Source organism: Bradyrhizobium sp. SZCCHNR1002, assembly GCF_032381435.1.
Taxonomy (GTDB): Bacteria; Pseudomonadota; Alphaproteobacteria; order Rhizobiales; family Xanthobacteraceae; genus Bradyrhizobium; species Bradyrhizobium aeschynomenes.
Genome location: NZ_JAUHIS010000006.1, coordinates 227189 through 339900, shown reverse-complemented (window position 1 = coordinate 339900; position 112712 = coordinate 227189). Strand labels below are relative to the sequence as shown.

The following is a 112712-nucleotide window of genomic DNA, read 5'->3' as shown; positions in this document are numbered from 1 at the left end:
CGTTGATCAGCCAGTCGAAGCTGCGCGGCACCTCCGGCACGAGGCCGGGGAAACGCTGGACCAGCTCCGGCGGCGGCGTGCCGGCCGTGTCCGAAGCGCGCCAGACCACGATGCCGCCGTTCTCGGCGAACTTCGCCGCCGTCATCCACGGCGTCCGCTGCGGCGTGGCATCGAGGAACAGATGCGCGCGGCGGCGGCCCAACGCGACCAGGCTGGCGAGTTGCGGATCGCCGGCGACCGCCTGCAGCCGCTGGTTGGTGCGGCGCTCGAAGCTCTCGACGAAGAAGCGGGAGATGTCGCGGGCCGGCATCGCCGTCGCGACCTCGCGGTCGCCGACCAAGGGCAAGACCACGGCGCTGCCCGCAACGAGGACGGCCGGTGCCGCAACCGCGGCTGCCCAGACCATGCGCAGCAGCCGCTGCCGGCGCAGATAGATCAGGTCGCCCGATGCCACCACCAATGCGAGGCCGACCATGCTCAATGTGACTGCGGCCCCGCCGAACACGGTCGGCAGTCCGAACAGACCCGAGATCAGGCTACCCGCCAAGACCGGCGCGATCGCGAAGCAATAGACGAAGTCGCGTGCGAGCGCCGGAACGGCGCGACGATAGATGATCGGGGCGTCGGTCTCGCTGCGGTTGATCCAGCTGGCGTCGAGCAGCACGAGCAGCACGACGGCCGAGAGCGCCAGCAGGATCCCCCCCGCCAAGGCGAGCCAATGCCAGGCTCGCGTCGAAAGCTCCGCGAGCATCGGCAGTGCGGGCAGCCCGACACTGTCGGAGCGCAGCACGAAAATGAGGTAGGGCAGCGCCAACGCCAGCACGACGAGGAGTGCGAACAGCGGATCGAACGAGCGCAGCACGCGGCGGCCCTGCGCCGTCGACACCACGAAGCCGGCGAGCAGCAGCAGCAGGCCGGCGGCGGCCGGCGTCGTCAGCAGCAACAGGCCGGCCTCGATCGACCACGCGAACCAGGCATTGCGCCGGCCCTGGCCGAGGATCCGCCAACTGTGCAGCAGCAGCAGCGCCCACAGTGGCCGCGCCAGCACCTCGGGACCGAATTCGAGGGTCGGCGCGCCGAAGGCGGTGATCGTCATCGTCAGCAGCACCGCGAGCACCGCCTGCTGGCCACCGACGATCGTCCGCGCCAGGAGGTAGATCACCCACAGACTGAGGGCCGAGCACAGCGCCGCCAGCACATAGACGCCGAATAGATGGTTGCCGGCGACGCGGTAGGCGATGTCCGCAAGCCAGAACGACAGCGGTGGTCCGAGGTCGGTGCCGACCTGGTACTCGCGTCCGAACGCGATGGCGGTGGCGAGCTGGCCGGGCGGGCTGCGATAGAACAGCACGGCTGTGCCGAGCCACATCATGGCCTGGCACAGCACTACGATGACGACGACCAGCCGTGGCCTGGCGCGGATCAGTTCGACAACCAGTGACGTGAAACGCATGAACGGCTGGATCGCTTAGCTGGATCGCTGAGGACGTCGAGGAGGCCGGCAGGACCGTCCCTCATCCGCAACCGCGGTGTCCGGCGCCCGCAATCAATACCGCATGATCGAGGCCCACAAGACCGCCCCGCTGCGAGGAGTGACACGTCGTGCTGGTTGGCTGACTAAAGCTATTAAGACCGCGGCGCCATCGAGGCAACCGGCATCAGGCCTCAAGGGAGATTTCGGTGGATGTCACCACGCTCACCTCGGCGAAGAGATCCGGCTCCGGCACCTCGGTCCAAGGCTGATGCTTGCGCCGGGCCGCCACGACCGGGGCGAACAGGCTGCGGTGATGGACCGAAGGGCCGAGCCGGTCGAGTGCAGCCAGATGCTCGGGCACGCCGTAGCCCTTGTGCTGCTCGAAGCCGTAGCCCGGGCAGTCCTGCGCCAGCGCGCACATCAGCCGGTCCCGCGTCACCTTGGCGACGATCGAAGCCGCCGCGATCGACATCACCAGCCCGTCACCGCCGATCACGGCCTCGCAGCCGCAGTCGACATCGATGCGGTCACGACCGTCGACGAACACGTGCCTGGGCGCCTCCGGCAGCGCCTTCACCGCCCGCGCAAGCGCCCACAGCGACGCCCGCAGGATGTTGTCGCGATCGATGCGCGCCGGCGAGGCGACCGCCACGGCGAAGGCGGAGGTCTTGCAGATCTTGTCGAACAGCGCCTCGCGCTGCTCCGCGCTCAGCCGCTTCGAATCGTCGAGCCCCTTCGGAATGCGGTCGGGATCGAGAATCACGGCTGCCGCCACGACCGGGCCCGCGAGCGGACCACGGCCGGCCTCGTCGCAGCCGGCGACCGGCCAGATGCCCTGCTTCAGCAGAGCACGCTCGCGGCGGAAACTCGGCGGCGCCACCGCAATGACACCCTTGCCGAGCCTGCCGCCAGCCTTGCCGGCCTCCTTTGCAGAGCCGAGCTTAGCCGCCCCCTTCGCAGCGCCGCTCTTCGCAGCGTCAGCCTTCGTAACGCCAGCCTTCGTAACACCAACCTTCGCAGCGCCGCTCTTGGCCGACGCACCACTGGCGGCCTTCGCCCTGCCCGGCTTGTTCGCTTGGTCCCGAATCATGGTCGGCATGGTGCGGACCGGGACGCAGCCGCGCAACCCGCAACCTTTCTCAATTCCCCACTATTCGCAACGTGGGTCCGCGGCCCTGGACTCCTCCGGCAGACGCACCCGACCGTCGTCGCCGACTTCGATCCCCGGCGCCACGACGGCTTCCCAGACATGGCCGTCCGGATCGGCGAAATAGCCGCAATAGCCACCATAGTGGGTCGGATGGGCCGGCTTCAGCAGCGAGGCTCCCTTCGCGACCGCCGCGGCCAGGGCTGCATCGACCTCAGCCTCGGAGCGGCAGTTCCAGGCCAGCGTCACACCGCGGAACGCCCGCGGACGAGGTTCCTCCGGCACACCGGCTTCTTGTGCCAGCGTGTGCCAAGGATACAGCGCCAGAACGGTTGCTCCAGTCTCGAAGAACGCCACGGCCTCCCCGGTCGCCTGGAACTTCCGAACGAAGCCGAGCGAGGCGTAGAACGCGATGCTCCGCCGCATCTCGGAGACGCCGAGCGTGACAACCGTGAACCGCGGAACCACGACCTCGGCACCCATGACGCCCTCTCTCATCCTTCAAAACAGGCTGAGCTGCTGCCCGCCGCCCTTCGGCCGCACGAAATGATCCGTCGTCAGCTTGGTCCGCCGCTTGTTCAGGCCGAGCTTCTCGCAGGCGATCTCGAAGCGGCGGCCGATCATCCAGGCCATAGGACCTGTCCCCTTCATCCGGGTGCCCCATTGCGAGTCGTAGTCGCGGCCGCCGCGCATATCGCGGATCAGGGTGAAGACGTGGCGATAGCGATCCGGATAATGCTCGAGCAGCCATTCGCGGAACAGGTCGCGCACCTCCAGCGGCAGGCGCAGCAGCACGTACGCAGCTTCCTTGACGCCGGCATGAGCGGCGGCATCGAGGATGCGCTCGATCTCGCTGTCGTTCAGCGCCGGAATCACCGGTGCCACCATCACGGTCGTCGGAATGCCCGCCTTGGAGAGCGCCTGCAGCGCCTCCAGCCGCTTCGACGGCGTCGACGCCCGCGGCTCCATGGTACGCGCCAGCTTCGGATCCAGCGTGGTCACGGAGATCGCGACCTTTGCCAGGTTCTTCTTGGCCATCCGCGCCAGAATGTCGGCATCACGCATCACCAGCGCCGACTTGGTGACGATTCCGACGGGATGGCCAACCTTTTCCAGCACCTCGAGAATGCCGCGCATGATCTTCCGCTCACGCTCGATCGGCTGGTAGGGATCGGTGTTGGTGCCGATCGCGATCATTCGCGGCTCATAGCCGCTCGCCGCGAGCTCCTTTTCCAGCAGCACAGGCGCGTCCGGCTTCACGAACAGCTTGGATTCGAAGTCGAGGCCGGGCGACAGGCCGAGGAAGGCGTGGGTCGGCCGCGCGAAACAATAGACGCAGCCGTGCTCGCAGCCCCGATACGGATTGATCGAGCGATCGAAGCCAATGTCCGGCGAGTCGTTGCGAGTGATGACCTTGCGCGAGGTGTCGGTCGCGACCGTGGTCTTGAATGGCGGCAGCTCCTCGAGGCTCTGCCAGCCGTCGTCGAAGGCGATGCGGGCCTCGGCCTCGTAGCGTCCGCTCGCATTGGATTGCGCCCCCCGGCCGCGGCGCCGGCTCCGGTCGATGGTGACCGCGAGCTCGGGGAAATCGGTCTCGGGACGGTTCTGCTCAGGACCCGGGGAAGGCGCGCCCGCCGGCTCGGAGGGCACCTGGACCGGCGGGCGCTTGAGGGCATGTGAAGATGCTCGGCTCATGGCCAAGACATAGCACAAAAAGAGAACATAACAAGATCAAAATTGAACAAGCTCGGAGGATCCGTTCTGAGCCTGCGCAAGGCCAGCCATCACATTCCCGTTCTATGCTGCGGCCGCGTTGGAACGGGACGGTGCGGCGTTACTCTCCTGTACTCTCCCGCAGGCGCGAAACGGACGGCAAGCGAGGTCCCATGCAGCTTAGTTCTCCCCCGAAGAGCAATCCGGCCGACGATCTCGATTTGCTCGACCGCTACTGGCGCGCGGCGAACTACCTCTCGGTCGGCCAGATCTACCTGCTCGACAACCCGCTGCTGAGCGAGCCGCTGAAGCCGGAGCACATCAAGCCACGCCTGCTCGGCCATTGGGGCACGACGCCGGGGCTGAACTTCATCTACGCCCATCTCAACCGCGCCATCGCCGCACAGGATCTCAACGTGATCTATGTCTGCGGCCCCGGGCATGGCGGCCCGGGCATGGTCGCCAACACCTATCTCGAGGGCAGCTACAGCGAGATCTATCCCGACATCACGCGCGATGCGGACGGGCTGCGCAAGCTGTTCCGGCAGTTCTCCTTTCCCGGCGGCATTCCGAGCCATGCGGCACCGGAGACGCCGGGGTCGATCCATGAAGGCGGCGAGCTCGGCTATGCGCTGGTGCACGCCTATGGCGCGGCGTTCGACAATCCCGACCTGATCGTGGCCTGCGTCATCGGCGACGGCGAGGCCGAAACGGGACCGCTCGCCGCGTCGTGGCACTCGAACAAATTCCTCAACCCGGCGCATGATGGCGCGGTGCTGCCGATCCTGCATCTCAACGGCTACAAGATCGCCAATCCCACCGTGCTGGGCCGCATGGCCGATGCCGAGATCAAGTCTTTGTTCGAGGGCTACGGCTACGCGCCGCTGTTCGTCGAGGGCGATGCGCCCCAGGCGATGCACCGGCAGATGGCGGATGCGCTCGACGTTGCGCTCGCCAGCATCCGCTCGATCCAGCAGAATGCGCGCCAGCCGGATGCCGTGATCCATCGCCCGCGCTGGCCGATGATCGTGCTGCGCAGCCCGAAGGGCTGGACCGGGCCGAAGGAGGTTGACGGCCTCAAGGTCGAAGGGTTCTGGCGCGCCCATCAAGTGCCGATCGGCAATCCCCGCCGCAATCCGCAGCATCTCGCTTTGCTTGAAGCCTGGATGAGGAGCTACCAGCCCGAGACGCTGTTCGACGCGACCGGCCGTCTGGCGCCGGAGTTGCAGGCGCTGGCGCCGAAAGGCGCGCGGCGCATGGGCGCCAACCCGCATGCCAATGGCGGCCTTCTCAAGCGCGAGCTGAAGCTGCCCGACTATCGCGCCTTCGCGGTCGACATTCGCTCCCCCGGCGAGACCATCGCCGAGGCGACGCGCGAGCTCGGCAGGTTCCTGCGCGAGGTCTTTACGTTGAACCAGGCCACGCGCAATTTCCGCATCATGGGCCCGGACGAGACCGCCTCGAACCGGCTCGACGCCGTGTTCGACGTCACCGAGCGCGTCTGGATGGAAGGCATCGAGCCCTATGACGTCCATCTCGCCCAGGATGGCCGCGTCATGGAGGTGCTGAGCGAGCATCTCTGCCAGGGCTGGCTGGAAGGCTATCTGCTCACCGGCCGCCATGGATTCTTCTCCTGCTACGAAGCCTTCATCCACATCGTGGATTCCATGTTCAACCAGCATGCCAAATGGCTGAAGGTCGCGCGCGAGCTGCCATGGCGTCGCTCGATCGCGTCGCTCAATTATCTGCTGACCTCGCATGTCTGGCGGCAGGACCATAACGGCTTCAGCCATCAGGATCCCGGCTTCGTCGATCTCGTCGCCAACAAGAAGGCCGACATCGTCCGCATCTACCTGCCCCCGGACGCCAACACGCTGCTGTGGATCGCCGATCATTGCCTGCGCACCTACGACCGCATCAACGTCATCGTCGCCGGCAAGCAGCCGGCGCCGCAATGGTTGTCGATGACGGACGCGGCGACGCATTGCGACGCCGGCATCGGCATCTGGTCATGGGCCGGCACCGGGCCGGCCGATGCGGAGCCGGACGTGGTGATGGCCTGCGCCGGCGATGTCCCCACGCTGGAGACGCTCGCAGCCGTCACTCTGCTGCGCAAGGAATTGCCCGAGCTGAAGATCCGCGTCGTCAACGTCGTCGACCTGATGACCTTGCAGCCTGCGAAAGAGCATCCGCATGGCCTCAGCGATCGCGACTTCGACAGCCTGTTCACGACAGACAAGCCCGTGATCTTCGCCTATCACGGCTATCCCTATCTGATCCATCGCCTCACCTACAGCCGCACCAACCATGCCGGCATGCATGTGCGCGGCTTCATCGAGGAAGGCACCACGACGACGCCGTTCGACATGGTCGTGCTCAACGAGCTCGACCGCTTCCACCTCGCCATCGAGGCGATCGAGCGCGTGCCGGGCCTCAGCGTGTCGGCGGCCGCCGTGAAGCAGAAGTTCCGCGACGCGCTGATCACGCATGCGCGCTACATCCGCGCGCATGGCGAGGACATGCCGGAGATCCGCGATTGGGTCTGGCAGAACAGCGCAGGCGGGACGACGCCGGTGCAGGCCGGCGACTGAGCCAGCCGAGCGCGAGCCTCGGCCACGCCGCACCTTGAAATAGCAAACGTTCAGGCGCAGCCCGAACGTGCGACGCCAGCGCATGCTGCAAAATTCTGCAGTGCAGCGGGCTGATTTGGTTGTGACAAGATGATAACAACGGAACCGGAGACGCTGGAAACGACGATGCCAGGTTCATGCTGAGCGTGATCATCCCGACCGCAGGGGTCGAGCAGACCGCCGTGGCCACCTTGTCCGCGCTGGTGCCGGGCGCAGCGGCCGGTGTCGTCACCGAGGTACTGCTGGTCGACCGCTCTCCCGATCCCAGCGTGATCGAGCGCGTCGCCGACGTCGCCGGCTGCCATTTCATGACGTTCGAGGGCAGCCATGCCGCAGCGTTGGCCGCCGGCGCCGCGAAGGCCCGGGCGCCGTGGCTGATGTTTCTGCCCGCGGGCGCGGTGCTCGACGCGGGGTGGATCGACGAGACCATGCAGTTCGTCCAGAGCGTCGCTGCCAGCGGCCGGCCGCGCGCCGGAATTTTCCGCTATGCCCGGTCACCCTACGCCGCCGTCAGCCTGCGTGACCGGCTGCGATCGGTCGTCCGCGTTCTTGCCGGGCCGCTAGGCGACCAGGGCCTCTTGATCGCGCGGGATCACTACCGGCAGATCGGTGGCTACCAGCCCGAGCATAAGCGTGCCGAAGCGCGGCTGCTGCGTCAGCTCGGCCGCTCCTCCCGCACCATGCTGCGCAGCCGGATCATCATGGTCTAGCGCCGGATACTTGTCATCGTCAATCAATTGATTGATAATGGCAAGTATACGAGGTGCCCCATGATCAACGTTCCGTCCAATGACCAGGTCGCCGCGGTTCGCGCCTTCAACCGCTTCTACACCAGGAAGCTCGGCGCGCTGGACCAACATCTGCTCGACAGCCCGTTCTCGCTGGCCGAGGCGCGCGTGCTCTACGAGCTGGCCCAGCACGACGCCGTCTCTGCCAAGGAGATCGGTCTCTCGCTCGGCCTCGATGCCGGTTATCTCAGCCGCATCGTGCAGAGCTTCGACGAGAACGGCCTGATCGCTCGTACCCCCCTGCCGTCGGACCGGAGGCAACAGCAGCTCAGCCTCACCGCCAAGGGGCGGCAGGCCTATGCCCGGCTCGATCGCAGCTCGCAGAAGGAGATCGCGGCGATGCTGGCGCCGCTCGCGCCCGAGGTCCGCAACCGTCTGGTCGGAGCGATGGGCGCCATCGAGACCGCGCTGGAGCCGCCGCAGCCGCGACGCTCCACCGTGCTGCTGCGCAGCCATCGTCCCGGCGACATCGGCTGGGTGGTGTCGCGGCACGGCGCTGTCTATGCCGAGGAGTATGGCTGGGACATCACGTTCGAGGCGCTGGTCGCAGAGATCGGCGCACAGTTCATCCGCAGCTACGATCCGGCCCGCGAGCATTGCTGGATCGCGGAGCTGGCCGGCGAGCCGGTCGGCTCGATCTTCCTCGTCAACGGCGGCGACGGCGTCGCCAAGCTGCGGCTGCTGCTGGTCGAAAAGAAGGCGCGCGGTCTCGGCGTCGGCCGGGCGCTGACCGAGCAATGCATCCGCTTTGCCCGCGAGAAGGACTACAGCAAAGTGGTGCTGTGGACCCAGAGCATCCTCACGGCAGCGCGTGACATCTATGCCCGCGCAGGCTTCCGCAAGGTCGGCGAGGAGCCGCATGCGTCGTTCGGCGTCGAACTCATGGGCGAGACCTGGGAGCTCGAGCTGCAGCGCGCGGCGAGCCGAGGCAACCGGCAGTAGGAACAGCTCCACCATGCAACGCGTCTCACGCGTCGATTGCGGAGTTGCCGCGCTTCAGTAGTATCGCGCCAAACTGAAGCGGGGGATCACGAGTGATCAGTTTGACGTGCCGATCGAAGCTTGCCGTGTGTCTTGCATTTGCGGGCGCCGTTGGGATCGCAGGCTCCGCGCATGCCGCCCCCAAGGGCCGCGCGACCATCGCGATCACCCGCACGACCGATCTCCTCTATCTGGCGGTACCCGCCGCCGTCGAGATCAACGGCGCGAAGGTGGCAAGCCTCGGCCGCGGCGAAAGCTACCGGGGGCAGCTTCCTCCGGGCCCGGTCGCCATCACCGTCTCGACCTGGGCGTCACCGGGGTCGTCGAGCATTCGTTTCACCGCCGTGCCCGGCAAGACCTACCGGATGATCGTGGGTCCGCGCGGGAATAATTTCGCGGCCAGCATGGTGGGCGGCCTCATCGGCGCCGCCATCGAAGGCGGCGGCGCGTTCGAGATCGTGCCGGCGAAGTGACGCCGGATGCTGAGCGCGCAGCGGTGAAAAGCTACGCGGTTGCGCCCTGGGCCTTGGGCCGGCGCAGGTGCTCGTCGAGCCGCGGCATGATCTCGACGAAATTGCAGGGCCGCGTGCGATAGTCGAGCTGAGCGGCGAGGATGCCGTCCCAGCCGTCGCGGCAGGCGCCGGGCGAGCCCGGTAGGCAGAAGATGTAGGTCGCGCCGGCAACGCCCGCAGTCGCGCGGCTCTGGATCGTCGACGTCCCGATCTTGGCATGGCTCAGCAGGTGGAAGGCGATCGAGAAGCCGTCCATGCGCTTCTCGAACAACGGCTCGATCGCCTCCGGCGTGACGTCGCGGCCGGTGAAGCCGGTGCCGCCGGTGGTGATGATGACGTCGACGCCGGGATCGGCGATCCACGCCTTCACCACGGCGCGGATCTTCTCGACATCGTCGGTGACGATGTCGCGCGCGGCGAGCTTGTGGCCGGCCGCGGTCAGGCGGTCGCTCAAGGTGTTGCCGGACTTGTCGTCGGCAAGCGAGCGCGTGTCGGACACCGTCAACACGGCGATGTTGAGAGGAATGAAGCTCTTGGTCTCGTCGATCGCCATCGTGACTCCGCCCTTCCTAGATCATGATGCGTTTCGGCGGAAACGCATCATGATCTTATCTCTTTGTTTGAGCATGATCTTTCGGAAAACCGGTTTCCACTTTTCCGGATCATGCTCTAGAGCTGCGCGTTCGCGGCGAACGTATTGCAGGCCTGCACCGAGCCCTGCTGGTAGCCGATCATGAACCAGCGCTTGCGCTGCGCGGCCGAGCCGTGGGTGAACGAATCCGGCACCACACGGCCCGTGGCCTTGCGCTGCAGCGTGTCGTCGCCGATGGCCGAGGCCGTGGTCAGCGCAGCGTCGATGTCGCCATCCTCGAGGAAGCCCGGCCGCTTCTTGGCCTCGCGGTTGACCCAGACGCCGGACAGGCAGTCGGCCTGCAGTTCCACCTTGACCTGAAGCGCGTTGGCTTCGGCCTTGCTGCCGACCTGCTGCTGCATCCGCGTCACGCGCGGCAGGATTCCGAGCAGGTTCTGGACGTGATGCCCCGCCTCGTGCGCGATGATGTAGGCCGCGGTGAACTTGCAGGCGCTGCCGGAGCAGCCGCGGAAGCGCGTCTCGACCTCACGGAAGAAGCTCGTGTCGAGGAAGATCTGCCGATCGGGCGGACAGTAGAATGGGCCCATCGCCGACTGCGCCATGCCGCAGCGGCCGCCATTGGTGCTGTTGCGAAACAGCACGATCTTGGGGCCGGAATAGTTCTGCCCCGACGCCTGGAAGATCTCGGTCCAGCGATCGTCGATCTCGCCGAGGACGCCGGCGATCATGTCGCCCATCTCGTCCTTCGGCGCACCGGTCTTGCCGGCGGAGCGCCGTTCGGTCTGGTAGCTCGGCGCGCTGCCGTGGCCCAGCATCTCGGCGCCGCCGATCAGGATTCGCGGATCGATGCCGAAGGCGTAGCCGATCAGGCCGAGCACGATGATGGTGCCGATGCCGAGACCGCCGCCGCCGATCGGCAGACCCATACCGCCGCCCATCCCGCCGCCTTCGTCGCGACGGTCGTCGATGTCGTCGCTGCGACGGAAATCATCGTAACGCATGGCGGCCTTTCCTCACGATTCTTGCGCGGCTCTGCGCGAAATGCCTAACGCGGCAAACAGGTAAAATTTCCACTGTGTTAATCAATAACCCGGCCGGCAAATTTTGCCTAGCGTGGCGCGAAAAAACCGCGGGCATTGCCGCACCCCGCGAGCATCGCACGCGCGCAGGAAAACGAAAAAACCATTCGCCGGCGTCACGTTGCGCAGACAGCGCCGCGCGTCGATGAACGCCTCTTCATCGCCGGTGCGCGTGATGAACATGCTTGCTGAGATGCGAAAAATTTTCCGGGTTAAGTCCATTTTTACTTTGCCACGTCATTGTGTGGGCAGTCGGTTGTTAGGTCCCGCGTCGCCGACAGCGTCGCCTGAGTCAGAGTTCTTGAGTCATGGTAGAGTCGCGTCGCGGGGCGTCTGCAAAGGCGCCCCGCACTAAATTCCAGGCTCTTGAAGAGCACCGAATCATCGTCGGCGACTGCGTCGCCGAGATGTCGAAACTCCAGGCCGCATCGGTTGACCTGGTGTTTGCAGACCCCCCGTACAACCTGCAGCTCAAGGGTGAGCTCAAGCGTCCCGACGAATCGCAGGTCGATGCCGTCGACGACGATTGGGACAAGTTCTCCTCGTTCGCCGCCTATGACGACTTCACCCGCGCCTGGCTGCTCGCCGCGCGCCGCGCGATGAAGCCGAGCGCGACGATCTGGGTGATCGGCTCCTATCACAACATCTTCCGCGTCGGCGCGATCATGCAGGATCTCGGCTTCTGGATCCTCAACGACATCGTGTGGCGCAAGTCGAACCCGATGCCGAACTTCCGCGGCCGCAGATTCACCAACGCGCACGAGACCATGATCTGGGCCGCGCGCGACGAAAAGGCGAAGGGCTACACGTTCAACTACGAAGCGCTGAAGGCATCCAACGAGGACGTGCAGGCGCGCTCGGACTGGCTGATCCCGCTGTGCACCGGCGAGGAGCGGCTGAAGGACGGCGACGGCAAGAAGGTCCATCCGACGCAGAAGCCGGAAGGCCTGCTGGCGCGGGTGCTGCTGTCATCGTCGAAGCAGGGCGATCTGGTGATCGATCCGTTCAACGGCACCGGCACGACGGGAGCCGTGGCAAAACGCCTCGGCCGCCGCTACATCGGCTTCGAGCGCGACAAGGTCTATGCCGAAGCGGCAGAACGACGCATCGCGGCGGTCGAGCCTCTCCCCGCGGAGACGCTCGCGCCGTTCATGACGGCGCGCGAGGCACCGCGCGTCGCCTTCTCCGAGCTGATCGAGCGCGGCATGATTGCGCCGGGCGCCAAGCTCGTCGATTCCAAGCGGCGCTACGGCGCGCTGGTGCGCGCCGATGGCGCCATCATGCTCGGTGACAAGGTCGGCTCGATCCATCGGATCGGCGCCGTCGCCCAGGGGCTGCCGGCCTGCAATGGCTGGACATTCTGGCATGTGGAGACCAAGGCCGGCCTCAGGCTGATCGACGAGTTGCGCGCCGAGATCCGCTCCGAGATGACGGCCGCCTGACGCTCACGACGTCCGGCGTCCCTGCCCCGAATAGCGCGCCAGGAGGTCTTCGACCTCGTACTGATCGTCATAGCGCACGTCGTCGCGCGGCACGACCGAGACCTGCGCCACCCGCTGCGGATCGCGTCGCGTTGCCACACCGGGATGGAAGCCGTCCACCGGCGGCAGATGCATGCGATCCAGCTCCGGCTCGGCCGGCCAACGCGACACGCGCCGCGCAGCGACCGGCTCGAGACGCAGCTGCCGTTTGGCGCGGGCGCGGGCCAGCAGCACGCTGGTCGAGAATCCTGCAACTGCGACCGCGCCGAGGAAGGCGAACAGCCGTGTCCGCGCCGCGTCGTCGACCATGCCGCCGACCGACATCATCGGCGCAGGGTCGACAGCCGCCTGCGACGGGGCGACGGGATCGGTCGGCGCAGCATCGCCCGTGGCTGCAGCGAGCTTATAGGACGACGACGGACGCGGCGCCGGCGCGGGCTGCGCCTGCGGCGGCGCGGACGAATCGGGCCAACGCGTCGCAACAGCGGAATCGCTCGCCGCAGCTTCGCTCGCCTCCGTTGCGGGTGCCGGGCTCACCGGCGCAGGCGCCATCGCCGTCGGAGGCGCGGCAGCCGACGCAGGAGCAGCCGGAAACGCGGCGACCGGCGGAAACAGCGCGGACGATCGCGCCCCAGCGCTCGGGATCGCCCCAGCGCTCGGGATCGACGACGTCGGCTTCATCTCGTCGGCGACCTGGGTCGCCGACGACTGAAATTCCGCGCGCGCATCGGCCGCCGACGACGACAGCGCCGCGCGATCCCGATGCGACGCCAATTTTCGCGTGACGAGCGACGCGCCCTGCGCAGCGCGATCATCGTCGCGCAGATACCAGCACTGCTTCTTGGTCGCACGATCGATGCGATAGAACCAATGCTTCCCCGCCGGCGTCGCCGCAGGCTTTGCCAGGCATTCGTCAGCAGCCGATGCCGGTTTAAACTCGATTGTCACCGCAGCCGCTCCCGCCAACACGGCGACAGCAACGCACGGCAACAAACTCGTCGTTCGATTCGTCATCAGACCTCCGACGATTCAACGCGCCCCCAATGCGCCGTTTCGACGATCACTTCGTTCGGAATAAGGCTGCGATGGTTCCATTTGTCGAAACAATGTTAGAACAGCGGTGTCCTTTGGATGCGTTCTAATTTTTTCGGGCTGTTTTGTCGCAGCAACAGCGGGAATAGGCGCAGATCTCGTCCGCTGATGACGCATGGTCCTGCTCACGCGGACACGCGGATGTGAGCGCGGATGCACATGAACTTATGCATGCCAATCACCTCAGTCTGCGCGCAGGCGCGACGAGCTGTCGCAAATACGATCAGTTGGCACGCGCGTCTTCAACCTGTGTCCTACACCACGGCGAAACTCCGCGCCGAGGTTGACGTCACGCCCCGCGCGACGCGACTGCACACCGCCTCCGGGTTCACGTCGTCATCTTCGCCAGCGCCTTCTCGACCAGCTCGCGCGTGTACGGCTTCTGAATTACGGGCGCGTCGGATAGTTCGGCGGGAATCGGCGCGCGCTCGCCGTAGCCGGTGGCAAACATGAAGGGGACGCCGAGCTCCTTCAATCTGTGCCCGACCGGCAGACTGCTCTCCGCACCCAAATTGATGTCGAGCAGCGCAAAGCTCGGGACGGCCCGCTCGATTGCCTTCAGCGCCTGATTGACCGACGCTGCCGTATCGACGTGACGCGCACCCAGCTCGAGCAGGATCACTTCAGCGCCCATCGCAATGATCAGATTGTCCTCGACGATCAGCGCGGCGCCGGAAAGCCGCGGCGCCTGCTCGTGCTGGTGCGAGAGACGGGATGGCGCTCCGGTCATCGTGGGCACGACCTGCACGAAATTGGCGGGGATGACGAAGCGCGCCTGCACGCCGAGCAGATCGAAACGGATCTCGGCGTCGCCCTTGAGATCGAACGGCACCGAACGCTCGATGATCGTGGTGCCGAAGCCGCGACGCGACGGCGGCTGCACCGGCGGCCCGCCGCTTTCCTTCCAGTCGATCACGAGGCTCGATCCCGGATCGAGCCGCCACAGCACCTGGACCTGGCCGGTCGAGTCGGCGAGCGCACCGTACTTCGCCGAATTGGTCATCATCTCGTGCACGACGAGCGCCAACGTCGCGAACGCCTTCGGGTCGAGCGCGACGTCGGGACCCTCCATCCGTACGCGCCCTGCCCGCGAGCCGAGATAGGCCCCCGCCTCGGACTCGAGCAGGTGGCGCAGCGCGACGGGCGCCCAGTTCAGATTGGTGATCTGGTCGTGCGCACGCGCCAGCGCCTGAATCCGGCCGCCGAGCACGGAGGCGAATTCCTCCATCGAGGTCGCCGTGTCCTTGCTCTGCGCGACGAGGCCACGCACGAGGCTCAGGATGTTGCGGACACGGTGATTGAGCTCGGCGATCATCAGCTCCTGCCGCTCTTGCGCGCCGCGCCGCTCGCGCGCGGCGAGCTCGGACAATTGCAGGATGACCTCGAGCAGCGTGACGCGCAGGCTTTCGGCGATGCGCAGATCCGCCGTCGTCCATGGCTGCGATTGGCCTGCGACGGTCTGCTGCCAGAGCTCGAAGCTCTTGCGCGGCGTCAGCCGTGCGCCCAGCGGCCCTTCCGAATACGTCTTGTTGGGATCGCCGGCCCAATTGACCGAGCGCAGCACCTCGCGGCGGAAGAAGATCAGGCAGTCGCGCGGCGCGCGCGAGATCGGGATCGCGAGAAAGCCGGCGGCCCGATCGCGAAACGCCTCACCGGCCGCATAGACCTTCGCGATCTCGGCACTGGCGCAGATGCGCCCCGGCGAGGTGCGGTTGATGAAGCCGATCAGATCCTGCACCTCCGCCTCGGTCGGCGTCTCACCGTCGAGCGTGATCTCGTCGTCCGACCAGACGGCAAGGCCATCGCATGCGATCATCTGGCGGTAGTCGGCGACGAATTCGAGGATCGCTCGCTTGCTGTGGGCCTGCGCGGCGGCGCGCTCGATCAGCCGCTCCTGGATCTGATGCGCGCGCGTCTCATAGGCGACGTCGCTCTCGCGCTCGCGCGCCTCCAGCAGCCAGGAATACATCTGGCCGAACAACTCGGCCGCGGTCCGCTTCTCGAACGACAAATGGCGGGGCGAATAATGGTGGCAGGCGAACAGCCCCCACAGCTTGCCGTCGCGCAGGATCGAGACCGACATCGAGGCGCCGACGCCCATGTTGCGAAGGTACTCGATATGAACGGGCGACACTGCGCGCAGCACGCTCATCGACAGATCGAGCAGACCGGCATTGTGCGCCGGCGTCGACAGCAGCGGCGACGGCGCGGCATTGATGTCGGCGATGATGCGCAGCCAGTTGCGCTGATAGAGCTGCCGCGCCTGCCGCGGAATGTCCGAGGCGGGATAATGCAATCCCAGGAAGGGCTCCAGGCCGGAGCCCGCGGTTTCCGCAATCACCTCCCCCGATCCGTCCGGATGGAAGCGGTAGACCATCACGCGATCGAAACCCGTCAACAGCTTGAGCTGGCGTGCAGCCTCCTGGGCGAGCTCCATCATGCCGGCCGTCTTGCGAATGCGGCCGAGCATCAACCGCACCAGCTCGCCGGAATTCACGCCCGGCTCGATCAGGCTCGGCTCAGCCTCGACGACGAGATACGCTCCCGAGAAGTGAATGGCGAGATCGAACAGCCGGCCGTGGCCCTGCAGATCGACGCCGAACACGCGCTCGACGGCGTCGGGGCCGCTCAGATAGTCGACACGCATGCGGATGGCCGTCACGGCCGCCTCGGAGAGCACGGCGGCGAGCGGCCGCTGCAATAGCCCGCCGAGGTCGCCGCCCAGGTAATCCGGCGCATTCTCCGAGGCCATGCAGACCGTGAAGTCCGACACCAGAACCAGCAGGAAGCCGAACGGCTGCACGTGGCCGGGAACGTGGATCGGCTCGCGATCGCAATTGGTGAGATTGACCGGCTCGTTCATACGGCTGCCATCGCCTTCGCAAACATCGCGAACGCTTCGCGCGCACTCGCGATCATCCTTTCTTCATCATCCGGTTGGGTGCGTTCTCTTGCGAGCTGCGCCAGGAAGCTGCGCCACAGCCCGAGGCCCGTGCCGTGGCGCAGATAGCGCGTCGCGCGCCTGACACGTGGATCCGCCGAGGCGGTGACGACACGCAACAGATAGGCCGCCCCCAGACGCGATCCCTCCAGAACATAGAGCGTGCCGAACAGTGCCGGCCGGTCCAGGGTCCGCATCGGCAGGCCCATCGCGACAATCGTGCCGTCGAGGTCGGCGAGATCAGCGCGGATCGCCTCGGTCCGACGCCGCTCGGCCCAATCGTCGATGACCAAGGCCACCCCTGCGTTATCGAGCGCCTCCTCGAGCGGCAGCAACGCAGCCGCGCTGGCGCAAAGGAAGCGGCGATAATGCGCCGTCGTGGTGAGATCGAGCTGGCTGAGGCGCTCGTCGAGCGCGTGATGGTCGGCGGCGGTGGTGACTTTAAGCCTGCCGCGAATTCCCCCCGTGCCGACAGCGCAAAGCGGATCGTCTGAAATGGCAGCCAGCGACATTGAGGGGCCCAAAAAAGGAGGTCGGCCGCAGGCGCGCCACGGTCTCAAGCAACGTCGCCCGGCGGATGTGGTTCCCGGGCCGGAGCACTCTTTTTGCTGCGCCGAGACCCGGCCCCTGACCTCTCAACCGAGCAGCGAGTTCCCGCCGCTCGGCGCAGGTGGCCTGCCTCTCCTCACTTGTCCTCACTTGTCCTCGCTTATCCGCACCCGCGCCCGACGGCAGACGGCGGGCCGAGCGCAGCCTCGATCAGGAGCGTGTCGCAATATTCGATCCATTCCGTGATGCGGCCGTTCTCCAGGCGGAGCACGTTGCAATAGCTGTTGTCATAGGCGCGCCCATCGACCGTGGTGTTGCGTCCCCGAGCCTGCACGACGACGTGATCGCCTTCCGCGATCAGCCGTTGCGGAATCGTCGTGATGCGGCCGAGCCGCGCCCGGAGCGGCGCGAACAGCTCGGCCAGAACGGCCTCCTTGCCGTCATAGCTGCGCGACCAGGATCCGCTGCCCATGATGACGAAGCGGAAATCATCTGCGAGATGGGCCATCAGCGGCTGCGGGTTGCTGTTGGCCAGCGCGTCGAACACGTCCTGGACGATCTGCTTGTTGTGGTGGACCCGTGAGGGGCCGGTCACGGCAAGCTCTTCCTGACCGTGTGGGGCGCTCTGCCTGAGCGCAGCCGGAAACGGCCCGAGCACCGCCTCGGTCAGCGTCGAGTCGCAATACTCCCTGATCTCGACGATGCGGCCCTCGTGCAGCCGGTAGATCAGGCAATAGTCGTTGTTGTAGGGCTGGCCGGCCCTGGTGCGCATCTCGCCCTTGGCTTCGACGACGACCACGTCGTCATCTGCAACGAAGCGCAGCGGAATGGTGCGGCGTCCTTCCGCGAGCAGGCTGGCGAGATGGCCATGGAGATTGCGCAGCAGCGCCTGCTTGCCGCGGATCGTCTGCGACCAGGAATATTGCCCCGTGATCACCATCGTGACGTCGTCGGCAATCGCCGCGACATAGGCCGCACGGTCACCGGTTGCGGCCTTTGCGAGCAGCTCTTGCATCAATCGTTTGTTGGCGCTGGCGGTCATGGCATCTCTCTCCCGATGTCCTGTCGAACGGGAGAAAGCATGAGGGAGAGCGCACCATTCTTCCAATCGATATCGAATATGATGTAAATTCGTCTCATGAATTTGGCCGCGCTCGATCTCAATTTGCTGGTGGCGCTCGACGCGCTGCTCCGCGAGAGCAGCGTCAGCCGGGCTGCGCTGCGGATCGGCCTGTCGCAGCCGGCGACCAGCCATGCCTTGCAGCGGCTGCGCGACCTGCTCGGCGATCCCCTGCTGGTGCGAACCGGGGCCCGCATGGAGTTGACACCGCGTGCGCTTGCTCTCCGGGCGCCGCTGACGCAGGCGCTGGATCAGGTGCGCGGCCTGTTCACGCCGGACGCCTTCGACGCCATCAGCAGTGAGCGCCAGTTCCGGCTGATGATGCCCGACCTCGCGGTCGAGCTGCTGATGCCGGCGCTGATGGCCAAGGTGACCCGCGCAGCGCCGAGCGTCCGCATCGACGTGGTGCCGTGGCGGGGGCCTGCGATCTTCCATGCAGAATTTGCCCGCACCATCGACATGGTGATCTCGATCGGCAACGCCTTCAAAGGCTTTCATCGCCAGCTGCTCTACACCGACAGCGACGCGCTCGCGGTGCGCCGCGGCCACCCGGCCGGCCGGCAGCTCAGCCGGCGCGAGGCGTTTCTGGCCGCAAGGCATGTCGCGGTCGTGCTGCGCGGCCAAGGCGAAGACCTGATCGACGGCTGGCTGCGCAGCAAGGGCTGGGAGCGGCGGATCGCGCTGGTCGTGCCGAGCTATATCGAGGCGCTGCATGTCGCCGCGCGCACGGACCTCGTCGCCTTCGTGCCGCGCCGGCTGATCACCGCGCTGGCGCGGCCCCTGGCGCTGGCGACCGTCGCGCCGCCGCTCGATCCCGGGATCGACGAGCAGTACATGTTCTATCCGACGCGCGCGCAGCTCGAGCCCGGCTCGATCTGGCTGCGCAGCCTGATGCTGGACACCGGCCGCGGCCTCGGCGGCGCGCCGGCGCCGAGGCCGCGGACCAGATGAGCGCGTGCGCCCGCTGCCGCTGATCGTCAGGCCGCCAGTTCGGCCAACGCCTGCTTGACGGCTGCCCGCTCCGACATCCGCTTGAAGTGATCGGCCACCTTGGGAAAGGCATTGATGTCGACGCCGTCGCCCTCGAGCCATTGCGCGATCGTGAACAGATAGGGATCGCACATCGTGTACTGCTCGCCCATCACCCACGGACCGCGCAGCATCTTCTGCTCGATCAGCGCGAAACAGGCGCTCATCGTCTCCGGCACCTTCTTCTTCATGTCGGCGAAAGAGGACTCTTCGTTGGCCCAGCGATAGCCGCGCATCTTGTGGGCGTGGGCGATGTGGACGGTCGAGCAGAGATAGGAGGTGAACGACTGCACCTCGGCGAAGGCGAAGAGATCGTCGAGCGGGGCCAGCCGCGCGTCCGGGAAGCGCTGCGCAATGTAGGCGAGCATTGCGGGCGTCTCGGTCAGGATGCCCTGCTCCGTCACCAGCGCCGGCACCCGCCCCTTGGGATTGATCGCGAGATACTCGGGGCTGTTCTGCTGGTTGGTCTTGAAGCTGAGCTTCTCGACAGCGTAGGGAGCACCGGTCTCCGCCAGCGCGATGTGGGAGGCGAGCGCGCAGGTGCCCGGCGCGACATAGAGCTTGAGCATGATGATCCCCGACAAGATGAGCCGCGAACCTAGCGGCAGCGGCATCGGCCGTCCATCCCGCCGCCCGGGGAACACATCTGCACGGCCAGCATGCGCGCTGGCGGTCGCCGGAAGGAAGGTCGGTCATCCCCCGGTCAGAGCGGCGCCACGTCCATCGTGTGCACCGTCGGGAAATAGCGGAAGCCGTCGCCGGTCCTTGAAGAATGTGATGCGGTCCTTGACCGGCACGAGATTGCGCACCGCCTGCTCGCAGGAGAAACATTGTTTCTGCCGACTACGACGAAACACGCCAGACATGACCTCACCGTCCTCGCGGCGCAAAGCGCCCGAGCTGTTGCCGAACAGGAACCCTCACGACAAAGAGGGCGCAGGGAATGCCGGGTGCTGGCCGCAACCCATGGCCCGCCTGCACATAAGAAAGCAGGCGGCAGTCACCACAGGTCCAGCCGGAACATCCGGCATTCCCTGCGCGATGGGCTTCCGTCTTATACGTGGTCTCCCTGGTGCGCCGGGCTTTTTGGCCACCATCCCCGCGCGAGGCGAAAGCCTCGACGCGAGTTGACATCAGCATCGGGATGCCAGGACCGCACGATTTCAACGTCCGCGAAAGACCCCGCACCGCGCCACGCCGGCAAGCCGCCGCAGCCCTGCGCGAAGCCGGTCGACGTCGCTCGTCCTGACGACGCCGTCGCAGCCACCGCATCCCGCCCCGCGTGTCGTGACGACGCGTACGCCCCTCCTGCCGGGACGGAACGGAGCGGATAAGACACCTGATTTGGGGGTGGAGTCAAGAATAATTCTGAAAAATAGAAGATTCACCTGGAGCCAAAATGATGCACCTGGAGCCCAAATAGGGGGGCAATGAATGGCAAAGTCGGCGCATGCCTCCATGCCATGGGCGAACGCCGCAGGAGTCACGGGACTGGCAAGTCCCGCCAGCTTCGATGGACGCCCGGAACGGGTTCGCGGATCATGAACTGCGGCGGCTTAGTCCGATTTTTTCGGCTGGACGATTGGGTCGCACTTCCACGGAACAGATGCCTCCGCCATGCAGTCCCTCCGGACAACGGAGGAGCCGACGCTCGGGTCTCTCAACCAGGGCTTTGAATCGCGGTTTACCGACACGACCGGCGGTGTTCGGTGTATCCACATGACTACAACAACCCCAACGCAAAGGGCGGCTACCGAGAAAGCAACGAAATCAAGAACCCTTCTCATCGATCCAGTCTCCCGAAACGGCTTGGTGCGATGCATTCGGCCAGTTGATCGTTGCTATTCCGCCAGAATCCTTACCACCCTCGACATACCCATATGATTGACCGCAGCCGTCCCAAGGACAATGTAGCCCATGAGGGTGCAATCGGGCGCTAACCAAGAAAACCCCGCTGCAACATGGGCAGGTAAATGCAGCATTGTTTCCAGCCCAGAAAAATCCAGTATCCCGATTGCCTCGATCCAAATGCTTGGTTGGCATTTTGCGTCTATCTCAGTTGGCCGCCTTTGATATCAGAATAAACCCACGGCGTCGCCCACTGGCTATTTGTGGCCTCAGGCGATGTCCGACTTGAGGCCTTCAAGCGTTGGAGGGCGTACATCGCTCAAGCGGCTCTAATGAATCTCGAATATGAGCCCAGGGCGCGGATCCGCGAAGCGTGATCCGCCGCAACGTGCAAGATCCGGCTCGGATACTTGGTGATGCGTTTTTCAAGGCGCATCGAACAATGGCGAGCTACGCCATCGCACAATCGCCTGCAGGCTGAATGGCGACCACGTAGTTGCCATCGCCTGGACGATACTCGGTTCTTTGAGTCCTCAATGGCGTTGCTGATGCGATGGCCGTCGGAGTCCCGCCGGCCGCAGCGCGGCCCCGGGCTCCCGCAAATCTTCAGCGAGGTCCGGCCTCAGGGATTAAGGTGACGCTGCATGGAATAGATCGACTGGACATCCAGCAACAGGCACTCGCGCAGCCGCAGCGCCGCTACGTCTGACCCGCGCCCGCGCGGAAAACAGCCGGCGCGCTATGCGGCCGTCGTCATGCCGCTGACGCACTCGGTGCTGATGACGTTCGTCGTCTCCGCGATCGCGACGCTGAAGAGCCTAGGGCCGACGCCGGCGTTCATCGCGACCTGGCCCGCGGCATGGGCCATCTCCTGGCTCGTCGCGTTCCCCACGCTGCTCGCGGTGCTGCCGCTGGTGCGGCGGATCGTGGCGCTCGTGGTGGAGGCGCCAGGCCGAACTAAGTCAGGGCGGCGAGGCTGCTGGCATGCGGCCCGCTTTCGGCCTCATGCTCCGATGTAGTTCGGCGGGACGACAAAGGTGGCTGTAGCTGCAGCGGCGCCACCCCCTCCGCTGTCGTCCCGGACAAGCCGCGGCGCGCGACAGCGCGTCGTGGCGCCGATCCGGGATCCATACGCCGCAGCCGTTGTGATGGGCAAAAGGCCAATGACCAGCGTGCCTCGAAGCGCTCCCTGGGGGTATGGGTCCCGGCTCAAGGCCGGGACGACGGTGGAGGTTGTAGCGCCGTAGGGTGGACAAAGCGGCCGCCGCAGGCGGCTGCGTGCCCACCATGTTGCGGCAGACTCGCTGTCGAAATGGTGGGCACGGCGCGGGAGAAATATCGCCTAGACCAAAATCTTCGGGCGCGCTTTTGCCCACCCTACGACTACAAACTACATGCGAAGCGCAGCCTCACTCCCCCAGCCCGTGCGCGACGACCTTGCGCATCACGTTCGGCAGCGCCTCGCCAGCCAGGGTCGCGATCGCGACCCAGCGCATGCCGTCGGGCGCGCGGGTGCGGGCCGGCACGGTTGCCGTGTAGACCACGAGCTCCAGCGGGAAATGCGTGAAGACGTGGGTGACGACGCCGAGCTTGCGATGCCAGCGCTTCACGCCCGAAAGCTCCGGAGCCTGTGCCAGAGCATCGGCATCGTCCTGGCCGGCCAGCCAGTCCGAGCCGGGGACCTCGGTCATGCCGCCGAGCAGGCCTTTTGCGGGGCGCGAGCGGACCAGCAGCTCGTCACCCCTGACGACGACGAAGGCGGCGCCGCGGCGCAGCGTGCCGGTCTTCTTGGCGGCCTTGCGCGGGAAGGTCTCCTGGTCGCCGCGCTGGCGCGCCGCGCAATCCTCGTTCAGCGGGCACAGCGAGCACGCCGGCTTCTTCGGCGTGCAGATGGTGGCGCCGAGATCCATCAGCGCCTGGGCGCTGTCGCCGGCGCGGGACGGCCCGAGCAAGGTCGCGGCGAGCGCCTGGATCTGCGGCTTGGCCTGCGGCAGCGCCTCTTCGATCCGAAACAAGCGCGTCGTCACGCGCTCGATGTTGCCGTCGACCGGCATGGTCAGGCGATCGAATGCGATCGCGGCGATGGCAGCGGCCGTGTACGGGCCGATGCCGGGCAGCGCGCGCAGCCCCTCCTCGGTGTCCGGGAACACGCCGCCATGCTCGCGCAGCACGGTGACGGCGCAGGCATGCAGGTTGCGCGCCCGCGAGTAATAGCCGAGGCCGGCCCACATCCTGAGCACGTCGTCGAGCTCAGCGCTGCCGAGGGCGGAGACATCCGGCCAGCGCGCCAAAAACCTCTCGAAATACGGCCCGACCGCCTTCACCGTGGTCTGCTGCAGCATGATCTCAGACAGCCAGACCCGGTACGGGTCCGAGCGCTGCCCCGCCGGCGCGCGCCACGGCAGCCGCCGGCGGTGGCGGTCGTACCAGGCGAGCAGTTGCGCTGGGCGCTCGGATGAGCCGCGAGTCTCCGGCTGGCTCTTGCGCTTGGAAGGAAGGGCTGATGACACCATTGGCTTAATCTAGTACGTCAGGAGCCATCGTCGCCCGCTGGACCGACGTCTCGTCCGCGGCATCCACGGCTTTCTTCGTGCCCGGATTGACGATCGCACACGAGAACGCTGTTCATCATGGCAAAGCCCGGCCGTCTCACTGCAAAACCGCTGTCGCTGATGATGGGCGACGTGCTGTCGGCCGCCTATGCCAAGCAGGGGTTTGCCGCACGCGAGCTGGTGACGCGCTGGCCGGAGATTGCCGGGCGCGACATCGCCGAGCATGCGCAGCCGCTGAAGATGCAGTGGCCGCGGCCGGTCGAGGGCCAGCCGCAGGAGCCGGCGACCTTGATCCTGCGTGTCGAGGGGCCGATGGCGCTGGAGATCCAGCATTCGTCTGATGTCATCCTGGAGCGGGTCAACCGCTTCTTCGGCTGGCACGCGGTGGGCAAGCTGGCGCTGCGGCAGGGACCGCTGACCCGGCCGCCGGTGAAGCGCCGCCCGGCCCCGCCCGATCCGAAGAAGGTCGCCAAGGTGGCCTCGACCCTGACCGCGATCGAGGACGACGCGCTGCGCGATGCGCTGGCCCGGTTGGGCGCGGCCATCAAGCGAAATTGACGCTCTCGCGTCGATCCCGCTTTGAGGCCCGGCATTGCCTCTGACTGGGTTTCAAGCTAGCGAAAAGCCACGTTATGAGCGTTTCAGGCGCCGCAGGCGCCCATTTTGGAGCAGAGCCTTGATCATCACCCGCCGCGCCTTCACCGCTGCCCTGTCGCTGACCGGCCTCGCCGCGCTGGCCGGCTTCTCCCCGCTGCGGCTGATCTCGGACGCGATGGCGCAGAGCGCCGCCGACGTGGCCAAGCCGCAGTCGCTGCCCGACATGGGCATCGGCCCGGCCGACGCCGCCGTGACCATCGTCGAATACGCCTCGATGACCTGCCCGCATTGCGCGGCATTCAACGCCACCGTGTTCCCGAAGCTGAAGACCGAATACATCGATACCGGCAAGGTGCGCTACATCTTCCGCGAGTTCCCGCTCGACATCAAAGCCGCTGCCGGCTCGATGCTGACGCGCTGCATCGCCAACGGCGATGCGCAGAAGTATTTCGCCGTCACCGACATGCTGTTCCGCTCGCAGAACGATTGGGTGATGAAGAACACTACGGAGACGCTGACGCGGATCGGCAAGCAGGCCGGGCTCAGCCAGCAGCAGGTCGAGGCCTGCCTCAAGGACCAGGCGCTGCTCGACAAGATCGCCGCCGACCAGAAATACGCCAGCGACACTCTCAAAGTGGATTCGACGCCAACCTTCTTCATCAATGGCGAGAAGATCAAGGGCGAATCCTCGTTCGAGGAGTTTCAGAAGCGCATCAACCCGCTCCTCAAGAGCTGATTCGACTGACTGAGTCCTGCGAGACACAGTGCGGCCCCTTCGTGGGGCCGCTTCTGTTTCGGAGGCCGATTGCCCCGAGAAAGCCTTGGAAAAGCAGGGCGAGCGGGTTGCCCTGAGGACCGCCCGTCGCCATTGTCCCGGCCTCAGAATGGGGCGCCACGGCGACTCAAGTTACTTTGACTTTGCCATCCATGGTATTGTCGAGGCTGGGAGATTCGTTTCCCGCCAACAGAGAATCTGTGCATGAAACTCACGCGTCTTCGTCTTCACGGTTTCAAGACGTTCGTCGAACCGACTGACTTCGTGATCGAACCCGGCCTCACCGGCGTCGTCGGTCCGAACGGCTGCGGCAAGTCGAATCTGGTCGAGGCGCTGCGCTGGGCGATGGGTGAGACCTCGCACAAATCGCTGCGCGCCGCCGACATGGATGCGGTGATCTTCTCCGGCTCGAACACGCGTCCGTCGCGCAACCACGCCGAAGTGGTGATGACGATCGACAACAGCGATCGCACCGCGCCGGCCGCCGTGAACGACCGCGACATTCTCGAAATCTCGCGCCGCATCGAGCGCGAGGCCGGCTCGGTCTATCGCATCAATGGCCGCGACGTGCGCGCCCGCGACGTGCAGATCCTGTTCGCCGACGCCGCCACCGGCGCGCGCTCGCCCGCCCTCGTCCACCAGGGCAAGATCGGCGAGATCATTCAGGCCAAGCCCGAGCAGCGCCGCCGCGTGCTCGAGGACGCCGCCGGCGTCGCCGGCCTGCATGCGCGCCGCCACGAGGCCGAGCTGCGGCTGAAGGCGGCCGAAACGAATCTGCTGCGCGTCGAGGACGTCATCGGCCAGCTCTCCGGCCAGATGGAAGGCCTGCGCAAGCAGGCGCGGCAGGCGATCCGCTATCGCGAGGTCGCAGCCAAGGTGCGCAAGGCGGAAGCCACGCTCTATCATCTGCGCTGGATGGGCGCGCATGCCGATCTCAACGACGCCGCGCATACGCATGACGTCGCCGTGCGCGAGATGGCCGAGCGGACTCGCGAGCAGGCTGAGTCTGCCCGTATCCAGGCGATCCGCTCGTCGCATCTGCCGGCGCTGCGCGAGGCCGAGGCCCGTGCGGCTGCGACGATGCAGCGGCTGAAGAATGCCCGCGACCTGCTCGACCGCGAGGAGGTGCGCGCCAAGGAGCGCGCCGGCGAGCTCGACCGCCGCCTGATGCAGCTCACCGCCGACGTCGCGCGCGAGCAGCAGCAGAACCAGGATGCGCAGGTCGCGCTGCAGCGTCTCGAAACCGAAGACGCGGAGCTGAAGGAAGAGATCAAGGCGCGCGTCGAGATGCGCAGCGGCGTCGACGAGCGCGTCGCCGAGGCCGAGGCACTGCTGACCGAGACCGAGCGCCAGTTCACCGAGCTCACGACGCAGCTCGCCGATCTCACCGCCCGCCGCAACCAGCTCGAGGCCAACGTCCGCAGCCATCGCGAGCGTCTCGCCCGGCTCGACCAGGACATCGCCAACGTCCGCGCCGACGAGGAGCGGCTGGCGCAGGAGACCGCCCATCTCGGCGATCTCGACACGCTCGCCGCAGCACTCGAAGCCGCGGAGGAAGCCGAGGCGCAGGCCGAAGCCGCGGTGCAGACGAACGAGGCCGCGCAGGCCTCCGCGCGGCAGAAGCTCGAAGCCTCGCGCGCCCCGCTGGCGGAAGCCGAGAAGCGGGCGCAGCGGCTGGAGACCGAGGCGCGCACCATCTCCAAGATGGTCAACAGCGAGACCAAGAATCTGTGGCCGCCGATCATCGACGGCGTCACCGTTGCCAAGGGCTACGAGAAGGCGCTCGGCGCCGTGCTCGGCGACGATCTCGATGCGCCGGTCGATGCCTCGGCGCCGATGCACTGGACCGTTGCGGGCGCAGAGGTCACCGACCCCGCGCTGCCGGACGGCGTCGAGCCGTTGGCTGCGTATGTGCAGGCACCGCCGGAGCTGTCGCGCCGTCTCGCCCAGATCGGCGTTGTGTCGCGCGACCGCGGCGCGCAACTGGTGTCGCAGCTGCGGACCGGCCAGCGGCTGGTGTCGCCGGAAGGCGACGTCTGGCGCTGGGACGGCTTCATCGCCGCCGCGCATGCGCCGACGGGTGCCGCGCGCCGTCTCGCTGAGCGCGCGCGCCTGATCGACATCGAGGCCGAGCTGGAGCAGGCGCGCATCGACGCCGCCAGCAAGCGCCAGGCGCTGGAGAGCGCCGAGGCCGAGGTGAAGGCCGCGACCGCAGCCGAGAGCGCCGCGCGCGAAGCCTGGCGCGCCGCGCAGCGAGAGGTCAATTCGGCGCGCGAGCGCCATGCCAATGCCGAGCGCGAGATCAACCGCCATTCGGCGCGCAAGTCGGCGCTGGTCGAAGCCTCGACCCGTCTGGCCCATGACCGCGCCGAGATCGCCGAGCTGCACGAGAATGCGCTGGAGGCGATCGAGGGGCTGCCGGCGACCACGGAGGCCGACGGCCGTCTGGCGGCCGTGCGGGCCGAGATCGAGACCAAGCGCCGTGCCGCGGCGCAGGTGCGTGCGGAAGCTCAGGCGCTGGCCCGCGAGGCCGAGCTGGCCGACCGCCGCGTGCAGGCGATCATCAACGAGCGCAACGACTGGTTCAACCGCATCCGCGGCGCCGGCTCGCAGATCGCCACCATCGAGGCCCGCATCGCCGAGGTGAGGGACGAGCGCGCCGAGCTCGACAACGCGCCGGAGATCTTCGCCGAGAAGCGCAGCGCGCTGATCGACGAGCTCGCGATTGCCGAGGAGGAGCGTCAGGTCGCGGCCGACGCGCTGGCCGAAGCCGAGACCGCGATGGGCGACACCGACCGCGCCGCCAAGGCCTCGCTGGAAGCGCTGTCGAAGTCGCGCGAAGCCGCCGCCCGCGCCGAGGAGCGGCTGGAGAGCGCCAAGCGCCGCGTCGCCGACGTCGAGCGCGAGATCCACGACATGCTCGAATGCGAGCCGAATGCGGTCGCCGCGATGGCCGAGATCGGCCCGGACACCCAGCTGCCGCCACTGCACGAGATCGAGGACAGCCTGGAGAAGCTGCGCCGCGACCGCGAGCGGCTCGGCGCCGTCAACCTGCGCGCCGAAGAAGAGCTGACCGAGGTCGAGGGCTCGCACACCGCGCTGACCACCGAGCGCGACGACCTGGTCGAGGCCATCAAGCGGCTGCGCCAGGGCATCCAGAGCCTCAACAAGGAGGCGCGCGAGCGCCTGCAGTCCTCGTTCGAGACCGTCAACGACCACTTCAAGCGGCTGTTCACCGAGCTGTTCGGCGGCGGCGAAGCCGCATTGCACCTGATCGAGAGCGACGATCCGCTCGAGGCCGGCCTCGAGATCATCGCCAAGCCGCCGGGCAAGAAGCCGCAGACGCTGTCCTTGCTGTCGGGCGGCGAGCAGGCGCTAACGGCGATGGCGCTGATCTTCGCGGTGTTCCTGACGAACCCCTCGCCGATCTGCGTGCTGGACGAGGTCGACGCGCCGCTCGACGACCACAACGTCGAACGCTTCTGCAATTTGCTGCATGAGATGAAGGGCTCGACCGAGACCCGCTTCATCATCATCACCCACAACCCGATCACCATGGCGCGCATGAACCGGCTGTTCGGCGTCACCATGGCCGAGCGCGGCGTGTCGCAGCTGGTCTCGGTCGCGCTCGACGAGGCCGTCAAGATCCTCGACCAGCAGGTGGCGTGACGCTGCTAAGTCATCCCGGATCGCCGCGTCAGCGGCATCCGGAATGATGCTTGGAGAGCACCGATGATCTCTCCCGATCTTCCCGCCGCGCTCAAGGCCGCACTCGAAGCCAAGCTGCACGGTCTGTCGCGGCAGGATGCAGCAGCCCGCGCCACGCGCATCTCCGACACCTACCGGGGCGGCGGCAATTCCGGAGCGATCACGACCGACGCCGACGCGATCGCCTATGCCACCGTGCGGATGCCGGCGACCTATGCTGCGGTGGCTGCGAGCCTGAATGCTTTGATGCAGGCGAGCCCGGACTTCGCCCCGGGTACAGTGCTCGATGTCGGCGCAGGGCCAGGCACAGCCAGCTTCGCGGCCGCCGAAGCGTTCTCCTCGCTGACATCGTTCAACGCCATCGATGCGAATCCTGCCTTGCGCACCCTGGCGCTCTCGTTGGCCGAGGATGGGCTGCGCAGCCGCGATCTGACCTACGCGCTGGGCGCTGCACGCGGCCTGCTCGATCGTGCCGAGCGCGCAGATCTCGTGATGGCCAGCTACATGATCGGCGAGCTCACTGACGCCGAGCGTGCCGCGGTGGTCGCTGCGCTGTGGACGAAGACGAGGCACACGCTCCTGATCGTCGAGCCCGGCACGCCCGCCGGTTATCAGCGCATCATCGCGGCCCGTGACCAGCTGATCGCAACAGGCGCTCATGTCGCGGCCCCCTGCCCACATGCGGCAGCGTGTCCGCTCATCACGTCGGACTGGTGCCACTTCGTCCAGCGTCTGGCGCGGTCGCGGGCGCATCGCGAGCTGAAGGGCGCGGATGTGCCGTTCGAGGACGAGAAGTTCAGCTTCGTCGCCGTGACGCGCCAGCCGGTCATGCACCGCCCACCTGCGCGCGTTTTGGCACCGCCAATGGTGACGAAGATCGCGGCGACGGCCAAGCTGTGCTTGGCCGATGGGAGCGCGGCCTCGGTCAGCATTCCCCGCCGCGACAAGGTCGCCTTCGCCGCTGCACGGCGCTGGGACTGGGGCGACGGCGTGGACTTGCCGCCGCGCCCATAGATACCGCCACGGCCCCCTGGATGGTTAACATCGGGTCGTGTTTGTCTCTCATTTTCGCGATTTCGCGAAACCCGGGAAAAACCTGCGTTTGCTACGGTGAGCTGCAACGGGCGCTGAAGGCGCTGCTCACAAGGGAACGCGTGTCGATGTTCAGGACGATGACGATCGCTGCAATGCTGCTGGCCTCGGCAGGGACCGCCTTTGCCGGAGGACATGGCGGAGGTCACGGATCCGAGCCGCCGCCTGCCCCCAAGCAGGAAGCCGGCCCGGCACCAGCCAAGGCCGTGATCGGCAAGAACGGCCCGATCCTCACCGACCTCAAGGGCATGACGCTGTACTACACCGAGCGCGACAATACCGGGAACAAGTCGACCTGCGACGGCGACTGCGCCCAGAAGCGCCCGCCGCTGCCCGCCCCCGACAACGCGGTCGCGACCGGCGACTTCACCGTCATCACGCGCAGCGACGGCAAGAAGATGTGGGCCTATCGCTACCGCCCGCTCTACACCTCGCAGCTCGACAGCGCTCCCGGCGACATCAAGGGCAACGATCCCGACCAGAAGTGGAAGGTCGCCCGCCCGTATTGAGGGCTCCAGACCGCGCGGCCTGACGCACGTCCGCCCTTCGGGTCGCCAGTCGAACCCAGCACTTCTGCCGATCCGGCTTGAACGGGCACCCATCCTGCGGCGACCAATGCACGCCGGTCCCATGAGGGATCCGGCGGCGTCGCCATGCGTTGGCCGCCCTGTTCTCCTGCCCTCTCCTCGGAGCCTGTCATGTCCGGCTGGATCGTCCTCGGCATCCTCGTCATTCTCGTGCTGTTCGCCTTCGGCGCCTACAACCGGCTGGTGGCCCTGAGCCAGCGCGTCGGCCAGGCCTTTGCCGACATCGACGTCCAGCTCAAGCTGCGCCACGACCTGATCCCAAACCTGGTCGAGACCGTGAAAGGCTATGCCGCGCATGAGCGGGGCACGCTGGACGAGGTCATCAAGGCCCGCAACGCGGCCATTTCGGCCCAGGGCCCGGCCCAGGTTTCCGCCGCGGAAGGCCAGCTCTCCGGGGCGCTGGGACGGCTGATCGCCCTGTCCGAGGCCTATCCGGACCTCAAGGCCAACGCCAATTTCCAGCAGCTCGCCGGCGAGCTGTCCGACATCGAGAACAAGATCGCCGCCAGCCGCCGCTTCTTCAACAATGCGGTCCAGGAATACAATACCGGCATCCAGCAGCTGCCCGCGGCGCTGTTCGCCGGCACCTTCGGCTTCACCCGCAAGGACTTCTTCGATCTCGGCACCAGCCGGGCCGAGGTCGAGACCGCGCCGAGCGTCAAGTTCTGAGCCAGCGCCCTCGCGCCTGAAGGGCCCGACGCCATGGCCGCCTACGGTCTCTACACCCACATCGCGTCGAACAAGACCCGTTCGATGCTGCTGCTCGGCGGCCTGTTCCTGCTGATCTACGTGCTGGTGTTCGCCGGCGCGCTGATCGCGGAGGTCATGATCAACGGCAATGGCAGCGTCGCCTATTACATGCACGCCGCCACGCGCGACCTGGTCAAGGCCCTGCCCTGGGCCACGCTCGCAGCGGCGGCCTGGATCGTGATCGCCTATTTCTTCCACCAGAAGATGATCGACGCCGTCACGGGCGGCGAGGCCGTGACCCGCCAGGAGCAGCCGCGGCTGTACAATCTGCTCGAGAACCTCTGCATCTCGCGCGGCATCACGATGCCGCAGCTGAAGATCATGGACAGCCCGGCGCTAAACGCCTTCGCCACCGGCCTCAACCCGCGGCAATATTCGGTCACGGTCACCACCGGCCTGCTCGCGGCCCTGGATGACCAGGAGATCGAGGCGGTGCTCGGCCACGAGCTGACCCATATCCGCAACGGCGACGTCCAGCTGATGGTGGTGGCCGTGATCATCGCCGGCGTGGTCGGCTTCTTCGGCGAATTGTTCTTCCGCCTGTTCACCAACATGAGCTGGGGCGGCGGCTGGGGCCGCTCGTCCTCCTCCTCCTCCTCCTCGTCCGATTCCGACCGCAAGGGCTCCGGCGGCGGTGCGATCATCGTGGTGATCATCGCGGTGGTGCTGATCGTGCTGGCCTGGCTGCTGTCCCAGGTCGTCAAGCTAGCCTTGTCGCGCACCCGGGAGTATCTGGCCGACGCCGGCGCGGTCGAGCTGACCAAGAACCCGGACGCCATGATCAGCGCATTGCGCAAGATCGAGGGCCGCGGCGAGCTGCCCGGCGCGACCTCCGCGGTGATGGAATTGTGCGTCGACAATCCGCGCGAGGGCTTTGCCGACCTGTTCGCCACCCACCCTTCGGTCGATGCCCGCGTCCAGGCGCTGATCAAGTTCGCCGGCGGCCATGACCCGGGCCCGCTGGCGCTGCCGTCCGAGACCGCCGCCACGGACGCCGAACCGGCGGACGAGACTGCCCCACCGCCACTGCCCCCCGAGGGGCCCTGGGGCCATGCGGAAGCCCCGAACGCCTCGCCCGCTCCGGCCGACGCGCCTCAGGGGCCCTGGAGCACCCCGGCCTCCGGTCCCTGGGGTCGGCATTGATCCCGAAGCTAGAGGCACGAATCGCGCACCGATCGCGGAGCGCGCGCAGCCGTCCTGCCACTTCTTCTCAACTCCATCCGAGCCGGAGCGGAGAATCCGGCAGGAAGGCTCTCGATTGCTCCGGCCCGTTGGGACGAAGGCGCAAATTTCCCCCGTCCCGTGCTGCAATGAATTTGAATTCTCCAGCGTTTCTGCCATGTTCGCGCCCAAAGCAGAATGCAATGCGCCGGCCCCCTGGCCGGCCTCAGGGCTGAAGGACTTTCCATGGCGAAACCGGCAGTGGTTGTGGTGGGCGCGGACAAGGGCGGGGTCGGCAAGACCACGGTGTCGCGGACGTTGCTCGATTATTTCAGCGCCAACAACGTCCCCACCCGGGCGTTCGACACCGAGCATCCGCGCGGCACCCTGAAGCGCTTCCACCCCGAGATCACCGAGATCGTCGACATGAACTCGACGCCGGACCAGATGAAGATCTTCGACACCCTGAGCGCGGTGGCGCCGTCGGTGACCGTAATCGACGTCCGCGCCGGCCTGATGTCGCCCACCCTCGCCGCGCTCCGCGACATTGGTTTCCTCGATGCCGCCCGCTCCGGTCAGATCACTTTCGCGGTGTTCCACATCCTGGGCTCCTCGATCGCCTCGCTCGACGAGATCGCCGAGACGGCGAGCTATATGATCGGCGCGAAATATTTCCTGGTGAAGAACTTCATCAACAACACCAGCTTCTTCGAGTGGGACCAGTCGACCTACAATTCCTACTTCCACCGCATCAAGGATGCGACCGAGCTGACCATCCCGAAGCTCAACGAAATGGCGTTCGAGCAGGTCGAGGTCGCCTCTGTGCCGTTCCTCAAATTCGTCGCCAACAAGGGCCCGCGCGACGAGGCGGCCAACTACTCCTTCGTGCTGCGCGGCTATGTCCGGCACTGGCTCGCCAACGTCTGGAGCGAGTACGACCGCATCAAGCTGACCGACATCGTCGGCTCGACCAAGGCGGCGCCGCCGCGGCCGGCCGGGGAAAAATAGTACCTCCGTGAATGATGGGGCTTTATCGCAAGCACGTTTGACCTGATATAGGTTGGATGCCCGCGACGCCCGTCTACATCGTCTGCTCGCCCCGGCCGCAGTCCGGGAAGACGCTGCTCGCGCGCGTGCTGAGCGAGTTCCTGCTGCTCAAGAACGGCCAGGTGCTCGCCTTCGACGTGACCCTGCGCGAGCCGTCGCTGCTCGATTTCCTGCCCCAGGTCACGGAAACCGCGACCATCGAGGACACCTACGGCAAGATCCAGCTGATGGACCGGGTGATCCTCAACGACGGCATCCCGAAGGTGATCGACCTCGGCTACTACTCGTTCGACGAGTTCTTCAAAATGTCCGAACAGATCGGCTTTTTGAAGGAGGCCGCACGGCGGAACGTGGTCCCGATCGTGCTGTACTGCGCCGAGGGCGACCGCGTCTCGATGCGCTCCTATGACGCCCTGCGGCGCCAGATCCCGAAGGCCCAGCTGATCGTGGTCGAGAACGATCACGTGCTGCGCGAGGAGCTGCCCCAGCTGTACAGCCGCAGCAAGCATCTGAAGATCGCAGCGCTGCCGGCGTTCCTGAAGACCTATATCGAGCGCTACTCGTTCTCCTTCACCGGCTACCTGCGCCAGGAGCGCGATCCGTCGACCGAGCTCTATCAATGGATCCGGCGCAATTATTATGCGCTGCGTGAGATCGAGACCGAACTCCTGATGCAGCGCTCCTGACGCTCCCTAGACTAGATGAGCGTCTCCTGAGAATCGGTCGTTTCCATGCCGAGTTCTCGCCGTCCCCACCGCTGTCATGCTCCGCGAAAGCGGGGCATCCAGTACTCCGCGGCAGAAGAAAGTCACCGAGACGTCACGGCGTACTGGATCGTCCGCTTTCGCGGACGATGACAGCCGGGGTTACATGATCAATGTGCCAGGACTTCAGAAGCGCTCGTCTAGTGGCCCTCGAACGAGATCAGCGTGCGCACGGGCACGTCGAGCGCCCGCAACTTGGCGGCGCCGCCGAGATCCGGCAGGTCGATGATGAAGCAGGCCGCCACCACCGTGGCGCCGATCTGCCGCAGCAGCTTCACCGCGCCTTCGGCCGTGCCGCCGGTGGCGATGAGGTCGTCGACCAGGATCACGCGCTCGCCCGGCTGCACCGCGTCGACATGCATCTCCATCTCGTCGGTGCCGTATTCCAGCGCATAGGACATGCTGACCGTCTTGTGCGGCAGCTTGCCCTTCTTGCGGATCGGCACGAAGCCGGCCGAGACCTGATGCGCCACCGCGCCGCCAAGGATGAAGCCGCGCGCCTCGATGCCCGCGACCTTGTCGATCTTCGACCCGGCCCACGGATGCACCAGCTCGTCCACCGCGCGGCGGAACGCGCGCGCGTCCGCCAGCAGGGTCGTGATGTCCCGGAACAGGATGCCCGGCTTCGGATAGTCCGGAATGGTGCGGACCGTGTTCTTGATGTCCAGATCGAACGTCATCGTGCTCTCATCCATTTTATCTGCTGCCGTCATTCCTAGCGAAGCGACGTGTCCGCCGAAGCCCGCTGGGCGAAGGCGGAAGCAATCCAGGGCCACGAAAACAACTCTGGATCGCTTCGTCGCTCGCGCTCCTCGCGATGACGGCAACCACCTGTTACCCCGGCTGATTGAGCCGGAACGCATTCTCCACGATCCTCAACCCCACGGCATCGCCGAGCGACATCAGCGATTCCGGATGGAACTGAACGCCACCCACCGGCAGCGTCTTGTGCTCGATCGCCATGGCCACGCCATCCTCGGTCGCCGCCGTGACGGTCAGCACCTCCGGCATGCTGTCGCGCTCGACGAACAGCGAATGATAACGGCCGATGACGATCTCGTTCGGCAGCCCCTGCATCAGCCGCCCGCCGCGCACCTGGACCCGCGACGGCCGTCCATGCGCGGGCTGCGCGAGCTGGCCGAGCTGGCCGCCAAAATACTCGCCCATCGCCTGCACGCCGAGGCACACGCCGAAGATCGGCAGCTTCTTGGCGAGCGCCGCGTCGATGGTGGTCGAAATCTTGAAGTCCTCCGGGCGGCCCGGCCCCGGCGACAGCACGATCAGGTCCCAGCTGCGCTCGGCCAGCATCTTGAGCGCATGGACGTAACGCACCACGGTGACGTTGGCGCCGACCTGGCGGAAATAGTCGGCCAGCATGTGCACGAAGGAGTCGTCGTGGTCGATCAGCAGCACGTTCTTGCCGGAGCCTGTCGCGTCCGGCGCGGTCGACGACAGCGGCTTCGGCGGATCGCCGCGCAGCGCCTGGAACAGCGCCGCCGCCTTGACCTGGCACTCGCGATCCTCGGCCGCGGGATCGGAATCGAACAGACAGGTGGCGCCGACGCGGACCTCGGCAAGCCCGTCCTTCATGCGGATGGTGCGGATGGTCAGACCGGTGTTGATCGAGCCATCGAAGTTCACCGCGCCGATCGCGCCGGCATACCAGCGCCGCGGCGAGCGCTCGTTGTCCTCGACGAACTGCATCGCCCACAGCTTTGGCGCGCCGGTCACGGTGACGGCCCAGGCATGAGTGAGGAACGCGTCGAGCGCGTCGAAGCCCGGCCGCAGCATGCCCTCGACATGGTCGACGGTGTGGAACAGCTTCGAGTAGGTCTCGATCTGCCGGCGCGCCAGCACCTTGATGGTGCCGGGCACGCAGATGCGCGCCTTATCGTTGCGATCGACGTCGGTGCACATGTTGAGCTCGAACTCGTCCTTCTCCGAGTTCAGGAGCTGGCGGATCTGCTCGGCATCGCCGATGGCGTCGCGGCCGCGCGCGATGGTGCCGGAGATCGGGCAGGTCTCGACGCGGCGGCCGTCGGAGCGCACGAACATTTCCGGCGAGGCCGAGACGAGAAACTCGCCGTCGCCGAGATTCATCAGCGCGCCATAGGGCGACGGGTTGATGCGGCAGAGCCGCTGGAACACTTCGGCCGGCGAGCGCTCGCACGGCTCGGCGAACAGCTGGCCGGGCACCGCCTCGAACAGGTCGCCGCGGGCGAACGCCGCGCGCGCCCTCTCGACCGTCGCCTGGTACTCGCCGGGCGCGTGGTCGGCAAACCCCTGGCGCGGCTCCTTCAGATAGACGCTCGCATCGGTGTCGCGCGGCAGGCCTGACGTCGACTGGCCGTTCCAGGAAAAATCGTAGGACAGCACCACGCCGCGGCCGGTGGCGCGGTCATAGGCCAGCAGGCGGTCCGGCACGTAGAGCACGATGTCGCGCTGGTCCTTCTCGCGCGGCCGCTTCTGTTCGAGGTCCTCGATCTGAAATACGAGGTCGTAGGCGAAGGCGCCGAACAGGCCGAGCAGCGGATCGTCATTGGCCGCGAGCGCCGCGATCATCGCCCGCACCAGCGACATCACGCTGGCGCGCCGCGTCCGCTGGTCCTCCTCGACCGGCGCCGGGCCGCGGACGATGTGGCCGGCCAGCCGCGCCGGCGACGCCGCGGTGATGACCACGCACGGCTCGCGCAGCATATCCTTCAGGAACGCGATCAGCACTTCGCCGCGGCGGTTCAGCGCCTGCAACGTGAAGTCGGTGCCCTTGGTCTCCAGCACCAGCGGCGGGTCGGCGAAGCCGAGGTCGAAGCTCTCGTAGCGGCCGGGCACGGTGGTGCCGGAGGACAGCACCACGCCGCGGCGGCGGTCCAGCAGGTCGATCAGGTCGTCCAGCCGGCTGGCGCCGCCGGAAAACTGCTCGACGGCGCGCGTGATCGCGAGCCCGCTGGATGTGCGGTAGTCGCTGCGGGCCGGAAGGGCGAAAACGGTCCTGTTCATGGGGTCCTCTTGGGCGTCCTCTTACGGAATTTGCCGAGGAAACGCCACACAGGACCAACCGGAAGCCGCCGCTGCGTGGCGGCCCCTCTGCGATCGAATGTCAAATGAATCGCACCGGCCACCTTTTACAAGGTGCGCCACCAGAGACGGGCTGGGCGGACAGGGGTGCTCATGACGCGGAACTGACCACGGCGGGAGGCCGTGGTCAAGGGCGGCGGGGACACAGGTGGGGACGCCGCTGGTGCTTCCGCGGTCGTCACTCCGCTCATCAGGCCGGTATTGAAGCCGAGAAGCAAAGCCCTGCTGATTTTCACCGGCGTCATGCCCGCGCAGGCGGGCATCCAGTATTCCACCAGCGCTGCGGCTCATGTCGATGGGCCTCGGCGTACTGGATCCCCGCCTTCGCGGGGATGACAGTTGAACATGGAGAAGCATTCTCGCGACACACGGCCCGAGTCATGATCATCAACACCGCCCTCTCCAAGTCGAGGGCGCAGGGAAGGCCGGGCATCGGCTGATGCCCGTGGCCCGCCTGCAGCAAAAAAGCAGGCGGCAGTCACCACAGGTCAGCCGGACGACCGGCCTTCCCTGCGCGATGGTCTGACGGATTATACGCATTCTCCCCGGGGACCGGGCTGTCTTGCCCCCGTGACCGGCGGATCATCATCACCACCAGCGTAGCCTCAGCGTCGGGAGGCCAGGACCATGCGACTTCACCGTGCGCGCCCGCCGTTCGTCCGCACGGCAGGAGCCATGCTGCGACGTGACGCGCCCACCGCATCTCCACCCCGCGTCTCGTGACGATCGCGATACGGCGTGCTGGGGTCGACGTGGATGCCCGGGACGAGCCCGGGCATGACGGAGTAACTAACTGGCAGGATCGTTCGTCGCAGCCGTCCCGTCCTACAGCAGCCCGCGCGCGGCCTGCTTAAGATGCGCGGCAATCGCGTCGCGGGCTTCGGGTGAGGCGACGCTGCGGGCCATCGTCACGCCGCCCGAGAGCAGCGCCATCAGCGCCCAGGCCTTTTGCAGCCGGGCGTCGTCGCTCGCTCCCTGGAGCCCTGTTGCGATCTGCCGGGCGACCCGGTCGAGCGCGGCACCGTAGCTGGCCCTGATGGCCTCGCTGGCGCGGGTGACGTCCGGGGTCAGGCTCTGCAGGCCGCAGCTCGCATCCAGCGCGCAAGTGAGGCGCTCACCGAGATAGAAGGCGATGAAGGCCTCGGCCCAGCGGGCGCCCTGCTCCGCCTGAAGGGCTGCGATGCCCGCTCTGAGATCCTCGAGCCCGGCCAATGCGGCGGTTTCGAACGCCGCGTCTTTCGATTTGAAATGACCATAGAACGCGCCGGAGGTGACGCCGGCCTCCTTGGCCAGAGCGTCGACGCCGATCCCGCCATAGCCGAGCCGACGAAATCCGCGCCCCACGGCCTCCAGCAATTTTTCCCTGGCTTCCTGCTTGTGCTCGGCACGGTACCGCATCTGGCGTCCTTCATAGCGATCGTTATTTTACGATTGACCAATAACGATCGTTATTCTATTGAGAGATCACGGTCGTTATATAATGACCGCCGGCCCGCGGACAACCGCCACAGGGCGAGCACAGGAGGAGTCATGCCGATCAGTCTCACACTCACCGACGGCGTCATCGCCGCCGACAAGGCGCCGATCGCGGTCGCGCGGATTACGGAATCATTCCTGAGACATCATGGTCTCGCAGGAAACAGACTCATGACCGCGAACGTCACGGCCCATCTGAACATCCTGCCGAAGGGCCAGACCTTCGCCGGCGGCCAACCGGTCGATGGCGCCTGGATCGAGACCAAGACGCCGTCGTTCGCGCTCGCCAGCCACGACATCCAGACGGCGTTCTTCGGTGAAGCCACCGACATTCTGCATGACCTCTCCGGCGGGACGCTGGCCAGGGACCGGATCTGGTCCAACGGCGTCCATGCCGTCGACGGCAGCTGGAATCTGAACGGCAGGCCGATGACCAACGAAGCGCTTGTGGCGGCCGTCACCGCGGGCTGACGCCAGGGAGATATCAAGGCAGGCGCGGCCGCTACGGCATCGTGCGGTAGCGGCCCGCTTTCAGAAGCGCATTGATCACGCGATCGAGCTCTTCCGCCTGCAGGAAGGGCTCAAGGTCGCCGCCGCCGGGCAACCAGTTCCGGCTGCCCCGCGCTGCAGCTCAGGCCGCGGCGCTGGTCGCCAGGGCCTGGGCCTCGGCGGCGGCGCGGGCCATGCTCGAAGACATTTCGTTCGTCACCGTGCTCTGCTCCTCGACCGCGGCCGCGGTCGAGGTGACGTATTCGCTGACATTGGTGATCGCCTGCTTGATGGAGCCGAGCGCCGTCACGACGTCTCCGGAGATGCCGGTGAGGTTATCGATTTCCTGGGCGATCTTGTCGGTGGCCTGCTTGGCCTGGTTGGCGAGGCTCTTGACCTCGGATGCGACCACGGCGAAGCCGCGGCCGGCTTCGCCGGCGCGCGCGGATTCGATGGTCGCGTTCAGCGCCAGCAGATTGATCTGCCCGGTGATGTTGTTGATCATCTCGACGATGCCGCTCATGGCCTGGGCCGCGTCCGAAAGGCGCTGCGCCTGGCCATCCGCGGCCGCGACCTGCCCCACGGCCCCGATGGCCGTCTCCCGCGACTTGGTCATCGCTTCCGAAATCTCGCGCACCGACGCATTCAGCTCCTCCGAGCCGGCCGCGACGGATTCCATCATCGCACGGACACGCTCGTTGCCCATCCGCACCAGCACCTGGCGGGTGACGTCGGTTGCGTACTTCACCACCTTGAACGGCTTGCCGTTCAGGTCGAGGATCGGGTTGTAGGACGCCTGGATGTAGACCTCCTTGCCGCCCTTGCCGATCCGCTTGTATTCGGCGGCCTGATATCGACCCCTGTTCAGATCCGCCCAGAACTCACGATATGCGGCGCTCTCGCGTTCCGACGGCTCGACGAACATGCTGTGGTGCTTGCCCTTGATCTCGGCCAGGGTGTAGCCGAGCGCATGCAGGAAATTGTCATTGGCTGAGATGATCGTCCCGTCCATGTTGAACTCGATCACGGCCTGCGACTTGCCGATGGCATCGATCTGCCCGGCGAGATCGGCGTTCCTCAGCTTTTGCTCGGTGACATCAGTTGCGAACTTGACGACGCCGAACGGCTTGCCGGTGGCGTCGAGCATCGGGTTGTAGGTGGCGAGAATCCAGACCTCCTTGCCGCCCTTCCCGATCCGCTTGTATTCACCGCTTTGATAGGCGCCGCGGTTCAGGGCCGCCCAGAACTCGCGATAGGCCGCGCTGTCGCGCGCCGACGGCTCCATGAACATGCTGTGATGCCGGCCCTGGATCTCGTCGAGACGGTAACCCAGCGCATCGCAAAAATTCTGGTTGGCCGTCACGATGGTGCCGTCGAGCTTGAACTCGATCACGGCCTGGGCGCGATCGATGGCCTCGATCTTCGAGGCGTCGGCCATGCCGCGCAGCTTCTTGGCCGTGATGTCGGTGGCGAATTTCACGACCCTCACCGGCTTGCCATTGTCGCCGAGAACAGGGTTGTAGGACGCCTCGATCCAGACCTCACGGCCGTCCTTGGCGATCCGCTTGAACTCGGCCGCCTGGAATTCGCCGCGGTTGAGCGCCGCCCAGAACTCGCGATAGGCCGCGCTCTCGCGCTCCGCCGGGGACACGAACATGCTGTGGTGCTTGCCCTGGATCTCCGCGAGACGATATCCCAGCGCATCGCAAAAATTCTGGTTCGCGGTGATGATGGTGCCGTCGAGATTGAACTCGATCACGGCTTGGGAGCGGCTGAGCGCATCGACGATCGCCTGCGCGTGACCCTTGGCTGAACTGCGGCCGAACGTTTTCTCTTCCTCGATCGGGCGCTTCCAGTTCCGGCTCGGGGGGCGCCGCGTCAACATCCCGAGCCTCGCAAGCTCAGGGGGCGATGAAGCGGCTGGCAGCGCGCTTCGACCCGGAGCGGTTAGGGACCCTATTTGAATCGATTTATCGAAATATTTGTCCGATCTCCGACAGAATGGCCAAATTTTGCCGTCGCCATTAAGTCGATGGAAATCAACATCCCGCCCGTCTGCCGGTTGAGCTGCAAAAACGGTACGCTGATGCAGCGCATGATGACCGCCAGCCCCGCAAAAGGCAGGCCCATTCACTCGCGGTCCCTGTCTTGATCAGGCCAGTAAGACTACGGAGACACAGAGTCACACCATGGAACATTGCGGCTCCTTGACTCGGATTCACGAAACGCCGACCTTCCTCAGCATCGCCTTTCGCAACGGCTCGGATTTGCAATCAAGCGAAGCCGGCGTCTCGTGAGGTCAAGGACCAGGCGGGGACTGATTGCGCGACCTCTCATATCTCGATCGCTATCCGCTGTTTCGATCACGAGACAGCGAGTTCGTGCGCGATCACATGATCCGCGTCTACGGCGTCGACCGTTTCGAAAGCCACGACGCCAGTTTCGGCGCCGAAGCCAACCTCGCGCAGCTGAAGGTCACGGGCCTCGCGTTCTGTGGATATGATGGTGCGACGTCGGTTGCGTTTCCGGAATCGACGATCATCAGGCAGTTCTTTTCGATCCGGGGAACGGCAAGGTATCGGCTCGGCGGCGTGGATCACACGATTGCGGCGTGGAGCCCCCTCGTATCCGGACATTCGAAGCTGGATCTCGAATTTCCAGCAGGTTATCGCCAGCTGGTGCTGAGGGTCGAGGCCGCACCGCTGCAACGCCTGCTGCAGGCCATCCTTGGCGACGACGGCGATCGCGCATTGAGCTTCGAGGACGACGACACGCCGGACCCGACGGTGATGGGCTTCGTTCGCCAGGATGTCTTCAGGGCCGCGGACGAGTTGCAGAAATTCGGGCAGAACTACTCCCCCGTGGCGATCACCGAGCTCGAGCGAAGCCTGATGACCCGGCTGCTACTGGCTCATCGGCACAATTTCAGCAACGAACTGCACATCGCCCCGCCGCGCGCCAACCGCGCCATCGTCGACCTCGTCGAGTCGTATATCGAGGCGCATTGGGACGAGCCGCTCGACATGCAGAAGATCGCCGCCATGACCCATGTGAGCGTGAGGTCGATCTTCCGGGAGTTTTCGGAAGCAGGACGGGGATCGCCGGGCCAGTTCGTCAAGCGCGTGCGACTGCGGCGCGCGTCGGAGCTGCTTGGAATGCCAGATGAAGCCACGAGCGTTGTCTCCGTCGCCTTCAAATGCGGCTTTGGCAATCTTGGCCGGTTCGCCTCGGATTATCGCAGCGCAATGGGCGAGCTGCCCTCGGAGACGCTGCGAAAGGCGCGCAGCAGGCAGGGACATCCCGCCACGGACGATCTCGATTCCAGCGAGTCGTAGATCATGATGCGTTTCGGCGGAAACGCATCATGATCTTATCTCTTTTTGTTTGAGCATGATCTTTCGGAAAACCGGTTTCCACTTTTCCGGATCATGCTCTAGCGGCGCCAGGCCCCTGCCCGGCCGACTACGCCTGCTCCGCCGGCTTCTTCAGCCCCAGCTCGGCAAACTTCAGCTCCGTTGCCACCACCGCGCTCTCATACACCTCGCCGCGCTCGACGAAGTAGTTGAAATAGCCGGCCGGCGTCTCCGGCTGGATCTCGACCAGGTCGACGCTCTTGTATTTCGGATCGGTGATGACGCCCGCCGCGATCAGGTCGTTGATGCGCTTGAGCGCGTCGACCTCGGCCTTGTAGCCGACCGAGAACCACATCTCGTACGTCCAGTCCTGCACCTCGAACCAGTTTTGCGGCACTTCACCCTGCCATCCCCCAGCGAGCGGGCGGACGGCGAAGATGCGGTCGAAGCCGTGCAGCTCGGAGACGATGCAGGCGCGGTGATAGGCCCCGTCCATCTGTCCCTCGGGCAGCTTGGCGAAGCCGTACAGCGACAGCCACAGCGCCGCCTTGATCGCCTCCGGCGTGATCGGGCGTATCGTGCGCTCGGCCGAAACGTCGGAGGCGTAGCGGCGGTCGCGCTTGGCCGCCGACTGCCGCGCCTTTGCGCCATGGGCGTTGGGAATCGACTTCTCCGAGGGCAGCAGCGCCCGCGCGGCGTCGTTGCCATAGAGGCAGCCGGTGCCGGTCTCGGGATCGTAGGTGTTGAACACGACGCCGATCGGGGTGCCGTTCAGCGTCTCCGCGGCGTGCATGAAATCAGCCTCGCTGCGCACCGGGACATATTGCTGGGCCGGCAGCAGCCGGTCGGCAATCACGTTGAACGGTCCGTCGCGCCAGTCCGGCCACGAGACGAACCGCGTCAACGCCTCCGCATAGGCCGGCCGAAACACACCGGGATAGCCGAACATCACGGTGCGCAGCTGCGAGGTGGGATCACGGAGACGATCCGAAGAGATCAGCTGGTCGCGCAGGTCCAGCCCCTGCAACCACGCCGACAGCACCAGGATCTGGCCAGAGGTCGCCGTGACCAGATCGGGGGTGACGCCCCAGGCGCGGGCGGTGTCGAGGAAGCCGGCGCCATGGGCGTTCAAGCCGCCCAGCCCGGCCAGCGCAAAGGCCACACGCACGGCTCTCTCCGTCAGCATAAGGACCTGATGATGCTACCTCAGATTGCTTTTGCAATGCAACGGGGCAGCCCCCACCGTTCGTCTTGCGAACACGCGGCAGCGCCTGCGAACATGATCACCGGGCGAATCCCCGCAAATCAACGGTGATTCGCGGGCATATGACGTCGGCGAGAGGCGAAAAAAAACTGCAGCTGCCGGCTGTGACCGCCATCACAACCTCATGTTGCGCGCGTGCGCACAGCCGTTTTCACCTATCCGCGGTTGCTCTGAGCCCAAAAAGTTACATAACTTGGCTCGGCACGAGGGCAACACTGTTGTCAATCTGCAATAGTGTGGCAATGATTGGTTAACCATATTGAATTACCTTGGTTAACATGGCTCGCGGCAAACAGCCTTCCGTGTCGCATGCGCTCCCGAAGCAGCAGACGCTGCTCGATTGCTTCCTCGAAGCGCAGGCGAAGAGGACGAAGCGTCGACGGCGCTCCGCCGACGGGGCGGCCAGCGCGGTCTCTGCGGATCCGACGAACAACGGTTCGGTCGGCGACGAGACTGAGCCCCTGCCGACCGACGCCGAGACCGCCCGCGCGGTCTGACCCGCGCGGTTCGGTCGTTCGGCGCGAATCCCTCAGATCATCCGAGATGCTTGTGGAAGAACGCCGTGGCGCGGCCCCAGGCGAGTTCGGCCGCGGCGCGATCGTGCACCGTCATGCGCTGCTCGTTCACGAAGGCATGCTCGGCGTCGTAGCGATACAGCTCGAGCGATTTGCCCGCGGCTTGCATCGCTTTCTCGAAACCGTCCACCAGCGCCGGCGTGCACCAATCGTCCTTGTTGGCGAAATGCGCCTGTAGCGGAATCTTGACGTCGGCGGGCTTGGCCGCCTGCTCCGGCGGAATGCCGTAGAACACCACGCCGGCGGTGAGCTCGTCGATCCGGGTGGCGCCGATGATCGTCACCGCGCCGCCGAGGCAGAAGCCGGTGAGTCCGACCTTGGCACCGTTGCGCGCCAGATATTGCGCGGCGCCGCGCACGGTCTGGGTGGTCGCATCCATGAAGTCGAGCGAGTTCATCTCGCGCCCCGCGGCGTCCGTGTCGTGATACGGCACCACGGTGCCCTTGTAGAGATCGGGCGCCAGGGCATTGAAGCCGGCCAGCGCGAAGCGGTCGCACATCCCCTTGATCTGGTCCTGCAGGCCCCACCATTCCTGGATGACGACGACGCCCGGCGCATCGGCCTTTGCCGCCTTGGCGAGATAGCCCTTGGCCTCCTGGCCGTCGGGGCGCTTGAAGCTGATCAGGGTGCCCATGTGGTCCTCCGTCGTTTCTGATTGGGAATTGGGCATGCGGTTTACCGCAAATCCCGTGACGGTGCGACAACAGGCGCGCCAGCTTCGCTCGAACGTGAGCGCAGCGGCCGTTCTCCCCTGATACTCGGTCATTCCGGGGCGCCCGAAGGGCGAGCCCGGAATCCATAACCACGACTGACGATGAGGATCCGGAATCGGCGTGACGCTGTTCTTCGCCACGTGCCGGCCTGTGGATATGGATTCCGGGCTCGCGCTCCGCGCGCCCCGGAATGACGGAGAGAGTGCGCTTGTGGCTCGGAAGCTTCCGGCTGGAGGCGGCTACGCGCACTACACCGGCATCGCGCGCGGCGCGAACAGGATCACGGCCATACCGGCGAGGCAGATCAACGCGCCGGTGACGTCCCAGACATCCGGGCGATGGCCTTCGACCAGCCAGCCCCAGAGCAGCGCCGCGGCGATGTAGATGCCGCCATAGGCGGCATAGGCGCGGCCGGCGAGCGGGCTGTCGGCGATGGTGAGCAGCGCGGCGAATCCGGCCAACGCGGCGATTCCAGGCAGCAGCCACAGCGGCGACTGGCCGAGGCGCAGCCAGGACCAGAACGCGAAGCAGCCGGCGATCTCGAGAACGGCGGCGCCGGCGAAGGCCAGCAGCGAGGACATCCGGTGAACTCCCCTATGACGGCTTCGCTCGGGCAACAAAAAAGCCCCCGGAGGGGCTTTTCCGTCGCGTCGACTCGTTGCGCCGCTCAGTGCGCGGCGGCCCAGACACGCTTCTTGGTGAAGTACATCAGGCCGGCGAAGATGATCAGGAAGATGAAGACCTGGTAGCCGAGGCGCTTGCGGGCTTCCATGTGCGGCTCGGCGGTCCACATCAGGAAGGTCGCGACGTCGTGGGCGTACTGGGCGACGGTCGTGGGCGAGCCGTCGTCATAGGTCACCTGGCCGTCCGAAATCGGCTTCGGCATCTTGATCGCGTGGCCGGGGAAGTACTTGTTGTAGTACGAGCCTTCCGGAATGGTCACGCCGTGCGGCGGGTTGTCTTCATAGCCCTGCAGCAGCGCGTTGATATAGTTCGGGCCCTGCTCCTGGAACTGGGTGAAGAAGTCGATGATGAACCAGGGGAAGCCGCGCTTGTAGGAACGGGCCTTGGCGATCAGCGACAGGTCGGGCGGAGCGGCGCCGCCATTGGCGGCACGCGCGGCCTGCTCGTTCGGGAACGGCGACGGGAAGTAGTCCGCCGGGCGGCCCGGACGCTCGAACATGTCACCGGCGTCGTTCGGACCGTCCTTGACCTTGTACTCGGCCGCAAAAGCCGCCGCCTGGGCCGGCGAGTAGCCGGGACCGCCGGGCTCGGCGAGGTTGCGGAACGCCACATATTGCAGCGAATGGCAGTTCGAGCAGACTTCCTTGTAGACCTTGAGGCCCCGCTGCACGGCGCCGCGATCGAAGGTGCCGAACGGACCGGCAAACGACCACTTGGCCGACGGCGGGTTCTCCTGCCCTTCGCTGGCACGGGCGTCGCTCATGCCGCCGGCGAGCAGCGACACCGCCGCGACCAGCGCGATCACCGTCGAGACCATCGGCGCCGCCTTGCGGCCGGACTTCGCCAGCACGTCGTCGGCGATCGAGTTCGGCAGCGGCCGCGGCGTCTCGATGCGGGCGAGCAACGGCAGCACGATCAGGAAGTAGGCGAAGTACAAGACCGTCAGGATGCGGCCGAGCACGACGTAGACGCCCTCCGGCGGCTGGGCGCCGAGATAGCCGAGGCCGATGCAGACGATGAAGAAGATCCAGAAGAACTGCTTGCCGAGCGGCCGGTACTTGTTCGAGCGGGTCTTGGCCGAGTCGAGCCAGGGCAGGAACACCAGCACGATGATCGCGGCGAACATCGCCACGACGCCGGCCAGCTTGTTCGGAATCGAGCGCAGGATCGCGTAGAACGGCAGGTAGTACCATTCGGGCACGATGTGCGCCGGCGTCACCGCCGGGTTGGCCGGAATGTAGTTGTCGGCCTCGCCGAGATAGTTCGGCATGTAGAAGATGAACCAGGAATAGAAGATCAGGAAGCAGGTGACGCCGAAGAAGTCCTTGATCGTCGCGTACGGCGTGAACGGCACCATGTCCTTCTCGGTCTTCGGCTCGACGCCGGCCGGGTTGTTCTGCCCGGCGACGTGCAGCGCCCAGACGTGCAGCACGACCACGCCGGCGATCAGGAACGGCAGCAGATAGTGAAGCGCGAAGAAGCGGTTCAGGGTGGGATTGCCGACGGAGTAGCCGCCCCACAGCAGGGTCACGATGCTCTCGCCGAAATAAGGCACGGCCGAGAACAGGTTGGTGATGACGGTGGCGCCCCAGAAGCTCATCTGGCCCCACGGCAGCACGTAGCCCATGAAGCCCGTGGCCATCATCAGGAGATAGATGATGACGCCGAGGATCCAGAGCACCTCGCGCGGCGCCTTGTATGACCCGTAATAGAGGCCGCGGAACATGTGGATGTAGACGGCGAGGAAGAACATCGACGCGCCGCAGGCATGCATGTTGCGCAGCAGCCAGCCGTAATTCACGTCGCGGACGATCAGCTCGACCGACTTGAAGGCGAGGTCGGCGTGCGGCGTATAGTGCATCGCCAGGATGACGCCGGTCAGGATCTGCACGCCCAGCATCATCGAGAGGATGGCGCCGAACGTCCACCAGTAGTTCAGGTTCCGCGGCGTCGGATAGGCAACGAAGGACGAGTGGACCAGGCCGATGATGGGGAGTCGCTGCTCGAACCACTTCAAGGCGGGATGGCTCGGCTGGTAGTCAGAAGGTCCACTCATGATGCGTTCCTGAAAGAATTATCTTGCACGATCGAGCTTGAGCTTGCGGGCGTAACGTCCGCTCAGCCGATCTGGATCTTGGTGTCGGAAACGAACTGATAGGGCGGGACGGGCAGGTTCAGCGGCGCCGGTCCCTGGCGGACGCGACCCGACGCATCGTATTGCGAGCCGTGGCACGGGCAGAAGAAGCCGTCGTAATTGCCTTCATGCGCGATCGGGATGCAGCCGAGATGGGTGCAGATGCCGATCACGACCAGCCACTGCTCGTGGCCGTCCTTGGTGCGCGACTGGTCGGTCGCCGGATCGATCAGGCTCGAGACCGGGACGGCGCGAACCTCCTCGACCTGCTTCTTGGTGCGGTGGGAGATGTAGATCGGCTTGCCGCGCCAGAACACCTTGATGTCCTGACCTTCGGCCACCGGCGTGAGGTCGACCTCGATCGGCGCACCGGCCGCGATGGTCGAGGCATCGGGATTCATCTGGGAGATGAAGGGCCACAGGGCGGCCACACCACCGACCGCTGCGGTCGCGCCCGTGGCGACGAATAGAAAATCCCGGCGTGTCGGATGGTCCGCAGTAGACGCTGTCACGATTCCAACCCTTTCTTCGTTGCAGCCGGTGGAACCGCCCCGCTCGACGTCGTGGGATCTCGCCGTTGGAGATCACGTGACCGGGAGATGCCTGCCGGCGCCCGCGTCCCCCGCGGCGGCAGAAAACAGCTCGTACTACCGCCCCGGTAGGAACAAGCTGTCCAGAATCGTTCTATTGGCACCCTTGCGATACGAGCGCAAGCCCGCTATCGGCCCCGCAGCACGCCATGCACCAATTCCCGCTGGCGAAGCGGACTTTCCGCATCATCCTTAAGACCAATTCGCATGCAGATCGCGCTCTATCAGCCCGACATTCCGCAGAACACCGGAACGATTCTACGCCTGTGCGCCTGCCTCGGGCTCGCGGCCCACATCATCGAGCCCGCGGGCTTTCCGGTGTCGGACCGCCATTTCCGGCGCGCCGGCATGGACTATCTCGACCAGCTGGAATGGCGGCGCCACGATTCCTGGAGTGCCTTCGAGCGCTGGCGGGCGGCGGCCGGCCATCGCCTGCTGCTGCTGACGACCAAGGCCACGACGTCCTATCTGGACGTGACCTATCGGCCGGACGACATCCTGCTGCTTGGACGCGAGAGCGCCGGCGTGCCCGACACGGTGGCGGAGGCGGCCGATGCGCAGCTGCGCATTCCGCTCAAGCCGGGGCTGCGCTCGCTGAATGTCGCGATGGCGGCGGCGATGGCCGCCGGCGAGGCGCTGCGCCAGGTTGGACATTTCGTCCAATTGCAATCTGACCAAGGAGAGAAAGCGTGAGCTACGCGGTGAAGGAAATCTTCATGACCCTGCAGGGCGAAGGCGCCCAGGCGGGGCGAGCCGCCGTGTTCTGCCGCTTCGCCGGCTGCAACCTGTGGAGCGGCCGCGAGGCCGATCGCGCAACTGCGACGTGCCGGTTCTGCGACACCGACTTCGTTGGCACCGACGGCACGCTGGGCCGACGGTACGACAGCGCCGCTGATCTCGCCGCCGCGATCGCCGGGCAATGGACAGGCGGGGCGGCCTCCCGCTATACGATCCTCACCGGCGGCGAGCCGCTGCTGCAGGTCGATGCCGAGCTGATCGCCGCCCTCCATGCCCAGGGCTTCGCCGTGGGGATCGAGACCAACGGAACGCTCATTCCGCCCGATGGGATCGACTGGATCTGCGTTAGCCCCAAAGCCGGGGCCGAGCTGAAGCTCCGGCAGGGTCATGAGCTGAAGCTGGTCTATCCGCAGGATGGCGCCGAGCCGGAGCGTTTCGAGGGGCTCGCCTTCGAGCGCTTCTCGCTGCAGCCGATGGACGGGCCGGAGGCCGCGGCGAATACGGCGCGCGCCATCGATTACTGCCAGCATCATCCGCAATGGCGGCTCAGCCTGCAGACACACAAGATGATCGGCATCAGATAGGATTGTGACTGAACCGATGTGGGAATTGACCAAGTCTTTCACCTTCGAGGCCGCGCATACGCTGCCGATCACCACGCTCGGCGAGGCCAGCCAGGAGATCCACGGCCATTCCTTCCGCGCCGAGGTCACGGTGCGCGGCGCCACCACCAATCCGGAGACCGGCATGGTGGTCGATTTCGGCGTGCTGACGCAGCGCCTGGGCGAGATCCAGGCCATGCTCGACCACAAGTTCTTGAACAAGATCGAGGCGATCGGGCTGCCGACCCTGGAGAACCTGTCGCGCTTCATCTATGAGCGCGTCCGCTCCATCGGCCACGTCACCAAGGTCAGCGTCCACCGCGACAGCTGCCGCGAGACCTGCACCTATTTCGGTCCGCAGGACTGATCGATTGTGGTAGGACCTCACCTGCAGCGACAACACCGCTGTCACTTGCGACTGTCATGGAGTCTTGACAGCGCGGTGAGCGCCAACGTGCCAGGGGGACGTCCATGACCACTGCCGCCATCGAGGATCGCAAGGCCCGCGCCCGCGCCTGGTTCGAGAGCCTGCGCGACCAGATCTGCGCGGCGTTCGAGCGGCTCGAGGACGAGGCGCCGGCCGAGCTGTATCCGCGCGCGCCCGCCCGCTTCGTGCGCACGCCCTGGGAGCGCACCGACCATGGCGGCGGACATGGCGGCGGCGGCGTCATGAGCATGATGCACGGCCGGCTGTTCGAGAAGGTCGGCGTGCACTGCTCGACCGTGCATGGCGAGTTCGCGCCGGAATTCCGCAGCCAGATCCCCGGCGCCGCCGAGGACCCGCGGTTCTGGGCCTCCGGCATCTCGCTGATCGCGCATCTGTGGTCGCCGCATGTGCCGGCGGTGCACATGAACACCCGCTTCGTCGTCACCACCAAGGCCTGGTTCGGCGGCGGCGCCGATCTCACCCCGGTGCTGGATCGCCGGCGCACCCAGGAGGACCCGGATACGGTCGCCTTCCACGCCGCGATGAAGAGCGCCTGCGATGCGCACGCGGCCGTGGCCCCTTACGACAAATACAAGAAGTGGTGCGACGAGTACTTCTATCTGCCCCACCGCAAGGAGCCGCGCGGCATCGGCGGCATCTTCTACGACCACCACGACTCCGGCGACTGGGAGGCCGATCTCGCCTTCACGCAGGCCGTCGGCCGCGCCTTCCTGACCGTCTATCCGGAGCTGGTCCGGCGCAATGTCAGCGCTGAATGGACCGACGCCGACCGCGAGGAGCAGCTGATCCGCCGCGGCCGCTACGTCGAATTCAACCTGCTTTATGACCGCGGCACCACATTTGGGCTGAAAACCGGTGGCAATGTGGAGTCCATATTGTCGTCGATGCCGCCCGAAGTGAAATGGCCCTGAAACCCTGGTTTGATTGACCCGTAAGCTTGATATGACCACCGCCCTGCCCCGCGCCATGCTGATCGACATGGACGACACCATCCTGTCGGCCTATGGCCGACCCGAGATCGCCTGGAACATCGTCGCCACCGAGTTCGCCGACGAGCTTCAACCGCATTCGTCCCAGGCGGTGGCGGCCGCGATCCTGGCCTCGGCGCGCAGCTTCTGGTCGGTCGCCGGCGCCGAGTGGCGGATGAAGCTGATCCAGGCGCGCCAGGAGGTGGTCAAGCGCGGCTTCGCGGCGCTGGCGAGCCACGGCCCTGCCCTGCCAGTCGAGCTTGCCGTTCGGGTTGCCGACCGCTTCACGGCCTATCGCGACGAGCAGATGTTCGTCTTCCCCGGCGCGCATGAGGCCATCGACGAATTCAAGGCGCGCGGCATCAAGCTCGCGCTGGTCACCAATGGCGAAGCCGGGCAACAGCGCGCCAAGATCGAGCGCTTCGCGCTGGCGCACCGCTTCGACCACATCCAGATCGAGGGCGAGCACGGTTTCGGCAAGCCGGAGGAGCGCGCCTATTGGCACGCGATGGAGCGGCTCGGCGTCGGCCCCGGGGACACCTGGATGATCGGCGACAATCTGGAATGGGAGATCGAGGCGCCGCAGCGGCTCGGCATCTATTCGATTTGGATCGACGTCCACGGCGACGGCCTGCCCGAGGGTACTCAGGTCAAGCCGGACCGCATCATCCGCTCGCTGACCGAGCTGGTGCCGGGCTGACGCGTGTTAGCCTATTGTTCACCTCGCGCGGACACGTACCCTTAACCAGCTACACGGTTCGCCGCCGCCCCCGGAGCTCTACGGAGCCGGCGTAACCCGATGGAAATCCGTCGCGGCGTGTAGTTGCGGCGGGGCTTGGAGGGGGACAAGGCGGCCGGCCCGTGCGCGCCGCTTCGACCGATCGCAAGCCGTTGGTGCAGCATCGGTGTCATGGCTCTCAATCTGCCGCAGATCTCGTTGAGCGTGTCGATCAAGAACTCGCTCCTGACCTCCGTCTTCCTCCTGCTGCTGATCCTCGGCGGCGTATCGGTGCTGGCGACGATGCGGCTGTCTGCGTTGCAGGACGCGGTCGAGAGCATCAACCGCGACCGGCTGCCGAAGATCCGCGCTCTCGGCGATCTCGACGTCGACATCGCCCATGCTCACCTCGTCGCGATCCGTGCCGCACTGTCCACGGCGACCGAGCCGCGCGCCGCGGCCGAGCAGGAGCTCCGACGCCGTACCACCGATGTCGACGCCCAGATCGCGCGCTTCAGGGACACGATCGGCAGCGACGCGCCGATGAAGATGGCGTTCGACCAGTTCGTCAACAAATGGGACTTGTACCAGAAGCAGCAGGCGGTGATGCTCGAGCCGGAGGTCGGCGCCGATCGCGACCGCCTGGAGCACGTCGTCAACATCGAGACGCCACCGGTCTTCCAGGCCGTCGTCGACGCCATCGGGCACGGCATCAAGCTCGCCGATCATCGGGCCGACAGCGCCATCGCCGACGCCACGCTGGACGCTCAGATCTTCCGGATCGTGCTGTGGTCGGTCAACGGCGTCAGCATCATGATCGGGCTCGCCACGCTGCTGTTCGTCATTCATGACGTGTCGATGCCGATCTTCCGCATCACCGGCAGCATGGAGGCGATCGCCAAGGGCGAGCTGCAGACCGAGATCCCCTATGCCGATCATACCAACGAGCTCGGCATGATGGCGCGGGCGCTGGCTGTCTTCCGCACCAGCCTGGTCGAGAACGAGCGTCTCAACGCCGCGACCCGGACGCTGTCCGAGCTCAGCGAATGGCTGCAATCGGCGAAGTCGGAGCCAGAGCTGTACCAGATGATCTCGACGGTGCTCGGCGGCCTGATGCCGGAATGCACCGGCACCCTCTACATCTATGCCGACAGCCGCGACGTGCTCGAGGTCGCCGCCGAATGGAACGGCGCCTCGACGACCCGCTCCCTGCACCCCGACGATTGCTGGAGCCTGCGCCGCGGCCACGTCTACATCCACGGCACGAGCGAGGTCGAATTCCGCTGCGATCACGTGCATGACGAGGTCAATGAGAACTACTGCTGCATTCCGATCCTCGCCCATGGCGAGACCGTCGGCCTGCTACACGTCGAGTACAACTTCAAAGGCAACGAGACCGCGGCGGAGGCCAAGGCGCGCTTCGCCGATCGCGCCCGTCTCGGCCTCGCCTGCGCCGAGCATCTGTCGATCGCGATCGCCAATGTGAAGCTGCGCGAGGGCCTGCGCGATCAGTCGCTGCGCGATGCGCTGACCGGGCTGAACAACCGCCGCTGTCTGGTCGAGACCGCACGCCGCGAATTGCTGCGTGCCGCGCGCAGCCGCACGCCGGTCAGCGTGGTGACGCTGGACATCGATCACTTCAAGTCGTTCAACGACAATCACGGCCATGAGGCGGGCGACACCGTGCTGCGCCACATCGGCGAGATCCTCAAGGCCACGTTTGCCGACGACGCCATGCCCTGCCGTCTCGGCGGCGAGGAGTTCGTGGTGCTGCTGCCAAGCTGCGCGATCGAGGAGGCGGCGTTGCGCGCCGAGGAGTTGCGCGCCCGCGTCGAGGCCCTCAACATCAGCTATGGCGACGGCATGCTGCCGCGGGTGACGATCTCGGTCGGCGTCGCCGCCTATCCCGAGGCCGGCATCGACCTCACCGAGATCCTGCGCGTCGCCGACGGCGCGCTGTACCGCGCCAAGCACAAGGGCCGCAACCGCGTCGAACTCGCCACCGGCGGCATGGTGCCGCCGATCGACGAGATGACCAACCGGGCGGTGGCGACGCTCGATGCCATCGTTGGGCGCGCGGAGACGAGGACCAACACGCCCTCCGATCGGGTGGCTTGAGGCGGCGCTGCCTACACCGCCGGCAGCAGATGCCGCAGCGCCGACGCGATCATCACGCCGCCGCCGGTGATCACTGCGGCATCGAGGATCGCGGCGTGGATGTGCACCGGCATGCGCGCGACGAAGGCTTTTGCCAGGAAGGCGCCGGGCACCGCGACCGCGCCGATGAGCAGTGCGAAGGCCAGCACCTGCGCGGTGACGACGCCAGCGAGGCCGAACACGGAGATCTTGATGATGCCCGTCGCCACCGAGATCATCGCGTCGGTGGCGATGACCGCCGCCCCTTCGAGGCCTGCGGCCATCAGCAGCGATAGCAGGATCACGCCGGAGCCGGAGGTGCCGCCGACGAGAACACCGTAGCCGACGGCGCCGGCCGCGAGCCCGCCATTGCCGATCCTGACGTCGCGCTTGCGCAGGATACGCCGCAGCGGCACGCTCATGATCAGCATGGTGCCGATCACGAACGCCGCGCCGGTACTGGTGAGCCGCGTGTAGCCGTAGGCACCGAGCGCCGTGGTGAGCGCCGCCGCGGAGATGACGACGACCGCGCGCGCGCGGTCGACCTCGCGAAAATAAGCCCCGACGCGGCTGAGATTGGTGAGGATCGCGGAGATTGCGATGATCGGCACCACGGGCTCGGCGCCGACCATCGGCACAAGGACGAGCGGCATCAAAGCGCCGGTGCCGTAGCCGGCGAGACCACCGATGATGGAAGCAAACAAAGCGACGGAGGCGACGAGCAGGAGCTGTAGCAGCGAAATATCGGCAAAGCCTGCCAGAAAATTCATGACCATCCGTCGCGGTTGACGCGCGCCGCCGCCTGATCGGCGATCGCGGTCAGCGATGCCCCCGTGGCGCGCTCAATGCACCGGCAGCGAGGCATCCTCTGCGAGAGCCAGTCCATCGCCGAGAACCGGCGGCTCCGCAACCCCGTGCGCAATGAATTCGCGTGCATCAGGCGATCACGTCGGCGCGATGACGCACCGCTGCAACACCTCACGCGAAAGGTGACAACTCAGGCAGCCGCGGCGGCCGATCGTCAGAGTTCAGTGAAATCCCGCGCCGTGTGCTCGCCGGACCAGATCTTGTCGGAATCATAGATCCTCTCGGCGCGCTTGGGTCTGAAGTCGTTCAAGCGAACCACCTCTCCCGGTGCTCGGACCTGGACCTGGGCCTGGACGTCGGACGGCGCATCGGGAAGCCCGACGCGCCGGCTGCGGAGGATTTCGAGCTGACTCACGCGGATGCTCCTGGTATTCGTATATGTTATGTTATAACATATCACAAATCAAGCCGACGACGGAAGCACCTCGTCGGCGAGGGACCGCTCCGAGGAGCGGTCCCCACGGCCGCGCGGCCAACAGCAGTGCCGTGAACGGTCAGCGAGCTCGAGACGCCGAAAGGGACAACATGACCGCCGCGACCACACAGACACCCGTCACCGTTCTGACCGGATATCTCGGTGCGGGAAAAACCACCCTGCTCAATCGCATTCTCACGGAGCCGCACGGCAAGCGGTACGCCGTCATCGTGAACGAGTTCGGCGAAGTCGGCATCGACAACGATCTGGTCGTCAACGCCGAGGAGGAAATCTTCGAGATGAACAACGGCTGCATCTGCTGCACCGTGCGAGGCGACCTCATCAGGATCCTGCAGGGACTGATGAAACGGCGCGGCAAGTTCGATGCGATCATCGTCGAGACGACCGGGCTCGCCGATCCCGCTCCGGTGGCGCAGACGTTTCTGATCGACGACGACGTTCGCCGCAACACCAGGCTCGATGCGATCGTGACCGTGATCGACGCGCGGCATCTGCCCGGCGAGATCGACCGTGCCCACGAGGCGCAGGAGCAGATCGCGTTCGCCGACGTCGTCCTGCTGAACAAGACCGATCTGGTCTCGGAGCCGGAGCTCGTGTCGATCGAGGCGCGCATCCGCGCGATCAACCCCTATGCGGTCATCCATCGCACCGAGCAGTGCGCAGTCGATCTCGCGAAGGTCCTGGATCGAAGTGCATTCGATATCGACCGCATTCTCGCCTTCGAGCCCGGCTTCCTCGATGAGGAGCATGAGCACGAGCACGACGCTCACGTCAAAAGCCTGTCGCTGACGACCGAGCATCCGCTCGCGCCCGAGACGTTCATTCCCTGGATTCAGCAGACGGTCCAGCATTTCGGGACGGACATTCTGCGCCTGAAAGGCATCCTGCATTTCAGGGACGACCCCGATCGCTTCGTGATTCAGGGTGTTCACATGCTGCTGGACGGCGACCATCAACGCCCCTGGAAGCCCGGCGAGGCGAAGCTCAGCCGTCTGGTCTTCATCGGGCGCGATCTGCCGGACGACATCCTGCGCGAGGGCTTCCGCCGCTGTCAGACTTCAGATCACTGACATCGTCGCGGACCGGCGGGGTGGCTGCGGCCGATCCCCGCCAAACGCTGTCATGAGCGTCGCACCGGATCGCGGCGAACGGCGTCAGGTCCGTCCGTCGCGATTGACGCGGGCCGCCGCCTGATCGGCGATCGCGTTCAGCGATGCCTCGTCGAGCGGGAAGTCCGCAGCCAGCCAGGCATCCTCGGCGAGGGTGAGCACGTGGCCGAGCAGCGGCCCCTCGGCAACGCCGCGCGAAATGAAATCGGCAGCCTTCAGCGGCAGTTTCGGCGGCGTGAAACGCTGCGGCACCAGCGCCAGCTCGCGCCAGCGCTGGGCATCGGGATCGGACCCTGACCGCGCCCAGCCGAGCATCAGGCGGTCGCGATAGACGGTCTCGCCGAGACGATACAGCAGGCGCCGGGCCCGCGCCTCGTCGGCCGAGGCGAAGCGCCACCAGCGGTGGCCCATGCCGTCGAGCGCCTTGGTCTCGGCATTGGACAGCTTCAGGCGCGCGCCGAGACGACGCGCATCCTCGGTGACGGCGACCGCAAGCGCAGCAAGACGGCGGACCGGGCTCGCAGTCAGCGCCAGAGCGCGCTCGATCTCGATCATGGCCGCGAACGGGCCGAGATAGGCGACGCCGCCGAGCAGCGACGTCAGCAACCCGCCATCGGCCATCGCCGTAACAGCGCCGACCGCGCCCCCGGTGACGAGGAGCTTCAGCATCTCCATGCGCACGCGCTCGGCCGACAGTGATGCGAGACCCGCACGGCCGGCGATGCAGGCGAGATAGCCGTCGCGATCCGGCTCGCCATGGCCGAAGGCCGCATGGATGCGGAAGAAGCGCAGGATGCGCAAGTAATCCTCGGCGATGCGCTGGGAGGGATCGCCGATGAAGCGCACGCGGCGCGCACCGATGTCGGCGAGGCCGCCGACATGATCGTGCACGACTCCATCCGGACCGACCGACAGTGCGTTGATGGTGAAGTCGCGCCGGTGCGCATCGCCGACCCAGTCGCGCCCGAACTCGACCTTGGCCTTGCGGCCGAAGGTCTCGGTGTCCTCGCGCAGGGTCGTGACCTCGAACGGATGCCCTTCGAGCACCAGGGTCACGGTACCGTGCTCGATGCCGGTCGGCACGCTCTTGATGGAGGCCGCCTTGGCGCGCCGGACCACCTCCGCCGGCAGCGCGGTGGTGGCGATGTCGATGTCGCCGATGGCGATGCCGAGCAGCGCGTTGCGCACGGCGCCGCCGACCACCCGCGCTTCCTCGCCGTCGCAATTGAGCAGCGCGAGCACCCGCGCCGCCGGACCGGACGAGAGCCAGGGCGCGCTCAGCACCCGCGCGTCGGTCATTTCTCCACTCCGGGAACGAGCTTGCCGTTCTCGATATGAGCTGGCACGTAGGTCGAATGCGGCGGCGCGCCGGAGAACTCGGCGAGCAGGACCAGACTTGCAATCACCAACACCAGCGCCGCCACCGTCAATTTTGCAACCAGATGCAGAGGCCAGTTCGCCGGCACCAGCAGCCCTGCCCGGGTCGCGATCAAGAACAGCACATAGACGGCAAAAGGAATGAGGAAAATTCCGATTTCCGTCAACACGGGTCGGATCATGACAGATAGATCCGTTCGTACAACACGCGAAGGATTCCCGCGGTCGCGCCCCAGATGTAGCGCTCGGCGAACGGCATCGCGTAATAGGCGCGCTCCATGCCGCGAAACTCCTTGGAATGCAGCTGGTGATTGGCAGGGTCCATCAGGAACGCCAGCGGCACCTCGAAGGCGTCGTCGACCTCGCCCTCGTTGATCTTCAGCGAGAAGCCCGGGCGGACCCGCGCCACCGTCGGCAGAATACGAAAGCCGAAGGCCGTGCCGTAGACGTCGAGATAGCCGATCGGGTCGACGAAGCTGCGGTCGAGCCCGACCTCCTCCTCCGCCTCGCGCAACGCCGCGTCCAGCGGCGAGGCGTCGGTGACGTCGATCTTGCCGCCGGGAAAGGCGATCTGGCCGGCGTGGCTGGAGAGATTGGGCGAGCGCTGCGTCAGGAGAACCGTCGGCTCGGGGTGATCGACCACGGGGATCAGCACCGCCGCGGGGCGGATCGGCTGCTCGCGGGAAATGATCTCGAGCATGCGATCGGTGCCGGAATCTCCGCTGGCCGGAATCACGTCCGGATCAAGCAGGGCCTGCGGAACGTCGAAGCCCAACCGCTCCCGGCCACGCGCGAAGAATTCGGCCGAGCTGACCTCCGCCGCCGCAGTCCTCACCACCATGGGCTCGTTCAAAGCGCCGCCCTCACCTCTTCTGCGTTGGCCATGGGGAAGAACGCACCTGACGACTCCACCCCGAACATGACCTCCCCATCGATCACCCGCTCCTCACCCATGTCAACCAGCTCATAGTAGATCGGCCGCGTCACCTTGGCCCAGAGTTCGGCGCGGACGTGCAGATAGGGCGTGAGCCCGCCGCTTTCACTCCGCTCGAAGCGCAGCCGGTGCTGGGCGTCGCAGGCCACCCAATCGTCGACATTGGTGCGAAAATGCAGCCGCACGCCCTGTGCATCGGCTTCCTTCCGCAATTCTACGGCCATGAAGGGCACATCATCGACACGGATACCGACCTTCTCCACGGGCGTGACCAGGAAATAACGGTCATCCTCGCGCTTCAGGATGGTGGAGAACAGGCGCACCAATGCAGGGCGGCCGATTGGCGTGCCCATGTAGTACCAGCTACCATCGCTCGCGATTCGCATGTCGAGATCGCCGCAGAATGGCGGATTCCACAAATGCACCGGCGGCAGGCCCTTTCCGGACGTGCCAGCCTGCGTCGCGGCCGAGGTCAGCCGCTCGAGTCCCTGATCCGTAGTCTGCCCTTGCTTCGCCATGGTTTGCCTTGAGTTTGCGTCCGCCTTGGCACGATTGGTGCAGGATTTCATTGCGCTCGTCTGTGCAAAAGTTCCTGGCGCCCGCTGCACGTGATGTAAGGTCGCCATATCGTGATGCCGTCAATACCCCGGAATGCCGATAATATGGGGATAGTTTAACTCAACGAATACAGCGCCTTCGCATAGATTGGCAGCCGCATCCCGACAAACTGGAGCGGAACGCCGGTCGACAGGTTGAATCGGCAAGCTGAAGATGCGGGGCAGAAGGAGCGACGGGAATGGCTGAGAGTGCCGAGAAGCTCGAGGATGCGATCGTCCGATCGGCCGAACAGGTCTCCGGGCAAATCCGCGCGGCGAAGGAGGCGATCTCCAGCGTCATCTTCGGCCAGGACCGCGTCGTGGAAAACACGCTGGTGACGATCCTCTCGGGCGGCCACGCGCTCCTGATCGGCGTCCCCGGCCTTGCCAAGACCAAGCTGGTCGAGACCCTGGGCGTCACGCTCGGCCTCGATGCCAAGCGCGTGCAGTTCACGCCCGACCTGATGCCGTCGGACATTCTCGGCGCCGAGGTGCTCGACGAGAGCACGGTCGGCAAGCGCTCGTTCCGCTTCATCGCCGGCCCGGTGTTCGCACAACTCCTGATGGCCGATGAGATCAACCGCGCCAGCCCGCGCACCCAGTCCGCGCTGCTGCAAGCCATGCAGGAGCAGCACATCACCGTTGCCGGCGCGCGGCACGATCTTCCCAAGCCGTTCCATGTGCTGGCGACACAGAACCCGCTGGAGCAGGAAGGAACCTATCCGCTCCCCGAGGCCCAGCTCGACCGTTTCCTCATGGAGATCGACGTCGACTATCCCGATCGCGACGCCGAGCGCCGCATCCTGTTCGAGACGACCGGCGCCGAGGAGAGTGCCGCCAAGGGCGCGATGACGGCCGATGCGTTGATCGCGGCCCAGCGCCTGGTGCGGCGGCTGCCAGTCGGCGATTCCGTCGTCGAGGCCATCCTGTCGCTGGTGCGCTCGGCGCGTCCCGGCCCCGAGGCGGGTGAGGCCGGCAAGCTGATCGCCTGGGGCCCCGGTCCGCGCGCCAGCCAGTCGCTGATGCTCGCGGTGCGCGCCCGCGCGCTGCTCGATGGCCGCCTCGCGCCCTCGATCGACGACGTGCTCGATCTCGCAGAACCCGTGCTGAAGCACCGCATGGCGCTGACCTTCCCGGCCCGCGCCGAAGGGCGCACCATTCCGGACGTGATCCGGCAGCTGAAGAGCCGGATCGGTTGATGGCAACAGCACCGGGGCACGCCGACAAGGAGATTCTCGCGATACGGCGTGCCGATGGCGAAAGCCGGACGCTGGCGTCCTCGCTGCCGCGTCTCGTGCTCGAAGCCCGGCAGATCGCCGCCAATGTGATCCATGGTCTGCACGGCCGGCGCCGCGCCGGCTCCGGCGAGAGCTTCTGGCAATATCGCCGTTTCGTGTCCGGCGAGCCGTCGCAGCGCGTCGACTGGCGCCGCTCCGCGCGCGATGATCATCTCTATGTCCGCGAGCAGGAATGGGAGGCCGCGCACACGGTGTGGATCTGGCCCGACCGCTCGCCCTCGATGGCCTTCGCCTCGAAAGGCGCGCGCGACAGCAAGCTCGAGCGCGCGCTGATCGTGACCTTTGCCCTGGCCGAGCTCTTGGTCGCCGGCGGCGAGCGCGTCGGCATTCCCGGCCTGATCAATCCGACCGCGAGCCGCAGCGTGATCGATCGCATCGCGCAGGCGATGCTGCACGATGAGACGATCAGGCCCAGCCTGCCGCCGTCCTTCGTACCGTCGGCGCTCGCCGAGATCGTGGTGCTCTCCGATTTCTGGTCGCCGATATCAGAGATCGGCGCCATGCTCGCCGGCCTGTCCGCATCGGGCGCGCATGGCACGATGGTGCAGGTCGTCGATCCCGCCGAGGAGACCTTTCCCTATTCCGGCCGCGTCGAATTCGTCGAGCCCGAGGGCGGCGAGGTGATCACCGCCGGCCGCGCCGAGAGCTGGGCGCAGGACTACGTGGCGCGCGTCGCGCTGCACCGCGACCAGATCCGTGCCGAGACCGGCAAGCTCGACTGGCTGTTCACGACGCACACGACAAGCCGCTCCGCAGCCGAGCTGCTGCTGTTCCTGCACGCCGGCATGACCACCAGCAAGCTCGGCGCACGCGGCGGCGTCAAAGTGGGCGCTGGCCCGAGAGGGATCGGCGCATGATGGGTCTGCCGCTGTCATTCGCCGAACCGTTGCTGCTGGCCGGCCTGATCAGCCTGCCCGTGCTGTGGTGGCTGCTGCGGGTGATGCCGCCGCGCCCGCGCCGCATCGAGTTTCCGCCGACGCGGCTGCTGTTCGACATCACGCCGAAGGAAGAGACGCCGTCGCGCTCGCCGTGGTGGCTGACCCTGCTGCGCCTGATCGCGGCAGCGCTGGTGATCTTCGCGGCAGCCGGTCCGATCTGGAACCCGCGCACCGAGGCGGTCGGCAGCAAGGCGCCGCTGGTGCTCCTGCTCGACGACAGCTGGAGCGCCGCGGCGAGCTGGGAGACCCGCATCAAGGCGGCCGACGAGATCATCGCCAATGCCGATGCCGACCGGCGCGGCGTCGCGCTGCTGCCGCTGTCCGAGCCGGCACGCGACCTCACCTTGATGCCGGCCGGCGCGGCGCGCGTCGCTTTGCGCCAGATCGCGCCAAAGCCGTACACCACCGAGCGCGCCGACGCGCTGCCGCAGCTCGACCGCTTCCTCAAAGCGACCGGCGATGCCGAGATCCTGTGGTTCTCCGACGGCGTCGATCCCGGCCGCGGCAGCGAGTTCGTGACGGGTCTTGCCAAGACCATCGGCGACCGCAGCCTGACCGTCTTCGAAGGCGGCACGACCTCGCCGCTGGCGCTGGCCGGCGCGGAGAACGCCGCCGCCAAGATGACCGTGAAGGTGCTGCGTGCCGATCTGTCGGTTCCGGGCGGCATCGTGCGCGCGCTCGACGCCAAGGGCTCGCCGCTCGGCGAGGCGCAATTCAGCTTCGCCGGCAACGCGCACGACGCCGAGGCCAGCTTCGATCTGCCGGTCGAGCTGCGCAACGACATCACGAGGCTCGAGATCGCAGGCGAACGATCGGCCGGCGCCGTGCAGCTGCTCGACAAGCGCTGGCGCCGCCGCGCCGTCGGCATCGTCTCCGGCTCCACCAGCGACACCGCGCAGCCGCTGCTCGCGCCGACCTTCTATCTGACCCGCGCCTTGGCCCCCTTCGCCGATCTCCGGCTCGGCGATCGCGGCGCGCCGCAGCAGATCATCACGCAGTTCCTCGACCAGAAGGTGCCGATGATCGTGATGGCCGATGTCGGCACGCTGTCGCCGGAGCTGCGCGACCGGCTCAACGGCTGGATCGAGAATGGCGGCGTGCTGGTGCGGTTCGCAGGTCCGCGCCTCGCGCAAGGCGACGACGATCTCGTGCCGGTGAAGCTGCGCCGCGGCGGCCGCACGCTGGGCGGCAGCCTGACCTGGGAAAAGCCGCAGCACCTCGCCGCCTTCGCCGCCGACGGCCCCTTTGCCGGCATCAATGTGCCGAAGGACGTTACCGTCAACCGCCAGGTGCTGGCCGAGCCGGACGCCGTGCTGGCGACCAAAAGCTGGGCCTCGCTGGAAGACGGCACGCCGCTGGTCACCGGCGAGCATCGCGGCAAGGGCCTGATCGCGCTGTTCCATGTCAGCGCCGACATGCGCTGGTCGGACCTGCCGATGTCGGGTGCGATGGTCGAGATGCTTCGCCGCATCGTCGACATGTCCGGCTACACCTCGACGCCGGGGCCCGGCCCCGCGGGCGAGACCGCCAAGGCGACCTTGGCGCCGCTGCACATTCTCGACGGCTTCGGTGCCTTCGGACCGCCGCCTTCGACGGCCAAGCCGCTGCCGGCCGAATTCAACGACAGGGCCTCCCTGGATCATCCACCCGGCTTCTATGGCCCTGCCGACGGACCCACCGCCGTGAACACGCTCAGCCCCGCCGATCGTATCCTGCAGCTCGACACCTCGGCGCTGCGCGCCAAGCGCGCGAGCTACACCACCGCCGAGCCGCGCGATCTCCGGGGCATCCTGCTGTCGACCGCGCTGCTGCTGTTCCTGATCGATGCGATCATCGTCGCCCTGCTCGGCGGTGCGCTGGCATCGCTGATCCGACGCCGACGCCCCGCCGCGGCGGCGATTGCCGGCGCCGTGCTTGCCACCGCCGCCCTGCTCGCGATTGCGATGCCGACCGCTGCACGCGCCGATGCGGCCAGCGACGACTTCGCCATGCGTGCTGTGTCGCAGACCCGGCTCGCTTATGTCGTGACCGGCAATGCCGACGTCGATTCCATCGTCAAGGCCGGCCTGACCGGCCTGACCTTGTTCCTGGCGCAGCGCACCGCGCTCGAGGCCGGCGATCCCGTCGGCATCGATCCCGCCCATGACGAGCTCGCCTTCTTCCCGCTGATCTACTGGCCGATCGTGCCGGGCGTACCGAAGCCGCCGCAGGACGCGATCAACAAGATCGACGCCTATATGAAGCAGGGCGGCACGGTGATCTTCGATACGCGCGACGCGGTCGAGGCGCCTCCAGGCGAGAATGGCGCACAGCAGACGCCGGGCATGCAGTCGCTGCGCGAGATACTCTCCTCCCTCGATGTCCCCGAGCTCGAGCCGGTGCCGCGCGAGCACGTGCTGACCAAGACCTTCTACCTGCTGCGCGACTTCCCGGGCCGCTTCACCGCCGGCCAGACCTGGGTCGAGGCGCTGCCGAAGGACGACGAGGAGGACAGCGCGTCGCGGCCGGCCCGCGGCGGCGACGGTGTCTCTCCCATCATCATCACCTCCAACGATCTTGCCGGCGCCTGGGCGATCCGCCCCGATGGCCAGGCCATGCTGCCGATGGTGCCGGGCGAGCCGCGCCAGCGCGAATTCGCCTTCCGCGCCGGCGTCAACATCGTGATGTACACCCTGACCGGCAACTACAAGGCCGACCAGGTCCACGCACCGGCGCTGATCGAACGGCTCGGGCAGTGATGATGCGAGTTGTTGGTCCCGATGTCGCAACAATAACAGTCGTCATGCCCGGGCTTGACCCGGGCATCCACGTCTTGCCTTTCATGCAGAACGACGTGGATGCCCGGGACAAGCCCGGCCATGACGACAATTGCGAGTTTGCCTCATGAACTACGGCATCGCGTTCACGCCTCTGGTCCCGACGATCGTGCTGTGGCTCGCGATCGGCGCCATCATCGTCATCGCCGCGCTGCTTCTGATCAGCCGCTCGCGCTCCGCCTGGATCCGCGTCACCGCGCTCGCCTTGATCGCGCTCGCGCTGGCCAACCCGCAATTCACGCGCGAGGACCGCGAGCCTCTCAGCTCCGTCGCGGCCGTCGTCGTCGACAAGAGCCCGAGCCAGAATTTCGGTGACCGCAACAAGCAGACCCAGGCAGCTCAGGAAGCGCTGGTCGACAGCCTGAAGAAGATCAAGGGCCTCGAGGTGCGCGTGGTCGACGCCGGCCAGGCGGATGGCGAGACCGACGGCACGCATCTGTTCAGCGCGCTGACCTCGGCGCTGTCGGACGTGCCGGTCGACCGCGTCGCCGGTGCGTTCCTGATCACCGACGGCCGCGTGCACGACATTCCCGGCAATGCCGCAGCGCTCGGCTTCCAGGCGCCGCTGCAGGCCTTGATCACCGGTCAGAAGGCCGAACGCGACCGCCGCATCGCGATCACCGCCGCGCCCCGTTTCGGCATCGTCGGCCAGCCGCAGACGATCAGCTTCCGGCTCGACGATCAGGGCGTCACTGGCGCCAGCGCCAAGGTCGTGATCCGCCGCGACGGCGAGGTCATCAGCGAGCGAACCTTGACGAGCGGCCAGGCCGGCAATGTCGACGTCGACATCAAGCACGAAGGCCAGAACATCGTCGAGATCGAGGCCTCGCCGCTCGACAACGAGCTAACCTTGGTCAACAACCGCGCTGTCGTTTCGATCGACGGCGTGCGCGACAAGCTGCGCGTGCTCTTGGTATCGGGCGAGCCGCATTCCGGCGAGCGCACCTGGCGCAACCTGCTGAAGTCGGACGCCTCAATCGACCTCGTCCACTTCACCATCCTCAGGCCGCCGGAGAAGCAGGACGGCACGCCGATCAACGAGCTGTCGCTGATCGCGTTTCCGACCCGCGAGCTGTTCCAGCAGAAGATCAACGAATTTCAGCTGATCATCTTCGATCGCTATGCCCGCCAGGGCGTGCTGCCGATCGCCTATTTCGACAACATCGCGCGCTACGTCAGGAATGGCGGCGCGGTGCTGGTCTCGGCCGGACCGGACTACGCGTCGAACACCAGCATCTGGCGGACGCCGCTCGACTCGGTGCTGCCGGCGGAGCCGGTCGGCGTCACCGAGAAGCCGTTCTATGCGCATCTGTCGGATGCCGGCAAACGCCATCCGGTGACGCGCGGGCTGGAAGGCTCAGGCTCCGAGCCGCCGCGCTGGAGCCGCTTCTTCCGCACCGTCGAGACGCGCAATGCCGTCAGCCCGCCGGTCATGACCGGCGCCGACGGCAAGCCGCTGCTGCTGCTGTCGCGCTTCGGCGCCGGTCGTGTTGCGCTCTTGCTGTCCGACCACATCTGGCTGTGGGCGCGCGGCTATGAGGGCGGCGGCCCGCATCTCGATCTGCTCCGACGCATGTCGCATTGGCTGATGCAGCAGCCGGATCTCGACGAGGAAGCGCTGCGGCTGCAGATGCAGGGCAAGGATCTCGCCGTCGTCAGGCAGACCATGGGCGACACCGTGCCGCCGGTGACCGTGACCTCACCGTCGGGCCAGACGCGCGAACTCACCCTGGCGCAGGGCGATCCCGGCGAGTGGCGCGCGACCTTGCCGGCCAACGAACTCGGCCTCTGGCAGGCGACCGACGGCACCTTGAAGGCGCTGATCAATGTCGGCCCGACCAATCCGAAGGAGTTTTCCGAGGTCACCTCGACCACCGAGACCTTGAAGCCGCTGGCGCAGGCGACCGGCGGCGACGCCCGCCGCATCACCGACGGCTCCGGCATCGACATGCCGCGAATCGTCCCCGTCAGATCATCGACCCTGTTCAGCGGCGACGGATGGATGGGGGTACGGATGCGCGATGCCAGCGTGGTCAAAGGCGTCGGCGTGCTGCCGATGTTCGCCGGCGTGATTGGCCTCCTGCTGCTGCTCGGCGCACTCGCCGCGACCTGGGTGCGCGAGGGGCGCTGAGGAATGCGACGATCGCGCGCCGCCACAGCGCGCGACGTGGCGAGAAGGGCACAGCAACGGGGAATCAAGTCGCCGCCGCAGTGCATCGATTGACAGCTACGAACCGCTCCTGCGATGTTACATTGTAACAACGGCTGAGATGATCAGCCGAACGGGGTGGCCGATTCACATGAGCCAATGCTGGCCATGAGCTGGTTTCGCGCGAACATCAAGGATGGATCGCGGCTGGCGTTGCTTGCGCTGGTGCTGCAGTTCGCGCTCGCCTTCGGACACGTTCATTGGCTCTCCGCGCAGGCCATCGACGGCGGTCGGATCACGACCGCGCAGGCCCATACCGGCTCCGCGCCCGCAAGCCAGGACCCCGACCAGCAGCCTGCCGACGGCTGCGCCATCTGTGCCGTCATCGCGATGGCGCAATCGATCCTGCTGTCGCCGGCGCCGTCCCTGCCCCCGCCGCACGCGGTGGCCTTCCGTCCGACGGCTCCCGTCGTCGCGTCGCTCAGCCGCGTCGCCATCACGACCGCATTCCAGCCGCGCGCACCTCCTTCCGCCTGATCCGAACCGCTCGAAAGCTGCCCGCTGCGCTCGGCGCATGCGGACAGCCTGCAGGAATAGGTCCGTCGCAGGCCGACGGCAGGCGCATCCCACCACGAGGGCTATGGGACGCCTGATCAGGAATCAGGAATTGGGTCATGTTGCCGAGAGCTTTGATGTCGGGCTGCAGCGTCGCAGCCATGTTGTGCGTTTTGAGCGCGCCTGCGCGCGCTGATGATCCGAAGCCTGCCGCGGAGCTGCCTGAGGTCACCGTCACGGCGCCGAGCCCGATCCGTGCCCGCAAGCCGGCCGTGCCGCGTCCCAATCCCGGCGCGCGCGTGGCTCGCAGCGGCGCACGCGCACCGGCACCTGCGCAACAAGCGCAGGCTGCGCCACCTCCGCCGCTGCAAGGCGTGACGCCCATCATCACCGATCAGTTCGCCACCGTCACCGTGGTGCCGAACGAGGAGCTCCGCCGCTCCGGCGCCGCGACACTCGGCGATCTGCTCAATTCCAAGCCCGGGATCACCGGATCGAGCTTCGCACCGGGCGCCTCGAGCCGGCCGATCATCCGCGGGCTCGACGTCAATCGCGTCGGCATCGTCGAGAACGGCATCGGCGGCGGCGGCGCCTCGGATCTCGGCGAGGACCATTTCGTCCCGATCGATCCGCTGACCAGTGACCAGATCGAGGTCGTCCGCGGCCCGGCCGCCCTGCGCTATGGCTCGACCTCGATCGGCGGCGTCGTCAGCGCCACCAACAACCGTATCCCCCAGTCCTTGCCGACCTGCTCGACCGCACCGTTCCAGACCTACGGCCTGCCGGCCAGCGCGCCGGCCGCAGGCAGTGCGCCTTGCGTCACTGCGGAGACGCGCACCTCGTTCAGCTCGGTCGATCGCGGCGTGGAGGGCGGCGTCCTCCTCGATGCCGGCGGCGGCAACTTTGCACTTCACGCCGATGCCTACGGCCGCAAGACCGGGGACTATTCCATTCCGGGCTATCCCTACCTCTTCGATCAGACTCGCCCGGTGAACGGCCGGCAGCCGAACTCGGCCGTCCAGAACGAGGGCGCCTCGATCGGCGGCAGCTACTTCTTCTCCGGCGGCTTCATCGGCGCTGCGATCACCCAGACCAACGCGCTCTACCACATCCCCGGCATCGAGGGCTCCGACAGCCGCACGCGGATCGATGCGCACCAGACCAAGTTCACGGCGAAGGGCGAATACCGACCGGACTCCGCAGCCATCGACGCGATCAGATTCTGGGCTGGCGCCACGGATTATCGGCACAACGAGATCGGCCTTGCCGATCCTGCGGACCCCGCCACCGATGGCATCCGCCAGACCTTCACCAACCGGGAGCAGGAAATTCGCGTCGAGATGCAGATGATGCCGGTCAATCTGCGCTTTGCGACGCTGACCACGGCCTATGGCATTCAGGCCGGCCATCAGGAGCTGAACGCGCCAAGCCCCGACAATCCCGGCTCGGTGTTCAACGGTCTGTTCGGGCCCAACACCAACAACCGCGTGGCCGGCTACGTCTTCAACGAGCTCGCCTTCTCGCCCTCGACCAAAGCGCAGATCGCCGGCCGCATCGAGCATGTGTCGCTGAACGGCTCGACGCCGAACTTCCCGGTCGACTATCTGCCGGACGGCACGCCGCAGGCCAACATCGCCCGCAATCCGGAGTATACGCCGAAGAGCGCCAGCGTCGGGCTGCTGCAGAACCTGCCCGGCGATCTCGTGGCCAGCGTGACCGCGCAATATGTCGAGCGCGCCCCGAAGGCGGCCGAGCTGTTCTCGCGCGGCGGCCATGACGCGACGGCCACCTTCGATATCGGCAATCCGAACCTGACGATCGAGACCGCCAAGACCGTCGAGGCCGGCCTGCGCAAGGCGACCGGTCCGTTCCGCTTCGAGGCCACCGCCTACTACACGCAGTTCAGCAACTTCATCTATCGCCGGCTGACCGGGGTGATGTGCGACGACGACTTCGACTCCTGCGGCACGACGGGCACCGAGCTGAACCAGGCCGTCTACTCGCAGCGCAACGCGCTGTTCCGCGGCTTCGAGTTCCAGAGCCAGTACGATGTCGCCCCGCTCGGCAGCGGCATCTGGGGCATCGAGAACCAGTTCGACGTCGTCCGCGCCACCTTCCCGGACGGCACCAACGTGCCGCGCATTCCGCCGATGCGCGTCGGCGGCGGGCTGTTCTGGCGCGATGCCAACTGGCTGACCCGCATCAACCTGCTGCACGCCTTCGCCCAGAACGACATCGCGCCCATCGCGGAGACGCCGACGCCGGGCTACAATCTGTTGAAGGCGGAGGTCAGCTACCGCACCAAGCTCAACCCGAACATGTTCGGCGCGCGCGAGATGCTGGTCGGCATGGTCGGCAACAACCTCTTGAACGAGAAGATCCGCAATTCCGTGTCCTACACCAAGGACGAGGTGCTGCTGCCCGGCATCGGCGTGAGGATTTTTGCGAACTTGAAGTTCTGAGCAACGGCGGCGGAGGGGGAGCAGCCTTCCCCCTCCGCGTCATTGCGAGAAGCGACGAAGCAATCCAGAGTCGTGCACGGACTCTGGATCGCTTCGTCGCTTCGCTCGCAATGACGGGAGGACCGAGACTATCTCGCGTAGTCCCAATCCGGCCGAATCTCACCCGAGACGCCGTCGAACGCGCCCTCGACCAGCTCGTTCACCAGCAGCCGGTTGTAGTCGACCGGGCCCGGCATCGTCGCCCTGCCCTTCGGCACCGGCTTGAAGCCGACCCGCGTGTAATAGTCGGCATCGCCGACCAGCAGGATGAAGCGGTGGCCTTGCGCCTTCGCATCATCGATCGAACGCTCCATCAGCATGCGGCCGATACCGTGCTTGCGGAACGGCGGCTCGACGGTCAGCGGCCCGAGCATCAGCGCCTTGGTGTCGCCGACGCAGATCGGCAACTGCCGCACCGAGCCGACCAGCAAGGTGCCGATATGGGCCGTGAACGACAGTTCGAGCAAATGGTCGACATGCTCGCGCAGCCGATAGGCGCTCAGCACGAAGCGGCCGGGGCCGAAGGTGCGCTCATGCAGCCGTTCGATCGCCTGCGCATCGCCCGGCTTCTCGGCTGAAATCGTAATGGACAGGTCACTCATGTGGGGTGGCGAGATAGCATCCCGGGGCGGCGTGGTCCATGGCGTGCGCCGCCGGTTCGACAGCATTCGCCCGTTCCGTGTCTCATGCCGAATTTCTGAGCATTCACGCGACATGACCTAAGATTGTGCTGAGATGTCAAGTTTCCCAGACCAGCATCCATTAACCTGCGCCCAGTCCTGAGCGTTGCGGGTGGCCAAGGAGCGCTCTGACGCAGCACGAGCGGCAGGTCGAAGATGACAGGTGGATTCCGGTCGCGCCATCGCGGCGAAACGCATGTGTTCGACGATCTCGGAGCGCTGCTGGCCTGCGCCTCGCCACGCCGGTCCGGCGATGAGCTGGCCGGCATTGCAGCCGACAGCGCCGCGCGGCGGGTGGCGGCGCGGATGGCGCTGGCCGACGTGCCGCTGCGGCGATTTCTCGATGACCCGCTGATTCCCTATGAGAGCGACGAGGTCACCCGCCTCATCCTCGACAGCCACGATGCCGCCGCATTCGCGCCCATCGCCGCGCTGACGGTCGGCGAGCTGCGCGAATGGCTGATGTCCTGGGAGGCGGATGCCAGCCGGCTGGCTGCGCTCGCGCCGGGCCTGACGCCGGAAATGGTGGCCGCGGTGTCGAAAATCTGCGGCAATGGCGACCTGATCGCCATTGCCGCGAAGTGCCGGGTGGTGACGCGCTTCCGCTCCACCATCGGGCTTGAGGGGCGGCTGTCGTCGCGGCTGCAGCCCAACGATCCGACCGACGATCCGCTGGCGATTGCGGCCGGCACGCTGGACGGCCTCTTGTTTGGCATGGGTGACGCCGTCATCGGCATCAACCCTGCCACCGACAATGTCGACGCCTGCATCCGCCTGCTGACGATGCTCGACGAACTCCGGCTCAAATTCGAGGTGCCGACGCAATCCTGCGTGCTGAGCCACGTCACGACCTCGATCCAGGCCATCGAACGCGGCGCCCCGCTCGATCTGGTCTTCCAGTCGATCGCCGGAACCGAGGCCGCGAATGCCGGCTTCGGCGTGACCTTGGCGCTGCTGGCCGAGGCGCAGGAGGCCGCCCTGTCGCTGAAGCGCGGCCCGATCGGCAGCAACGTGATGTATTTCGAGACCGGCCAGGGCGCCGCGCTGTCGGCGAACGCGCATCACGGCCTGGACCAGCAGACCGTCGAGGCCCGCGCCTATGCGGTCGCACGCGCGTTCTCGCCGCTGCTGGTCAACACCGTCGTCGGCTTCATCGGTCCGGAATATCTCTACGACGCCAAGGAGATCATCCGCGCCGGGCTCGAGGATCATTTCTGCGCCAAGCTGCTCGGCGTGCCCATGGGCTGCGACGTCTGCTACACCAACCATGCCGAAGCCGACCAGGACGACATGGATGATCTGGCGCTGCTGCTCGCGGCGGCCAACGTCAATTTCCTGATCGCGGTGCCCGGCGCCGACGACATCATGCTCAACTATCAGAGCCTGTCGCATCACGACGTGATGCGGCTGCGGCATCTGCTCGGCCGCCGCCCGGCGCCGGAGTTCGAGGCCTGGCTGGCGCGCATGGGCCTGCTCGACGACTTTGGCCGCGTGCCGCCGCTACCGGGCAGCGCACCGGCCGTGGCCCGGCTGATCGGCCATGGAGCGCGCGCATGAGGGACGATGCGTTCGAGATGCTGCGCCGGATGACGCGCGCCCGCGTCGCGCTCGGGCGTTCCGGCGACGGGCTGCCGACCGCCGCGAAGCTCGAATTCCAGATGGCGCATGCGCTCGCGCGCGACGCCGTCTGGGGCAAGGTCAATTTCGACGGCATCGCAGACGCCCTGGCGCCGCGCGAAGTGATCAAGGTCGCGAGCGCCGCGCCGGACCGCGCCAGCTATCTCCGCCGGCCCGACCTCGGCCGCCGTCTTGCCGCCGGCGAAGCAGCGAAGTTGCGGTCGGGTCCGTTCGATCTCGTCTTCATCATTGCCGACGGGCTGTCGGCGGATGCGGTCGAAAGCCATGCGGCTGACGTCGTGATCGCCACCGAGGCGCAGTTGTCGGGCCTGACGGTCGGTCCGGTCGTGCTCGCCTCCGAGGCGCGCGTGGCGCTGGGCGACGATGTCGGTGCCGCCATGGGAGCCCGGCTGGTTGCAGTCCTCATTGGCGAGCGACCGGGGCTGTCGGCGGCCGACTCACTCGGCGTCTATCTCTCATTCAAACCGGCACCGGGCCTGCGTGACAGCGCGCGCAACTGCATTTCCAACATTCACGGCCACGGACTTTCGACAGAGCGCGCCGCCGACAAGCTGGCCTGGCTGGTGCGCGAAGCACTGCGGATCGGCGTCACCGGCATCGGCCTCAAGGAGGCGGCTCCGGACGCCGCGCTCCCGACGACGGCACAACCATCATCTATCACCCATCACAAACCGACAGGAGCGCGTGGACATGAGTGACGAGACCAAACCGACGCTTTCGAAGAGCCTGACCGGACTCCATCTCTGGGGCATCGCGGTCGGGCTCGTGATCTCCGGCGAGTATTTCGGCTGGAGCTATGGCTGGGACAAGGCCGGCACTCTCGGCTTTCTCGTCACTACGATCTTCATCGCGGTGATGTACACGACCTTCATCTTCTCCTTCACCGAGCTGACCACGGCGATCCCGCATGCCGGCGGTCCGTTCGCCTATTCCTACCGCGCCTTCGGTCCGCTCGGCGGCTTCGTCGCAGGCTTCGCGACGCTGATCGAGTTCGTGTTCGCCCCGCCCGCCATTGCGCTCGCGATCGGCGCCTATCTCAACGTCCAGTTTCCGGCACTGTCGCCGAAGACCGCCGCGCTCGGCGCCTATGTGGTGTTCATGGCGCTCAACATCGCCGGAGTCTCGATCGCTGCGACCTTCGAGCTGTTCGTGACGATCCTGGCGATCGCCGAGTTGCTGGTGTTCATGGGCGTCGTGTCGCCCGGCTTCTCCTTCGCCAACTTCGCCGCCAATGGCTGGGCCGGCGAGAGCACGTTCACGTTGACCAGCCTCGGAGGCATCATCGCCGCGATACCCTTCGCGATCTGGTTCTTCCTGGCGATCGAAGGCGCGGCCATGGCCGCGGAGGAGACGAAGAATCCGACCAAGACGGTCCCACTTGCCTATATCGCCGGCATCCTCACCCTCGTCGTGCTCGCCTTCGGCACCATGATCATGGCGGGCGGCGTCGGCGACTGGAGCAAGCTCGCCAACATCAACGATCCCTTGCCGCAGGCGATGAAGATCGTGGTCGGCGAGAATTCCGGTTGGCTGCACATGCTGGTGTGGATCGGCCTGTTCGGCCTGATCGCCTCGTTCCACGGCATCATCATGGGCTATTCGCGGCAGATCTTCGCGCTGTCGCGCGCCGGCTTTCTACCGGCCAAGCTCGCGACGCTGCATTCGACCTGCCGCACGCCGCACTGGGCGATCATCGCCGGCGGCGTGATCGGCATCGCCGCGATCTTCTCCGACGAGCTGATCCAGTTCGCCGGGCAGACGCTCACCGCGAACATCGTCACCATGAGCGTGTTCGGCGCGCTCGTGATGTACATCATGAGCATGGCCGCGCTTTTCCGCCTGCGTGCGACCGAGCCCCATCTGGTCCGGCCGTTCAAGGCGCCGCTCTACCCGGTGGTTCCGGCCGTGGCGCTGGTGTGCGCGACGCTGTCGCTGCTCACGATGATTTGGTTCAACCTGCAGGTGTTCGCGGCCTTCCTGGTGCTGTTCGCCGCCGGCCTGCTGCTCTATCGTCTGACGGCGGGCAAGCGCAGCAATGCGGCAAATGACAATCTGCTCGACATCGCCTTGACCGAGGCCCGCGCCCTGGCCGACTGATCGGCCCGGCGCGCGCGGTATCAGATCGTGACAAGCCCTCCGCGGCTCCCCACGCGGAGGGCTCGAGTGACTGCTTCGGCAGGCATGTGACTTGCATAACTACGAGGTGTCAACCGACGGCGTACGTCCTCAAAGGCGAGGATTCATGGCACAGCCTCTTGCAGCCGAACGCGAGCCTTCGCGGGATCGCAGCCGCAACATTCTGGCCGCTGCAGCGACCGGGGTCGCCGAGTTCATCGCCGAGACGGGAGGCCGCCCGGAAGCCGTGTTCGAGCGCGTCGGCATCGATGCCGACTGCCTCGGCCAGACCCGCCGCGCGCTCGATCTCGCCGACTACGTGGCGATGATGGAGGACGCCGCGCAGGAGACCGGCAATGACAATTTCGGGCTGTGGTTCGGCCAGGCCTACCGGCCGCAGATGCTCGGTCTGATCGGCGAGATTGCACTGGCAGCTCCCACTCTCGGCTCGGCGATCGAGCACCTCGCGCTGTGGTTTCCCTGGCATCAGCAGGCCACCGAGACCCGCCTCACGCGCCGTGACGGCTTTCTCCGGCTCGAATATCGCATCCTCGACGGCTCGATCGTCGATCGTCGGCAGGACGCCGAGCTGACCATGGGCATGTTCGCGAACGTGTTCCGCGCCTGCCTGCCGTCGGGCTGGGCCCCTGACATGGTGCTGTTCGAGCACGCCCGGCCCCCCGCCTGGCGCGATCATGAGGCTGCGTTCGATGCGGAGGCCGGATGGTCGCAAAGCACCAACGCGCTGGTGTTTCGCGACCGCGACCTGGATCGCGCGATGCCGCAGGCCGATCTGTCACGCCTGCAACGGCTGACGACCGATCTCGCCGGCGTCGCCGGCTCCTGCGGCACGCCGGCGTTCCTCGACCTGGTCCGCGGCGAGATCAGGCGGCGGCTGGCTGCCGGTGCGCTGCATCTCGAGGAGGTCGCCGAAGCGCTGTCGACGACGCCCTGGACCCTGCAGCGCCGTCTGGCCGAGTTCGGCGCCACCTTCTCCGATCTGGTCGAGGCGACACGGCTCGATCTCGCCCGCCACTATCTGCGCCAGGCGCATCTGCCGCTCGGCGATGTCGCCTTCCTGCTCGGCTATTCCGAGGCCTCGGCGTTCTCTCGCGCTTTCGCGCGCTGGGCCGGTTGCAGCCCGCGGCAGTGGCGCCAGCAGTCCCGGCCGGCGCCACGCAGCTGATGCGTGTCGTCAGCCAGCCGGCATCGTCTTCTCGACCAGCCGCACCCAATAAGACGCGCCGTGGCCGAGAACGTTGTCGTTGAAGCGATAGGCCGGGTGATGGCAATCCATGCCGTCGCCCATGCCGAGGAAGACGAAGGCGCCGGGACGGGCCTGCAGCATGAAGGCGAAATCCTCCGCGCCCATCAGCGGCGGCGCGTTGTCGACGACGCGCTCGACTCCCACGACATCGCGGGCGACATCGGCGGCGATGCCGGTCTCCCGCGCATGGTTCATCGTGATCGGATAGAGCCGCGTGTATTTCGTCGTGGCCGCGCCGCCATAGGTGCGGGCAATGCCGTCGGCGACTTCGGCGATGCGGCGCTCGACCAGGTCCTGCACGTCGGGATCGAGCGTGCGCACCGTGCCCTTGAGTTCGACCGTCTCGGGGATGACGTTCATGGCCTTGCCGGCCTCGACCACGCAGATCGAGATCACGGCGGATTTGACCGGATCGACGTTGCGCGAGACGATCGACTGCAGCGCGGTAATGATATGCGCGGCGATCAGCACGCTGTCGACCGCCTTGTGAACGCCGGCGCCGGCATGGCCGCCCTTGCCGTGCACGGTGATCTCGAGCTGATCCGACGAGGCCAGCATCGGGCCCGGCCGCAGCGCGAACACGCCTTCGGGCACGCCGGGCGCGTTGTGCAGACCGTAGACCTCCTGGATGCCCCAGCGGGTCATCAGCCCGTCATCGACCATTGCCTTGCCGCCGGCGCCGCCCTCCTCGGCCGGCTGGAAGATCACGATCGCGGTGCCGTCGAAATTGCGCGTCTCCGCGAGATGCTTGGCAGCGCCGAGCAGCATGGCGGTGTGGCCGTCATGGCCGCAGGCATGCATCAGGCCCGGCGTCTTCGACGCATAGGGCACGCCCGAGGCTTCCTCGATCGGCAGCGCGTCCATGTCGGCGCGCAGGCCGATGATGCGGCCGGAATTCGTCTTGCGGCCGCGGATGACGCCGACCACGCCGGTGCGCCCGATCCCCGTCACCACCTCGTCGCAGCCGAATTCGCGCAGCCGATCGGCGACGATGCCCGCGGTGCGGTGCACCTCGTACATCAGCTCCGGATGCTCGTGGAAATCATGGCGCCAGGCCGCCATGTCGTCGGTGAGCGCGGCGATGCTGTTCAGGATGGGCATGGGAGACGGCGTTCTCGTTCAGGACATTGAAGCCCGAACCATGGCCGGAACGGCCGGTCGACACAAGCTTCGACCGGACAATGGCGGCATCTCGATGCGCAGGTCAGCCTCCGACGGGTGATTGCGACAGATAGGCCAGCAGCTTCATCTCGCGCCGCCCTCGCGTGACGGTGTCGAGCACCAGCCCGGATGAGGCCGACAGCAGCGCCATGATCATCAGGCCCATCGACAGCACTGCGGTCGGCAGCCGCGGCACCAGCCCGGTCTCGATGTAGGTGACGAGGATCGGGATGGCGAAGCCGATCGAGATGAGCGCGAGGAAGATGCCGATCGCGGTGAAGAAGCGCAGCGGCTTCTCCGAGCGGTACAGCTTGAGGATGGTGTTGAGGATGCGGAAGCCGTCGCGCCAGGTGTTGAGCTTGGACACGGACCCTTCCGGCCGCGCGTAATACGGCGTCGCGATCTCCGCCACCGGCAGTGCCAGCTCCAGCGCGTGCACGGTGAGCTCGGTCTCGATCTCGAAGCCGTCGGACAGCACGGGGAAGGATTTCACGAAGCGGCGCGAGAACACGCGGTAGCCCGACAGGATGTCCTTGAAGGCCTGACCGAACACTTCGGCGAGGAAGCTCGTCAGCATCCAATTGCCGGTGCGATGACCCATCCGGTAGGCGGCCTGCTCCTGGTCGACCCGCAGCCCCACCACCATGTCGAGACGTTCGCTGACGAGCCGCTCGATCATGCCGGGCGCGCTCGGCGCATCGTAGGTCGCGTCGCCGTCGACCAGCACGTAGATGTCGGCATCGATATCGGCAAACATGCGCCGGACGACGTGACCCTTGCCCTGCCGCCGCTCGCCGCGGACCTCGGCACCGGCGGCGCGGGCGACCTCGACCGTCCGATCCTTCGAATTGTTGTCGTAGACATAGACGACAGCCGTCGGCAGCGCCTGCTTGAAGTCGCGGACCACGGTCGCGACCGCCGCCTCCTCATTGTAGCAGGGCACCAGCACGGCGATCCGCATCGATGGTGAACTCATTGACCCGTCTCCCATGGCCGGGAGATTGCCCGCATTCGGTGCAGAATCTCATAATGAGCGGGCCGCCACGGGCTGTTCGGGCCGCCATGTCGGAATGACCTTAACGCCATCCAGCACCTCGCGCAGGCGGGACAGCGTTCCGAGTGTGGTCCCCTCCGGCAGCGCATCGCGCGCGAAAAAGCCGGTCTCGACGATCTCGTGGTTCGGCTCCGGCGGCCGGTCCTGCGTAAACCCCTTGATAACGAAGACGGCGACGTGGTCGCGCGGCGAGACGTGGCTGTTGAGGAAGATGCCGTGCAGCTCGGGCTCGCCTTCGAGCGCGATCCGTCCCTCCTCGAACAGCTCCCGGCTCAGGGCCTCGATGAAGGTCTCGCCGACCTCGACCCCGCCGCCCGGCAGGTGCCAGCCCGACACATAGCCGTGCCGGACCAGGAACACCCGGTTCTCGGCATCCAGCACCACGCCGCGGACGCCGAGCGTCATGCCGCGGGCGAAGCGCCAATAGAGGTGGAATCCGCGCCGGAGCACCGGCTCGAACCGGATCCGCAACCTGCTGAGCTGTGTTGTCGTCAATTCTGGTCGTCCCCGGTTGGTCTTGCGCTCGAAGGCCGGGCTTGCCATGAGAGCGCCAGCATGAGGGATAGCACGACATGACAGCTGAGCGCGCACGCATCCGCCATCGGCGCCGGGACCAGTGATGGCCGCGTTTACGCTCGCCCATCTGTCCGACCCGCATCTCGCCCCGCAATCGCGGCCGCGATTGTCCGAGCTCGCGAGCAAGCGGGCGCTCGGCTATCTCAACTGGACGCGCAACCGCTACAAATATCACCGCCGCGATATTCTCGATCTGCTGATCTCCGATCTGCACACGCAGATGCCGGACCAGATCGCGGTCACCGGCGACCTCGTCAATTTCGCGCTGGAATCGGAATTTCCGCTCGCCCAGGCCTGGCTCCGGACGGTGGGGCCGCCGGACAAGGTCACCGCGATTCCCGGCAATCACGACGCCTACGTCCGCTCGACCCGGCTGCGCTTCGCCGAGAGCTTCGCCGATTATTTCGGCGGCGACGGCGTCAGCCCGGCGAGCTTCCCGTCGCTGCGCCGGCGCGGGCCGCTGGCACTGATCAGCCTCTCCTCGGCCGTGCCGTCGGCCCCGTTCATGGCGACGGGCCGGATCGGCAGCGCCCAGCTCGCAGCATTGGAACCACTGCTGGAATCGCTGGCGCGTGAGCAGCTGTTCCGCGTGCTGCTGGTGCATCATCCGCTGCGGTCGGCCAATCGGATGAAGCGGCTCACCGACGCCCGCGACCTCACCGCGCTGCTCGCGCGTCACGGCGTCGAACTGGTCCTGCACGGCCACGATCACGTGCATTCGACCATCTGGATCGACGGCCCGGAGCGCAAGATTCCGGTTGTCGGTGTGCCCTCTGCGTCCTCGCTCGCGCATGGCCACACCCCGGCTGCGGCCTACAACATCTTCGCCATTGCGCCCGAGGGCAATCATTGGCGCTGCGACATGACCGTGCGCGGCGTCAACGATGCGCAGCGCGTGCGCGAGATCCGCCAGATTCGCCTGATCTGATCTTTTTGTTTGCGCATGATCCGATCGGAAAACCGGTCTCGACTTTTGCGGATCGTGCGTCAGAAGCTGATCGGCTTCAGGCTCTCGTAGAGCGCGTAGCCGAACAGCGACAGCACCCCGAGCACGAAGCCGAGCACGAACGGCCAGACTCGCCCGCGCCTTGGCGCCTCGCTGATCGCCTGAGCCTGGATGCGGGTAACGCTGAAGGCGCGTTCGCGCTCGACCATGCGGCGGGCGACGTAGTCGGTCACCGCCTTCACGATCGCACCGATGTCGTGCGATTCGGCGAGCACGATGCGGCCGTTGCGGGTGTCCTGGACGAAGCGATACTGCCGCTTGTCGCGCCCCATCACGACATGAGCGACGACGTCGATCCACAGCCGCGGCGTCTCGCCCTGGCTGATGCCGCGATCGAACAGATCGATCTGGTTCGGCACTTCGGCGAACAGCGGATCGAGCGCCTCGTTGAGAATCTCGAGCCGCGCCACCTCGGCATCGCGCAGATCGACCACGACGCCCGTTCGGTCTGCGGCCTCGATCCGGGCCTGGCGCAGCGCCTCGCGCAGACGCACGGGACGCGGTTCGGTGCTGCTGTCGGGGGCCTCGGACATCGCTGACGCTTTCACGGTTCGGCCCTGGTTTCGCCAGGATTTCTCCGATTAACCTATCAGTAACCCAGTATTCCGCAAACCCCATTTGTCTTCAAAGGGTTATACGCACGCTGAGATAATCAGCCGCGCTCAGATGATGGTTGCAAAACGGACGTGGGCGGTCCCCTCCGGTATGACCCGGCTGAGACCGCCCCGTCCTTGGGCTCTTCCTCGAGCTTTATTCAAATACCCGGCAATGCATTCCCGATCGGCGGTCAGGCCGCCGGCGCGCGCTGCGGCTCCTCGACGATCGAGAAGCGCACGCCGGCCTTGTGGCGGTTCTCCTCGGACACCTCGCGCCAGCAATCCTCGGCCTCCTTGCGCGACTTGAACGGCCCCTTCACCTGGGCCGATCCTTCCACCAGCTTGTGGAAATTCATCGAGCCGAACTCGCCGCCGATCACCCAGAAATTGCTGGTCATGAGACCCTCCTTCAACCGTCACAACTTTGACAGTGCATTGCGATTTGCGTGACCAGAGATAAACGCGAAACCGGCAGCCTCGTATAGAGGCCTTGTTTTCGAATGGTGATGTCATGTAACATCATCACTTGTCATAAATGTCATTTTGTAAATTTTGTCACAAATCCAGGCCGGTCGGCCTGCGGGAGATCGCCATGCCCGGTGAGTCCGGAAAGAAGCTGTTCGTCGGGCCGCGCTTCCGCCGCATCCGCCAGCAGCTGGGCCTGTCGCAGACTCAATTGGCGGAGGGGCTCGGCATCTCGCCAAGCTACGTCAACCTGATCGAGCGCAACCAGCGACCGGTGAGCGCCCAGATCCTGCTGCGGCTGGCCGAGGTCTATGACCTCGATCTGCGCGATCTCGCCACCGCCGACGAGGACCGCTTTTTCGCCGAGCTCAACGAGATCTTCTCCGATCCCCTGTTCCGCCAGATCGAGCTGCCCAAGCAGGAGCTGCGCGACCTCGCCGAGCTGTGCCCCGGCGTCACCCACGCGTTGCAGCGGCTGTACGCGGCCTATGCCGAAGCCCGCCGCGGCGAGACGCTCGTCGCGGCGCAGATGGCGGACCGCAACGCGGGCGGGCATTTCGAGGCCAACCCGATCGAGCGAGTGCGCGATCTGATCGAGGCCAACCGCAACTATTTCGCCGAGCTCGAGCAGCAGGCCGAAAGCCTGCGCGACGCGCTCGACGTCCCCGCCGAAGAGCTGTACGCCGCGCTCGCCGCGCGCTTGCGCGAGAAACATTCGGTGCAGACCCGCGTGATGCCGGTCGACGTCATGCGCGAGACGTTGCGCCGTTACGACCGCCATCGTCGCCAGCTGCTGATCTCCGAGCTCGTCGACGGGCCCGGCCGCACCTTCCAGCTCGCGTTTCAGCTCGGCATGGCGGAATGCCTGCCGCAGTTCGAGGTCATCATCGGCCGCGCCGGCGCACTCGACGACACCTCGCGCCGGCTCTACCGCATGACACTGGCGAGCTACTTCGCCGCCGCCGTGATGATGCCCTATGCGCCGTTCCTCGCCGCGGCGGAAGCGCTGAGCTACGACATCAACGTGCTGGCGCAGCGCTTCAACACCGGCTTCGAGCAGGTGTGCCACCGCCTCACCACCTTGTCGCGCCCGAACGCGCGCGGCGTTCCGTTCTTCATGCTGCGCGTCGACAGCGCCGGCAACGTCTCCAAACGCTTCTCCTCGGGCACCTTCCCGTTCTCGAAGTTCGGCGGCACCTGTCCGCTGTGGAACGTCCATTCGACCTTCGACACGCCCGACCGCCTGCTGAAGCAGATCATCGAACTGCCGGACGGCTCGCGCTATTTCTCGATCGCCCAGATGGTCCGGCGCCCGGTCGCGCCGCACCCGATGCCGCAGCCGCGCTTTGCGATCGGACTGGGCTGCGAGATCCGTCATGCCTCGCGCCTCGTCTATGCCGCCGGCATGGACCTGGAGACGGCCGAAGGCACGCCCATCGGCGTCAACTGCCGGCTTTGCGAGCGCGAAAACTGCGCCCAGCGCGCCGAGCCGCCGATCACACGCACGCTGATCCTGGACGAGACCACGCGCCGCGTCAGCTCGTTCGCGTTCAGCAATGCAAGGGAGTTGTGAAACGCCCACTCTCTCCTCCGTCATTCCGGGGCGCGCGCAGCGCGAATCCATTTTGCAGTACAGCCCGCGGCCCGATGGATTCCGGGTTCGCGCTGCGCGCGCCCCGGAATGACAGCGAGTGTGTTGCACCGCCCTCTCCAAGTCATTGCGAGAACACCGCGCTGACGAAGAGACGCGCGGTGCGGAGACCCATGCAGCCACTTTCTCGCGGCGCATCTGCACCCGAGCTTTGCTATCAGCTCGCCCTCTTCGAACAGAGGGCGCAGGGAAGACCGGGAGCCCGCCGCCCCCATGGCCCCCGTGCGAAAGAAATGCACGGGGTAGGAACCACAGGTTCGGCTGGAACATCCCGGCCTTCCCTGCGCGATGGTCTTAACGTCTGCTCCGCGCTCTCCCCGGGGACCGGCTTGATTGCCCCCGTCGCCCGCGCGACACATCAGGTCGGCAACGAGCTTGGCGCCAGCTTCGGGGCACCAGGACCACACGGCTTGAACGTCCGCGAATTGCCATTCGTCTTGCGCAACAGCGCCTGACAGACCCGCGGCCACCGCTCCCCGCCTCTCCGTATCGTGACGACGCGTACGTCCCTCTGCATGAGGCGGGATGCAGGAAGGAGAGCACGATTTCCGTAAAAGCGAAACAAGGAAATTTTTGCAGCGGCATCTGGACAGAGGTGATCGCGCTGAGGGCGCTACGGAATTCTCGCTTTCGGTGCAGTCACCGATGCGGTGTCGCGGGGCCGGGCCGTTGGCGGCTCAGCGGTGCACTTGATCCTCGCGCTTCCACTGAGTCGCCCGTCGGGTCGCCTGCCGCTCGCAAGCGGCGGACGCCTCGAAGGATGGCGCGGACGAACCTTACGACCTGATCCGTTGGCCTCTCGTCCTCGTTTCCTGGTGAGTGCCAACCTGACGGGCCACCGCCATGACCGAGAGGCCAACATCGAGGAGACGCCGCATGCTGGTCTGGTCGATTGGCCTCGTCGTGCTCGCCCTGGCCGGTGCCGCCATCGCCGCAGGGCCGATCATGAGCCGGGTCGAACATCCGAGATATGACGTGGTGAAGCGCGACGGTGCATTCGAGATCCGCGCCTATGCGCCGATGATCATCGCGCAGGCCGAGGTGCAAGGTGCGCGCAAGCCGGCGATCGAAGAAGGCTTTCGCATCATCGGCGGCTACATCTTCGGCGCCAACCAGGGCAAGGCCAAGATCGCGATGACTGCGCCGGTGCAGCAACAGGCCGCCACAGCGCCTGCGGAGGGCGTCGGCAGCGACCGCTGGAGCGTCAGCTTCGTGATGCCGTCGAACTGGTCGCTGGACACCCTGCCGCCGCCGGCCGATGCGAGGATCAAGCTGACGCCGCTGCCGGCTCAGCGCATGATCGCGCTGACGTTCTCGGGCTCGTATTCCGACGGCATTCTGGCCGACAAGACCCGCGAGTTGCGCGACTACGCGCAGAGCCAGGGGATCACCGTCTCAGGGGCACCGCTGCTCGCCTTCTACAACCCGCCCTGGACCCTGCCGATGCTGCGGCGGAATGAGATCATGCTGGCGTGTAGTTGTTAGGAATACTCTCTTCCCAGCATCAGTCCGCTCCCTCTCCCCGTCCTTCACGGGGAGAGGGCTGGGGTGAGGGGCAGCGGCGGTATGAACCGGGCTGATTCCTGACGTTTTAGACCGGGTTGATTCCTGACAGGCCAATTTCGTCTGATTCGAAGGAGAATCGGACGATGCCTTTCAGGGAGAGCAGTCCTGTGGAGCAGCGTATTGGGTTGTTTCGGGAGTACGACACGGGAGCCTTCACGGTGACGGAGCTGTGCGCGCGGCACGGCGTCAGCCGGGAGACGTTCTACGTATGGGAGCGCCGCCGCGCGAGCGGGGATCCGCAGTGGTTCGAGGAGAAGAGCCATGCGGTGCAGAACTGTCCGCACGCGACAGCGGACCGGTTGGTTCGGCAGATCATCGCAACTCGGCAACGGTTTCCGCATTTTGGCCCGAAGAAGATCAAGGCCTGGCTGGGGTCCGAGCGGCCCCAGGTCGACTGGCCGGCGGCTTCGACGATCGGCGACATTCTCAAGCGCGAAGGCTTGGTCCAAGCGCGACCGCGCCGGCGTCGGGCGATTGCGCAAGGCGAACTGGTGATGCCGGCGGAAGGTCCCAATGACGAATGGGCGATCGACTTCAAGGGCTGGTTTCGCACCCGGGATGGAACGCGCTGTGATCCACTGACAATCACCGACGCGGCGAGCCGTTACCTGATCGAGGTGCGCATTGTTGATCCGACCGCGACCGGTGTGAAGAACGCGATGGAGCTTGTTTTCAAGGAGATCGGACTTCCGCGCGCGATCCGCTCCGACAATGGCGTACCGTTCGGATCGACTGGAGCCGGCGGCCTCTCGACGCTCTCGATCTGGTGGCTCAAGCTCGGCATCGAGCCGCGCTACATCCCACCATCCAGCCCGCAGGACAACGGCCGGCACGAGCGCATGCATCGCACGCTGAAGGCCGAGACATCGAAGCCGCCGGCAGGCACCGCTGTCGAGCAGCAGCGCCGCTTCGACGCCTTTCGGCGCCACTTCAACGAGGAGCGGCCGCACGAGGCGCTCGGCCAAGTGGCACCCGTCAAGCTCTGGCGCTCGCCGCAGCGCTCCATGCCGAGCCGCCTCGATGACCCCTGGTACGACGCCGATCACCAAGTCCGCCGCGTGCGTCCCAACGGCGTCATCAAATGGCGCGGCGACCACGTCTTCGTCGGCGAGGCGCTCGCCGGCGAACTCATCGGTCTCACCAAGCACGAGAGCGGCAACCACATCGTCCGCTTCTCGGATCGGGACCTTGGGATCATCAATCGCGACCGCCGTTTCCTGCGCTTTGCTCCGCCGCGTGCGCGGCTCCGCGTCGCGCAGGAAACGGCGGAGACAACCCACCAATGATGGAATATTGTCAGGCATCAGCCCGGTCTAAAATGTCAGGGATCAGCCCGGTCGGACACGCACGGGAAGCGTTTGTGGAGAGACCTGTACCCCCTCACCCGCAAGCGGGGCGAGGTACACCGAGCGAGCCGCAGCGCTTCTGGACACCGGTGCGCTCATCAAGTTCCGAAATCTGAGACTTGCCCGCCGTCCCACTGAATTCAAAGCCAGCCCCTTCCGCTCGCCCCCTGATCCCGATATGACGCCGCCTTCGTTGTGACTGGAAAAGCGCCATGACCAGGATTGATGCAATCGCCCGTGCCCGTCAGAGCCTGACCAAGGGTGACTTCCTGACCGAGCTGGGCCGCCGGGTCGCCTATCGCACCGAGAGCCTCAATCCCGAGCGCAAGGACGAGCTCGCCGCCTATCTGACCAAGGAGCTGACGCCGTCCTTCGCCGAGCTCGGCTTCACCTCGGAGATCGTGCCGTCGCCGAGCGGCAAGTCGCCGTTCCTGATCGCGACCTATCATGAGAGCGACAGTGCACCCACGGTGCTGAGCTACGGCCACGGCGACACCGTCGACGGCATGACCGGCGAGTGGCGCGAGGGGCGCGATCCCTGGGCGGTGACGCCGGACGGCAACAGGCTTTATGGCCGCGGCACCGCCGACAACAAGGGCCAGCACAGCATCAACATCGCGGCACTGCGCGCGGTACGCGAGGCCCGCGGCGGCAAGCTCGGTTTCAATGCCAAGTTCATCATCGAGATGGGCGAGGAGATCGGCTCGCCCGACCTTGCCAAGGTCGCCGATCTCAAGCGCGAGGCGCTGAAGGCCGACGTCTTCATCGGCTCCGACGGCCCGCGGCTGTCGACCGCGCGTCCGACCATCTTTCTCGGCTGCCGCGGCGGCATCCGGCTGCATCTCGACGTCAATTTGCGCGAGGGCGGCAATCACTCCGGCAATTGGGGCGGCGTGCTCGCCAATCCCGCGACCATCCTCGCCAATGCCATTGCCACGCTGGTCGACGGCCAAGGCCGCATCAAGCTGGACTCGCTGAAGCCGCCGCGCCTCACCAATGCGATCCGTGCCATCCTCGCCGACGTGAAGGTCGAGCCGACCGCCGACGAGCCGGCGCTCTCGGACAATTGGGGCGAGGAGGGGCTGACGCCGGCGGAGCGGTTGTATGCCTGGAACACGCTCGAGGTGCTGGCGATCTCCTCGGGCAATATCGACAAGCCGGCGAACGCGATTCCCGGCCGCGCCCGTGCCGTGTTGCAACTGCGCTTCGTCGTCGGCACCAAGGTCGACACCATCGTCGAAGACGTGAAGGCCCATCTCGTCGCGCACGGCTTCCCGATGATCGAAGTCAGCATGACGCAAGGCTTCGCGGCCTCGCGCGCCGACATCGACAGCCCCTGGATCAAATGGGCTGCGGACTCGATCCGCATGAGCACCGGCAAGGCGCCAGCCGTGCTGCCGAACTTCGGCGGCTCGCTGCCGAACGACGTGTTTGCCGACGTGCTGAAGATGCCGACCATGTGGGTTCCGCACTCTTATCCCGGCTGCTCGCAGCACGCGCCGGACGAGCACATTCTGCTGGATGTGACGGAGGAGGCGCTGGGTCTGATGGCGGGGCTGTTCTGGGATCTGGGTGAGCTGCGGAAGCCGCTGTGAGGAGCAATCGCTGCGGTTCCGACTTTCGTCGGGTCGCCTCATCCCCGCGGCCTCCGTAGTTTACCATCACCGCGTTTGGCGCTGCGGCATAGGCCCGTCGGCCTTGTCGAAGGGGACGTCCGACAGGCAATTTGTCGCAAGCGTCCGAGAACTTCCCGCCGCGGGGCGGTCTATGGTGCCCGCGCTCTCCCGGCCGAAAGATCGTCCGAGGCTGGGGGGGCATTTTGAGTTTGTTGAAGTTCATGCAAGCATCCGGCGATCAGCCGGATTGAGGAGATACAGATGAAGCAGCTTCGCCTATTTGGTCTTGCCTTCGCCGCCGCGCTCTGCGCCGGCCAGGTGCAGGCCGAGGACCTGACGGGGACTTTGAAGAACATCAAGGAGACCGGCACCATCACGCTCGGCGTCCGCGACTCCTCGATCCCGTTCTCCTATCTCGATGACAGCCAGAAGCCGATCGGCTTTGCGATCGACATCTGCATGGGCATCGTCGATGCCGTGAAGAAGGAGCTCAAGCTCGACAAGCTCGAGGTCAAGCTCAACCCGGTGACGTCGTCGACCCGCATCCCGCTGCTCGCCAACGGCACCATCGATCTGGAATGCGGCTCGACCACCAACAATGCCGAGCGCCAGAAGCAGATCTCCTTCACCAACACCCACTTCCTGACGGCCAGCCGCTACGTCTCGAAGAAGGCGAGCAACATCACCAAGATCGATGATCTGAAGGGCAAGACGGTCGTGTCGACCGCAGGCACCACCAACATCAAGCAGCTGACCGAAGCCAATGCCGCGCGCAGCCTCGGCATCAACATCATCCCGGCCAAGGATCACGCCGAGGCCTTCCTGATGGTCGAGACCGACCGCGCGGTGGCCTTCGTGATGGACGACATCCTGCTGTCGAGCCTCGTCGCCGGGTCGAAGGATCCCGCCGCCTACGTCATCTCGAGCGACGCATTCTCCAAGCCCGAGCCCTACGGCATCATGCTGCGCAAGGACGACCCGCAGTTCAAGAAGGTCGTCGATGCCGCCACCGCCAAGATCTACACCAGCGGCGAGGGCGCCAAGCTGTACGACAAGTGGTTCATGCAGAAGATCCCGCCGAAGGGCCTCAACCTGAACACCCCGATGTCGGCCGAGCTGAAGGCCGAGTTCGCCAAGCCGTCGGACTCGCCGGATCCGGAATCGTACAAGCCGTAAGCTGCTCTCCCCAATTGCGGCTGCCGCGTGATGCAGCTCGCAAAGCTTGGACTCGAGCCGTCGCCGCGGCGACGCTCTACTCCCTCTCCCCGTGAAGAACGGGGAGAGGGTGCGTACTGCCGGCTCGGCAGCGGTCGGGCTATGAGCTGGAGTGAATAGGGCAACACTGGCCCATTGATTGCATCAGCCGGACGGAATGAGCTTGATCCGATGACCCCGATCATATCAGCTGATCGCATCGGCTCAGTGCCGAGCTAACCCTTTCAGGACACTCCCGTGAACTACACCTGGAACTGGCACATTTTCCTGGAGCCGAACCCGACCGGGGCCGGCACCTATTTCGACATGCTGCTGGCGGGGCTGAAGGTCACGATCGTGACCTCGCTGTCGGCTTGGGTGATCGCGCTGATCTTTGGCACGTTCGTCGGCATCCTGCGCTCGCTGCCGTCCAAGCTCGCGACCTGGATCGGCTTTCTCTACGTCGAATTCTTCCGCAACATGCCGCTGCTGGTGCAGCTGTTCCTGTGGTTCTTCGTGCTGCCGGAGCTGTTGCCTCGCACCGCCGGTCTGTGGCTGAAGCAGCTGCCCAATGCGCCGTTCTACACGGCGGCTGTCGGGATCGGCCTTTTCATGTCGGCGCGCGTCGCCGTGCAGCTTGCGGCAGGCATCGGCTCGCTGCCGCGCGGCCAGAAGATGGCGGCGACCGCGCTCGGCCTCACCACCTTGCAGACCTATCGCTACGTGCTGCTGCCGATGGCGTTCCGCATCATCCTGCCGCCGTTGACATCCGAATTCCTCAACACCGTCAAGAACAGCGCGGTTGCGATCACCATCGGCCTGATCGAGCTGACGGGGGCTGCGCGCGCGATGCAGGAATTCTCGTTCCAGGTGTTCGAGGCGTTCAGCGCCGCCACGCTGATGTATCTCGTCATCAACGTCATCGTCGTGATCGGCATGCGGCTGCTCGAACGCGCCGTGGCGATCCCCGGCTACATCACGGGCAAATGAGATGCTGGCCAATTTCGATTTCGACGTCATCCGCCGCTCGCTGAGCTATCTGTTCATCGACGGCATGACCTTCACCCTGACGCTGACCGCGCTGTCGGCGACGGGCGGCCTGATCTTCGGCACGCTGATCGCGCTGATGCGGCTATCAGGCTATCGCGTGATGGGCTGGATCGCCGGGCTCTATGTCGACTTCATGCGCTCGCTGCCGCTGGTGCTGGTGATCTTCTGGTTCTACTTCCTGGTCCCCTATATCGGGCAGTGGATCACCGGCTCGTCGCGCCCGATCAAGGTCGGCGCCTTCGCCTCGTCGCTGATCACCTTCATCATGTTCGAGGCGGCGTATTTCTCCGAGATCATGCGCGCCGGCATCCAGTCGATCTCGCGCGGCCAGCCTGCCGCGGCCTCGGCGCTCGGCCTCACCTACGCGCAGACCATGCGCTACGTCGTGCTGCCGCAGGCGTTCCGCAACATGCTGCCGGTGCTGCTGACCCAGACCATCGTGCTGTTCCAGGACACGTCGCTGGTCTATGTGCTCTCGATCCCCGACTTCCTCGGCGCCGCCTCCAAGGTCGCGCAGCGCGACGGCCGCCTGGTCGAGATGTATCTGTTCGCAGCCCTGATCTACTTCACCATCTCCTGCATCGCGTCCTACGGCGTCCGCCGCCTGCAGTCGCGCATCGCCATCATCAGGTAGTCGGCTCCCATGATCGAAATCAGCCACGTCAACAAATGGTACAGCCCGAGCTTCCAGGTGCTGAAGGATTGCACCACTTCCGTCGCCAAGGGCGAGGTCGTGGTGGTCTGCGGCCCCTCGGGCTCGGGCAAGTCGACCCTGATCAAATGCGTCAATGCGCTGGAGCCGTTCCAGGACGGCTCGATCACGATCGACGGCCTCAAGGTCAATGATTCCAAGACCAATCTGCCGAAGCTTCGCTCGCGCGTCGGCATGGTGTTCCAGCATTTCGAGCTGTTTCCGCATCTGAAGATCATCGACAATCTCTGCCTCGCCCAGCAGAAGGTGCTGGGACGCGGCCGCGAGGAAGCGATAGCCAAGGGCAGGAAGCTGCTGGAGCGCGTCGGGCTGAAGGAGCAGGCGGAGAAGTTTCCGGCGCAGCTCTCCGGCGGCCAGCAGCAGCGCGTGGCGATCGCGCGTGCGCTCGCCATGGACCCGATCGCGATGCTGTTCGACGAGCCGACCTCCGCGCTCGACCCGGAGATGATCAGCGAGGTGCTCGACGTCATGGTCGATCTCGCGCGCGAAGGCATGACCATGATGGTGGTCACCCACGAGATGGGCTTCGCCAGGAAGGTCGCCCACCGCGTCATCTTCATGGACCGCGGCGAGATCGTCGAGGATGCCAAGAAGGACGAGTTCTTCGGCCAGCCCCGCAGCGAGCGCGCGCAGCAGTTCCTGTCGAAGATCCTGTCGCATTGAGCGGGCCCGTCATTCCGGGGCGCCCGCAGGGCGAACCCGGAATCTCGAGATTCCGGGTTCGATGCTCCGCATCGCCCCGGAATGACGTCGAGAGAAGCGAATAGCGCACGCAATGATAGTGCGAGCGCCGATGAAAGAAGGAGACACGCCTTGGACCCGATCGCTTACGTCAACGGCGCCTTCGTGCCGCTCTCCGAGGCCAAGGTCTCGGTGCTCGATCGCGGCTTCCTGTTCGCCGACGGCATCTATGAAGTGGCGGCCGTGCTCGACGGCAAGCTGGTCGACAGCGCCTCGCACCTTGCCCGTCTGGAGCGCTCCGTCGGCGAGATCGGCCTCGCGCTGCCGGAGAGTCTGTCGCGCATCGAAGAGCTGCAGAAGGAACTGGTCGCGCGCAATAGGCTGGACCAGGGCATGGTCTACCTGCAGGTCACGCGTGGCGCCGACAAAGGCCGCGACTTCCCGTTTCCGAAGGGTGACGTCAAGCCGACCCTGGTGATGTTCGTGACCGCGAAGAACATCGTCGATGCGTCCTCGGCCAGGACCGGCATCGGCGTCATCACCGTGCCGGACATCCGCTGGGCGCGCCGCGACATCAAGAGCGTGGCGCTGCTGGCGCAGGTGCTGGCGAAACAGGCGGCAGCAGTTGCCGGTGCGGGCGAAGCCTGGATGGTCGAGGACGGCCACGTCACCGAGGGCGGGTCGTCGTCGGCCTTCATCCTGACCCAGGACGACGTCATCGTCACCAGGCCGAACTCCAACGCCATCCTTCCGGGCTGCACCCGCAAGGCCGTGGTCAAGCTCGCCGAGGAGCGCCAGCTCAAGATCGAGGAGCGGCTGTTCACGGTCGCCGAAGCGCTCGGGGCCAAGGAGGCCTTCATCACCAGCGCGAGCTCGTTCGTGCAGCCGGTCGTCACGATCGACGGCAAGCCTGTCGGCGACGGCAAGGTGGGACCAGTGGCAACGCGGCTGCGCGAGATCTATGTCGATTTTGCGCGGTCGACGGCTGTGTAGTTCGGCGACAGAGCAGGTGCAGCATCGAAACTCGTTTGCATTGTCCGGCGCTTTGCTATCGTGGCGGAGCGACAGAAAACTGCAGGGAGGAGTTTCGATGCGTATTCGCTGGGGCGTGCTCGCGGCTGGCTTGGTGATGACTGGTGCGGCGTTGACCATGACCAGGATGGCGTCGGCCGATGACGGCTGGGTCACCCTTGTCGATGGTGACAAGAAGGTCGAGTTCACCGAGGTCGGCAAGGCCAATTGGGAGGCCAAGGACGGCGCGTTGATGGCCGACAAGCTCGACGGCAAGGACCCGTCGTATCTGGTCACCAAGGCTAGCTACAAGGATTTCCAGATCAAGGCCGAATTCTGGGTCGACGACGCCGCCAACAGCGGCATCTTCATCCGCTGCGACCAGTCGGCGAAGATCGATTCCAACATCTGCTACGAGGTCAACATCTTCGACAAGCGCCCCGACCCGAAATACGGCACCGGCGCGATCGTCGACGTGTCGAAGGTCGATCCGATGCCGAAGGCCGGCGGCAAGTGGAATACCTACGAGATCACTGCCAAGGGTACGCGGCTGACCGTGATGCTCAACGGCGAGAAGACCGCCGATGTCGACGACAGCAAGCACGCGGCGGGGCCGATCGCCCTGCAATACGGCTCGGGCGTGGTGAAGTTCAAGAAGGTGCAGATCAAGCCCTTGTAGCTGTGCATTCCGGACAGCGGCGCTGGCCGCGGCTCGCGCGGTAGAGACCCTTGCAGTACCAATGGCGCGCCATCATCTGCAGGGGATGGCGGGCCAGCCGGGCCAGCGTCACCAGTTCGAGCATGGCGGGCATTGCGGACTCCCTTACATTCTTTCGACGAGATGGGGCGGCACTTCGATCACGGAAGTGCCGCCCCAGTCGCATCAGCCATGCAGCTTCTTTGCGGTCTCGGCGATCACGCGTCCCTGATAGCGCGCCCCCGCCAGCTCGTTCTCGCTCGGCTGCCTGCTGCCGTCGCCTCCGGTGATGGTGGTCGCGCCGTAGGGCGAGCCGCCGGTGACCTCGTCGAGCTTCATCTGACCGGCGAAGCCGTAGTTGAGGCCGACGATGGTCATGCCGAAGTGCAGGAGGTTGGTGATGATCGAGAACAGCGTCACTTCCTGGCCGCCATGCTGGGTCGCGGTCGAAGTGAAGGCGCCGCCGACCTTGCCGTTCAGCGCGCCCTTGGCCCAGAGGCCGCCGGCCTGGTCGAGGAAATTCGCCATCTGCGAAGCCATGCGGCCGAACCGGGTGCCGGTGCCGACGATGATCGCGTCATAGTCGGCGAGCTCCTCGACCTTGGCGATCGGCGCGGCCTGGTCGAGCTTGTAGTAGGAGGCCTTGGCGACGTCGGCGGGCACCAGTTCCGGCACGCGCTTGATGTCGACGGTGGCGCCGGCTTCGCGGGCGCCTTCGGCGACGGCGTTGGCCATCGCCTCGATATGGCCGTAGGCGGAGTAATAAAGAACGAGGACCTTGGTCATGGTATGCTCCGTGGGGATGAGGGTGAGCGGGATTGGTTAGGCGGCGTCGACCAGCACCAGCTCGGAATCCTCGAGCGCGGTGATCGTGAGCTTGGCTTCGTCGCGGATGGCGGCGCCGTCACGGGCGTTGACGCGGATGCCATTGACCTCGACGGCCCCGGCGGCGGGGACGAGATAGAGGTGCCTGGCCTTGTCGGCGCTGTACTCGGCGGTTTCGCCGGCCTTCAGTGTGGTGCCGAGCACGCGGGCCTTGGCGCGGATCGGCAGCGCATCGGCGTCATCCGCGAAGCCGCTGGCGAGCGTGACCAGCTTGCCGGAGCGGTCCGACTTCGGGAACGGCTTGGCGCCCCAGGTCGGCTGGCCGCCCTCGGTGGCCGGCTCGATCCAGATCTGGAAGATCCGCGTCGTGGTCGGCTCGAGATTGTACTCGGAGTGGCGGATGCCGCTGCCGGCGCTCATCACCTGGACGTCGCCGGCTTCGGTGCGGCCCTTGTTGCCGAGGCTGTCCTGATGGGTGATCGCGCCCTCGCGGACATAGGTGATGATCTCCATGTCGCGATGAGGATGCGCGGGAAAGCCGGTATTCGGTGCGATCTCGTCATCGTTCCAGACGCGCAGGGCGCCATGGCCCATGTTGCTCGGGTCGTAATAGCTCGCGAACGAGAAATGATGCTTGGCCTTCAGCCAGCCGTGGTCGGCGCCGCCCAGCGCCGCGAAGGGCTTCAACTCGATCATGGGTCTGCTCCTGTGGTTGCGACGGTCGACCGGACCGCCGTGCTGTTGGTCATTGGAATAGAGGAGCGGCCGGGGTATAGAAATAGAAACTATTGAAACCTATTGTTTCCAAAAACGAGATCAAAGCTGATGGCGCGACTTCCCGATTTCGAGGCGATGGCGATCTTCGCCAAGGTCGTCGAGCTGCGCTCCTTCGCCGGCGCCGCGCAGGAGCTGAGCCTCTCCAAGGCCTCCGTCTCCAAGGCGGTGAGCCGGTTGGAGGAGCGGCTGGGCACGCGGCTGTTCAACCGCACCTCGCGCCGCCTCGCTTTGACCGATGCCGGCCAGCGCCTCTCCGAGCGGGCGGCGCAGCTGTTGGCCGACGGCGAGGCCGCCGAGACCGAGGCGCTGGCGCAGTCGCTGACGCCGCGCGGCCTGGTGCGCTTCGCAGTGCCGATGACCTTCGGCGTCAAGAAGATCGCGCCGCTGCTGCCGGCCTTCCTGGAGCAGTATCCGGAGGTCTCGATCGACCTGCACATGAGCGATGCCACCGTCGATCTGATCGGCGAGGGCTTCGATCTCGCGCTGCGCATCGCGCGGCTGCCGGACTCCTCGCTGGTCGCGCGCCGGCTCTGCGCCATGCCGCGCTACACGGTGGCGTCGCCATCCTATCTGAAGCGACACGGGCGGCCGACGCATCCCATGCATCTCGCCGAGCACAAATGCTTCGGCTACGCCTACCTCTCCACTGCCGGCGTCTGGCACTACACCAATGCGGCGGGCGAGCAGGCCAGCGTGCGCCCCGCAGGACAGCTGCGCGTCAACAATGGCGAGGCGCTGCTGCCGGCGGTGCTCGCCGGGCTCGGCATCGCCGATCTCCCGGACTTCATCGTCGGCGAGGCCATCGCCTCTGGCGAGGTCGAGGTGGTGCTGAGGGGCTGGAGCCAGCCCGAAGGCGCAATGCATCTGGTGATGCCGCCCGGCGGCCCGCGGCCCGCACGGGTCGAGGTGCTGACGGAGTTTCTGGTCAAGGAGCTGGCGAAGGCAAAGAAGCGGTGATCACGCCTCCCGACATCAGCCGCTCAGGGCTGCACCTCGCACACGTCGACCCATTCGGCCGATGTCAGCTCGGCCATCCGGTCCGGCGTGATCTTCACCGCGCTGTGGGTGGAGCCTGCTGCGGGGACGACGATGTCGAACGCCTTCAGCGAAAGGTCGCAATACACCGGGAGCGGTGATTTCAGCCCGAACGGGCAGACGCCGCCGACCTCGTGGCCGGTGATGTCGGCGACCTCGTCGAGGCCGAGCATCTTCGGCTTGCCGCCGAACAGCGCCTTGACCTTCTTGTTGTCCATGCGCGCGTGGCCCGCTGCGACGATCAGGATGACGCGGTCGCCGACGCGCAAAGACAACGTCTTGGCGATGCGGGCGGGCTCCACGCCATAGGCTTCGGCGGCGAGCGCGACTGTTGCTGAGCTCTGGCTGGAGACGAGGACGTCGATGTCGGGGGCTTTTGCGGCGAAGAAGGCGCGGACGGATTCAAGGCTCATGCGATGCAACGATCTCGGGCAGTTCGGACAGCGCAGCAATACGATAGTCGGGCGCAAAACCCAACTCGTCCATCTGCGTGCGCAGCGCCTTGAACAAAGTGAGCGGCGCGACCAGGTCGGTCTTGACGCACGCCGCCGCCATGGCCTCGGGGCTGACCCGCTCGATCCAGGCGACGTTGAGGCCGAAAGCCTTGGCGCCGCAGACGTCCCAGGGATTGGAGGACACGAACAGCACCTCGGCCGGCGCAAGTCCGAGCGTCTCTTCGATCAGCGCATAGGCTTGCGGACTCGGCTTGAAGATCTTGTGCGCATCGACGCTGACGACCGCATCGAGCAACGTGTCTAATCCACTGGCCTTGACCAGGCCGTCGAGCATCGCGGGGCTGCCGTTGGAGAGGATCGCGAGCCGATGATCCTTCATCGCGGCGAGCGTAGTCTGCGCGTCAGGGTAAGGATCGAGGTCGAGGTACTTGGCGATGATGCGATCCAACGTGCCGGCATCGGTCTGCAGGCCGAGAATGCGCAGCGTGTAGATCAGCGACTCCCGGGTGACGACGGCAAAATCCTGATAGCGCTGCATCAGCGAGCGCAGCCAGGTGTATTCGAGCTGCTTGATGCGCCAGATCTGGGTGATGAGGTCGCCATGGCCGGGGAAGGCCTGCTCGGTCACCGCCGCCACCGACTGGATGTCGTACAGCGTGCCATAGGCATCGAAGACGACAGCCTTGAAGGGGGCGGCTTTGAACGGCACGGCGACAACCTCCCTTGGAAGCAGGCGCGATGACCGATGGCCACCGCGCCTGGAGCGATCTCAGATGCCGAGCAGCTTGCGGGCGTTGGCCTTCAGCACCTTCGGCCGGATCTCCTCGCGGATGTCCAGCTTGGCAAAGTCCGCCAGCCAGCGGTCCGGCGTGATCACCGGCCAGTCCGAGCCGAACAGCATCTTGTCCTGCAGAATCGAGTTGATGTAGCGCACCAGGATCGGCGGGAAGTATTTCGGCGACCAGCCCGAGAGATCGATGTAGACGTTCGGCTTGTGGGTCGCGACGGACAGTGCCTCCTCCTGCCAGGGGAAGGAGGGATGGGCGAGGATGATCTTGAGGTCGGGGAAGTCGGCCGCGACGTCGTCCATGTACATCGGGTTGGAGTACTTCAGCCGCATCCCCATGCCGCCCGGCATGCCCGAGCCGACGCCGGTCTGGCCGGTGTGGAACAGCGCGATCGCGCCGCCGTCGTTGATCGCCTCGTAGAGCGGGTAGGCGAGGCGGTCGTTGGCGTAGAAGCCCTGCATGGTCGGGTGGAACTTGAAGCCGCGGACGCCATAGTCCTCGATCAGCCGGCGCGCTTCGCGGACGCCGAGCTTGCCCTTGTGCGGATCGATGCTGACGAACGGGATCAGCACATCGAGATGCTCGGAGGCGATCTCCAGCATCTCTTCATTCTTGTAGCGGCGGAAGCCGGTCTCGCGCTCGGCATCGACCGGGAAGATCACGGCGGCGATGTTCTTCGAGCGGTAATAGGCCGCGGTCTCCGGCACGGTCGGCGGATGCTTGTGCGGCGACTTGAAGTAGTCGGCCATCTGGGCCTGGAAATCGTCGTAGCCGTCGTCGGCATGCATGCCGCACGGCTCCTCGGCATGGGTGTGGATGTCGATGGCGACGACGTCGTCGATCTTGGGCAGAGCGAGTTTTGGCATGGGCGTTCCCGGCGTTCGGTTCTTGGCTTTGTCAAATTGATTATACGATATAACGAATTTGGCAATCGGCAATTGGTCCGGCGGCCGGTTCCCTGGGCCACCTCAGGCTCGGGCCTTGTTGAAGCCGGCGCCTCAATCGTTGACATCGCCCAAGTCGGTGGTTAGAAACCGGCCACTCCGGGCGACCCTGTCGCTTGCGGAAATCCCTTTCTATTTGCCACTTCCGGCCTGTCCAACACGGCCTTTCGAACGTATCAGGATGTCCCATGAAGGTCCGTAACTCGCTGAAGTCGCTGCGTGGCCGCCATCGCGCCAACCGTCTGGTCCGCCGCAAGGGCCGCGTCTATGTGATCAACAAGGTCCAGCGCCGCTTCAAGGCCCGCCAGGGCTGATCGACCGGCTGATCCGGCCCGCGCCTGCCGAGCCTCCTCACAGGTCTTTGACGCGCGCTCTGCTTTGCAGGGCGCGCTTTCTGCGTCTACACTTGCCGCATGGCCAAGCGAACTTTCCGGGCGATTCTGCTCGCCGCCTCCCTGATTTCGGTCCCTTCCCTCGCCTATGCGCAGGGTGAGCCGCGATCGGGCGCCAAACCAAAACCCCCGGAAGCGCCGTCGAAGCTGCCGAAGGTCGGCGCCGACAAGACCAAGGGGCTCGATTTCCTGTTCGGCGCGCTGAAGGCCGCGCCCGACGATGTCAGTGCCAAGCATGTCGAGGCGCGGATCTGGGCGATCTGGCTGCAGACCCCCAGCGATACCGTCGCGCTGCTGATGTCGCGCTCCAAGGCGGCGATGGACGCGAAGCAGAACGAGGTCGCGCTCAAGCTGCTCGATTCGGTCATCAAGCTCCGGCCGGATTATGTCGAGGCCTGGAACCGGCGGGCGACCATCTATTACCTGCAGAACGATTACGGCCGCTCGCTCGCCGACATCCAGCAGGTGCTGGTCCGGGAGCCGCGGCACTTCGGCGCGCTCGCCGGTCTCGGCATGATCATGCAGGACCTCGGCGAGGAAAAGCGCGCGCTGGATGCCTTCCGCAAGGCGCTCGAGGTCAATCCGCACCTGGAAAAGGTGCCGGAGCTCGTCAAAACCCTGACCGAGAAGGTCGAGGGCCGCGACATCTGAGCCTTTACGGCTGGTTAACCATGTTGCGACGGCCGTGCTTGCCGGCCAATCCGCGCGCCCCCAACTGCCGTTTGATCGGATGAAACCTGGGCAGGAGACGGCGCGATGAGGCGTGCGGTGCTGACGACGGTGCTGATGGGGATGACGGCGACGGCCGCCTGGGCCGACGACCTGTTCTGGGTGGTGGGAAACCGCGCCACCAATCGCTGCGAGATCGTGACCAGCAATCCCGTCATCATCGGGGACATCTGGTTCGCATCCGGCCCGTTCAAGTCGAGAGACGACGCCAAGCTGGCGCGATCGACGATCAACGCGTGCCCGAACAAGGACATGACGCAGGAGGATTGACGGGGGGACGGATCGGCGCGAGCCGCCGGTCCGGCCGCTCAGTGAAAGGCGGTGCTGCGGCGGTCCGGCAGGCCATATTGCGCGGCTGCGGCATACAGCTGCGCGATCTCGGCCTCCAGATGCTCGTTGACCAGCAGCAGGGCCTTCAGCGCGCCACGAAGATCGCCATTGCAGCTGGCGACGATCTCGTCGATGGCCGTCTCGCTCGAACGAACACTCATCGGTAACCCCCTCCCAAAACACCAAACTAAACGCAGGGCCGGTCATCGCAGGTCGCACCGCGCAATGACCCGACCGGAAGTAATTCACGGCCATCAGCCGATTGCGAGGAAAAGTCCCGACCATGGTTATAAAATGGCCGACGACGCCGTGATGACAGGATTTCCGGTCGTAACGGCCAAACCCGGCTGCCGGATCTGCAACTCCCGCCGATCCGGCTCGTAACTGTCTCCGTGACAGGCAGAAAACTATCAATGATATCAATGTTCTTGGTGGGCGCATTGGCCGTACTCGCGCTGCTCACAAGGGCCGGCGTCGCAGTGGTCGAGCGCCGCTATCCGGCGCAAGGGCAGGCCATCGATGTCGATGGGGCGACGATCAATCTTGTGGATATCGGCCCCCGCGACAGCAAAAAGCCGCCGCTGTTGCTGCTCCACGGCGCCAGCTCGAACCTCGAGGCGATGCGCCGGCCGCTCGGCGACATGCTGGCGGAGCGCCACCGGGTGCTGCTGGTCGATCGTCCTGGCCATGGCTGGAGCCCGCGAGCGCGGGCCGAGGATTCCACGCCTGCCGCGCAGGCGCGGATGCTGGACGAGGCGCTCGGGCGGCTCGGGACCGGCCCGGTGATCCTGGTCGTGCATTCCTGGAGCGGCGCGCTCGGCCTGCGCATGGCGCTCGACTTTCCGGACCGCGTCGCCGGCCTCGTGATGCTGGCGCCGGTCGCCTATCCCTGGCGCGGCGGGGTCGGGCAGTACAATGCGGCGGTGACCACGCCGGTGATCGGCCCCTTGCTGGCCCACACCATCACCCTGCCGCTCGGCCTGGCGCTGATGGGCCCCGGCGCCCGCGGCGTGTTTGCACCGCAGCAGATGCCGGACGATTTCGTCGACCAGAGCGCGACGCCGCTGCTGCTGCGACCGCGCGAATTCCTCGCCAATGCGCTCGACCTCGTCACCCTCAAGCAGGCGGTGATCGAGCAGTCGCCGCGCTACGCCGAGATCAAAGTCCCCGTCACCATCCTGGCCGGCGACGCCGACAAGACCGTCTACACCGACATTCATGCGCGGCGGCTGGCGCAGGTGCTGCCGCAGACCCGCCTGATCGTCGTGCCCGATCTCGGCCACATGGTGCAGAACGCCGTGCCGGAGCTCGTTGCCGCCGAGGTCGAGCGGATGGTCGGCGCGCTCACGGCGACTGCGGCGGCCGCACCTTGAAAACGAAAAAGCCCCGGCGCGCGGCCGGGGCTTCGAGGGCTGCGCGGGAGTCGCGCCGCCGTTTACTGCTTCTGCTTGCCGTCCTTGTCGAACGAGGCGATGTACGCCCACAGGTTGTTGATCTCGGTCTCGTTCTTGATGCCCGCGAAGGTCATCTTGGTGCCGGGGATCTTGGCCTTCGGATCCTTGATGTATTCCTTGAACACGGCCTCGTTCCAGGTGATCCCGGAGTTCTTGTTGGCTTCCGAATAGTTGTAGTCCGGCGCGGAGCCCGACTTGCGGCCGTCGAGACCGTTCAGTTCCGGGCCGACCTTGTTCTTCGCGCCTTCGCCGATCGCATGGCAGGGCAGGCACTTGTTGAAGGAGGTCTTGCCGGCGGCGGCATCCTGCGCCAGCACGGCCGAGGTCAACGACGACGAGGCGATCACGACGAGCGCGGTCAAAGTCAGTTTCTTCATGGATCAGGCTCTGTGGTTTCGAGACAAAAATCGTGCGCAGGTTTGTGGCATGGCCTCCGCCCTCAGACAAGCCGTCCATCGGGATAGGGTTCATTTGATCGCCGCGAACTTTGCGCGGCAGCAAACAGCGAAACCGGCCGCGTCCGCCTACCCAAAGCGCCGCGGTTGTGGTTGATATGACGGTCGAAATCGAGGTCAGGAGACGCGCGCGATGGCCATCATGATGCCGGAGGCTGATCAGGCGGTGCTGGCGCGCCGCGGCGAGATCGTTGCTGCACTGCGCGCGATTGTCCCAGGCGAGGGCGTCATCGACAGCGCCGCCGAAATGCTGCCTTACGAGTCCGACGGATTGATGGCGTATCGCCAGCCGCCGATGGTCGTGGTGCTGCCGGAGACGACGGCACAGGTCTCTACGGTTCTCAAATATTGCCATCAACAAGGCATCAAGGTGGTTCCGCGCGGCTCCGGCACGTCGCTGTCGGGCGGCGCCCTGCCATTGGCCGACGGCGTGCTGCTCGGGCTGGGCAAGTTCAAGCGCATCCGCGAGATCGATTTCGAGAACCGCGTGGTCGTCACCGAGCCGGGCGTGACCAACCTCGCCATCAGCCAGGCGGTGGCGCATGCCGGCTTCTACTACGCGCCCGACCCGTCGTCGCAGATCGCCTGCTCGATCGGCGGCAATGTCGCGGAGAATTCCGGCGGCGTGCACTGCCTGAAATACGGCATGACCACCAACAACGTGCTGGGATGCGAGATCGTGCTGATCAACGGCGAGGTGTTGCGCATCGGAGGCAAGTGCACCGAGAATGCCGGCTATGACCTGATGGGCCTCATCACCGGCTCGGAAGGGCTGCTCGGCGTGGTCACCGAGGTGACCGTGCGTATCCTGCAAAAACCGGAGACGGCGCGCGCGCTGATGGTCGGCTTCGCCGAGGTCGAGGCCGCCGGCGAATGCGTCGCGCGCATCATCGGCGCCGGCATCATCCCCGGCGGCATGGAGATGATGGACAAGCCGGCCATTCACGCCGCCGAGGCCTTCGTCCATGCCGGCTATCCGCTCGACGTCGAGGCGCTCTTGATCATCGAGCTCGACGGCCCCGGCGTCGAGGTCGACGAACTGATCAGCCGCGTCGAGGCGATCGCGAATGGCTGCGGCTCGACCACCTGCCGGATCTCGACCTCCGAGGCCGAGCGCAATCTGTTCTGGGCCGGCCGCAAGGCGGCTTTCCCCGCAGTGGGCCGCATCTCGCCGGACTATCTCTGCATGGACGGCACCATCCCGCGCGGCGCGCTGCCCAAGGCCTTGGCGCGCATCCGCGAGCTGTCGGAAAAATATCAGCTCGGCTGCGCCAACGTCTTCCATGCCGGCGACGGCAATCTGCATCCGCTGATCCTCTACGACGCCAACAAGCCCGGCGAGATGGAGCGTGCCGAAGCCTTCGGCGCCGACATCCTGCGCTGCTGCGTCGAGCTCGGCGGCGTCCTCACCGGCGAGCATGGCGTCGGCATCGAGAAGCGCGACCTGATGCCGGACATGTTCACCGAGATCGACCTCAACCAGCAGCAGCGCGTGAAATGCGCGTTCGACAGCCAGGGCCTGTTGAACCCCGGCAAGGTGTTTCCGACGCTGCATCGGTGTGCGGAGCTCGGGCGGATGCATGTCCATGCGGGCAAGCTGGCGTTTCCGGATCTGCCGCGGTTCTGAGGCGGGGGCTTGCGGGTAGGGCGGTGTCATCTGTCGTCTGCCCCCCACATCTGCTCGACCTCACGCGACACTCTCTCCCCACGTCATTCCGGGGCGCCCGCAGGGCGAGCCCGGAATCCATAACCACAGGCCGCTGTGAGAGGCACGCCGGCAACTCCATCTCGTTCCAACAACATCCGCTCGTGGTTATGGATTCCGGGCTCATCGCTTCGCGATGCCCCGGAATGACGTGGGGAGAGAGTCTTGCCTCCATCGACATTCCAACCCTCAGACACACGCCCGCAATCCCGCGGCGTCCTCCGCCCAGGTGATGCGTCCGTCCGCCCTCCAAGACCAACGAGAGGGCACGGGGAATGCCGGGTGAAGGCCTCACCCATGGCCCGCCTGCAACAAAAAAGCAGGCGGCAGTCACCACAGGTTCAGCCGAACATCCGGCATTCCCCGCGTGGCGGTCTTAACGCTTATACGTGCTCGCCCCGGGGATCGGCGTTCTTGTCCCCGTCGCCGACGCGACGCGTTCAGGCGTCATCGCCGGCTTGACCTCAGCACCGGGAGGCCAGGCCCACACGATTTCACGTCCGCATCGAGATCGTTCGTCGGCGCGACACGAAGCCACGCTGCGACCCGACACGGCCACCACATCCCCACCCCACGTATCGTGACGACCGCGCGTACGCCCCTCTCGGAGGGGTGGGATGGGAGAAGGATTGCATGATTTCTGTAAAAAAGAAATAGGAGATTTCGCCTCTCGGAGGAGGCCGGTCGCTCCGCATTGAAATAGCTCGCGAAATGACTTTTTCCGCGCAGGGCGATTTTGCTTCGGCCGGCCCCATTTGCCGTGAGAATCGCGTAAGATCGCTGAGGTGATTTGCCCGACGCCTCGGAGAGGCGTCTTTCCAAGTCTTACTATTGTCGGCCGGTTCGTTTCAAAACATGTTATAATTAGCGATGGCTGAAATCCTCGAAGTGGCGTGCGACGAATCTGGTCATACTGGTCCTGACCTTCTTCACAAGGACCAGCGGATGTTCGCGTTCGCCTCGGTCGCGGCAAGAGATACGGAAGCCTTTGAGATTATCGCGAAGGCGCGGCGTGACCACCCAGTTCAGATGCCTGAACTCAAGGCGAGCAAGCTTCTCGCCTCGGAGCGAGGACGAAGGTTGGTCGGAGCGATCTTTGAGGCCGTTGACGGCCGATACGTCGTCAATGTCCACGACAAGCTGCTGGCGCTGTGCGGTTGGTTTTTCGAATACATTTACGAGCCGGTCTATCAGGACGACCCCAGCCTGCTCTATCAGAAAAAATTCCACCAATTCGTCGCGATGTTCAGCTATATCTGGATGCTGGAAGCTGGTGGTGAAGCAAGGCCCACCATCGAGCAATTCCAGAAATACGTGCGCACGCGCGATCCGGCGGACGCGCCGTTCCTGTTCGACCGGCCGCGTCCTCCGTTGACGGAGAAAGGGAAAGAGCACCCGTTCGAATGCATTCTGCGCTTTGCCTACGGGTATCGCGATATCATCATCGCGGATAACGCTAATCTGGACCATGTGCTTCCTGACAAGGGCCGCTGGACTCTTGATCTTTCGACGTCTTCGCTCTGGAGCCACCTCAATTATTGGGGCCGCACTGGAAAGCTGCTCTCGGTGCGGTGCGACGCGAGCAAACCGTTACAGGCGAGTGTAGCCAACTTCAGTGGCGACGAGAACGATCCCGGCATCAAACGCGCCCGCATGAACCACGATCCTGAGCCTCTTGGGTGGAAGATGCTGGAGCCGATTGCGTTCGTGGATTCGCGCGATCATCCTGCAATCCAGCTTGCCGACGTTATAGCTGGAGCCACGGTCGCGTTCTCCTCCGGCCGCTTGCCGTCGGGATGTGATGCAATCGCAGAGAGCATCGCCCGCCACGGGCACGGTCACTCCATCTTGCCGGATATGGATGTGGTCGACCTCAAGAACCGTACCGCTGCGGTCAATTTTCTGATCCTGTTCGATCTCGCGAAAAGGGCGGAACGGCACGGTGACCCTTATGAAAATCTGGAATTTATGTACCATTTCGCTGAAGTGAGCTGGGCGAGCGGCGAGTTCGAAGCCATAAAAAATAGGTACACTCAGGGCGACTGATCTGAATCTTGGCGAAGGCGTCGTGAGGCAGAGAGTGGGATCTTGACCAGGGCCTAGCCTCTCAGACGGTTCTTGCTCGTGCCCAGTGATGAGCAAATGAGCATGACTGGAGGATACCTGATGAGCGCAGTGCGTCGCAAGAAAGCGGGTTTTCGCAAATCGGCTAGCGGCAATAAGCCGACGCGCGGGCGCTCTGGCCGCCAAAATAAAGATTTATTTGTCGACGGCATACTCGATACTTGGGCTGTCAGGGCAGCGCAAGAGCGTTCCAAATGGCTAAGCAAGCCGCGACTTCATACCGCAGTGTTCGAGCAGGCTCGGCACGACGAAGAATTCGAAAAGGTGCTCGCCACGAACAAAGCCGCCTTCAAAGACAAGAGTGATGCGGAGGCATTTGCGCGTCAGAAAGAAAAGCGACAACAGGAGATCGATACAGCGATCCGATCGCTAGGTTGGTCTTTGGAGCGACTTAAGTCTTTCATAGACGCCGTTGTCACGTATCGAGGGGATGTTAGTATTCAAAATTACCTGTCTATTAGGCAGAAATTTCCAGAGGTTGATATTCAGGTCGCTCACTTTGGAGGAATCGATGCATTATTTTCACTCGAAGCCGACTTTAAGAACCAAGGTATAAACCCCGATCTGATCGCCGGAGCGCTCGACGGAGATGAGCCTGGTGTCGATGAGTTGTGCTTGCACTTGCTAGACCTTCTCTTAAAGCGAGATGAACTTCCAAAAAGCGGGTCAGGCTTTATCGATCGGCGTCGCAAAGCCGTCAGCGATGCTTCCGTCAACTATTTAATCACAACCATCTTGGAGGCTTATGACTGGAATGAGCACGTATACCGAGTTCCAGCGTCTCTCGTCGTATTGATCCGGCACCAACTGTGCGGAACACAACCCGACCTTGACGTCGAGTACAGATTGCGAGAGCGCAAGAGAAGCGTAGCAATGGGTGTCGCACAATGCTTGAATCCAGAAGAGCGACTATCAATCAACAAATTGAAGCTATTAGCCGGAATTTCGCGAACTACGGCGGCTCGGTGGCTCAAGGACCAATATTTTCAACATTGGCTCGATTTCGGTCGAAGGCAACCATGGGAGGAGTTGTTGAGTGCAGCTAGACAAGGAGCCAGCAAAAACCTGCACGAATGAGTCGAAGCGCTGACGGGCGATCCTGTTCCACCAAAAAGCTTTTGCGGTACACGCCGCAAGCGCGATAGCTCTGCGCGATGCGTTTGGACCGTTGCCGTCGAATGAATGGATGAGGTCCGAAGCGGAGAAGTGCTCATGGACCCTTTCACTCTTTTCGGTATCGCTGCCCTTCTAAATGCCGCCGCGCGATTTCTTGCCGAGCTGCGACGATCATTTAAGAGGTCATGCTCCGCATCTGCTAAACGAGCCACTGGCAAGCAGGGGCGGCATGCAGGCACGGCCTCACACCAGTAACCGTCCACAACGTTGCGCTGTAAGCTGCAAGCCGATGCTCCCTTCCGGCGCAAGCAACTCCGCGAACCGGTAATTTAGTCCGGCTGAGCCTGCGCTTTCGTTGGCGCACCAGCTCTTCCGTGAGCGCAGATATGATGCCGCCCGGCCGCGGACATGTAGCGCCACACGGGGCAGAGAACCGGAAGTAGATCCATCTCAATCAATACCGTAACCAGGAGGGAGACATGGTCAGTGAAGAGAATTGGATACTTGCGGACGAATCAGAGCCAACGGCGCGGAAAACGTCATTTGAAGAAGCTCACAAGAGGTCCGTGGAGCGCGTAGCTCGAATCGACGATATGATGCAGGCCGTCGTAAAGGCCCAAGTCGCTGTCGAGGGGTCTCTGATCGAAATGCTTGAAGTATTAGGAAAGGATCCGGCGCATTACTTCTTCACATCCCAGAAGATTAAGTTGCTTAGAACGATTGACCCTCCCGGAGTGGGCCGGCCGATATGGGACCTTCTGTCGCAAGCCTCCTACGTCCGAAATGAGCTTGTACATTCTCTCAACGAAGCAAAGATCAAAAGGGAGAGCGACAAAACACGCGAAGCATACTTAGCGATTACGGAAAACGAGCGTCAGAAGCAATCGATCCGGGACATGGCCGACACACAGATGGTGACAAGCGCCATCTATCACTGTGGTAGCTATGTTGTTGTCGCTACCGAAAGGCTGGCCGCCGATAAGAAGGCTAAACCGATACTGGATACGCGTCCCGGGAAGCGTCGTGGATCACGATGACAGCGCGTAGGGCGGATTAGCCGAAGGCGTAATCCGCCGCGTGGATCGAAAGGTCGGCGGGTTACACTGCGCTAACCCGCCCTACGGACTAGAGCCCCTTCGAACTGACAATCCATCTACCGTGGCCCGCCGCCGGAGGCCGGGACGTTGATCGCGCAGGGCCGATAGAGCGCTTGGAGCTCCTTGCCGCGAAGGAAGATCGGATGTGCGGTCAGGCCGCCCTGGCGCGTGATCCATCGTTTGATCGGGGCCGGGTAGAGGTCAAACAGCATCCGCGTTGCTTCCGGGTTCGGGACAGGACGAAAAAAGGGCCCCAGATCGTCAGTTTCCCTGAACGTGAACACGGCTCGCGGGGTGACGCAGATCCTGTCGCGCGGAAGGGTCCCCAGCACGATCGTGCAGGCACCCCCGCAGATCCCGTCGATGATGACGTGCTCGCCGGAGTCGCGCAGCAGTTTGAATTTGTCGACATACGTCCCGATGCGTCCGCCCGGGTCGTCGGCAATACGCACCGTCGCCCGGCCCGCGCCCATGCCCGCCAGGACGAGCGCGGCGGCCAATATCCCCATCACAAGCTTCATGTGCATCCCGTTCAGTCGCATCATATCCGATCGATCCGAATCGTCGCACCGTTCATCGTCGTCGCGGTTTTGTCGCAGCCTAAGCCTTGCGATAGGCGTCGATGATCGACTTCCGGCGTTCCTCGGGGGACAGGGCCTTGCCGGTCGTAGACGCGGCGCCCTTCATCTTGGGGGAATACTCGATCCCCTCGACGGCGCTGATCTTGCGATAGCGCCCGCTGCCGATCACGAAGCCGCCGGCCTTGGTCTTTTTCGATGCGGGTCTCTTTGGAGCCATGCCAATACGCTAGCACATTTGCAGCGATCTCGCACGAGAAGCGGGTCGGGCGGATGAGCCGAAGGCGTCATCCGCCATGTGGCGCGAAAGGTCGGCGGGTTACGCTGCGCTTACCCGCCCTACGAACTACGAAAGGCACCACCCGTGCGGCGCCCCTCACCCCGACCCTCTCCCCGTGAAGGACGGGGAGAGGGGGCGCACCGCTCGTGGGGGGATTGCTCGTGTCGCGACGGCGGCGGTCCTGGCGAGTCCGCAAGCCAAGACTTAGAACGTTCCGCCCGGCGCGTCCGTCGTTCCCTCTCATCTCCTTGTCCGCGCACGATCTTTTCGCCACACCGGGCTGCCCTTTTAACGCATCATGCTCTAGAACCACTCCAACGCCGGTGGCCGCGCGTCGCGGTCGCCTGTCATCATCAGCAAGCAAGGCGAGCAGTGGTGGACGCCCTCAGAGTACGGAACGCAGCCGATGTGGAGGAGGTGGTCCGCTCGGCGATCGCCAATGAGCAGCCGATCGAGGTGATCGGGCATGGCTCGAAGCGTGGGATCGGGCAGGTGACGGCGACCAATGCCGTGCTCGACCTGTCGGCGCTGAGCGCTGTGGTCTCCTATGAGCCGAACGAGCTGATCATCACGGCGCAGGCCGGGGCGCCGCTCGGCGACCTCTTGTCGCTGATCGATTCGAAGAGCCAGCAATTCGCGTTTGAGCCGATGGACACCGGGCCGCTGCTGGGGACCACGGGGCGGGGAACGCTGGGCGGGATGATCGCGGCGGGGCTGGCGGGGCCGCGGCGGGTGCGCGCCGGCGGGGTGCGCGATCATCTGCTCGGGGCGCATGCCGTGTCCGGCTTCGGCGAGAGCTTCAAGACCGGCGGCAAGGTGGTGAAGAACGTCACCGGCTATGATCTCTGCAAGCTGCTGGCGGGCTCCTGGGGCACGCTCGCGGTCATGACGGAGGCGACCCTGAAGGTGATGCCGCGGCCGGAGGCGGAGCGGACGCTGGTGCTGCGCGGGCTCGACGACCTCAGGGCCAACCGGGCGATGACGGCGGCGCTGGGCTCGCCGTTCGATGTCTCGGCCGCGGCGCATCTGCCGGCCTCGACGGTGCGGCCGGAGGTGGATGGGCTCGGCGCGATCGGCGCGCGGGGCGAGGCGGTCACGGTCATCCGGCTGGAGGGCATCACGGCCTCGGCGGTGCATCGCGCGGGCTCGCTCGCCAGGCAGCTCGCGACGTTCGGCGCGGCCGAGATCATCGCCGATGACGTCTCGGCCAACGCGTGGAGCGCCATCCGCGACGTCACGCCGTTCGCGGCCCAGGGCACGCTCGGGGCGTGGCCGGTGTGGCGGATCGTTTGCCCGCCGGTGTCGGGCGCCGCGATCGGGCAGGCGCTGGTGAAACAGACCGGCGGCGAGGTGATCTATGACTGGGGCGGCGGCCTGATCTGGGCGGCGCTGCCGCCGCAGGCGGATGCCTCGGCGGGCGTGGTGCGCAAGCTCGCGGACGCCGCCGGCGGCCACGCGATGCTGCTGCGCGCCTGGGACGAGATGCGGCTGGCGGTCGACGTCTTCCATCCGCAGCCGCCGGGTGTCGCCGCGCTGGAGGAGCGGGTTCGCGTGTCCTTCGATCCCAAGACCATTCTCAACCGCGGGCGTATCAGGCGGAGCGTTGTGGCATGAAGACCGAGTTCACCCTGGCGCAGCTCGCCGATCCCGATATCGCGGTCGCCGACAAGATCCTGCGCGCCTGCGTGCATTGCGGCTTCTGCACCGCCACCTGTCCGACCTATGTGCTGCTCGGCGACGAGCTCGACAGCCCGCGCGGCCGCATCTACCTGATCAAGCAGATGCTGGAGAAGGAGCAGGCGCCGACATCAGATGTCGTCAAGCACATCGACCGCTGCCTGTCGTGCCTGTCCTGCATGACGACCTGTCCGTCCGGCGTGCACTACATGCATCTGGTCGACCAGGCGCGGACGCGGATCGAGGAGACCTATCAGCGACCGCTGACCGACCGGTGGCTCCGCGCCGTGCTGGCCTATGTGCTGCCGCGGCCGCGCGAGTTTCGGCTGGCGATGACCTTGGCCCGGCTGGGGCGGCCGTTGAAGGCGCTTCTGCCGGCATCGTCGTCGTCATCCACGCCGGCGCCGAGCCTGTTGCGTCGCCTCCGGGCCATGCTGGACCTCGCCCCGGCCGCGGCGCTGCCGCCGCCCGGGCCGTCCGGCGGCAGCGTGTTTCCGGCGCAGGGCGCGCGGCGCGGCCGCGTGGCGCTGCTGCAGGGCTGCGCGCAACAGGCACTGGCGCCGCGCATCAACCAGGCTGCGATCAACGTCCTGACGCGGCACGGCATCGAGGTCGTGCTGGTGCGGGACGAGCAATGCTGCGGTGCGCTGACCCATCACATGGGGCAGGATGCCGATGCGCTGGCGCGGGCGCGAGCCAATGTCGGCGTGTGGATCGCGGAGGCGGCGCGCGGCGGGCTCGACGCCATCCTGGTGACGACGTCGGGCTGCGGCACCGTCATCAAGGACTACGGCCACATGCTGCGCGAGGACCCGCAATTTGCAGCGTCGGCTGCGGCCGTGTCGGCGATGGCCAAGGACATCAGCGAGTATCTCGCGACGCTCGAACTGAAGACGGAAGCCGCGCATGACGACGTCGTCGTCGCCTATCACTCCGCATGTTCGCTGCAACATGGGCAGAAAATCACGAGCATTCCGAAAGAATTGCTTTCCAAGTCCGGATTCGTGGTGAAAGATATACCGGAGAGTCATTTGTGTTGCGGTTCGGCGGGGACCTACAACATTCTCCAGCCCGACATTGCGATGAGACTGCGCGATCGCAAGGTCGCCAACATCGCGACGGTCAGGCCGAATGTAATCGCTGCGGGCAATATCGGCTGCATGATGCAGATTGCCAGCGGCACGACCGTTCCCGTCGTCCACACCGTTGAACTTCTCGACTGGGCGACGGGCGGTCCGCGACCAGGATTGAATTGAAGGATGGGCGCGTGCGGATTGCCGGCCCGTCCCGCCGGATGATGTGAGCGTTCGGCGGCAACAGGAGGTTTCGATGGCGAAGGACAAGAAGTCGAAGAAGGACAAGAAAGACAAAAAGGAAAAGAAGCTGATGGCGCAGGCCAAGAAGGCCGCGAAGAAGACCGCCAAGAAGGCTGCCAAGAAAGCGACGAAGTCCGCCAAGAAGGCTGCGAAGGCTCCGGCCAAGAAGGCGAAGAAGGCCGTGAAGGCGGCGCCGAAGAAGGCCGCCAAGGCTCCGGCGAAGAAGGCTCCGGCGAAGAAGGCTCCGGCCAAGAAGGCGCCCGCCAAGAAGGCCGCGAAATCCGCTTCGAAGTCTGCTGCCAAAGCTCCAGCCAAGTCCGCTGCCAAGCCGGCTGCCAAGTCCGTTGCGAAGGCTCCGGCCGCGCCGAAGAAGGCGGCCAAGAAGCGCGCTCCGAAGATGGCGCCGCTGGTCGAGACTCCGGCGACACACGAGACCGAATCGGCTGAGGCCAGCTGGGCCATGCCGAGCGAGCCGGCCCACGAGGGCGAGGAAGGCACCCCCTCCGAGAGCTGACGTCCGCAGCGCCCGCTGTTCAGCCGGCCACATCCCGGTTCGGCGGGGTGCAGAGGGCGCGGTGGGTGAGCTCGGCCTGTCAGCGAGGCCACCCCTGACGAAGAGGCCAACCCCTGACGAAAGAGGCTGCAGCGCCATTGCTGCGGCCTCTTTGCTTTTGGCCGGGCTTTGGGCCGGTTCGCTCGCCGACTCACCCCCGGCGCGGCCGCTCCCGCAAATCTACGGCCGGGCGAATCCGCGGGCGCCGTCGCGGGCAGATGTGAGGAAAGCGCGCCACAAACTCGCGCCTTTGTGCACGCTGCGGGGATCTCACCCACGAAAACTTGTTGTTCAAATGCCACAGCCTGCCGACAACCTGCCGTAGAATTGTCAAATCGCCCAAAAAGTCAGCAGATGCCTCGCTTTTTTGCTTCACCTGCGGCGAGACGCTGTCACAAATCGAGACTGTATGACGCAGTTGGTCTTGATTGTGCCCCGGGGGGCCGAACATCGGACCGGTGCTCGAAATTTGGGTGATGGGGAACGTCATGAAGAAGTTGGCTTTGTTGGCAACGGCGCTGGCAATGATTTCGGGGTCGGCTTCGGCCGCTGACATGGCGGTGAAGGCCTACAAGGCCCCGCCGCCGGTGGCGTTCGATCCCTGGGACATCGCGTTCGGCGCCGCGATCATGAACGACTACGTGTTCCGCGGCGTGACCCAGTCGAACCACAAGCCGTCGGTCGCCGCCTATTTCGAGCCGCGCTTCAACGTCAACAAGGACCTGCAGTTCTACGTCGGCGTCGCCGGCGAGAGCATCTCCTTCCCGAACCGCGCCGCGGCCGAGATCGACATCTACGGCGGTGTCCGCCCGACCTTCGGCGCCTTCGCGTTCGACATCGGTGTCTGGGGCTACCTGTATCCGGGCGGCACCTGCTACTACGGCGGCGGCGCCGTGACCGACTTCGCCGGCCGCGCCCTGAGCGCAGAGTGCCAGGCCAACACCCTGACCAACCTGAACGTGATGAAGAAGGACGTCTCGTTCTTCGAAGTCTACGGCAAGATGAACTACACGGTGAACGACAACTGGACGTTCGGCGTCACCGAGTTCTACACCCCGAGCTTCCTGAACACGGGCGCCTGGGGCAACTACGCCTCGGTCACCGGCAAGTGGACCGCGCCCAGCACGACCTTCGGCGCCAGCGGCGTCGGCATGTATGTGTCGGGTGAGTTCGGCCGCCAGTGGTTCGGCACCTCCGACTCGTTCTACGGCACGGCCGCTTTCCCGAACGGCATCAAGTATGCCGACTACAACACCTGGAACATCGGCGTCGGCTTCACCTACAAGGTGTTCACGCTGGACCTGCGCTACTCCGACACCAACCTGTCGAAGGGTGATTGCAACGCCTTCACCAGCGACTTCACCGGCAGCGGCACGACCAACGTGACCGCGATCAACCCGACCGGCGTCGGCTCCAAGTGGTGCGGCGCGACCGGCATCGCCAAGCTCTCGGTCGACCTGACCGCGATGACCAACCTGAAGTAATTCTCCGCAAGGCGGATTGAATTCTCCAAAGCGAAGGGCGGCAGAGCAATCTGCCGCCCTTCTGCTTTTGGCGCCTGCGCGGGATGCCGAGCCGTTGACCGGTCCGTCGCTGGCCCGTCTGCCGGTGGCCGGCGCGGACGTTCCTGCGCTGGCCACCGGACTTCGGGCCGTCTGGCCCGTTCGTCCTGGATCAGCTACTCTGCGCTGCCCGCGGGGACATCCGCACCCTGTCCGGTCGGCCGCAGCGAGAATCGGTCGCCGTCCCGAACGAGCTCGACCTTGCGGTCGTGGAAGGCGTGCAGCGTCGAGCGGTGGCCGATCGACACCACCGTGGTCTGCGGCAGCTGCTCGGCGATGACCTGATAGAGCCTGGCTTCGCCCGGCTCATCCAGCGATGCCGTGGCCTCGTCGAGGAACAGATATTGCGGGGCGTGCAGCAGGGCGCGGGCAATCCCCAGACGCTGCTGCTCGCCAAGCGACAGCATCCGGTTCCAATGGCCGTCCTCCTCCAGGCGATCCGCCAGCAGCGGCAGGCCCACCGCGATCAGCGCCTGCTTGATCCGGTCGAGGCCGAACGCATCGGCGGCCGCGGGATAGACGATGGCTGCCTTGAGCGGGCCGATCGGGAAATAGGGGCGCTGCGGCAGCATCATCAGCTTGGCATGGGCAGGCACGCTGATCGCGCCGCTGCCGAACGGCCAGACGCCGGCGATGGCGCGGAACAGCGTCGACTTGCCGGCGCCGGACGGCCCGGTCAGCAAGGTGCGCTCGCTGTTCTTGATGCTGAAGCCGTCGGCCGCGATCAGCGGCAGGCCGTTGGGCAGCTTGAGCAGCAGCTGGGCGAGCTCGATGCTGTCTCCCGCATGGCTGACGACATCGATCGTCTGCGGCTCGGCCGAGAGCGTCTTGGCACTCTCGATCGCCATCTCGAAGCCGTCGAGGCGGGCGACGGTCGAGCGCCAGTCGGC

Annotated in this window: 105 protein-coding genes and 2 pseudogenes (2 of these 107 running past the window's edge); 60 read left to right on the top strand and 47 right to left on the bottom strand. The window is 65.7% G+C overall.

Features of this window, described 5'->3' with window-relative positions; all coding sequences use genetic code 11:
• From QX108_RS26575 to QX108_RS26560, 4 genes are all read right to left on the bottom strand, one after another.
• Positions 1-1453, bottom strand: partial view of a glycosyltransferase family 39 protein gene (locus QX108_RS26575; protein WP_315785794.1) — the 5' portion only. It extends 56 nt beyond the left edge of the window; the window shows 1453 of its 1509 coding nt (coding positions 1-1453); its start codon is at positions 1451-1453; its stop codon lies off the left edge, out of view.
• A 205-nt stretch (positions 1454-1658) separates the two neighbouring features.
• Positions 1659-2573: a ribonuclease HII gene (locus QX108_RS26570; protein ID WP_315785782.1), complete on the bottom strand. Its 915-nt coding sequence runs from the start codon at positions 2571-2573 to the stop codon at positions 1659-1661.
• A gap of 51 nt (positions 2574-2624) precedes the next feature.
• Positions 2625-3104 carry a VOC family protein gene (locus tag QX108_RS26565; protein ID WP_315785779.1) on the bottom strand — a complete coding sequence of 160 codons (480 nt, stop codon included), beginning with the start codon at positions 3102-3104 and terminating at the stop codon, positions 2625-2627.
• A gap of 18 nt (positions 3105-3122) precedes the next feature.
• The gene (locus QX108_RS26560; RefSeq protein WP_315785776.1) at positions 3123-4316 is read right to left on the bottom strand and encodes a PA0069 family radical SAM protein; all 1194 of its coding nucleotides are present in this window, start codon (positions 4314-4316) and stop codon (positions 3123-3125) included.
• A gap of 191 nt (positions 4317-4507) precedes the next feature.
• Here QX108_RS26560 and QX108_RS26555 point away from each other — a divergent pair, with 191 nt between their 5' ends.
• The 4 genes from QX108_RS26555 to QX108_RS26540 all read left to right on the top strand — a co-directional run bounded on the left by QX108_RS26555 (position 4508) and on the right by QX108_RS26540 (position 9206).
• Positions 4508-6925, top strand: a complete 2418-nt coding sequence (locus QX108_RS26555) for a phosphoketolase family protein (protein WP_315785773.1) — start codon at positions 4508-4510, stop codon at positions 6923-6925.
• A gap of 176 nt (positions 6926-7101) precedes the next feature.
• On the top strand, positions 7102-7674 hold the full coding sequence (locus tag QX108_RS26550) for a glycosyl transferase (RefSeq protein ID WP_315785770.1): 573 nt from the start codon (positions 7102-7104) through the stop codon (positions 7672-7674).
• A gap of 60 nt (positions 7675-7734) precedes the next feature.
• A complete protein-coding gene (locus QX108_RS26545; RefSeq protein WP_315785767.1) occupies positions 7735-8694 on the top strand; it encodes a helix-turn-helix domain-containing GNAT family N-acetyltransferase in 960 nt (319 codons plus the stop codon).
• Positions 8695-8819: 125 nt separating this feature from the next.
• Positions 8820-9206 (top strand): hypothetical protein, encoded by a 387-nt coding sequence (locus tag QX108_RS26540; RefSeq protein WP_315718807.1) that lies wholly within the window; start codon positions 8820-8822, stop codon positions 9204-9206.
• A gap of 31 nt (positions 9207-9237) precedes the next feature.
• On the opposite strand, the gene moaB is transcribed toward QX108_RS26540, so the two are convergent.
• The 3 genes from moaB to QX108_RS26525 all read right to left on the bottom strand — a co-directional run bounded on the left by moaB (position 9238) and on the right by QX108_RS26525 (position 11099).
• Entirely contained in the window at positions 9238-9798 is a 561-nt protein-coding gene (gene moaB / locus QX108_RS26535) for a molybdenum cofactor biosynthesis protein B (RefSeq protein ID WP_315718806.1), read from the bottom strand.
• Positions 9799-9914: 116 nt separating this feature from the next.
• Positions 9915-10838 (bottom strand): neutral zinc metallopeptidase, encoded by a 924-nt coding sequence (locus QX108_RS26530; protein ID WP_172110816.1) that lies wholly within the window; start codon positions 10836-10838, stop codon positions 9915-9917.
• Positions 10839-10919: 81 nt separating this feature from the next.
• On the bottom strand, positions 10920-11099 hold the full coding sequence (locus QX108_RS26525; RefSeq protein ID WP_315785763.1) for a hypothetical protein: 180 nt from the start codon (positions 11097-11099) through the stop codon (positions 10920-10922).
• 125 nt (positions 11100-11224) lie between these two features.
• On the opposite strand from QX108_RS26525, the gene QX108_RS26520 reads away from it, so the two are divergent.
• Positions 11225-12358 carry a site-specific DNA-methyltransferase gene (locus QX108_RS26520; RefSeq protein WP_315785760.1) on the top strand — a complete coding sequence of 378 codons (1134 nt, stop codon included), beginning with the start codon at positions 11225-11227 and terminating at the stop codon, positions 12356-12358.
• A 3-nt stretch (positions 12359-12361) separates the two neighbouring features.
• Here QX108_RS26520 and QX108_RS26515 read toward each other — a convergent pair whose 3' ends face one another.
• The 5 genes and pseudogenes from QX108_RS26515 to QX108_RS26495 all read right to left on the bottom strand — a co-directional run.
• Entirely contained in the window at positions 12362-13411 is a 1050-nt protein-coding gene (locus tag QX108_RS26515; protein WP_315785756.1) for a hypothetical protein, read from the bottom strand.
• A 406-nt stretch (positions 13412-13817) separates the two neighbouring features.
• The gene (locus tag QX108_RS26510) at positions 13818-16352 is read right to left on the bottom strand and encodes an HWE histidine kinase domain-containing protein (protein WP_315785753.1); all 2535 of its coding nucleotides are present in this window, start codon (positions 16350-16352) and stop codon (positions 13818-13820) included.
• Positions 16349-16942, bottom strand: coding sequence for a biliverdin-producing heme oxygenase (locus tag QX108_RS26505; RefSeq protein ID WP_172110820.1), 594 nt, complete (start codon positions 16940-16942; stop codon positions 16349-16351). The genes QX108_RS26510 and QX108_RS26505 overlap by 4 nt, the downstream gene beginning before the upstream one ends.
• A 197-nt stretch (positions 16943-17139) precedes the next feature.
• A pseudogene (locus QX108_RS26500) lies at positions 17140-17529 on the bottom strand (nuclear transport factor 2 family protein); the annotation flags it as partial.
• A 75-nt stretch (positions 17530-17604) separates the two neighbouring features.
• Positions 17605-18021 (bottom strand): annotated as a pseudogene (locus QX108_RS26495) (nuclear transport factor 2 family protein); the annotation flags it as partial.
• A 96-nt stretch (positions 18022-18117) separates the two neighbouring features.
• Here QX108_RS26495 and QX108_RS26490 point away from each other — a divergent pair.
• Entirely contained in the window at positions 18118-19050 is a 933-nt protein-coding gene (locus QX108_RS26490) for a LysR family transcriptional regulator (protein WP_315785749.1), read from the top strand.
• 26 nt (positions 19051-19076) lie between these two features.
• On the opposite strand, the gene QX108_RS26485 is transcribed toward QX108_RS26490, so the two are convergent.
• Positions 19077-19697, bottom strand: coding sequence for a glutathione S-transferase family protein (locus QX108_RS26485; RefSeq protein WP_315785746.1), 621 nt, complete (start codon positions 19695-19697; stop codon positions 19077-19079).
• A 2034-nt stretch (positions 19698-21731) separates the two neighbouring features.
• Here QX108_RS26485 and QX108_RS26480 point away from each other — a divergent pair.
• On the top strand, positions 21732-21995 hold the full coding sequence (locus tag QX108_RS26480; RefSeq protein ID WP_315785742.1) for a DUF2798 domain-containing protein: 264 nt from the start codon (positions 21732-21734) through the stop codon (positions 21993-21995).
• 390 nt (positions 21996-22385) lie between these two features.
• Here QX108_RS26480 and mutY read toward each other — a convergent pair whose 3' ends face one another.
• The gene (gene mutY / locus QX108_RS26475; RefSeq protein WP_315785739.1) at positions 22386-23489 is read right to left on the bottom strand and encodes an A/G-specific adenine glycosylase; all 1104 of its coding nucleotides are present in this window, start codon (positions 23487-23489) and stop codon (positions 22386-22388) included.
• A 117-nt stretch (positions 23490-23606) separates the two neighbouring features.
• Here mutY and QX108_RS26470 point away from each other — a divergent pair, with 117 nt between their 5' ends.
• The 9 genes from QX108_RS26470 (at position 23607) to QX108_RS26430 (ending at position 33931) form a co-directional block, all read left to right on the top strand.
• Positions 23607-24086, top strand: a complete 480-nt coding sequence (locus tag QX108_RS26470) for a DUF721 domain-containing protein (RefSeq protein WP_315718796.1) — start codon at positions 23607-23609, stop codon at positions 24084-24086.
• A gap of 118 nt (positions 24087-24204) precedes the next feature.
• Positions 24205-24861, top strand: coding sequence for a DsbA family protein (locus tag QX108_RS26465; RefSeq protein ID WP_172110827.1), 657 nt, complete (start codon positions 24205-24207; stop codon positions 24859-24861).
• Positions 24862-25104: 243 nt separating this feature from the next.
• A complete protein-coding gene (gene smc / locus QX108_RS26460; RefSeq protein WP_315785736.1) occupies positions 25105-28569 on the top strand; it encodes a chromosome segregation protein SMC in 3465 nt (1154 codons plus the stop codon).
• 63 nt (positions 28570-28632) lie between these two features.
• A complete protein-coding gene (locus QX108_RS26455) occupies positions 28633-29622 on the top strand; it encodes a small ribosomal subunit Rsm22 family protein (protein WP_315785734.1) in 990 nt (329 codons plus the stop codon).
• A 146-nt stretch (positions 29623-29768) separates the two neighbouring features.
• Positions 29769-30209 carry a hypothetical protein gene (locus tag QX108_RS26450; RefSeq protein WP_172110830.1) on the top strand — a complete coding sequence of 147 codons (441 nt, stop codon included), beginning with the start codon at positions 29769-29771 and terminating at the stop codon, positions 30207-30209.
• A gap of 189 nt (positions 30210-30398) precedes the next feature.
• Entirely contained in the window at positions 30399-30956 is a 558-nt protein-coding gene (locus QX108_RS26445) for a LemA family protein (RefSeq protein ID WP_315718793.1), read from the top strand.
• A gap of 33 nt (positions 30957-30989) precedes the next feature.
• Entirely contained in the window at positions 30990-32180 is a 1191-nt protein-coding gene (locus QX108_RS26440; protein ID WP_315785731.1) for a M48 family metallopeptidase, read from the top strand.
• Positions 32181-32444: 264 nt separating this feature from the next.
• Positions 32445-33206 (top strand): hypothetical protein, encoded by a 762-nt coding sequence (locus tag QX108_RS26435; RefSeq protein ID WP_172110833.1) that lies wholly within the window; start codon positions 32445-32447, stop codon positions 33204-33206.
• 56 nt (positions 33207-33262) lie between these two features.
• On the top strand, positions 33263-33931 hold the full coding sequence (locus QX108_RS26430; RefSeq protein ID WP_172110834.1) for a hypothetical protein: 669 nt from the start codon (positions 33263-33265) through the stop codon (positions 33929-33931).
• A gap of 218 nt (positions 33932-34149) precedes the next feature.
• On the opposite strand, the gene QX108_RS26425 is transcribed toward QX108_RS26430, so the two are convergent.
• From QX108_RS26425 to QX108_RS26415, 3 genes are all read right to left on the bottom strand, one after another.
• Entirely contained in the window at positions 34150-34689 is a 540-nt protein-coding gene (locus QX108_RS26425; RefSeq protein WP_172133418.1) for an adenine phosphoribosyltransferase, read from the bottom strand.
• Between the two features lie 154 nt (positions 34690-34843).
• Positions 34844-37006 (bottom strand): anthranilate synthase component I, encoded by a 2163-nt coding sequence (locus QX108_RS26420; protein WP_315785728.1) that lies wholly within the window; start codon positions 37004-37006, stop codon positions 34844-34846.
• Positions 37007-37909: 903 nt separating this feature from the next.
• Positions 37910-38482, bottom strand: coding sequence for a TetR/AcrR family transcriptional regulator (locus QX108_RS26415; RefSeq protein WP_315785725.1), 573 nt, complete (start codon positions 38480-38482; stop codon positions 37910-37912).
• A gap of 132 nt (positions 38483-38614) precedes the next feature.
• Between QX108_RS26415 and QX108_RS26410 the strand changes: the two genes are divergently transcribed.
• A complete protein-coding gene (locus QX108_RS26410) occupies positions 38615-39031 on the top strand; it encodes a 4-oxalocrotonate tautomerase (RefSeq protein WP_315718789.1) in 417 nt (138 codons plus the stop codon).
• 160 nt (positions 39032-39191) lie between these two features.
• Here QX108_RS26410 and QX108_RS26405 read toward each other — a convergent pair whose 3' ends face one another.
• Entirely contained in the window at positions 39192-40934 is a 1743-nt protein-coding gene (locus QX108_RS26405; RefSeq protein ID WP_315785721.1) for a PAS domain-containing methyl-accepting chemotaxis protein, read from the bottom strand.
• Positions 40935-41005: 71 nt separating this feature from the next.
• Complete coding sequence (locus QX108_RS26400) at positions 41006-41179, bottom strand: hypothetical protein (protein ID WP_315785718.1); 174 nt, start codon at positions 41177-41179, stop codon at positions 41006-41008.
• A 191-nt stretch (positions 41180-41370) separates the two neighbouring features.
• Here QX108_RS26400 and QX108_RS26395 point away from each other — a divergent pair, with 191 nt between their 5' ends.
• Positions 41371-42384, top strand: a complete 1014-nt coding sequence (locus QX108_RS26395) for an AraC family transcriptional regulator (RefSeq protein WP_315785715.1) — start codon at positions 41371-41373, stop codon at positions 42382-42384.
• A gap of 127 nt (positions 42385-42511) precedes the next feature.
• Here QX108_RS26395 and QX108_RS26390 read toward each other — a convergent pair whose 3' ends face one another.
• On the bottom strand, positions 42512-43570 hold the full coding sequence (locus tag QX108_RS26390) for a hypothetical protein (RefSeq protein WP_315785712.1): 1059 nt from the start codon (positions 43568-43570) through the stop codon (positions 42512-42514).
• Between the two features lie 374 nt (positions 43571-43944).
• Between QX108_RS26390 and QX108_RS26385 the strand changes: the two genes are divergently transcribed.
• Complete coding sequence (locus tag QX108_RS26385) at positions 43945-44163, top strand: hypothetical protein (protein WP_172133252.1); 219 nt, start codon at positions 43945-43947, stop codon at positions 44161-44163.
• Between the two features lie 37 nt (positions 44164-44200).
• Here the strand turns inward: QX108_RS26385 and QX108_RS26380 are convergent, their stop codons facing one another.
• From QX108_RS26380 to petA, 4 genes are all read right to left on the bottom strand, one after another.
• Complete coding sequence (locus tag QX108_RS26380) at positions 44201-44875, bottom strand: dienelactone hydrolase family protein (RefSeq protein ID WP_172110839.1); 675 nt, start codon at positions 44873-44875, stop codon at positions 44201-44203.
• Positions 44876-45202: 327 nt separating this feature from the next.
• Positions 45203-45535, bottom strand: coding sequence for a YnfA family protein (locus tag QX108_RS26375; protein WP_315785707.1), 333 nt, complete (start codon positions 45533-45535; stop codon positions 45203-45205).
• 86 nt (positions 45536-45621) lie between these two features.
• Positions 45622-47694, bottom strand: coding sequence for a cytochrome c1 (locus QX108_RS26370; RefSeq protein ID WP_315718783.1), 2073 nt, complete (start codon positions 47692-47694; stop codon positions 45622-45624).
• 62 nt (positions 47695-47756) lie between these two features.
• Entirely contained in the window at positions 47757-48287 is a 531-nt protein-coding gene (gene petA / locus QX108_RS26365; RefSeq protein WP_311975694.1) for a ubiquinol-cytochrome c reductase iron-sulfur subunit, read from the bottom strand.
• Positions 48288-48569: 282 nt separating this feature from the next.
• Here petA and QX108_RS26360 point away from each other — a divergent pair, with 282 nt between their 5' ends.
• The 6 genes from QX108_RS26360 (at position 48570) to QX108_RS26335 (ending at position 53954) form a co-directional block, all read left to right on the top strand.
• On the top strand, positions 48570-49055 hold the full coding sequence (locus tag QX108_RS26360; RefSeq protein WP_315785703.1) for a tRNA (cytidine(34)-2'-O)-methyltransferase: 486 nt from the start codon (positions 48570-48572) through the stop codon (positions 49053-49055).
• Positions 49052-49684: a 7-carboxy-7-deazaguanine synthase gene (gene queE / locus QX108_RS26355; protein WP_315718781.1), complete on the top strand. Its 633-nt coding sequence runs from the start codon at positions 49052-49054 to the stop codon at positions 49682-49684. The genes QX108_RS26360 and queE overlap by 4 nt, the downstream gene beginning before the upstream one ends.
• Before the next feature lie 16 nt (positions 49685-49700).
• Entirely contained in the window at positions 49701-50069 is a 369-nt protein-coding gene (locus tag QX108_RS26350) for a 6-pyruvoyl trahydropterin synthase family protein (protein WP_257166161.1), read from the top strand.
• Between the two features lie 104 nt (positions 50070-50173).
• Entirely contained in the window at positions 50174-51061 is an 888-nt protein-coding gene (gene hemF / locus QX108_RS26345) for an oxygen-dependent coproporphyrinogen oxidase (RefSeq protein ID WP_315785699.1), read from the top strand.
• 31 nt (positions 51062-51092) lie between these two features.
• Positions 51093-51818, top strand: coding sequence for an HAD family hydrolase (locus tag QX108_RS26340; protein WP_315785696.1), 726 nt, complete (start codon positions 51093-51095; stop codon positions 51816-51818).
• Positions 51819-52028: 210 nt separating this feature from the next.
• A complete protein-coding gene (locus tag QX108_RS26335; RefSeq protein WP_315785689.1) occupies positions 52029-53954 on the top strand; it encodes a diguanylate cyclase in 1926 nt (641 codons plus the stop codon).
• Between the two features lie 11 nt (positions 53955-53965).
• On the opposite strand, the gene QX108_RS26330 is transcribed toward QX108_RS26335, so the two are convergent.
• Both QX108_RS26330 and QX108_RS26325 read right to left on the bottom strand, forming a co-directional pair.
• Positions 53966-54742: a TSUP family transporter gene (locus QX108_RS26330; RefSeq protein WP_315785686.1), complete on the bottom strand. Its 777-nt coding sequence runs from the start codon at positions 54740-54742 to the stop codon at positions 53966-53968.
• Positions 54743-54993: 251 nt separating this feature from the next.
• Entirely contained in the window at positions 54994-55194 is a 201-nt protein-coding gene (locus QX108_RS26325; protein ID WP_315785683.1) for a hypothetical protein, read from the bottom strand.
• Positions 55195-55364: 170 nt separating this feature from the next.
• On the opposite strand from QX108_RS26325, the gene QX108_RS26320 reads away from it, so the two are divergent.
• On the top strand, positions 55365-56345 hold the full coding sequence (locus QX108_RS26320; protein WP_315785680.1) for a GTP-binding protein: 981 nt from the start codon (positions 55365-55367) through the stop codon (positions 56343-56345).
• Between the two features lie 84 nt (positions 56346-56429).
• Here QX108_RS26320 and QX108_RS26315 read toward each other — a convergent pair whose 3' ends face one another.
• Genes QX108_RS26315 through QX108_RS26300 form a run of 4 tightly spaced genes read right to left on the bottom strand, consistent with a single transcriptional unit; the run spans position 56430 to position 59213 of the window.
• Positions 56430-57683 carry a CCA tRNA nucleotidyltransferase gene (locus QX108_RS26315; protein WP_315785676.1) on the bottom strand — a complete coding sequence of 418 codons (1254 nt, stop codon included), beginning with the start codon at positions 57681-57683 and terminating at the stop codon, positions 56430-56432.
• Positions 57680-57943 (bottom strand): DUF6111 family protein, encoded by a 264-nt coding sequence (locus tag QX108_RS26310; protein WP_315718771.1) that lies wholly within the window; start codon positions 57941-57943, stop codon positions 57680-57682. Before QX108_RS26310 ends, QX108_RS26315 begins: the two co-directional genes overlap by 4 nt.
• Positions 57940-58602 (bottom strand): CoA pyrophosphatase, encoded by a 663-nt coding sequence (locus QX108_RS26305; protein WP_409998556.1) that lies wholly within the window; start codon positions 58600-58602, stop codon positions 57940-57942. The genes QX108_RS26310 and QX108_RS26305 overlap by 4 nt, the downstream gene beginning before the upstream one ends.
• A gap of 8 nt (positions 58603-58610) precedes the next feature.
• Positions 58611-59213, bottom strand: coding sequence for a DUF1285 domain-containing protein (locus QX108_RS26300; RefSeq protein WP_315786010.1), 603 nt, complete (start codon positions 59211-59213; stop codon positions 58611-58613).
• Between the two features lie 278 nt (positions 59214-59491).
• Between QX108_RS26300 and QX108_RS26295 the strand changes: the two genes are divergently transcribed.
• From QX108_RS26295 to QX108_RS26270, 6 genes are all read left to right on the top strand, one after another.
• Positions 59492-60490 (top strand): AAA family ATPase, encoded by a 999-nt coding sequence (locus QX108_RS26295; protein WP_172110857.1) that lies wholly within the window; start codon positions 59492-59494, stop codon positions 60488-60490.
• Positions 60490-61446, top strand: coding sequence for a DUF58 domain-containing protein (locus QX108_RS26290; RefSeq protein ID WP_315718769.1), 957 nt, complete (start codon positions 60490-60492; stop codon positions 61444-61446). The genes QX108_RS26295 and QX108_RS26290 overlap by 1 nt, the downstream gene beginning before the upstream one ends.
• Entirely contained in the window at positions 61443-64265 is a 2823-nt protein-coding gene (locus QX108_RS26285) for a DUF4159 domain-containing protein (RefSeq protein ID WP_315785669.1), read from the top strand. The genes QX108_RS26290 and QX108_RS26285 overlap by 4 nt, the downstream gene beginning before the upstream one ends.
• Before the next feature lie 145 nt (positions 64266-64410).
• Positions 64411-66474 (top strand): hypothetical protein, encoded by a 2064-nt coding sequence (locus tag QX108_RS26280; RefSeq protein WP_315785666.1) that lies wholly within the window; start codon positions 64411-64413, stop codon positions 66472-66474.
• A 186-nt stretch (positions 66475-66660) separates the two neighbouring features.
• Positions 66661-67029 carry a DUF2946 family protein gene (locus QX108_RS26275; protein WP_315785663.1) on the top strand — a complete coding sequence of 123 codons (369 nt, stop codon included), beginning with the start codon at positions 66661-66663 and terminating at the stop codon, positions 67027-67029.
• Positions 67030-67184: 155 nt separating this feature from the next.
• Positions 67185-69509: a TonB-dependent receptor gene (locus tag QX108_RS26270; RefSeq protein ID WP_315785660.1), complete on the top strand. Its 2325-nt coding sequence runs from the start codon at positions 67185-67187 to the stop codon at positions 69507-69509.
• Between the two features lie 128 nt (positions 69510-69637).
• Here QX108_RS26270 and QX108_RS26265 read toward each other — a convergent pair whose 3' ends face one another.
• Positions 69638-70150 carry an N-acetyltransferase gene (locus QX108_RS26265; RefSeq protein ID WP_315785657.1) on the bottom strand — a complete coding sequence of 171 codons (513 nt, stop codon included), beginning with the start codon at positions 70148-70150 and terminating at the stop codon, positions 69638-69640.
• Between the two features lie 234 nt (positions 70151-70384).
• On the opposite strand from QX108_RS26265, the gene eutB reads away from it, so the two are divergent.
• From eutB to QX108_RS26245, 4 genes are all read left to right on the top strand, one after another.
• Complete coding sequence (gene eutB / locus QX108_RS26260) at positions 70385-71785, top strand: ethanolamine ammonia-lyase subunit EutB (protein ID WP_315785654.1); 1401 nt, start codon at positions 70385-70387, stop codon at positions 71783-71785.
• Positions 71782-72564, top strand: coding sequence for an ethanolamine ammonia-lyase subunit EutC (gene eutC / locus QX108_RS26255; RefSeq protein WP_315785651.1), 783 nt, complete (start codon positions 71782-71784; stop codon positions 72562-72564). The genes eutB and eutC overlap by 4 nt, the downstream gene beginning before the upstream one ends.
• Positions 72557-73963 carry an ethanolamine permease gene (eat, locus tag QX108_RS26250; RefSeq protein WP_315718763.1) on the top strand — a complete coding sequence of 469 codons (1407 nt, stop codon included), beginning with the start codon at positions 72557-72559 and terminating at the stop codon, positions 73961-73963. The genes eutC and eat overlap by 8 nt, the downstream gene beginning before the upstream one ends.
• A gap of 145 nt (positions 73964-74108) precedes the next feature.
• Complete coding sequence (locus QX108_RS26245; protein WP_315785648.1) at positions 74109-75167, top strand: AraC family transcriptional regulator; 1059 nt, start codon at positions 74109-74111, stop codon at positions 75165-75167.
• Between the two features lie 9 nt (positions 75168-75176).
• Here QX108_RS26245 and QX108_RS26240 read toward each other — a convergent pair whose 3' ends face one another.
• The 3 genes from QX108_RS26240 to QX108_RS26230 all read right to left on the bottom strand — a co-directional run bounded on the left by QX108_RS26240 (position 75177) and on the right by QX108_RS26230 (position 78006).
• Positions 75177-76349 (bottom strand): M20 aminoacylase family protein, encoded by a 1173-nt coding sequence (locus QX108_RS26240; protein ID WP_315718761.1) that lies wholly within the window; start codon positions 76347-76349, stop codon positions 75177-75179.
• Positions 76350-76452: 103 nt separating this feature from the next.
• The gene (locus tag QX108_RS26235) at positions 76453-77385 is read right to left on the bottom strand and encodes a glycosyltransferase family 2 protein (protein ID WP_172110869.1); all 933 of its coding nucleotides are present in this window, start codon (positions 77383-77385) and stop codon (positions 76453-76455) included.
• A 48-nt stretch (positions 77386-77433) separates the two neighbouring features.
• The gene (locus tag QX108_RS26230; RefSeq protein ID WP_315785644.1) at positions 77434-78006 is read right to left on the bottom strand and encodes an NUDIX domain-containing protein; all 573 of its coding nucleotides are present in this window, start codon (positions 78004-78006) and stop codon (positions 77434-77436) included.
• A 76-nt stretch (positions 78007-78082) separates the two neighbouring features.
• On the opposite strand from QX108_RS26230, the gene QX108_RS26225 reads away from it, so the two are divergent.
• Entirely contained in the window at positions 78083-78967 is an 885-nt protein-coding gene (locus QX108_RS26225) for a metallophosphoesterase (protein ID WP_315785642.1), read from the top strand.
• A gap of 59 nt (positions 78968-79026) precedes the next feature.
• On the opposite strand, the gene QX108_RS26220 is transcribed toward QX108_RS26225, so the two are convergent.
• Complete coding sequence (locus QX108_RS26220) at positions 79027-79578, bottom strand: hypothetical protein (protein WP_315785639.1); 552 nt, start codon at positions 79576-79578, stop codon at positions 79027-79029.
• Between the two features lie 254 nt (positions 79579-79832).
• Positions 79833-80039 carry a hypothetical protein gene (locus tag QX108_RS26215; RefSeq protein ID WP_006612464.1) on the bottom strand — a complete coding sequence of 69 codons (207 nt, stop codon included), beginning with the start codon at positions 80037-80039 and terminating at the stop codon, positions 79833-79835.
• 194 nt (positions 80040-80233) lie between these two features.
• Between QX108_RS26215 and QX108_RS26210 the strand changes: the two genes are divergently transcribed.
• From QX108_RS26210 to QX108_RS26165, 10 genes are all read left to right on the top strand, one after another.
• Positions 80234-81679, top strand: a complete 1446-nt coding sequence (locus QX108_RS26210; protein ID WP_315785636.1) for a short-chain fatty acyl-CoA regulator family protein — start codon at positions 80234-80236, stop codon at positions 81677-81679.
• Positions 81680-82633: 954 nt separating this feature from the next.
• Positions 82634-83242, top strand: a complete 609-nt coding sequence (locus QX108_RS26205) for a heme-binding protein (RefSeq protein ID WP_315785633.1) — start codon at positions 82634-82636, stop codon at positions 83240-83242.
• A gap of 188 nt (positions 83243-83430) precedes the next feature.
• A complete protein-coding gene (locus QX108_RS26200; protein WP_315781952.1) occupies positions 83431-84609 on the top strand; it encodes an integrase core domain-containing protein in 1179 nt (392 codons plus the stop codon).
• 272 nt (positions 84610-84881) lie between these two features.
• Complete coding sequence (locus tag QX108_RS26195; protein WP_315784416.1) at positions 84882-86264, top strand: M20 family metallopeptidase; 1383 nt, start codon at positions 84882-84884, stop codon at positions 86262-86264.
• A 282-nt stretch (positions 86265-86546) separates the two neighbouring features.
• Positions 86547-87461 (top strand): amino acid ABC transporter substrate-binding protein, encoded by a 915-nt coding sequence (locus QX108_RS26190; RefSeq protein ID WP_315784418.1) that lies wholly within the window; start codon positions 86547-86549, stop codon positions 87459-87461.
• A gap of 276 nt (positions 87462-87737) precedes the next feature.
• On the top strand, positions 87738-88469 hold the full coding sequence (locus tag QX108_RS26185; protein WP_315721831.1) for an amino acid ABC transporter permease: 732 nt from the start codon (positions 87738-87740) through the stop codon (positions 88467-88469).
• Between the two features lies 1 nt (position 88470).
• Complete coding sequence (locus QX108_RS26180) at positions 88471-89163, top strand: amino acid ABC transporter permease (protein WP_315721830.1); 693 nt, start codon at positions 88471-88473, stop codon at positions 89161-89163.
• A 9-nt stretch (positions 89164-89172) separates the two neighbouring features.
• Positions 89173-89904, top strand: a complete 732-nt coding sequence (locus QX108_RS26175) for an amino acid ABC transporter ATP-binding protein (protein WP_172113273.1) — start codon at positions 89173-89175, stop codon at positions 89902-89904.
• Positions 89905-90054: 150 nt separating this feature from the next.
• A complete protein-coding gene (locus QX108_RS26170; protein WP_315784421.1) occupies positions 90055-90915 on the top strand; it encodes a D-amino-acid transaminase in 861 nt (286 codons plus the stop codon).
• A gap of 97 nt (positions 90916-91012) precedes the next feature.
• Positions 91013-91612 carry a DUF1080 domain-containing protein gene (locus tag QX108_RS26165; RefSeq protein WP_172113275.1) on the top strand — a complete coding sequence of 200 codons (600 nt, stop codon included), beginning with the start codon at positions 91013-91015 and terminating at the stop codon, positions 91610-91612.
• Here QX108_RS26165 and QX108_RS26160 read toward each other — a convergent pair.
• From QX108_RS26160 to QX108_RS26150, 3 genes are all read right to left on the bottom strand, one after another.
• Positions 91599-91736: a hypothetical protein gene (locus tag QX108_RS26160; protein ID WP_315721826.1), complete on the bottom strand. Its 138-nt coding sequence runs from the start codon at positions 91734-91736 to the stop codon at positions 91599-91601. The two genes, QX108_RS26165 and QX108_RS26160, sit on opposite strands and share 14 nt — an antisense overlap.
• A gap of 80 nt (positions 91737-91816) precedes the next feature.
• Entirely contained in the window at positions 91817-92416 is a 600-nt protein-coding gene (wrbA, locus tag QX108_RS26155) for an NAD(P)H:quinone oxidoreductase (RefSeq protein WP_257170767.1), read from the bottom strand.
• A 36-nt stretch (positions 92417-92452) separates the two neighbouring features.
• Positions 92453-93151 (bottom strand): pirin family protein, encoded by a 699-nt coding sequence (locus tag QX108_RS26150; protein ID WP_315721825.1) that lies wholly within the window; start codon positions 93149-93151, stop codon positions 92453-92455.
• 129 nt (positions 93152-93280) lie between these two features.
• Between QX108_RS26150 and QX108_RS26145 the strand changes: the two genes are divergently transcribed.
• Positions 93281-94189 carry a LysR family transcriptional regulator gene (locus tag QX108_RS26145; RefSeq protein WP_315784426.1) on the top strand — a complete coding sequence of 303 codons (909 nt, stop codon included), beginning with the start codon at positions 93281-93283 and terminating at the stop codon, positions 94187-94189.
• Positions 94190-94212: 23 nt separating this feature from the next.
• Here QX108_RS26145 and QX108_RS26140 read toward each other — a convergent pair whose 3' ends face one another.
• Genes QX108_RS26140 through QX108_RS26130 form a run of 3 tightly spaced genes read right to left on the bottom strand, consistent with a single transcriptional unit; the run spans position 94213 to position 96376 of the window.
• Positions 94213-94680 (bottom strand): YbaK/EbsC family protein, encoded by a 468-nt coding sequence (locus tag QX108_RS26140; RefSeq protein ID WP_315721823.1) that lies wholly within the window; start codon positions 94678-94680, stop codon positions 94213-94215.
• Positions 94670-95431: a haloacid dehalogenase type II gene (locus QX108_RS26135; RefSeq protein WP_315784428.1), complete on the bottom strand. Its 762-nt coding sequence runs from the start codon at positions 95429-95431 to the stop codon at positions 94670-94672. Before QX108_RS26135 ends, QX108_RS26140 begins: the two co-directional genes overlap by 11 nt.
• 60 nt (positions 95432-95491) lie before the next feature.
• Positions 95492-96376 (bottom strand): amidohydrolase family protein, encoded by an 885-nt coding sequence (locus QX108_RS26130; RefSeq protein WP_257170772.1) that lies wholly within the window; start codon positions 96374-96376, stop codon positions 95492-95494.
• Between the two features lie 266 nt (positions 96377-96642).
• Here QX108_RS26130 and ykgO point away from each other — a divergent pair, with 266 nt between their 5' ends.
• The 3 genes from ykgO to QX108_RS26115 all read left to right on the top strand — a co-directional run bounded on the left by ykgO (position 96643) and on the right by QX108_RS26115 (position 97845).
• Positions 96643-96768: a type B 50S ribosomal protein L36 gene (ykgO, locus tag QX108_RS26125; protein WP_006611362.1), complete on the top strand. Its 126-nt coding sequence runs from the start codon at positions 96643-96645 to the stop codon at positions 96766-96768.
• Between the two features lie 99 nt (positions 96769-96867).
• Positions 96868-97497 (top strand): tetratricopeptide repeat protein, encoded by a 630-nt coding sequence (locus tag QX108_RS26120; protein WP_172113283.1) that lies wholly within the window; start codon positions 96868-96870, stop codon positions 97495-97497.
• A gap of 105 nt (positions 97498-97602) precedes the next feature.
• Positions 97603-97845 (top strand): hypothetical protein, encoded by a 243-nt coding sequence (locus QX108_RS26115; RefSeq protein ID WP_315784431.1) that lies wholly within the window; start codon positions 97603-97605, stop codon positions 97843-97845.
• Between the two features lie 38 nt (positions 97846-97883).
• Here the strand turns inward: QX108_RS26115 and QX108_RS26110 are convergent, their stop codons facing one another.
• Positions 97884-98066 (bottom strand): hypothetical protein, encoded by a 183-nt coding sequence (locus tag QX108_RS26110; RefSeq protein WP_015669379.1) that lies wholly within the window; start codon positions 98064-98066, stop codon positions 97884-97886.
• Between the two features lie 252 nt (positions 98067-98318).
• On the opposite strand from QX108_RS26110, the gene QX108_RS26105 reads away from it, so the two are divergent.
• On the top strand, positions 98319-99278 hold the full coding sequence (locus QX108_RS26105) for an alpha/beta hydrolase (protein ID WP_315784432.1): 960 nt from the start codon (positions 98319-98321) through the stop codon (positions 99276-99278).
• A 62-nt stretch (positions 99279-99340) separates the two neighbouring features.
• Here the strand turns inward: QX108_RS26105 and cycA are convergent, their stop codons facing one another.
• Positions 99341-99736 carry a cytochrome c-550 CycA gene (cycA, locus tag QX108_RS26100; RefSeq protein WP_315721818.1) on the bottom strand — a complete coding sequence of 132 codons (396 nt, stop codon included), beginning with the start codon at positions 99734-99736 and terminating at the stop codon, positions 99341-99343.
• Positions 99737-99947: 211 nt separating this feature from the next.
• Between cycA and QX108_RS26095 the strand changes: the two genes are divergently transcribed.
• The 4 genes from QX108_RS26095 to QX108_RS26080 all read left to right on the top strand — a co-directional run bounded on the left by QX108_RS26095 (position 99948) and on the right by QX108_RS26080 (position 105796).
• A complete protein-coding gene (locus QX108_RS26095; protein ID WP_315784434.1) occupies positions 99948-101441 on the top strand; it encodes an FAD-linked oxidase C-terminal domain-containing protein in 1494 nt (497 codons plus the stop codon).
• Between the two features lie 948 nt (positions 101442-102389).
• A complete protein-coding gene (locus tag QX108_RS26090) occupies positions 102390-103565 on the top strand; it encodes a DUF3800 domain-containing protein (protein WP_315784436.1) in 1176 nt (391 codons plus the stop codon).
• 96 nt (positions 103566-103661) lie between these two features.
• The gene (locus QX108_RS26085) at positions 103662-104720 is read left to right on the top strand and encodes a hypothetical protein (RefSeq protein WP_315784438.1); all 1059 of its coding nucleotides are present in this window, start codon (positions 103662-103664) and stop codon (positions 104718-104720) included.
• A gap of 518 nt (positions 104721-105238) precedes the next feature.
• On the top strand, positions 105239-105796 hold the full coding sequence (locus QX108_RS26080; RefSeq protein ID WP_315784440.1) for a hypothetical protein: 558 nt from the start codon (positions 105239-105241) through the stop codon (positions 105794-105796).
• A 116-nt stretch (positions 105797-105912) separates the two neighbouring features.
• Here QX108_RS26080 and QX108_RS26075 read toward each other — a convergent pair whose 3' ends face one another.
• Positions 105913-106401 (bottom strand): hypothetical protein, encoded by a 489-nt coding sequence (locus QX108_RS26075; protein WP_315799613.1) that lies wholly within the window; start codon positions 106399-106401, stop codon positions 105913-105915.
• Between the two features lie 55 nt (positions 106402-106456).
• The gene (locus QX108_RS26070) at positions 106457-106654 is read right to left on the bottom strand and encodes a hypothetical protein (protein WP_315784444.1); all 198 of its coding nucleotides are present in this window, start codon (positions 106652-106654) and stop codon (positions 106457-106459) included.
• Positions 106655-107089: 435 nt separating this feature from the next.
• On the opposite strand from QX108_RS26070, the gene QX108_RS26065 reads away from it, so the two are divergent.
• The 4 genes from QX108_RS26065 (at position 107090) to QX108_RS26050 (ending at position 111744) form a co-directional block, all read left to right on the top strand.
• Positions 107090-108328, top strand: coding sequence for an FAD-binding protein (locus QX108_RS26065; RefSeq protein WP_315784445.1), 1239 nt, complete (start codon positions 107090-107092; stop codon positions 108326-108328).
• On the top strand, positions 108325-109647 hold the full coding sequence (gene glcF / locus QX108_RS26060; RefSeq protein ID WP_315784446.1) for a glycolate oxidase subunit GlcF: 1323 nt from the start codon (positions 108325-108327) through the stop codon (positions 109645-109647). The genes QX108_RS26065 and glcF overlap by 4 nt, the downstream gene beginning before the upstream one ends.
• Positions 109648-109720: 73 nt before the next feature.
• On the top strand, positions 109721-110221 hold the full coding sequence (locus QX108_RS26055; RefSeq protein ID WP_315784448.1) for a hypothetical protein: 501 nt from the start codon (positions 109721-109723) through the stop codon (positions 110219-110221).
• A 527-nt stretch (positions 110222-110748) separates the two neighbouring features.
• Entirely contained in the window at positions 110749-111744 is a 996-nt protein-coding gene (locus QX108_RS26050; RefSeq protein WP_315721811.1) for a TorF family putative porin, read from the top strand.
• Between the two features lie 194 nt (positions 111745-111938).
• On the opposite strand, the gene QX108_RS26045 is transcribed toward QX108_RS26050, so the two are convergent.
• On the bottom strand, positions 111939-112712 hold the end of the coding sequence (locus QX108_RS26045) for an ABC transporter ATP-binding protein/permease (RefSeq protein WP_315784450.1). The gene runs 987 nt beyond the window's last position; only the last 774 of its 1761 coding nucleotides appear in the window; its start codon lies beyond the right edge, outside the window; the stop codon is at positions 111939-111941.

What these genes read in the sequence shown, in the direction of transcription:
- QX108_RS26350 (WP_257166161.1), top strand. Translation starts at nt 49,701, where the DNA reads ATGTGGGAATTGACCAAGTCTTTCACCTTCGAGGCCGCGCATACGCTG.
- QX108_RS26270 (WP_315785660.1), top strand. Translation starts at nt 67,185, where the DNA reads ATGTCGGGCTGCAGCGTCGCAGCCATGTTGTGCGTTTTGAGCGCGCCT.
- QX108_RS26120 (WP_172113283.1), top strand. Translation starts at nt 96,868, where the DNA reads ATGGCCAAGCGAACTTTCCGGGCGATTCTGCTCGCCGCCTCCCTGATT.
- QX108_RS26385 (WP_172133252.1), top strand. Translation starts at nt 43,945, where the DNA reads ATGGCTCGCGGCAAACAGCCTTCCGTGTCGCATGCGCTCCCGAAGCAG.
- QX108_RS26180 (WP_315721830.1), top strand. Translation starts at nt 88,471, where the DNA reads ATGCTGGCCAATTTCGATTTCGACGTCATCCGCCGCTCGCTGAGCTAT.
- QX108_RS26090 (WP_315784436.1), top strand. Translation starts at nt 102,390, where the DNA reads ATGGCTGAAATCCTCGAAGTGGCGTGCGACGAATCTGGTCATACTGGT.
- QX108_RS26505 (WP_172110820.1), bottom strand. Translation starts at nt 16,942, where the DNA reads ATGTCGCTGGCTGCCATTTCAGACGATCCGCTTTGCGCTGTCGGCACG.
- QX108_RS26175 (WP_172113273.1), top strand. Translation starts at nt 89,173, where the DNA reads ATGATCGAAATCAGCCACGTCAACAAATGGTACAGCCCGAGCTTCCAG.
- eutB (WP_315785654.1), top strand. Translation starts at nt 70,385, where the DNA reads ATGACAGGTGGATTCCGGTCGCGCCATCGCGGCGAAACGCATGTGTTC.
- mutY (WP_315785739.1), bottom strand. Translation starts at nt 23,489, where the DNA reads ATGGTGTCATCAGCCCTTCCTTCCAAGCGCAAGAGCCAGCCGGAGACT.
- QX108_RS26300 (WP_315786010.1), bottom strand. Translation starts at nt 59,213, where the DNA reads ATGGCGAAGCAAGGGCAGACTACGGATCAGGGACTCGAGCGGCTGACC.
- QX108_RS26480 (WP_315785742.1), top strand. Translation starts at nt 21,732, where the DNA reads ATGCCGCTGACGCACTCGGTGCTGATGACGTTCGTCGTCTCCGCGATC.
- hemF (WP_315785699.1), top strand. Translation starts at nt 50,174, where the DNA reads ATGACCACTGCCGCCATCGAGGATCGCAAGGCCCGCGCCCGCGCCTGG.
- QX108_RS26360 (WP_315785703.1), top strand. Translation starts at nt 48,570, where the DNA reads ATGCAGATCGCGCTCTATCAGCCCGACATTCCGCAGAACACCGGAACG.
- QX108_RS26420 (WP_315785728.1), bottom strand. Translation starts at nt 37,006, where the DNA reads ATGAACAGGACCGTTTTCGCCCTTCCGGCCCGCAGCGACTACCGCACA.
- QX108_RS26290 (WP_315718769.1), top strand. Translation starts at nt 60,490, where the DNA reads ATGGCAACAGCACCGGGGCACGCCGACAAGGAGATTCTCGCGATACGG.
- QX108_RS26560 (WP_315785776.1), bottom strand. Translation starts at nt 4,316, where the DNA reads ATGAGCCGAGCATCTTCACATGCCCTCAAGCGCCCGCCGGTCCAGGTG.
- QX108_RS26225 (WP_315785642.1), top strand. Translation starts at nt 78,083, where the DNA reads ATGGCCGCGTTTACGCTCGCCCATCTGTCCGACCCGCATCTCGCCCCG.
- QX108_RS26430 (WP_172110834.1), top strand. Translation starts at nt 33,263, where the DNA reads ATGCCCGCGACGCCCGTCTACATCGTCTGCTCGCCCCGGCCGCAGTCC.
- QX108_RS26565 (WP_315785779.1), bottom strand. Translation starts at nt 3,104, where the DNA reads ATGGGTGCCGAGGTCGTGGTTCCGCGGTTCACGGTTGTCACGCTCGGC.
- ykgO (WP_006611362.1), top strand. Translation starts at nt 96,643, where the DNA reads ATGAAGGTCCGTAACTCGCTGAAGTCGCTGCGTGGCCGCCATCGCGCC.
- wrbA (WP_257170767.1), bottom strand. Translation starts at nt 92,416, where the DNA reads ATGACCAAGGTCCTCGTTCTTTATTACTCCGCCTACGGCCATATCGAG.
- QX108_RS26105 (WP_315784432.1), top strand. Translation starts at nt 98,319, where the DNA reads ATGATATCAATGTTCTTGGTGGGCGCATTGGCCGTACTCGCGCTGCTC.
- QX108_RS26335 (WP_315785689.1), top strand. Translation starts at nt 52,029, where the DNA reads ATGGCTCTCAATCTGCCGCAGATCTCGTTGAGCGTGTCGATCAAGAAC.
- QX108_RS26140 (WP_315721823.1), bottom strand. Translation starts at nt 94,680, where the DNA reads ATGAGCCTTGAATCCGTCCGCGCCTTCTTCGCCGCAAAAGCCCCCGAC.
- QX108_RS26545 (WP_315785767.1), top strand. Translation starts at nt 7,735, where the DNA reads ATGATCAACGTTCCGTCCAATGACCAGGTCGCCGCGGTTCGCGCCTTC.
- QX108_RS26055 (WP_315784448.1), top strand. Translation starts at nt 109,721, where the DNA reads ATGGCGAAGGACAAGAAGTCGAAGAAGGACAAGAAAGACAAAAAGGAA.
- QX108_RS26520 (WP_315785760.1), top strand. Translation starts at nt 11,225, where the DNA reads ATGGTAGAGTCGCGTCGCGGGGCGTCTGCAAAGGCGCCCCGCACTAAA.
- QX108_RS26165 (WP_172113275.1), top strand. Translation starts at nt 91,013, where the DNA reads ATGCGTATTCGCTGGGGCGTGCTCGCGGCTGGCTTGGTGATGACTGGT.
- QX108_RS26415 (WP_315785725.1), bottom strand. Translation starts at nt 38,482, where the DNA reads ATGCGGTACCGTGCCGAGCACAAGCAGGAAGCCAGGGAAAAATTGCTG.
- glcF (WP_315784446.1), top strand. Translation starts at nt 108,325, where the DNA reads ATGAAGACCGAGTTCACCCTGGCGCAGCTCGCCGATCCCGATATCGCG.
- QX108_RS26110 (WP_015669379.1), bottom strand. Translation starts at nt 98,066, where the DNA reads ATGAGTGTTCGTTCGAGCGAGACGGCCATCGACGAGATCGTCGCCAGC.
- QX108_RS26490 (WP_315785749.1), top strand. Translation starts at nt 18,118, where the DNA reads ATGAATTTGGCCGCGCTCGATCTCAATTTGCTGGTGGCGCTCGACGCG.
- QX108_RS26530 (WP_172110816.1), bottom strand. Translation starts at nt 10,838, where the DNA reads ATGCGTTACGATGATTTCCGTCGCAGCGACGACATCGACGACCGTCGC.
- QX108_RS26145 (WP_315784426.1), top strand. Translation starts at nt 93,281, where the DNA reads ATGGCGCGACTTCCCGATTTCGAGGCGATGGCGATCTTCGCCAAGGTC.
- QX108_RS26375 (WP_315785707.1), bottom strand. Translation starts at nt 45,535, where the DNA reads ATGTCCTCGCTGCTGGCCTTCGCCGGCGCCGCCGTTCTCGAGATCGCC.
- QX108_RS26215 (WP_006612464.1), bottom strand. Translation starts at nt 80,039, where the DNA reads ATGACCAGCAATTTCTGGGTGATCGGCGGCGAGTTCGGCTCGATGAAT.
- QX108_RS26340 (WP_315785696.1), top strand. Translation starts at nt 51,093, where the DNA reads ATGACCACCGCCCTGCCCCGCGCCATGCTGATCGACATGGACGACACC.
- QX108_RS26295 (WP_172110857.1), top strand. Translation starts at nt 59,492, where the DNA reads ATGGCTGAGAGTGCCGAGAAGCTCGAGGATGCGATCGTCCGATCGGCC.
- QX108_RS26550 (WP_315785770.1), top strand. Translation starts at nt 7,102, where the DNA reads ATGCTGAGCGTGATCATCCCGACCGCAGGGGTCGAGCAGACCGCCGTG.
- QX108_RS26275 (WP_315785663.1), top strand. Translation starts at nt 66,661, where the DNA reads ATGAGCTGGTTTCGCGCGAACATCAAGGATGGATCGCGGCTGGCGTTG.
- smc (WP_315785736.1), top strand. Translation starts at nt 25,105, where the DNA reads ATGAAACTCACGCGTCTTCGTCTTCACGGTTTCAAGACGTTCGTCGAA.
- QX108_RS26075 (WP_315799613.1), bottom strand. Translation starts at nt 106,401, where the DNA reads ATGATGCGACTGAACGGGATGCACATGAAGCTTGTGATGGGGATATTG.
- QX108_RS26080 (WP_315784440.1), top strand. Translation starts at nt 105,239, where the DNA reads ATGGTCAGTGAAGAGAATTGGATACTTGCGGACGAATCAGAGCCAACG.
- QX108_RS26195 (WP_315784416.1), top strand. Translation starts at nt 84,882, where the DNA reads ATGACCAGGATTGATGCAATCGCCCGTGCCCGTCAGAGCCTGACCAAG.
- QX108_RS26190 (WP_315784418.1), top strand. Translation starts at nt 86,547, where the DNA reads ATGAAGCAGCTTCGCCTATTTGGTCTTGCCTTCGCCGCCGCGCTCTGC.
- QX108_RS26280 (WP_315785666.1), top strand. Translation starts at nt 64,411, where the DNA reads ATGAACTACGGCATCGCGTTCACGCCTCTGGTCCCGACGATCGTGCTG.
- QX108_RS26410 (WP_315718789.1), top strand. Translation starts at nt 38,615, where the DNA reads ATGCCGATCAGTCTCACACTCACCGACGGCGTCATCGCCGCCGACAAG.
- QX108_RS26405 (WP_315785721.1), bottom strand. Translation starts at nt 40,934, where the DNA reads ATGTTGACGCGGCGCCCCCCGAGCCGGAACTGGAAGCGCCCGATCGAG.
- QX108_RS26445 (WP_315718793.1), top strand. Translation starts at nt 30,399, where the DNA reads ATGTCCGGCTGGATCGTCCTCGGCATCCTCGTCATTCTCGTGCTGTTC.
- QX108_RS26210 (WP_315785636.1), top strand. Translation starts at nt 80,234, where the DNA reads ATGCCCGGTGAGTCCGGAAAGAAGCTGTTCGTCGGGCCGCGCTTCCGC.
- QX108_RS26320 (WP_315785680.1), top strand. Translation starts at nt 55,365, where the DNA reads ATGACCGCCGCGACCACACAGACACCCGTCACCGTTCTGACCGGATAT.
- QX108_RS26230 (WP_315785644.1), bottom strand. Translation starts at nt 78,006, where the DNA reads ATGGCAAGCCCGGCCTTCGAGCGCAAGACCAACCGGGGACGACCAGAA.
- QX108_RS26305 (WP_409998556.1), bottom strand. Translation starts at nt 58,602, where the DNA reads ATGGTGGTGAGGACTGCGGCGGCGGAGGTCAGCTCGGCCGAATTCTTC.
- moaB (WP_315718806.1), bottom strand. Translation starts at nt 9,798, where the DNA reads ATGGCGATCGACGAGACCAAGAGCTTCATTCCTCTCAACATCGCCGTG.
- QX108_RS26330 (WP_315785686.1), bottom strand. Translation starts at nt 54,742, where the DNA reads ATGAATTTTCTGGCAGGCTTTGCCGATATTTCGCTGCTACAGCTCCTG.
- eutC (WP_315785651.1), top strand. Translation starts at nt 71,782, where the DNA reads ATGAGGGACGATGCGTTCGAGATGCTGCGCCGGATGACGCGCGCCCGC.
- QX108_RS26470 (WP_315718796.1), top strand. Translation starts at nt 23,607, where the DNA reads ATGGCAAAGCCCGGCCGTCTCACTGCAAAACCGCTGTCGCTGATGATG.
- QX108_RS26150 (WP_315721825.1), bottom strand. Translation starts at nt 93,151, where the DNA reads ATGATCGAGTTGAAGCCCTTCGCGGCGCTGGGCGGCGCCGACCACGGC.
- QX108_RS26085 (WP_315784438.1), top strand. Translation starts at nt 103,662, where the DNA reads ATGAGCATGACTGGAGGATACCTGATGAGCGCAGTGCGTCGCAAGAAA.
- QX108_RS26570 (WP_315785782.1), bottom strand. Translation starts at nt 2,573, where the DNA reads ATGCCGACCATGATTCGGGACCAAGCGAACAAGCCGGGCAGGGCGAAG.
- QX108_RS26205 (WP_315785633.1), top strand. Translation starts at nt 82,634, where the DNA reads ATGCTGGTCTGGTCGATTGGCCTCGTCGTGCTCGCCCTGGCCGGTGCC.
- eat (WP_315718763.1), top strand. Translation starts at nt 72,557, where the DNA reads ATGAGTGACGAGACCAAACCGACGCTTTCGAAGAGCCTGACCGGACTC.
- QX108_RS26450 (WP_172110830.1), top strand. Translation starts at nt 29,769, where the DNA reads ATGTTCAGGACGATGACGATCGCTGCAATGCTGCTGGCCTCGGCAGGG.
- QX108_RS26160 (WP_315721826.1), bottom strand. Translation starts at nt 91,736, where the DNA reads ATGCTCGAACTGGTGACGCTGGCCCGGCTGGCCCGCCATCCCCTGCAG.
- QX108_RS26455 (WP_315785734.1), top strand. Translation starts at nt 28,633, where the DNA reads ATGATCTCTCCCGATCTTCCCGCCGCGCTCAAGGCCGCACTCGAAGCC.
- QX108_RS26510 (WP_315785753.1), bottom strand. Translation starts at nt 16,352, where the DNA reads ATGAACGAGCCGGTCAATCTCACCAATTGCGATCGCGAGCCGATCCAC.
- QX108_RS26245 (WP_315785648.1), top strand. Translation starts at nt 74,109, where the DNA reads ATGGCACAGCCTCTTGCAGCCGAACGCGAGCCTTCGCGGGATCGCAGC.
- QX108_RS26235 (WP_172110869.1), bottom strand. Translation starts at nt 77,385, where the DNA reads ATGAGTTCACCATCGATGCGGATCGCCGTGCTGGTGCCCTGCTACAAT.
- QX108_RS26240 (WP_315718761.1), bottom strand. Translation starts at nt 76,349, where the DNA reads ATGCCCATCCTGAACAGCATCGCCGCGCTCACCGACGACATGGCGGCC.
- QX108_RS26400 (WP_315785718.1), bottom strand. Translation starts at nt 41,179, where the DNA reads ATGGGCCTGCCTTTTGCGGGGCTGGCGGTCATCATGCGCTGCATCAGC.
- QX108_RS26515 (WP_315785756.1), bottom strand. Translation starts at nt 13,411, where the DNA reads ATGACGAATCGAACGACGAGTTTGTTGCCGTGCGTTGCTGTCGCCGTG.
- QX108_RS26285 (WP_315785669.1), top strand. Translation starts at nt 61,443, where the DNA reads ATGATGGGTCTGCCGCTGTCATTCGCCGAACCGTTGCTGCTGGCCGGC.
- QX108_RS26380 (WP_172110839.1), bottom strand. Translation starts at nt 44,875, where the DNA reads ATGGGCACCCTGATCAGCTTCAAGCGCCCCGACGGCCAGGAGGCCAAG.
- QX108_RS26310 (WP_315718771.1), bottom strand. Translation starts at nt 57,943, where the DNA reads ATGATCCGACCCGTGTTGACGGAAATCGGAATTTTCCTCATTCCTTTT.
- QX108_RS26115 (WP_315784431.1), top strand. Translation starts at nt 97,603, where the DNA reads ATGAGGCGTGCGGTGCTGACGACGGTGCTGATGGGGATGACGGCGACG.
- QX108_RS26265 (WP_315785657.1), bottom strand. Translation starts at nt 70,150, where the DNA reads ATGAGTGACCTGTCCATTACGATTTCAGCCGAGAAGCCGGGCGATGCG.
- QX108_RS26485 (WP_315785746.1), bottom strand. Translation starts at nt 19,697, where the DNA reads ATGCTCAAGCTCTATGTCGCGCCGGGCACCTGCGCGCTCGCCTCCCAC.
- QX108_RS26370 (WP_315718783.1), bottom strand. Translation starts at nt 47,694, where the DNA reads ATGAGTGGACCTTCTGACTACCAGCCGAGCCATCCCGCCTTGAAGTGG.
- QX108_RS26315 (WP_315785676.1), bottom strand. Translation starts at nt 57,683, where the DNA reads ATGACCGACGCGCGGGTGCTGAGCGCGCCCTGGCTCTCGTCCGGTCCG.
- QX108_RS26440 (WP_315785731.1), top strand. Translation starts at nt 30,990, where the DNA reads ATGGCCGCCTACGGTCTCTACACCCACATCGCGTCGAACAAGACCCGT.
- QX108_RS26130 (WP_257170772.1), bottom strand. Translation starts at nt 96,376, where the DNA reads ATGCCAAAACTCGCTCTGCCCAAGATCGACGACGTCGTCGCCATCGAC.
- QX108_RS26070 (WP_315784444.1), bottom strand. Translation starts at nt 106,654, where the DNA reads ATGGCTCCAAAGAGACCCGCATCGAAAAAGACCAAGGCCGGCGGCTTC.
- QX108_RS26555 (WP_315785773.1), top strand. Translation starts at nt 4,508, where the DNA reads ATGCAGCTTAGTTCTCCCCCGAAGAGCAATCCGGCCGACGATCTCGAT.
- QX108_RS26220 (WP_315785639.1), bottom strand. Translation starts at nt 79,578, where the DNA reads ATGTCCGAGGCCCCCGACAGCAGCACCGAACCGCGTCCCGTGCGTCTG.
- QX108_RS26425 (WP_172133418.1), bottom strand. Translation starts at nt 34,689, where the DNA reads ATGACGTTCGATCTGGACATCAAGAACACGGTCCGCACCATTCCGGAC.
- QX108_RS26525 (WP_315785763.1), bottom strand. Translation starts at nt 11,099, where the DNA reads ATGTTCATCACGCGCACCGGCGATGAAGAGGCGTTCATCGACGCGCGG.
- QX108_RS26050 (WP_315721811.1), top strand. Translation starts at nt 110,749, where the DNA reads ATGAAGAAGTTGGCTTTGTTGGCAACGGCGCTGGCAATGATTTCGGGG.
- QX108_RS26435 (WP_172110833.1), top strand. Translation starts at nt 32,445, where the DNA reads ATGGCGAAACCGGCAGTGGTTGTGGTGGGCGCGGACAAGGGCGGGGTC.
- cycA (WP_315721818.1), bottom strand. Translation starts at nt 99,736, where the DNA reads ATGAAGAAACTGACTTTGACCGCGCTCGTCGTGATCGCCTCGTCGTCG.
- QX108_RS26095 (WP_315784434.1), top strand. Translation starts at nt 99,948, where the DNA reads ATGGCCATCATGATGCCGGAGGCTGATCAGGCGGTGCTGGCGCGCCGC.